The sequence below is a fragment of the Streptomyces sp. NPDC000878 genome (assembly GCF_053599695.1).
In genome coordinates this window covers 286,743-402,085 of sequence record NZ_JBSFMT010000001.1, presented here as the reverse complement: position 1 = coordinate 402,085, position 115,343 = coordinate 286,743, and the positions used below count along the sequence as shown (strand labels likewise).

At 69.7% G+C, this 115,343-nt stretch carries 95 protein-coding genes, 5 tRNA genes and 2 pseudogenes (1 of these 102 only partly in view); 47 read left to right on the top strand and 55 right to left on the bottom strand.

Annotated elements, in window-relative coordinates; genetic code table 11:
- Positions 1–14: 14 nt before the first annotated feature.
- Positions 15–1,217 (bottom strand): signal recognition particle-docking protein FtsY, encoded by a 1,203-nt coding sequence (gene ftsY / locus ACWDR4_RS01670; RefSeq protein WP_450402462.1) that lies wholly within the window; start codon positions 1,215–1,217, stop codon positions 15–17.
- A gap of 289 nt (positions 1,218–1,506) precedes the next feature.
- On the opposite strand from ftsY, the gene ACWDR4_RS01665 reads away from it, so the two are divergent.
- A complete protein-coding gene (locus tag ACWDR4_RS01665) occupies positions 1,507–2,478 on the top strand; it encodes an LLM class flavin-dependent oxidoreductase (protein ID WP_450402460.1) in 972 nt (323 codons plus the stop codon).
- Between the two features lie 128 nt (positions 2,479–2,606).
- On the opposite strand, the gene ACWDR4_RS01660 is transcribed toward ACWDR4_RS01665, so the two are convergent.
- The 4 genes from ACWDR4_RS01660 to ACWDR4_RS01645 form a co-directional block, all read right to left on the bottom strand.
- Positions 2,607–4,025: a sugar porter family MFS transporter gene (locus tag ACWDR4_RS01660; RefSeq protein ID WP_450402457.1), complete on the bottom strand. Its 1,419-nt coding sequence runs from the start codon at positions 4,023–4,025 to the stop codon at positions 2,607–2,609.
- Between the two features lie 215 nt (positions 4,026–4,240).
- Positions 4,241–8,500, bottom strand: a complete 4,260-nt coding sequence (locus ACWDR4_RS01655; RefSeq protein ID WP_450402454.1) for an AAA family ATPase — start codon at positions 8,498–8,500, stop codon at positions 4,241–4,243.
- Between the two features lie 273 nt (positions 8,501–8,773).
- Positions 8,774–8,977 (bottom strand): hypothetical protein, encoded by a 204-nt coding sequence (locus tag ACWDR4_RS01650; protein ID WP_006375438.1) that lies wholly within the window; start codon positions 8,975–8,977, stop codon positions 8,774–8,776.
- Positions 8,978–9,369: 392 nt separating this feature from the next.
- The gene (locus ACWDR4_RS01645) at positions 9,370–9,651 is read right to left on the bottom strand and encodes an acylphosphatase (protein ID WP_235474576.1); all 282 of its coding nucleotides are present in this window, start codon (positions 9,649–9,651) and stop codon (positions 9,370–9,372) included.
- A gap of 142 nt (positions 9,652–9,793) precedes the next feature.
- Between ACWDR4_RS01645 and ACWDR4_RS01640 the strand changes: the two genes are divergently transcribed.
- Positions 9,794–10,945, top strand: a complete 1,152-nt coding sequence (locus ACWDR4_RS01640) for a CAP domain-containing protein (RefSeq protein WP_450402452.1) — start codon at positions 9,794–9,796, stop codon at positions 10,943–10,945.
- A gap of 103 nt (positions 10,946–11,048) precedes the next feature.
- On the top strand, positions 11,049–11,444 hold the full coding sequence (locus ACWDR4_RS01635) for a winged helix-turn-helix transcriptional regulator (protein WP_450402450.1): 396 nt from the start codon (positions 11,049–11,051) through the stop codon (positions 11,442–11,444).
- Here the strand turns inward: ACWDR4_RS01635 and mutM are convergent.
- The 8 genes from mutM to recG form a co-directional block, all read right to left on the bottom strand.
- The gene (gene mutM / locus ACWDR4_RS01630) at positions 11,417–12,277 is read right to left on the bottom strand and encodes a bifunctional DNA-formamidopyrimidine glycosylase/DNA-(apurinic or apyrimidinic site) lyase (protein ID WP_450402449.1); all 861 of its coding nucleotides are present in this window, start codon (positions 12,275–12,277) and stop codon (positions 11,417–11,419) included. The genes ACWDR4_RS01635 and mutM overlap by 28 nt on opposite strands.
- A 139-nt stretch (positions 12,278–12,416) precedes the next feature.
- Entirely contained in the window at positions 12,417–13,256 is an 840-nt protein-coding gene (gene rnc, locus ACWDR4_RS01625; protein ID WP_450402446.1) for a ribonuclease III, read from the bottom strand.
- Positions 13,257–13,275: 19 nt separating this feature from the next.
- Complete coding sequence (gene rpmF / locus ACWDR4_RS01620; RefSeq protein ID WP_030753522.1) at positions 13,276–13,449, bottom strand: 50S ribosomal protein L32; 174 nt, start codon at positions 13,447–13,449, stop codon at positions 13,276–13,278.
- A 2-nt stretch (positions 13,450–13,451) separates the two neighbouring features.
- Positions 13,452–14,102 (bottom strand): YceD family protein, encoded by a 651-nt coding sequence (locus ACWDR4_RS01615; RefSeq protein ID WP_450402444.1) that lies wholly within the window; start codon positions 14,100–14,102, stop codon positions 13,452–13,454.
- Positions 14,103–14,242: 140 nt separating this feature from the next.
- Complete coding sequence (locus ACWDR4_RS01610) at positions 14,243–15,280, bottom strand: ATP synthase F0 subunit B (protein WP_450402441.1); 1,038 nt, start codon at positions 15,278–15,280, stop codon at positions 14,243–14,245.
- A 137-nt stretch (positions 15,281–15,417) separates the two neighbouring features.
- Complete coding sequence (gene coaD, locus ACWDR4_RS01605; RefSeq protein WP_235479875.1) at positions 15,418–15,897, bottom strand: pantetheine-phosphate adenylyltransferase; 480 nt, start codon at positions 15,895–15,897, stop codon at positions 15,418–15,420.
- 26 nt (positions 15,898–15,923) lie between these two features.
- The gene (rsmD, locus tag ACWDR4_RS01600; RefSeq protein WP_450402439.1) at positions 15,924–16,508 is read right to left on the bottom strand and encodes a 16S rRNA (guanine(966)-N(2))-methyltransferase RsmD; all 585 of its coding nucleotides are present in this window, start codon (positions 16,506–16,508) and stop codon (positions 15,924–15,926) included.
- Positions 16,509–16,697: 189 nt separating this feature from the next.
- Positions 16,698–18,935 carry an ATP-dependent DNA helicase RecG gene (gene recG, locus ACWDR4_RS01595; protein ID WP_450402437.1) on the bottom strand — a complete coding sequence of 746 codons (2,238 nt, stop codon included), beginning with the start codon at positions 18,933–18,935 and terminating at the stop codon, positions 16,698–16,700.
- Positions 18,936–19,108: 173 nt separating this feature from the next.
- Here recG and ACWDR4_RS01590 point away from each other — a divergent pair, with 173 nt between their 5' ends.
- Both ACWDR4_RS01590 and ACWDR4_RS01585 read left to right on the top strand, forming a co-directional pair.
- Entirely contained in the window at positions 19,109–20,953 is a 1,845-nt protein-coding gene (locus ACWDR4_RS01590) for an HSP90 family protein (RefSeq protein WP_450402434.1), read from the top strand.
- Positions 20,950–23,901 carry a tetratricopeptide repeat protein gene (locus tag ACWDR4_RS01585; protein WP_450402431.1) on the top strand — a complete coding sequence of 984 codons (2,952 nt, stop codon included), beginning with the start codon at positions 20,950–20,952 and terminating at the stop codon, positions 23,899–23,901. Before ACWDR4_RS01590 ends, ACWDR4_RS01585 begins: the two co-directional genes overlap by 4 nt.
- A gap of 245 nt (positions 23,902–24,146) precedes the next feature.
- Here ACWDR4_RS01585 and ACWDR4_RS01580 read toward each other — a convergent pair whose 3' ends face one another.
- Positions 24,147–25,877: a DAK2 domain-containing protein gene (locus tag ACWDR4_RS01580; protein ID WP_450402428.1), complete on the bottom strand. Its 1,731-nt coding sequence runs from the start codon at positions 25,875–25,877 to the stop codon at positions 24,147–24,149.
- 276 nt (positions 25,878–26,153) lie between these two features.
- Between ACWDR4_RS01580 and rpmB the strand changes: the two genes are divergently transcribed.
- A complete protein-coding gene (gene rpmB, locus ACWDR4_RS01575; protein WP_450402425.1) occupies positions 26,154–26,339 on the top strand; it encodes a 50S ribosomal protein L28 in 186 nt (61 codons plus the stop codon).
- A gap of 87 nt (positions 26,340–26,426) precedes the next feature.
- Here rpmB and thiD read toward each other — a convergent pair whose 3' ends face one another.
- Together thiD and ACWDR4_RS01565 are read right to left on the bottom strand one after the other, a co-directional pair.
- Positions 26,427–27,212 (bottom strand): bifunctional hydroxymethylpyrimidine kinase/phosphomethylpyrimidine kinase, encoded by a 786-nt coding sequence (thiD, locus tag ACWDR4_RS01570; RefSeq protein WP_450402528.1) that lies wholly within the window; start codon positions 27,210–27,212, stop codon positions 26,427–26,429.
- A 17-nt stretch (positions 27,213–27,229) separates the two neighbouring features.
- Complete coding sequence (locus tag ACWDR4_RS01565; protein WP_450402423.1) at positions 27,230–28,195, bottom strand: thiamine-phosphate kinase; 966 nt, start codon at positions 28,193–28,195, stop codon at positions 27,230–27,232.
- Positions 28,196–28,425: 230 nt separating this feature from the next.
- Here ACWDR4_RS01565 and ACWDR4_RS01560 point away from each other — a divergent pair, with 230 nt between their 5' ends.
- Both ACWDR4_RS01560 and ACWDR4_RS01555 read left to right on the top strand, forming a co-directional pair.
- Positions 28,426–28,659, top strand: a complete 234-nt coding sequence (locus ACWDR4_RS01560) for an Lrp/AsnC family transcriptional regulator (RefSeq protein ID WP_019068732.1) — start codon at positions 28,426–28,428, stop codon at positions 28,657–28,659.
- A 20-nt stretch (positions 28,660–28,679) separates the two neighbouring features.
- A complete protein-coding gene (locus tag ACWDR4_RS01555; protein ID WP_450402420.1) occupies positions 28,680–29,183 on the top strand; it encodes a DUF3515 domain-containing protein in 504 nt (167 codons plus the stop codon).
- An 83-nt stretch (positions 29,184–29,266) separates the two neighbouring features.
- Here ACWDR4_RS01555 and ACWDR4_RS01550 read toward each other — a convergent pair whose 3' ends face one another.
- Genes ACWDR4_RS01550 through ACWDR4_RS01540 form a run of 3 tightly spaced genes read right to left on the bottom strand, consistent with a single transcriptional unit; the run spans position 29,267 to position 32,339 of the window.
- Positions 29,267–30,424: a D-alanine--D-alanine ligase family protein gene (locus ACWDR4_RS01550; protein WP_450402418.1), complete on the bottom strand. Its 1,158-nt coding sequence runs from the start codon at positions 30,422–30,424 to the stop codon at positions 29,267–29,269.
- A 59-nt stretch (positions 30,425–30,483) separates the two neighbouring features.
- A complete protein-coding gene (locus ACWDR4_RS01545; RefSeq protein ID WP_450402416.1) occupies positions 30,484–31,494 on the bottom strand; it encodes an NAD(P)H-dependent glycerol-3-phosphate dehydrogenase in 1,011 nt (336 codons plus the stop codon).
- The gene (locus tag ACWDR4_RS01540) at positions 31,491–32,339 is read right to left on the bottom strand and encodes a lysophospholipid acyltransferase family protein (RefSeq protein WP_450402413.1); all 849 of its coding nucleotides are present in this window, start codon (positions 32,337–32,339) and stop codon (positions 31,491–31,493) included. Before ACWDR4_RS01540 ends, ACWDR4_RS01545 begins: the two co-directional genes overlap by 4 nt.
- A gap of 215 nt (positions 32,340–32,554) precedes the next feature.
- Between ACWDR4_RS01540 and cofC the strand changes: the two genes are divergently transcribed.
- Together cofC and ACWDR4_RS01530 are read left to right on the top strand one after the other, a co-directional pair.
- Positions 32,555–33,193: a 2-phospho-L-lactate guanylyltransferase gene (gene cofC / locus ACWDR4_RS01535; protein WP_450402410.1), complete on the top strand. Its 639-nt coding sequence runs from the start codon at positions 32,555–32,557 to the stop codon at positions 33,191–33,193.
- 9 nt (positions 33,194–33,202) lie between these two features.
- Positions 33,203–33,424, top strand: a complete 222-nt coding sequence (locus ACWDR4_RS01530) for a hypothetical protein (RefSeq protein WP_450402407.1) — start codon at positions 33,203–33,205, stop codon at positions 33,422–33,424.
- 194 nt (positions 33,425–33,618) lie between these two features.
- Here the strand turns inward: ACWDR4_RS01530 and ACWDR4_RS01525 are convergent, their stop codons facing one another.
- The 4 genes from ACWDR4_RS01525 to leuC all read right to left on the bottom strand — a co-directional run bounded on the left by ACWDR4_RS01525 (position 33,619) and on the right by leuC (position 36,941).
- Positions 33,619–34,263: an HU family DNA-binding protein gene (locus ACWDR4_RS01525; protein ID WP_450402404.1), complete on the bottom strand. Its 645-nt coding sequence runs from the start codon at positions 34,261–34,263 to the stop codon at positions 33,619–33,621.
- Positions 34,264–34,401: 138 nt separating this feature from the next.
- Positions 34,402–34,632, bottom strand: a complete 231-nt coding sequence (locus ACWDR4_RS01520; RefSeq protein WP_450402403.1) for an SCO5555 family protein — start codon at positions 34,630–34,632, stop codon at positions 34,402–34,404.
- Positions 34,633–34,910: 278 nt separating this feature from the next.
- Entirely contained in the window at positions 34,911–35,504 is a 594-nt protein-coding gene (leuD, locus tag ACWDR4_RS01515) for a 3-isopropylmalate dehydratase small subunit (protein WP_450402400.1), read from the bottom strand.
- Positions 35,505–35,510: 6 nt separating this feature from the next.
- A complete protein-coding gene (leuC, locus tag ACWDR4_RS01510; RefSeq protein WP_450402398.1) occupies positions 35,511–36,941 on the bottom strand; it encodes a 3-isopropylmalate dehydratase large subunit in 1,431 nt (476 codons plus the stop codon).
- A 195-nt stretch (positions 36,942–37,136) separates the two neighbouring features.
- Here leuC and ndgR point away from each other — a divergent pair, with 195 nt between their 5' ends.
- Both ndgR and ACWDR4_RS01500 read left to right on the top strand, forming a co-directional pair.
- Entirely contained in the window at positions 37,137–37,853 is a 717-nt protein-coding gene (gene ndgR, locus ACWDR4_RS01505; RefSeq protein ID WP_055524291.1) for an IclR family transcriptional regulator NdgR, read from the top strand.
- Between the two features lie 733 nt (positions 37,854–38,586).
- Complete coding sequence (locus ACWDR4_RS01500) at positions 38,587–39,228, top strand: MerR family transcriptional regulator (protein WP_450402395.1); 642 nt, start codon at positions 38,587–38,589, stop codon at positions 39,226–39,228.
- A gap of 55 nt (positions 39,229–39,283) precedes the next feature.
- Here ACWDR4_RS01500 and ACWDR4_RS01495 read toward each other — a convergent pair.
- The 9 genes from ACWDR4_RS01495 to ACWDR4_RS01455 form a co-directional block, all read right to left on the bottom strand.
- Positions 39,284–39,356, bottom strand: a tRNA-Glu gene (locus ACWDR4_RS01495).
- Between the two features lie 44 nt (positions 39,357–39,400).
- Positions 39,401–39,472: transfer RNA gene (locus ACWDR4_RS01490), tRNA-Gln, on the bottom strand.
- A gap of 20 nt (positions 39,473–39,492) precedes the next feature.
- A tRNA-Glu gene (locus ACWDR4_RS01485) sits at positions 39,493–39,565 on the bottom strand.
- A gap of 62 nt (positions 39,566–39,627) precedes the next feature.
- Positions 39,628–39,700 (bottom strand) — tRNA-Glu (locus tag ACWDR4_RS01480).
- Between the two features lie 49 nt (positions 39,701–39,749).
- Positions 39,750–39,821: transfer RNA gene (locus ACWDR4_RS01475), tRNA-Gln, on the bottom strand.
- 91 nt (positions 39,822–39,912) lie between these two features.
- Complete coding sequence (locus ACWDR4_RS01470) at positions 39,913–40,644, bottom strand: HAD family hydrolase (protein WP_450402392.1); 732 nt, start codon at positions 40,642–40,644, stop codon at positions 39,913–39,915.
- Between the two features lie 69 nt (positions 40,645–40,713).
- Positions 40,714–42,198, bottom strand: a complete 1,485-nt coding sequence (gltX, locus tag ACWDR4_RS01465) for a glutamate--tRNA ligase (RefSeq protein WP_450402390.1) — start codon at positions 42,196–42,198, stop codon at positions 40,714–40,716.
- Complete coding sequence (locus ACWDR4_RS01460) at positions 42,191–42,967, bottom strand: fumarylacetoacetate hydrolase family protein (protein ID WP_450402388.1); 777 nt, start codon at positions 42,965–42,967, stop codon at positions 42,191–42,193. The genes gltX and ACWDR4_RS01460 overlap by 8 nt, the downstream gene beginning before the upstream one ends.
- A 200-nt stretch (positions 42,968–43,167) precedes the next feature.
- On the bottom strand, positions 43,168–43,356 hold the full coding sequence (locus ACWDR4_RS01455; protein WP_450402387.1) for a hypothetical protein: 189 nt from the start codon (positions 43,354–43,356) through the stop codon (positions 43,168–43,170).
- 609 nt (positions 43,357–43,965) lie between these two features.
- Here ACWDR4_RS01455 and ACWDR4_RS01450 point away from each other — a divergent pair.
- The 8 genes from ACWDR4_RS01450 (at position 43,966) to ACWDR4_RS01415 (ending at position 54,777) form a co-directional block, all read left to right on the top strand.
- Positions 43,966–47,883, top strand: coding sequence for a nitrate- and nitrite sensing domain-containing protein (locus ACWDR4_RS01450; protein ID WP_450402384.1), 3,918 nt, complete (start codon positions 43,966–43,968; stop codon positions 47,881–47,883).
- Positions 47,884–47,892: 9 nt separating this feature from the next.
- Positions 47,893–48,306, top strand: a complete 414-nt coding sequence (locus ACWDR4_RS01445) for a roadblock/LC7 domain-containing protein (RefSeq protein WP_044471908.1) — start codon at positions 47,893–47,895, stop codon at positions 48,304–48,306.
- A gap of 108 nt (positions 48,307–48,414) precedes the next feature.
- Complete coding sequence (locus tag ACWDR4_RS01440) at positions 48,415–48,813, top strand: DUF742 domain-containing protein (protein ID WP_450402383.1); 399 nt, start codon at positions 48,415–48,417, stop codon at positions 48,811–48,813.
- Complete coding sequence (locus ACWDR4_RS01435) at positions 48,794–49,369, top strand: GTP-binding protein (RefSeq protein WP_006375318.1); 576 nt, start codon at positions 48,794–48,796, stop codon at positions 49,367–49,369. The genes ACWDR4_RS01440 and ACWDR4_RS01435 overlap by 20 nt, the downstream gene beginning before the upstream one ends.
- A gap of 378 nt (positions 49,370–49,747) precedes the next feature.
- The gene (locus ACWDR4_RS01430) at positions 49,748–53,101 is read left to right on the top strand and encodes a nitrate- and nitrite sensing domain-containing protein (protein ID WP_450402380.1); all 3,354 of its coding nucleotides are present in this window, start codon (positions 49,748–49,750) and stop codon (positions 53,099–53,101) included.
- A 10-nt stretch (positions 53,102–53,111) separates the two neighbouring features.
- Complete coding sequence (locus ACWDR4_RS01425; RefSeq protein ID WP_005479603.1) at positions 53,112–53,525, top strand: roadblock/LC7 domain-containing protein; 414 nt, start codon at positions 53,112–53,114, stop codon at positions 53,523–53,525.
- A 96-nt stretch (positions 53,526–53,621) separates the two neighbouring features.
- Positions 53,622–54,215, top strand: a complete 594-nt coding sequence (locus ACWDR4_RS01420) for a DUF742 domain-containing protein (protein ID WP_450402378.1) — start codon at positions 53,622–53,624, stop codon at positions 54,213–54,215.
- Positions 54,196–54,777: a GTP-binding protein gene (locus tag ACWDR4_RS01415; protein WP_026248371.1), complete on the top strand. Its 582-nt coding sequence runs from the start codon at positions 54,196–54,198 to the stop codon at positions 54,775–54,777. The genes ACWDR4_RS01420 and ACWDR4_RS01415 overlap by 20 nt, the downstream gene beginning before the upstream one ends.
- A gap of 212 nt (positions 54,778–54,989) precedes the next feature.
- Here the strand turns inward: ACWDR4_RS01415 and ACWDR4_RS01410 are convergent, their stop codons facing one another.
- Together ACWDR4_RS01410 and ACWDR4_RS01405 are read right to left on the bottom strand one after the other, a co-directional pair.
- Complete coding sequence (locus ACWDR4_RS01410) at positions 54,990–55,178, bottom strand: acyl-CoA carboxylase subunit epsilon (RefSeq protein WP_405822595.1); 189 nt, start codon at positions 55,176–55,178, stop codon at positions 54,990–54,992.
- Between the two features lie 70 nt (positions 55,179–55,248).
- Complete coding sequence (locus ACWDR4_RS01405) at positions 55,249–56,856, bottom strand: acyl-CoA carboxylase subunit beta (protein WP_450402375.1); 1,608 nt, start codon at positions 56,854–56,856, stop codon at positions 55,249–55,251.
- Between the two features lie 312 nt (positions 56,857–57,168).
- Here ACWDR4_RS01405 and ACWDR4_RS01400 point away from each other — a divergent pair, with 312 nt between their 5' ends.
- Positions 57,169–57,777, top strand: coding sequence for a YceI family protein (locus tag ACWDR4_RS01400; RefSeq protein ID WP_450402372.1), 609 nt, complete (start codon positions 57,169–57,171; stop codon positions 57,775–57,777).
- Positions 57,778–57,875: 98 nt separating this feature from the next.
- Here the strand turns inward: ACWDR4_RS01400 and ACWDR4_RS01395 are convergent, their stop codons facing one another.
- Together ACWDR4_RS01395 and ACWDR4_RS01390 are read right to left on the bottom strand one after the other, a co-directional pair.
- Positions 57,876–58,493, bottom strand: coding sequence for a YdeI/OmpD-associated family protein (locus ACWDR4_RS01395; protein ID WP_450402369.1), 618 nt, complete (start codon positions 58,491–58,493; stop codon positions 57,876–57,878).
- Positions 58,494–58,547: 54 nt separating this feature from the next.
- Positions 58,548–60,032, bottom strand: a complete 1,485-nt coding sequence (locus ACWDR4_RS01390; protein ID WP_450402366.1) for an ATP-binding protein — start codon at positions 60,030–60,032, stop codon at positions 58,548–58,550.
- Positions 60,033–61,126: 1,094 nt separating this feature from the next.
- On the opposite strand from ACWDR4_RS01390, the gene ACWDR4_RS01385 reads away from it, so the two are divergent.
- A complete protein-coding gene (locus ACWDR4_RS01385; RefSeq protein ID WP_450402364.1) occupies positions 61,127–61,624 on the top strand; it encodes an N-acetyltransferase in 498 nt (165 codons plus the stop codon).
- A 231-nt stretch (positions 61,625–61,855) separates the two neighbouring features.
- Positions 61,856–62,641: a serine protease gene (locus ACWDR4_RS01380; RefSeq protein WP_450402362.1), complete on the top strand. Its 786-nt coding sequence runs from the start codon at positions 61,856–61,858 to the stop codon at positions 62,639–62,641.
- Positions 62,642–63,099: 458 nt separating this feature from the next.
- On the opposite strand, the gene ACWDR4_RS01375 is transcribed toward ACWDR4_RS01380, so the two are convergent.
- Positions 63,100–63,408 (bottom strand): hypothetical protein, encoded by a 309-nt coding sequence (locus tag ACWDR4_RS01375; protein WP_450402361.1) that lies wholly within the window; start codon positions 63,406–63,408, stop codon positions 63,100–63,102.
- Positions 63,409–63,537: 129 nt separating this feature from the next.
- Here ACWDR4_RS01375 and ACWDR4_RS01370 point away from each other — a divergent pair, with 129 nt between their 5' ends.
- The 7 genes and pseudogenes from ACWDR4_RS01370 to ACWDR4_RS01340 all read left to right on the top strand — a co-directional run bounded on the left by ACWDR4_RS01370 (position 63,538) and on the right by ACWDR4_RS01340 (position 69,644).
- Positions 63,538–63,909 carry an ArsC/Spx/MgsR family protein gene (locus tag ACWDR4_RS01370; RefSeq protein ID WP_450402358.1) on the top strand — a complete coding sequence of 124 codons (372 nt, stop codon included), beginning with the start codon at positions 63,538–63,540 and terminating at the stop codon, positions 63,907–63,909.
- A gap of 112 nt (positions 63,910–64,021) precedes the next feature.
- Positions 64,022–64,690, top strand: coding sequence for a hypothetical protein (locus ACWDR4_RS01365; RefSeq protein ID WP_450402356.1), 669 nt, complete (start codon positions 64,022–64,024; stop codon positions 64,688–64,690).
- Positions 64,691–65,111: 421 nt separating this feature from the next.
- Complete coding sequence (gene glnII, locus ACWDR4_RS01360; RefSeq protein ID WP_450402354.1) at positions 65,112–66,140, top strand: glutamine synthetase; 1,029 nt, start codon at positions 65,112–65,114, stop codon at positions 66,138–66,140.
- A 298-nt stretch (positions 66,141–66,438) separates the two neighbouring features.
- A complete protein-coding gene (locus ACWDR4_RS01355) occupies positions 66,439–67,047 on the top strand; it encodes a winged helix-turn-helix domain-containing protein (RefSeq protein ID WP_450402351.1) in 609 nt (202 codons plus the stop codon).
- Positions 67,048–67,120: 73 nt separating this feature from the next.
- On the top strand, positions 67,121–67,246 hold the full coding sequence (locus ACWDR4_RS01350) for a hypothetical protein (protein WP_450402348.1): 126 nt from the start codon (positions 67,121–67,123) through the stop codon (positions 67,244–67,246).
- Positions 67,247–67,551: 305 nt separating this feature from the next.
- A pseudogene (locus ACWDR4_RS01345) lies at positions 67,552–67,818 on the top strand (LuxR C-terminal-related transcriptional regulator); the annotation flags it as partial.
- A 242-nt stretch (positions 67,819–68,060) separates the two neighbouring features.
- Positions 68,061–69,644, top strand: coding sequence for a DUF1996 domain-containing protein (locus ACWDR4_RS01340; protein ID WP_450402346.1), 1,584 nt, complete (start codon positions 68,061–68,063; stop codon positions 69,642–69,644).
- A gap of 120 nt (positions 69,645–69,764) precedes the next feature.
- Here ACWDR4_RS01340 and ACWDR4_RS01335 read toward each other — a convergent pair whose 3' ends face one another.
- Positions 69,765–70,220 carry a hypothetical protein gene (locus ACWDR4_RS01335; protein WP_450402344.1) on the bottom strand — a complete coding sequence of 152 codons (456 nt, stop codon included), beginning with the start codon at positions 70,218–70,220 and terminating at the stop codon, positions 69,765–69,767.
- 374 nt (positions 70,221–70,594) lie between these two features.
- Here ACWDR4_RS01335 and ACWDR4_RS01330 point away from each other — a divergent pair, with 374 nt between their 5' ends.
- The 4 genes from ACWDR4_RS01330 to ACWDR4_RS01315 all read left to right on the top strand — a co-directional run bounded on the left by ACWDR4_RS01330 (position 70,595) and on the right by ACWDR4_RS01315 (position 75,384).
- Positions 70,595–72,529: a hypothetical protein gene (locus tag ACWDR4_RS01330; protein ID WP_450402341.1), complete on the top strand. Its 1,935-nt coding sequence runs from the start codon at positions 70,595–70,597 to the stop codon at positions 72,527–72,529.
- Between the two features lie 130 nt (positions 72,530–72,659).
- On the top strand, positions 72,660–73,523 hold the full coding sequence (locus ACWDR4_RS01325) for a metal-dependent hydrolase (RefSeq protein ID WP_450402338.1): 864 nt from the start codon (positions 72,660–72,662) through the stop codon (positions 73,521–73,523).
- Positions 73,523–74,602, top strand: a complete 1,080-nt coding sequence (locus tag ACWDR4_RS01320; RefSeq protein ID WP_450402336.1) for a PDR/VanB family oxidoreductase — start codon at positions 73,523–73,525, stop codon at positions 74,600–74,602. The genes ACWDR4_RS01325 and ACWDR4_RS01320 overlap by 1 nt, the downstream gene beginning before the upstream one ends.
- A gap of 56 nt (positions 74,603–74,658) precedes the next feature.
- The gene (locus ACWDR4_RS01315) at positions 74,659–75,384 is read left to right on the top strand and encodes a TetR/AcrR family transcriptional regulator (RefSeq protein ID WP_450402334.1); all 726 of its coding nucleotides are present in this window, start codon (positions 74,659–74,661) and stop codon (positions 75,382–75,384) included.
- A 21-nt stretch (positions 75,385–75,405) separates the two neighbouring features.
- On the opposite strand, the gene ACWDR4_RS01310 is transcribed toward ACWDR4_RS01315, so the two are convergent.
- From ACWDR4_RS01310 to ACWDR4_RS01285, 6 genes and pseudogenes are all read right to left on the bottom strand, one after another.
- Positions 75,406–75,762 (bottom strand): 5-carboxymethyl-2-hydroxymuconate Delta-isomerase, encoded by a 357-nt coding sequence (locus ACWDR4_RS01310; RefSeq protein ID WP_450402332.1) that lies wholly within the window; start codon positions 75,760–75,762, stop codon positions 75,406–75,408.
- A gap of 216 nt (positions 75,763–75,978) precedes the next feature.
- Positions 75,979–77,610 carry a SpoIIE family protein phosphatase gene (locus ACWDR4_RS01305; RefSeq protein ID WP_450402329.1) on the bottom strand — a complete coding sequence of 544 codons (1,632 nt, stop codon included), beginning with the start codon at positions 77,608–77,610 and terminating at the stop codon, positions 75,979–75,981.
- A gap of 71 nt (positions 77,611–77,681) precedes the next feature.
- Positions 77,682–83,117 (bottom strand): pullulanase-type alpha-1,6-glucosidase, encoded by a 5,436-nt coding sequence (gene pulA / locus ACWDR4_RS01300; RefSeq protein WP_450402327.1) that lies wholly within the window; start codon positions 83,115–83,117, stop codon positions 77,682–77,684.
- Between the two features lie 106 nt (positions 83,118–83,223).
- Positions 83,224–84,219: pseudogene (locus tag ACWDR4_RS01295) on the bottom strand (non-reducing end alpha-L-arabinofuranosidase family hydrolase); the annotation flags it as partial.
- A 71-nt stretch (positions 84,220–84,290) separates the two neighbouring features.
- A complete protein-coding gene (locus ACWDR4_RS01290; protein WP_450402325.1) occupies positions 84,291–85,688 on the bottom strand; it encodes a glycoside hydrolase family 30 protein in 1,398 nt (465 codons plus the stop codon).
- Between the two features lie 131 nt (positions 85,689–85,819).
- Positions 85,820–87,202, bottom strand: coding sequence for an alpha-amylase (locus ACWDR4_RS01285; protein WP_450402323.1), 1,383 nt, complete (start codon positions 87,200–87,202; stop codon positions 85,820–85,822).
- A 249-nt stretch (positions 87,203–87,451) separates the two neighbouring features.
- Between ACWDR4_RS01285 and ACWDR4_RS01280 the strand changes: the two genes are divergently transcribed.
- On the top strand, positions 87,452–88,789 hold the full coding sequence (locus ACWDR4_RS01280; protein ID WP_450402321.1) for a ferredoxin reductase family protein: 1,338 nt from the start codon (positions 87,452–87,454) through the stop codon (positions 88,787–88,789).
- Positions 88,790–88,922: 133 nt separating this feature from the next.
- On the opposite strand, the gene ACWDR4_RS01275 is transcribed toward ACWDR4_RS01280, so the two are convergent.
- The 4 genes from ACWDR4_RS01275 to ACWDR4_RS01260 all read right to left on the bottom strand — a co-directional run bounded on the left by ACWDR4_RS01275 (position 88,923) and on the right by ACWDR4_RS01260 (position 94,154).
- The gene (locus ACWDR4_RS01275; RefSeq protein WP_450402319.1) at positions 88,923–90,602 is read right to left on the bottom strand and encodes a glycoside hydrolase family 13 protein; all 1,680 of its coding nucleotides are present in this window, start codon (positions 90,600–90,602) and stop codon (positions 88,923–88,925) included.
- A gap of 215 nt (positions 90,603–90,817) precedes the next feature.
- Positions 90,818–91,735, bottom strand: a complete 918-nt coding sequence (locus ACWDR4_RS01270) for a sugar ABC transporter permease (protein WP_450402317.1) — start codon at positions 91,733–91,735, stop codon at positions 90,818–90,820.
- A 19-nt stretch (positions 91,736–91,754) separates the two neighbouring features.
- On the bottom strand, positions 91,755–92,759 hold the full coding sequence (locus tag ACWDR4_RS01265; protein WP_450402315.1) for a carbohydrate ABC transporter permease: 1,005 nt from the start codon (positions 92,757–92,759) through the stop codon (positions 91,755–91,757).
- A gap of 120 nt (positions 92,760–92,879) precedes the next feature.
- Positions 92,880–94,154 (bottom strand): extracellular solute-binding protein, encoded by a 1,275-nt coding sequence (locus tag ACWDR4_RS01260; RefSeq protein WP_450402314.1) that lies wholly within the window; start codon positions 94,152–94,154, stop codon positions 92,880–92,882.
- Positions 94,155–94,606: 452 nt separating this feature from the next.
- Here ACWDR4_RS01260 and ACWDR4_RS01255 point away from each other — a divergent pair, with 452 nt between their 5' ends.
- Entirely contained in the window at positions 94,607–95,641 is a 1,035-nt protein-coding gene (locus ACWDR4_RS01255; RefSeq protein WP_450402311.1) for a LacI family DNA-binding transcriptional regulator, read from the top strand.
- A 98-nt stretch (positions 95,642–95,739) separates the two neighbouring features.
- Positions 95,740–96,660 carry a phosphatase PAP2 family protein gene (locus tag ACWDR4_RS01250; protein ID WP_450402309.1) on the top strand — a complete coding sequence of 307 codons (921 nt, stop codon included), beginning with the start codon at positions 95,740–95,742 and terminating at the stop codon, positions 96,658–96,660.
- A gap of 64 nt (positions 96,661–96,724) precedes the next feature.
- On the opposite strand, the gene ACWDR4_RS01245 is transcribed toward ACWDR4_RS01250, so the two are convergent.
- Complete coding sequence (locus ACWDR4_RS01245) at positions 96,725–99,733, bottom strand: bifunctional [glutamine synthetase] adenylyltransferase/[glutamine synthetase]-adenylyl-L-tyrosine phosphorylase (RefSeq protein WP_450402308.1); 3,009 nt, start codon at positions 99,731–99,733, stop codon at positions 96,725–96,727.
- A 272-nt stretch (positions 99,734–100,005) separates the two neighbouring features.
- On the opposite strand from ACWDR4_RS01245, the gene ACWDR4_RS01240 reads away from it, so the two are divergent.
- Positions 100,006–100,137: a hypothetical protein gene (locus ACWDR4_RS01240; protein WP_450402306.1), complete on the top strand. Its 132-nt coding sequence runs from the start codon at positions 100,006–100,008 to the stop codon at positions 100,135–100,137.
- Between the two features lie 427 nt (positions 100,138–100,564).
- Here ACWDR4_RS01240 and ACWDR4_RS01235 read toward each other — a convergent pair whose 3' ends face one another.
- Positions 100,565–101,425 carry a hypothetical protein gene (locus tag ACWDR4_RS01235; protein WP_450402305.1) on the bottom strand — a complete coding sequence of 287 codons (861 nt, stop codon included), beginning with the start codon at positions 101,423–101,425 and terminating at the stop codon, positions 100,565–100,567.
- A gap of 174 nt (positions 101,426–101,599) precedes the next feature.
- Here ACWDR4_RS01235 and ACWDR4_RS01230 point away from each other — a divergent pair, with 174 nt between their 5' ends.
- From ACWDR4_RS01230 to ACWDR4_RS01220, 3 genes are read left to right on the top strand one after another with little or no spacing between them, the layout of a single operon-like run.
- Entirely contained in the window at positions 101,600–102,346 is a 747-nt protein-coding gene (locus tag ACWDR4_RS01230) for a helix-turn-helix domain-containing protein (RefSeq protein ID WP_450402302.1), read from the top strand.
- Positions 102,347–102,381: 35 nt separating this feature from the next.
- On the top strand, positions 102,382–102,885 hold the full coding sequence (locus ACWDR4_RS01225; protein ID WP_450402299.1) for a pyridoxamine 5'-phosphate oxidase family protein: 504 nt from the start codon (positions 102,382–102,384) through the stop codon (positions 102,883–102,885).
- A gap of 43 nt (positions 102,886–102,928) precedes the next feature.
- Entirely contained in the window at positions 102,929–103,369 is a 441-nt protein-coding gene (locus ACWDR4_RS01220; RefSeq protein ID WP_450402296.1) for a VOC family protein, read from the top strand.
- A gap of 111 nt (positions 103,370–103,480) precedes the next feature.
- On the opposite strand, the gene ACWDR4_RS01215 is transcribed toward ACWDR4_RS01220, so the two are convergent.
- Positions 103,481–104,842 carry a glutamine synthetase family protein gene (locus tag ACWDR4_RS01215; protein ID WP_189146573.1) on the bottom strand — a complete coding sequence of 454 codons (1,362 nt, stop codon included), beginning with the start codon at positions 104,840–104,842 and terminating at the stop codon, positions 103,481–103,483.
- A gap of 320 nt (positions 104,843–105,162) precedes the next feature.
- Here ACWDR4_RS01215 and ACWDR4_RS01210 point away from each other — a divergent pair, with 320 nt between their 5' ends.
- From ACWDR4_RS01210 to ACWDR4_RS01195, 4 genes are all read left to right on the top strand, one after another.
- Entirely contained in the window at positions 105,163–105,849 is a 687-nt protein-coding gene (locus ACWDR4_RS01210) for a DUF3105 domain-containing protein (protein ID WP_450402292.1), read from the top strand.
- Entirely contained in the window at positions 105,849–106,469 is a 621-nt protein-coding gene (locus tag ACWDR4_RS01205; protein ID WP_450402289.1) for a DUF305 domain-containing protein, read from the top strand. Before ACWDR4_RS01210 ends, ACWDR4_RS01205 begins: the two co-directional genes overlap by 1 nt.
- A 154-nt stretch (positions 106,470–106,623) precedes the next feature.
- Positions 106,624–108,567 carry a S53 family peptidase gene (locus ACWDR4_RS01200; RefSeq protein WP_450402287.1) on the top strand — a complete coding sequence of 648 codons (1,944 nt, stop codon included), beginning with the start codon at positions 106,624–106,626 and terminating at the stop codon, positions 108,565–108,567.
- Positions 108,568–108,683: 116 nt separating this feature from the next.
- Entirely contained in the window at positions 108,684–110,438 is a 1,755-nt protein-coding gene (locus tag ACWDR4_RS01195; protein ID WP_450402284.1) for an NAD+ synthase, read from the top strand.
- A gap of 130 nt (positions 110,439–110,568) precedes the next feature.
- Here the strand turns inward: ACWDR4_RS01195 and ACWDR4_RS01190 are convergent, their stop codons facing one another.
- Complete coding sequence (locus tag ACWDR4_RS01190; RefSeq protein ID WP_450402282.1) at positions 110,569–110,958, bottom strand: Dabb family protein; 390 nt, start codon at positions 110,956–110,958, stop codon at positions 110,569–110,571.
- 83 nt (positions 110,959–111,041) lie between these two features.
- Here ACWDR4_RS01190 and ACWDR4_RS01185 point away from each other — a divergent pair, with 83 nt between their 5' ends.
- A complete protein-coding gene (locus ACWDR4_RS01185) occupies positions 111,042–111,668 on the top strand; it encodes a TetR/AcrR family transcriptional regulator (protein ID WP_450402280.1) in 627 nt (208 codons plus the stop codon).
- 25 nt (positions 111,669–111,693) lie between these two features.
- Here the strand turns inward: ACWDR4_RS01185 and ACWDR4_RS01180 are convergent, their stop codons facing one another.
- Positions 111,694–112,266, bottom strand: coding sequence for a dihydrofolate reductase family protein (locus ACWDR4_RS01180; RefSeq protein WP_450402277.1), 573 nt, complete (start codon positions 112,264–112,266; stop codon positions 111,694–111,696).
- A gap of 459 nt (positions 112,267–112,725) precedes the next feature.
- Here ACWDR4_RS01180 and ACWDR4_RS01175 point away from each other — a divergent pair, with 459 nt between their 5' ends.
- Entirely contained in the window at positions 112,726–113,094 is a 369-nt protein-coding gene (locus ACWDR4_RS01175) for a hypothetical protein (RefSeq protein WP_450402275.1), read from the top strand.
- 126 nt (positions 113,095–113,220) lie between these two features.
- On the opposite strand, the gene ACWDR4_RS01170 is transcribed toward ACWDR4_RS01175, so the two are convergent.
- A complete protein-coding gene (locus tag ACWDR4_RS01170; RefSeq protein ID WP_450402273.1) occupies positions 113,221–114,456 on the bottom strand; it encodes an MFS transporter in 1,236 nt (411 codons plus the stop codon).
- A 108-nt stretch (positions 114,457–114,564) separates the two neighbouring features.
- Positions 114,565–115,343: the 3' portion of an endonuclease/exonuclease/phosphatase family protein gene (locus ACWDR4_RS01165; RefSeq protein WP_450402271.1), read on the bottom strand. It continues 202 nt past the right edge of the window; 779 of the gene's 981 nt are visible here — the last part of the coding sequence; the start codon falls outside the window, past its right edge; the stop codon is at positions 114,565–114,567.

Sequence of the window (115,343 nt, the reverse complement as noted above, 5' to 3'; positions counted from 1 at the left end):
GGTGGTCCAGGAGTTCAGTCGCCGATAAGTGCGTCAACGAACGCCTCCGGCTCGAACGGAGCCAGGTCGTCGGCCCCCTCGCCGAGCCCGATCAGCTTCACCGGCACGCCCAGCTCGCGCTGCACGGCGATGACGATCCCGCCCTTGGCGGTGCCGTCGAGCTTGGTGAGCACGATGCCGGTGATGTCGACGACCTCGGCGAAGACACGGGCCTGGACGAGCCCGTTCTGCCCGGTCGTGGCGTCGAGCACGAGGAGCACCTCGTCGAGCGGGGCGTGCTTCTCGACGACGCGCTTGACCTTGCCCAGCTCGTCCATGAGCCCGGTCTTGGTGTGGAGCCGCCCGGCGGTGTCGATGAGAACGACGTCGGCACCGGCCTCGATGCCTTCCTTGACCGCGTCGAAGGCGATGGAGGCGGGGTCGCCCCCTTCAGGACCACGCACCGTACGGGCCCCGACCCGGTCGCCCCAGGTCTGGAGCTGGTCGGCGGCGGCGGCCCGGAAGGTGTCGGCGGCACCGAGGACGACGTTCTTGCCGTCGGCGACGAGCACGCGCGCGAGCTTGCCGGTGGTGGTGGTCTTGCCGGTGCCGTTGACACCGACGACCATCACGATGCCCGGGGTGTCGAGGGGCGAGTCGGTGTTCACGACGCGGTCGAACCCGGGTTCGAGGATCTTGAGCAGCTCCTCGCGCAACAGCGCGCGCAGCTCGCCGGGGGTCCGCGTACCGAGCACCCGCACGCGCTCGCGCAGCCGCTCGACCAGCTCCTGGGTGGGCAGGACACCGACGTCGGCGGTGAGGAGGGTGTCCTCGATCTCCTCCCAGGTGTCGTCGTCGAGGTGCTCGCGCGCGAGCAGCGTGAGCAGCCCCTTGCCGAGCGCGTTCTGCGACCGGGAGAGCCGGGCGCGCAGCCGGACCAGCCGCCCGGCGGTCGGCTCCGGTACCTCGATCTCGGGAGCGGAGGGAGGCTCCTCGACGGCGACGGCCGCGCCGTCTCCCGCCTCGGGAAGATCCACCTCCTCTATCGTGCGGCGCGGTTCGTCGCGCGGCGTCTCGGCCTCGTCGCCGACGTGCGGCTCGGCCGGAGGGGCGGTGAGGTCGGGTGTCGTGGGGGGCGCCGGGGGCAGCGGCTTCTTCCTGCGGCTGCCGACGACGAGCCCACCGAGCACACCGAGCACGATCACGGCGATGACTACAGCAAGGATGATGGTTTCCATAGCCTGTCCAGTATGGCGTGACCTACCGCCCGGACGTTCGTTGCCCACACGGGGCCGCAGGCACCACCGGGCCGGGCTGGTCCGCCGTCCGACCTCACGTCGGCCGGGAAGCCCCCAGGGGCGGAGTCACAACGGCACCAGTATGCGGAAACCGTCGGGTATGCGGAGCAGCATCCCCAGGGGGTGTCACGGCCCATCCGGTGGGCCGCGACACCCCCTCCCCTTACCCCTGGCCATCTGACACACCGTCAGCTAATCTCCCCCGGCACACCCGCCGGAAGGGACCCCCATGCCCGTCACCGTCGTACGTTTCAACCTGGTCGCCCCCGACGCCACCCCCGCCGACCTCCGCGCCCGCTACCAGGCCGCGATCGAGATGGCCGCGTACGCCGACGCCCACGGCATCACCACCGTCCAGACCGAGGAGCACCACGGCGTCGCCAACAACTGGCTGCCCTCGCCGTTCGCCTTCGCGGGAGCCGTGTTCGGGGCGACGCGGCGGATCGCGGTGACCGTGTCGGCGGTGATCGGCCCGTTGCACGACCCCTTGAGGCTCGCCGAGGACATCGCCGTACTCGACCTCCTGAGCGGCGGACGGCTGGTCACGGTCGCCGGGATCGGATACCGGCCCGAGGAGTACGCCCACTTCGGCGCCGACTGGAAGCGGCGCGGCAAGCTCCAGGACGAGCTGCTGGAGACCCTCCTCAAGGCCTGGACCGGGGAGGAGTTCGAGTACCGCGGCCGTACGGTACGGGTCACTCCGCGCCCGTGCACCGACCCGCACCCGCTGCTCCTGGTGGGCGGCTCGTCGAAGGCAGCGGCAAGGCGCGCCGCCCGTCTGGGCCTCCCCCTCTTCCCCAGCGCACACCTGCCCGAGCTGGAGGCCTACTACAAGGAACGGCTCGTCGAGTACGGCACCGAGGGCTGGACGATGATGCCGGCCGCCGAGACCCCGCTGCTGCACATCACCGAGGACCCGGACCGGACCTGGGCCGAGCACGGCCACCATTTCCTGCACGAGGCCCGCACATACGCCTCCTGGCAGTCCGGCGACATCCGCTCCGCCGTGAAGTCGGCGGCGACGACGGTCGAGGAACTGCGCACCGAGGGCGTCTACCGGATCCTGACGCCGGAGGAGTGTGTGGCGCAGGGCCTGGACAACTACGTGCTGCATCCGCTGTCGGGCGGGATGCCGGTGGAGGAGGGCTGGCGGAGCCTGCGGCTGTTCGGGGAGCGGGTGGTACCGGCGCTGGCGGCCTGACGTACCCGCCCCGGAACAGGAGAAGCCGCCCCCGGCTCGGGCAGTGGCCGAGCCGGGGGCGGCGGGGGTACGAGGAGGAGGGCAGCGGGGACTTGGCCCTCCTCCCCGAGTCATGCGGGAGGTGTGGGTTACCCCATCTCCTCCAGCGTCTTGCCCTTCGTCTCCTTGACGAACCGGAGCACGAACGGGATCGAGAGCGCCGCGAAGATCGTGTAGATCACGTAGGTCGCGGAGAGGTTCCAGTCGGCCAGGGACGGGAAGCTCGCGGTGATGGCCCAGTTGGCGATCCACTGCGCGGCGGCGGCCACACCCAGGGCGGCGGCGCGGATCTTGTTCGGGAACATCTCGCCGAGGAAGACCCAGACCACGACACCCCAGGAGAGGGCGAAGAAGAGGACGAAGATGTGGGCGGCGACCAGGGCGATCCAGCCCTGGGTGGCGGGCAGCTTGCCGTCGACGAGGTCGAAGGAGAAGGCCCAGGCCTCCAGGGCGAGGCCGACGACCATGCCGACGGAACCGATGAGCGCGAGCGGCCGGCGGCCGATCCGGTCGACGAAGATCATGGCGATGACGGTGCCGACGATGTTGATGATCGACGTGGTGAAGGAGTAGAAGAACGACTCCGTCGGGTCGACGCCGACCGACTGCCAGAGCGTCGAGGAGTAGTAGAACGCCACGTTGATACCGACGAACTGCTGGAAGACCGAGAGCCCGATGCCGATCCAGACGATCGGCTTGAAGAAGAAGGTGCCGCCGAGCAGGTCCCGGAAGGTCGACTTGTGCTCGCTCTTCATGGCGTGCTCGATCTCGGCGACCCGGGCGTCCATGTCGATCCCGTCGCCCTCGACCTCGCGCAGCACCTCACGGGCGCGCTCGTCCCGGCCGACGGAGATCAGGAAGCGCGGCGACTCGGGGATCGCGAGGGACAGCAGCCCGTACAGCACCGCCGGTACGACCATCACACCGAGCATGACCTGCCAGGCCTCGACGCCCAGCAGCTCGCCGCGCTGGTCACCGCCGGCCGCGTTCAGGATGCCCCAGTTGACCAGCTGCGAGATGGCGATGCCGACGACGATCGCGGCCTGCTGGAAGGAGCCGAGCCGCCCCCGGTACGCGGCCGGGGCGACCTCAGCGATGTAGGCGGGGCCGATGACGGACGCCATGCCGATGGCGAAGCCGCCGATGATCCGCCAGAAGGCGAGGTCGTACAAGGAGAAGGGCAGCGCGGAGCCGACGGCGCTGATCGTGAACAGCACCGCGGAGATCTGCATGCAGCGGATACGGCCGATGCGGTCGGCCATGCGTCCGGCGGTGGCGGCGCCGATGGCACAGCCGATCAGGGCGACGGCGATGACCTGGGCCAGAGCCGCGGAGCCGATGTCGTAGCGGTCCCGGATGGCCTCGACGGCTCCGTTGATCACGGCGCTGTCGTAGCCGAAGAGGAAACCGCCCATCGCAGCCGCCGCCGCGATGAAGATGACGTGCCCGAGATGCTCGGGGTGAGCCGTCACGGCTCCTGACTTGAGTGCCTGCTCACTGCTGGTCACGTACAACTCCTCGGGCCACCGGCAACGCCGCCGGTGTGGGGGCGGCCCTTCCAGTGGCGCACAGCGTTGCGCTGCCCACCACCTGAAGGTAAAAGCAACGTTTCCGAGAATATGCCTTCAAGTTTCGCAGTCAAGAGGGGGGTATTACGGCGCGTGAACCCGCAGGCGACGACCTTGCGTTCAACTATTGAAGAGATAATGAAGGAGCTGGGGAGCTAGCGAAGGCGCTGACTGATGACCTTCGACACGCCGTCGCCCTGCATGGAGACTCCGTAGAGCGCGTCGGCGACCTCCATCGTGCGCTTCTGGTGCGTGATCACGATCAGCTGGGAGGCCTCCTGCAGCTCCTGCATGATCCGGATCAGCCGCTGGAGGTTGGTGTCGTCGAGCGCGGCCTCGACCTCGTCCATCACATAGAAAGGGCTGGGGCGCGCCTTGAAGATCGACACCAGCAGCGCGACCGCCGTCAGCGACCGCTCACCGCCGGACAGCAGGGACAGCCGCTTGACCTTCTTGCCCGGGGGCCGTGCCTCCACGTCCACGCCGGTGGTGAGCATGTTGTCGGGATCGGTCAGGATCAACCGCCCCTCACCGCCGGGGAACAGCCGGCTGAAGACGCCCTCGAACTGCACGGCGGTGTCCCGGTACGCCTCGGTGAAGACCTGCTCGACGCGCTCGTCGACCTCCTTCACCACTTGCAGCAGATCGGCGCGCGTCTTCTTCAGGTCCTCAAGCTGCTCGCTGAGGAACTTGTGGCGTTCCTCCAGTGCCGCGAACTCCTCCAGGGCGAGCGGATTGACCTTGCCGAGCTGCTGGTAGGCCCGCTCGGCCGCCTTGAGGCGCTTCTCCTGCTCGGCCCGGTGGAACTGCTTCGGCTGGTTGCGCGGATGCTCCGGGTCCTCGGGCAGCTCTTCCCCCTCGGCAGGGAGCGAGGGCGGCACCAACTGATGAGGACCGTACTCGGCGACGAGCCCCTCGGGCTCCACGCCCAGCTCCTCCAGCGCCTTGGTCTCCAGCTGCTCGATCCGCATGCGCTTCTCGGCGCCGAGCACCTCACCGCGGTGCACGGAGTCCGTCAGCTTGTCGAGTTCGGCCTTGAGGTCACGCCCCTGACCGCGAGCGGCGGCCAGTTCCTGTTCCCGCCGCGCCTTGGCGGCATCGGCGGCGACCCGCTCGGCCTCGGCCCGCCCGAGCGACACCTCGACGTGCGCGAGCAGTTGCCGGGCCCCGGAGGAGACGGCTTCGGCGACGGCCGCCTCGTGTCTGAGCCGCGCCCGCCGCTGCTCGGCACGCGCGCGTGCCTCACGTTCGGCACGGGCGGCCCGGTCGAGCGAGTCGGCCCGTCCGGCCAGCCCCTTGACCCGCTCCTCGTGCGTACGGACCTGGAGCCGGGCCTCCATCTCGGTCTGCCGCGCATTGGCGCCATCGGCGGCGAGCCGATCCCGCACCCCCGTATCAGGCTCCTCCTCGACGGGCATCTCCTCGACGACGGCCAGCCGCTCCGCAAGTTCCTCGGCATCCTGTACGGCCCTGTCGAGCGCCTCCTGTGCCCGCGCCGCAGCCGCGGTGGACCTCTCGGCCTCTCCGGCGGCACCCCTGGCCTGCCCGGCGAGCCGCCCGAGCTGCTGGGCGACGGCCGACTTCTCCCGGTCGGCGGCCCGCCGCCGCTCCCCCAACTCCTCGACGAACGCGGCACACTCCTTGCGCCGCTCCCCCGCAAGCTGCTGCGCCCCGGCCAACTCCTCGCACCGCACGGCCAGTTCGTCGAGCTGGGCGGCGGCCTCGTCGACGGAGGCCTGCACCTCCAGCAGACTCGGCACCCCGGCGGACCCACCGTGCGCGAAGTGGGCGCCCAGCAGATCCCCTTCAGCGGTCACGGCGGTCAACTCCGGCCGCGCGTACACCAGTTCCTCAGCGTCTTCGAGCGTCTCCACAACCACGATCCCACGCAGCAACCGCCGTACGGCGGGCATGAGTTCGACGGGCCCACGAACGAGATCGGCGGCGAGGGGAGGCGCAATACGCCCGCTGCCCTGGGCGGGCGCGGCGCCCTGTCCGCCGACAGCACCGGCATCGCGGGCACCGCCGGAGGCGGTACCACCGCCCGCACCCGGCCCTCCCGAACCCGGCCGCCCGACGGCGTCGACGGCCCGTCCACCACCGAATCCGGCGCCCTCGGCACCGCGTCCTCCCCCGAGGTCCGAGCTGTCCCGCACGGGCACCGCGGCACCGGGTCCGCCGCCGGACACCTCACCCACAGGACCGAGGAGGCCCCCCGACCGCCCTCCGACACCATCCGCAAGACCCGCCAGGTCACTTGACCCCGCGCCCGGTTCCCCCACCACACCTGGTACCGCCTCCGGCGAACCGCCCGCAGAGTCCGAGCCGGCGCCCAGCCCCTCACCGGCCCCCGGACCGGTATCCCCAGCGTCCACCGAGCCAAGCGCACCCGACTCCCCCGCCACGCCCGGTGCCGTCTCCCGCGAACCGCCCACAGGCCCCGAGCCGGCGCCCAGCCCCCCGCCCGGCTCCCGGCCGACATCCGCAGAAGCCGCCAAGCCGCGCGCGCCCTCGCCGTCCGCAGGACTCACCGAGGCACGCCCACCGGCCTCGGGCGAACCACCCTCAGAGCCCGAGCCGACGTCCAGCCCCTCACCAGCCCCGCGACGACCGCCACCCACAGCACCAGGCCCACCTGCACCCGGCTCCCCCGCCGAACCCCCGGACCGCCGCAGCCCACCGGCCTCCAGCTCCGGCGCCCCCGCCAACAGCAGGGAAGCGCGCCCCCCGTCCTGCTTGCGCAGCAGGCGGATCGCCGCCGCTGCCGCGGCCGGGGTCGTTACCGCGATCGCGTCCGCTGCCGCGCCGAAGGCGGCGGCCACGGCGACCTCGTGGCCCGGGGTGACCGTCAGGAGTTCGGCCGCCGGGCCGAGCAGGCCGGTGAGGCGGTCCTGGGCGGCCAGGAGCGCGCCCGTGCCGTCCTTGCGGCGCAGGCCGAGGGCGAGGGCCTCGTGACGGGCCTGGGTGGCGGCGCGTCGGCGTTCCGCTGCCGTGGCCGCTTCGCGGGCTGTCGAAAGGGCCGCTTCCGCGTCCGCCAGGGCCGCCTTCGCCGTGTCGTGGCGTTCCGCCAGGTCCGCGTCGCCCGCGTCGAGGCCGTCGACCTCGGCCTTCAGGATCTCGTACTCCTCCTGGGCCGCGACCGCCCGTGCCTGGGCCTCGTCACGGGCGGCGGCGAGACGGTCGATCTCTGCCTGGGCGCTGGCCGCGCGTGAACGGGCCGCATTGACCTGGCCGTTCAGCCGGGCCAGGCCCTCGCGGCGGTCGGCGATCGCACGGGCCACGTCCTTCAGGCGCCGTTCCTCGACCGCGAGTTCGCGCTCCAGTTCGGCGCGGTGCGCGACCGTGTCCTCCAGCGCGTGCTCGGCCGCCTCCAGGGCCGCTTCCAGCTCGGCCTCCTGCTCACGGATGCGCGCGGCCTCGCGCTCCATGTCCTCGGGCTCGCGGCCACGCCGTTCCTCGGCGGGGGCGGAGGTGGCGCTCTTCACACGCGCGTCGGCCAGTGAGACGGTGCCGCGCACACGTTCGGCGAGCTGGGACAGCTCGTACCAGGTCTGCTGGGCGCGCTGGAGGCGCGGGGTGAGCTGCCGTACCTCGTCCTCAAGGAGCGCCTCGCGCTGGAGGGCCTTCTTCAGTTCGGCCTCCGCCGACTCCTTGCGCTCCTTGAGCGCGGCCTCGTCCGCGACCTCCGTCCGAAGCGCGGCCCGCAGCCGTACGAGGTCGTCGGCGAGGAGCCGGAGCCGGGAGTCACGCAGGTCCGCCTGGATCACCGCGGCCCGGCGGGCGACCGCCGCCTGCCGCCCCAGCGGCTTCAGCTGGCGCCGCAGTTCGTCGGTGAGGTCCTGGACGCGGGCGAGGTTCGCCTGCATCGCGTCCAGCTTGCGCAGCGCCTTCTCCTTGCGCTTGCGGTGCTTCAGTACGCCGGCCGCCTCCTCGATGAAGGCGCGGCGGCCCATCGGATCGGCGTGCAGTACGGAGTCCAGCTGGCCCTGGCCGACGATGACGTGCATCTCGCGGCCGATGCCGGAGTCGGAGAGGAGTTCCTGGATGTCGAGGAGGCGGCAGGTGTCGCCGTTGATCTGGTACTCGCTGCCACCGTTGCGGAACATGATCCGCGTGATGGTGACCTCGGCGTACTCGATGGGCAGCGCGCCGTCGGAGTTGTCGATGGTGAGGGACACCTCGGCGCGGCCCAGCGGCGGGCGCCCGGTGGTGCCGGCGAAGATGACGTCCTCCATCTTGCCGCCGCGCAGCGACTTGGCGCCCTGTTCGCCCATGACCCAGCTGAGCGCGTCCACGACGTTGGACTTGCCCGAACCGTTGGGCCCCACGACACACGTGATGCCCGGCTCGAACCGGAGCGTGGTCGCCGAGGCGAACGACTTGAACCCTCGGAGGGTCAGGGCCTTGAGGTGCACGCCGCTGGACTCTACCTTCCGCCGGTATGTCACACGATGAACCCCCGCATACCCCGCGGTTTCACGGATGAACGTGCAGGGCACACCAGACGTTAAAGAGAGTGCAAGCGCTTGGGGAAGCACGGAAGCATCCGCAGAGGCACCGAAGCACCGGGGGAAATAAAGAAGGGACGCCGAAGCGTCCCTTGCAATACTCTGGCCAAAATCTGAACTCTGACAACTTAGCGGTTGATACGAGCAGCCAACCACTGCGTGTCGCGACCGATGCAGTGATCAGGTGAGCGCGGGCTCCGCCTGGCGTGCGTCGATGCTCTCGAGAAGCGAGTCGTGAGAAGCGGCAGCCGTCAGCTCGTCGTTCTCAGCCTGGATGCGTCCGAGTTCGGATTCCAGGTCCTGTACGCGCTGCTGGAGCCGTCGCATCTCGGCGAGGAGTCGCGGGTCAGAGCCGCCGACGTAACCGAGAAGCGCCTTTGCCATGATTGATGGTCCTCCACACTGAGTGACCGACCGAAGCGGTGTGGGTCGTGAGGGAATCGCACCCGCGATGCTTGGCACTCTGGAGTTCTTGCCGACGTTCGTGCTGCCGTTCTTACATGCCAAACAGCTAAGGTGCGCGGGGCTTTCAGCGTCTCACCAAAAAGTTTGACGGTCAACACGATCACGCCCTGTATTGGCGGGCGGCACCGTGGCGCACGGCCCCCGTGGGGCGGCGCTGCGACTCCGGCGGGGCCCGCGGGCGTGCCGACAAGCGTTTTCTGCGGAGCCTGCCACGACCTGCGCTTCTTGGCAACCACCAGGCCGTTTCTGCTGTGGACAGGTGCGCGTGGCATGTCCACGGACCGCCGCCTGGGCCCCTTTACAGAACCCTCTCAGCGGATGGCGAAGCCGTCGTAGATCCGGCGAGGTGTGTCCCAGATCTCGGTGACGCCGTCCACGCGGCCGGGCGTGTCGCTCCCCCGCAGCCAGTCGAGCAGTCCTTCACAGCCCGGACGGGGACCTTCCGCGACCACTTGCACCCGTCCGTCGTCCAGATTGAGAGCAAAACCACTCAGGCCGCCGATCTCCAGAGCCTTCGCCCGCGTGAACCAGCGGAAACCCACACCTTGGACGCGTCCGCGCACCCAGGCAACCAGCCGTACATCCTCGTTCATGGGTGCACGCTAACGGGCCAATGTCTCTCTCAGCACTTGCTCCCCTTGCGCCATGGGGTACCGTCCCCACCCAACGAATCTCATATGAAACTCACTCGATCGAGTGAGTTACCCGGACCGCAAGGACGAGGAAGGCCAAAACATGGGACGCCACCGACGCTCCGCCGCCGGCCGCGCCGCCACGGGTCGCGCCACGGGGGTCACGGAAACATACGATTCGGGCACGGGCGGTTACGGATCCGATCACGGACCGTACGACTCCCAGGTCCCGCCCACACACACTCCGCACACCGCCTACAGCACGCTGTGGGAGGACGCGCCCACGACCGTGGGCATCGCCCCCTATCTGAACCCCGAGGCGCACTCCGAGGCCTACGCGAGGAGCGACGCCTACCTCTTCGCCCCGGACGACACCGGCGCCCACGGGGCGGTGCACGGCGACGGCCCCTTCGACGGGCCGGGCTCCGGTGGCACGCGCCGCCGCAAGAAGCGGTCGTCCAGGCCGATCCGTACGGGCCTGCTGGGTGTCTCCGCCGCGGTCGCCCTGGGCACCGTCGCGGTCGCCACGGGCGTGCTGCCCGGCGGCGACAAGTACACGGTCGGCGGCGGCAGCAGCGGCGACAAGGTGCAGGCCGCGGACTCCCCGACGAACGACGAGACCCAGCAGGGCGGTACGTCCGGCAGCGCCGACACGGACCGTGACAGCGGTACGTCGACGAGCCGCGACGCGGACCGGGACACCTCGTCCCCGTCTCCGTCCCCCTCGACGTCGACCGCGTCGGCGGCCCCGACGACCAAGGCTCCGCCGAAGAAGACGGCGGTCACGCCCAGCGAGGCACCGAAGGCGACTCCGACGCCCACGCCGACGAAGTCGAAGGAGAAGCAGCAGTCCTCCGCCCCGATCACGGTGTCCGCGGAGGCCGCCGCCGAGGCGGAGGTGCTCAAGCTCGTCAACGAGGAGCGGGCGAAGGTCGGCTGCAGCGCGGTGTCCGCGAACAGCGCGCTGCGGGAGCTGGCGGAGGCGTTCAGCGACGACATGGCCGCCCGGGACTTCTTCGACCACACCGACCCCGACGGGCTCTCGCCCTGGGACCGGGCGGACAAGGCCGGCATAACCGACCTCGGCGGCGAGAACATCGCCCGGGGCCAGGCCGACGCCGCCGCGGTGATGGAGGCCTGGATGAACAGCCCCGGCCACAAGGCGAACATCCTGAACTGCGACTTCAAGACGCTGGGAGTGGGTGTCCACCTCGGTACGGGCGGCCCCTGGTGGACGCAGGACTTCGGCTACTGACCGGCAGATCCGCCGCCGGAACCGGCCGAGCGACCCGAAGATTGCACTAACTGCCGGTTAGCGCAATCTTCAGGTAAGCGCTGCGCTCGCGTACGCTGGGGTCATGATGAACGCCACGGAGGAGCAGAACAGCCTCCCCTACGACGTGTTCGCCAAGGCCTGTCCGTCGCGCGGCACGCTGGAGCACGTCACGGGCCGTTGGGGCGCGCTCACACTCGGCGCCCTGCAAGAGGGCTCGCTCCGCTTCAACGAGCTGCGCCGCCGTGTCGACGGCGTGAGCGAGAAGATGCTCTCCCAGACCCTCCAGGCCCTGGAGCGCGACGGCCTGGTCCACCGCGAGGCCCAGCCGACGAACCCGCCCCGCGTGGACTACGAGCTGACCCCCCTGGGCCACGAGGTCGCCGAGCGCCTGCTGTCGCTCATCCACTGCGTGGAGGGCCAGATGGACTCCGTACTGGCGGCTCGCGAACGCTACGACACCGCGCGCGGGACCCTCTGACACTTCGGACAGAAGTAGCTGGACCGGTTCATCCAGGGACGGCGGAGCATCGGCGTCGCACACCGCTTGCAGGGCAGTCCCTCGCGTCCGTACGCGTCGAGCGAGCGGTCGAAGTACCCTGATTCGCCATTGACGTTGACATACAGACTGTCGAAACTCGTGCCGCCCACGGCCAGCGCCGCGTTCATCACATCCCGTACATGGCCCAGGAGTTCGGCCGTGCGCGGGCGGGTGAAGCCGGCGGTCGGACGTTCGTAGTGGACGCGCGACCGCCAAAGGGCCTCGTCCGCGTAGATGTTGCCGACGCCGCTGATCAACGACTGGTCGAGCAGGGCCCGTTTGATGGTCGTACGCTTCCGGCGCAGCGCCTGATGAAAGGCCTCGTCGTCGAACAACGGGTCGAGGGGGTCGCGCGCGATGTGGGCGATGACATCGGGCAGCCCGTCGGGGGTGTTGTCGTGCAACGACAGCCCACCGAAGGTGCGTTGATCGACGAACCGCAGCTCGGTGCCGAGGTCGTCGGCGAACCGCACACGAATACGCAGATGCTTCTCATCGACGGCATCATGCGGCTGAACCAACAGCTGCCCACTCATCCCGAGATGCGCCAGCACCGACTGCCCACTGTCCTCCAACGGCAGCCACAGATACTTCCCGCGACGACTCGGCGCACCGATGCGATGCCCTTTGAGGCGGTACGTGAAGTCATCGCCACCGGCGATGTGCCGCCGCACGGCCCGAGGATGCAACACCTCGGCATCAGCAACGGTCCGCTGGGCCACCCACCGAGCAAGCCCCCGCCGCACGACTTCAACTTCAGGCAACTCGGGCACAGAAACCCCCTGCTTTTAGCTTTTGGCTTTTAGGGGCGCGGGGGACTGCGCGACAAGCCACAACGAGCCCGCAGCCGAAGAACAAACCAAAGAACACCAGTGCCCGTCCCGCCAGGGACAAGCACTGGTGCACACAACCTCAGGCAGAGGTGGAGGAAGACGCCTCAACGTCATCCTCAACAGGCACCGCAGCCTCAGCTGCGGCCACAGCCACCGCCTCAGCGGCAGCAACCTTCGCACGTTCATCCGCATCAGCACGGATAGAACGCCAGGCCGATTCCGCAGCCTGCTGCTCCGCCTCCTTCTTGCTGCGGCCGGTGCCGGTGCCGTACGAGACGCCTCCGACGCGGGCGGCAGCAGTGAAGGTCTTCTCGTGGTCCGGACCGGTCTCCGTGACCAGGTACTCGGGGACACCGAGCCCTTCGGTCGCGGTGAGTTCCTGGAGACTGGTCTTCCAGTCCAGGCCGGCACCGAGGTTCGAGGACTTCTCGATCAGCGGGTCGAAGAGACGGTGAACAAGTTCACCCGCCGCGTCGAGACCCTGGTCGAGATAGACAGCGCCGATCACCGCTTCAAGGGTGTCGGCGAGGATGGACGCCTTGTCCCGCCCGCCCGTGCCCTCTTCACCCCGGCCGAGCCGGATGAAGGAGCCGAGTTCGAGCCCACGGCCCACCTCCGCGAGCGCACGAGAATTAACCACCGCGGCCCGCAGCTTGGCCAACTGGCCTTCTGGGAGGTCGGGGTGGGTGCGGTACAGCGTGTCCGTGACCACCAGGCCGAGCACGGAGTCCCCGAGGAACTCCAGCCGCTCGTTGGTGGGCAGACCGCCGTTCTCGTACGCGTACGAACGGTGGGTCAGCGCACGCACCAGAAGGGCGGACTCCAGCTGGTAGCCGAGCCGCCCTTCCAGAAGCGTGTGGGACGAGGCCGTGTCCGCCGTTTTCTTCTTGGCGGTCGAGTCCGCCTGGGCGTCAGACATGAAGCCTCTCACCAGCCGCTCAGACCTCGAGGACCTGGCGCTTGTTGTAAGTGCCGCAAGACGGGCACGCGATGTGCTGCAGCTTGGGCTCCTGGCAACGCTCGCACGCAACCAGAGTGGGGACCGCAGCCTTCCACTGCGACCGGCGGTGGCGCGTGTTGCTGCGCGACATCTTCCGCTTCGGAACAGCCACGGCTACTTCTCCTGCTTCTCGTCGACGCCCGCTTCCGCGTCGGCGCCGCTGATCTCGTCCTTCTCGCCGGGTTCGAGTGAACCTGCGAGTCCCTGCAGTGCCGCCCAACGGATGTCGACGGCATCGTGGTGGTGGTCCGGGTCGTCCGCCAGCCGGGCTCCGCACTGGGAGCACAGGCCGGGGCAGTCGTCCTGGCACACCGGCTGCATCGGCAGTGCGAGCACCACCGCATCACGCAGCACGGGTTCGAGGTCGAACAAGCCGTCCTCGATGAAGAGCGTGTCCTCGTCTTCCTCGGCGTCGTCGGCCGGTTCCGCTTTCACACGGCCCCGGTCGTCGGCGTCAGGGTACGAGAACATCTCCTGGAAATCCGCTTCGAGCTGCTGCTCAAGCGGCTCCAGACACCTTACGCACTCCCCCTTGGCGCGTGCACGGGCGGTGCCTGTGACAAGCACACCTTCCATGACCGACTCCAGGCGGAGTTCGAGCTCCACCGGCGCGCCTTCCGGCACTCCGATGACTCCCTGGATCCCGAAATCCTTGGGAGCGTCGATCTCACGGGTCAGGCGCTGCAGCGCGCCAGGACGCCGCCCCAGCTCGTGTGTGTCGAACACAAGAGGGTTGCGGTGGTCGAGGCGGGCGTTCAGAGCCATTCCTGCTTTCGATCTTCGATGCTCGGCTGCCCGTCTTCCGGGCAGCGGTGATCGCAGAGGTACACGCGACCGAAGAGCCAGGATACTGGACCTTCCGCCCACGGCCCAATCCGGTCCCCTCGGGGGCACTTAGGGGGCGCTTACTGCCCGCCGCGCCCCTGCTCGTAGGCGCGCAGCTGCTCGGCGCTGATCATGGTGGTGTCGAAGAAGCTGGTCTCGTCGAGGGCGTGCGGCTGCTGCGGCTGCTGCTGGTCGTAGGCGGCCTGCTGACCGTCGTAGCCCTGGTAGGCGTAGGGGTCGGCCGACTGGTAGCCGTACTGGTCCTGCTGCTGGGCGTACGCCTGCTGGTAGCCGCCGTACGGGTCGGCGGGCTGCTGGTAGTCGTACTGGTCCTGCTGGCCGTACTGCTGCTGGGCCGGGATCTCCGCCGCCCGGGGCTGTACCCCCAGGGAGTCCGGGGAGTCGGCGAGGTCGGCCAGGTAGTCGGCGTCGCTGGTGTGCTGCCTGGGGCTGCCGTCGTCGTCCTGGCCGAGGGCGCCGAGGTCGTCGGAGGCGATACGGCCGTGCAGGGTCTGCCGGCCTCGGCCGACCGCGTCCAGGGTCTTGGCGAGGACGGCCTCGAAGGCGCCGAGCTTCACGTCGACGTATTTGTCGGCGTTGAGACGCAGGGTCTCGGGGTCGTGGCTGCGCTCGGGGGCGTCCTCGTCCTCGTAACCCTGGTCGTCGAGGCCGGGGCCGGTGCCGAGCAGCTTCTCGCGGCCTCGGCCGACCGAGCCGAGGGTCTTGGTGAGGACGACCTCGAAGTTGGCGAGCTTGGAGTCGACGTAGTCGTCGGCCTCGGCGCGGACGTCCTCGGCCTCCTTGCGGGCCTCGGCGAGGATGCGGTCCGCCTCGTTCTGGGAGCGGCGGGCGACCTCCGTGTCGGAGATCAGCGAGCCGCGCTCCTCGTGGGCGGTCCGGATGATCCGGTCGGCCTCCTGACGGGCCTGCTCGACCAGCTGTTCCCGGTCGCCGATCAGCTCCTGTGCCTGCGCGAGGGAGCCGGGCAGGGCCGCGCGCACCTCTTCCAGCATCGCGAGCAGGTCGGCGCGGTTGACCACGCACGAGGCCGACATGGGCATCGACCGGGCACTGGAGACCGAGGAGACGATCTCGTCGAGCTTCTTCTGCACGTCCACCGTGTGCTCGCCACTCTCTACAGCTGTGATGAAGACGGACGGGTCGACTGTACGACTCCTGTCGCCCCGCCCGACACCGAGTGACGGTTTGTCAGTTCTTCGTCAGCCCGATCGCCGGGCCGTGGTCAGTCCGTCGGTCAGTCCTTCTTGAGGCGGCCGTCGAGGGCTTCCAGGACGAGCGGCGGCACGAGGTGGGAGACGTCCCCGCCCCAGGCGGCCACCTCCTTGACCAGCGAGGAGGACAGGAAGCTGTAGGTGGGGTTGGTCGGCACGAAGAGCGTCTCGACACCGGACAGACCGTTGTTCATCTGGGCCATCTGGAGTTCGTAGTCGAAGTCGCTGACAGCTCGCAGGCCCTTGACGATGGCCGGGATGTCGCGCTGCTTGCAGAAGTCGACGAGGAGGCCGTGGAAGGACTCGACCCGGACGTTTCCGAACTCGGCGGTGACCTGGCGGATCAGGTCGATCCGCTCGTCGATCTCGAACAGGCCCTTCTTGGACTTGTTGATCATGACCGCGACATAGACCTCGTCGTACAGACGGGAGGCGCGGGAAATGATGTCGAGGTGTCCGTTGGTGATCGGGTCGAACGACCCGGGACAGACGGCGCGGCGCACTAGTGATCCCTCGCTCTCCGGTCCGGTCATCGTGCGTCTTCGCACGTAGAGGCGGCGCGACCGTACCAAAACGTTCCCTCGCCGTAGCGACGGGCCCGGAGCGCTTCGAAGCCGTCCGGCCACCCGAATTCGCCGCCTCTGGTGCTGCGCTCCACGGTGACGAGGGCTTCGGCCGCGAGCCAGCCCCCGGCCCGGAGTGTGAGCAGGATCTCGCGAAGATCGTCGTCCGGAACGGCGTACGGCGGGTCGAGGAAGACGATGTCGTACGGCTGTGTGGACGCCGTCTGAACAACCTGTTCCGCCTTGCCCGCCCGGACCTCGGCGCCGGGCAGCCCGAGCGTCTTGACGTTCTCGCGGACGATGCGGGCGGCGCGGGCGTCGGCCTCGACGAGGAGGGTGTGGCCTGCGCCGCGGCTGAGCGCCTCCAGGCCTACGGCGCCCGAGCCGGCGTAGAGGTCGAGGACGCGTTCGCCGTCCAGGGGGCCGCCGAGGAGGGCTCGCCAGGTGGAGAAGAGGCCCTCTCGGGCGCGGTCGGAGGTGGGGCGTGTGCCGGTGCCCGGCGGGACGGCTAGGCGTCGTCCGCCGGCTGTGCCGGCGATCACGCGGGTCATCTGGGGTCCTTGTCCGTGGCCGTGAGGTGGTTGCGGATCCAGTTTCGCAGGAGGGGGTGGGGGGTGCGCTGTGGTGTTGGCGACTGCGGGTCTGTGGGGGCTGGTCGCGCAGTTCCCCGCGCCCCTGGGGGCGCCCCTGCGGGGCTGCCCCAGGCAGCACCAGCCCCCAAGGCCCGGCGTCGAAGTGACTCATCCCTTGTCCAGGTACTGCTCCCTCTCCTCGTCCAGCAAGGCATCAAGCGCCGTCCGTAGACCGGGGAGGTTCTCCAGTTCAGGATCCGCCGCTACGACCGCCGCCGCCTCCTCCCTCGCCTCCGCGATGATTTCCTCGTCGTCGATGACGGTGAGCATCCGTAGGGAGGTGCGGGCGCCTGACTGGGCCTGGCCCAGTACGTCGCCCTCTCTGCGTTGTTCGAGGTCGATGCGGGAGAGTTCGAAGCCGTCGAGGGTGGCCGCGACGGCGTTGAGGCGCTGGCGGGCCGGGCTCGCCTCGGGCATCTCACTGACCAGGAGGCAGAGACCGGCGGCGGAGCCTCGGCCGACGCGGCCCCGGAGCTGGTGGAGCTGGGAGACGCCGAAGCGGTCGGCGTCCATGATCACCATCGCGGTCGCGTTCGGCACGTTGACGCCGACCTCGATGACCGTGGTGGCCACCAGGACGTCCGTCTCCCCGGCGGCGAAGCGGCGCATCACCGCGTCCTTGTCGTCGGGGTGCATCCGGCCGTGCAGGATCTCGACCTTCAGCCCCTGGAGGGGGCCCCGGGTGAGTTGCTCGGCCACCTCCACGACGGCGAGGGGCGGGCGCTTCTCGGCCTCGTCCTCGGGGGAGGCCTTCTTCTTGCCTGACTTCCCGGCCTTCTTCGGGTCGGCGGGTTCGTCGACGTCGTCACCGATGCGCGGGCAGACCACGTACGCCTGATGGCCGTTGCCGACCTCCTCGCGCACGCGCTCCCACGCGCGCGCCAGGAAATGGGGTTTGTCGGCGGCCGGGACGACATGGCTGGCGATCGGCGAGCGGCCGGCCGGGAGCTGGTCCAGGACCGAGGTCTCCAGGTCGCCGAAGACGGTCATGGCGACCGTGCGCGGGATGGGCGTGGCCGTCATGACGAGGAGATGCGGGGGCTGTTTGCCCTTGCCGCGCAGGGCGTCGCGCTGTTCGACGCCGAAGCGGTGCTGTTCGTCGACGACGACCAGGCCGAGGTCGTGGAACTGGACCTTGTCCTCGATCAGCGCGTGTGTGCCGATCACGAGTCCCGCTTCGCCGGTGACGAGGTCGAGGAGCGCCTGGCGGCGGGCGGCGGTGTTCATGGAGCCGGTCAGGAGGACCACCTTGGTGGCCTTGTCGGCACCGCCGAGCATCCCGCCCTCGGCCAGCTCGCCCATCATTTCGGTGATCGACCGGTGGTGCTGCTGGGCGAGCACCTCGGTGGGCGCGAGCATCGCGGCCTGGCCGCCCGCGTCGACGACGGCGAGCATGGCGCGGAGGGCCACCATCGTCTTCCCGCTTCCGACCTCACCCTGGAGCAGCCGGTGCATCGGGTGTTCCGCCGCCAGGTCGTCGAAGATCTCCTTGGAGACCTTCTGCTGGCCCTCCGTGAGGGTGAAGGGCAGTTTCGCGTCGAAGGCCGTGAGGAGGCCGTCCGGGGTGGGCCTGCGGGGGACCGCCGGGAGTTGGGCGTCCGCGTGGCGGCGGCGGGCCAGGGCGACCTGGAGGACGAACGCCTCGTCCCACTTGAGGCGGGTGCGCGCGTCCTCGATGTCCGCCTTGGTGTGCGGACGGTGGATCTTCAGGAGGGCCTCGGGGAGGGTGGCCAGCCCCCTGCCCTCCCGGAGGGAGGGGGGCAGCGGGTCGACGGCCTCCTGGGCACGCTCCAGGACCGTCTGCAGCGACTTGGCGATCTTCCAGGACTCCAGCTTCGCGGTGGCCGGGTAGATCGGGATCAGGGCGCCCGCCCAGGAACCGACCGTCTCCGCCGCCTCGTCGCTGTCGCCGCGCAGCAACTCGTACGCCGGATGCGCCAGTTGGAGGCGGCGGTTGAAAACCGAGGCCTTGCCGGCGAACAGGGCACGGGTGCCGGGGAGGAGTTCCTTGTGGGGTTTGTGGACTCCATGGCCGAAGAAGACCAGTTGGAGCCGGCCGCTGCCGTCCGTGATGGTGACTTCCAGGCGTTGGCCCTTGCCCCCTCGGGCCTTCGAGGAGGCGAAGGTGTGCAGGCGGGCGTCGGCCACCTGAGCGACCACCGTCACGTGTTCGTCCATGGGGAGGTCGGCCAGGTGGGTGAGCTGGCCCCGCTCCTCGTACCTGCGCGGATAGTGGTGCAGGAGGTCGCCGACGGTGAGCAGGCCGAGGTGCTCGGCCATCACCTTCGCGGTGGCGGGGCCGAGCACCTTTGTGAGTGGTTCTTCCAGTGCGGGCACGAGATCCATTGCACACCACGCCACTGACATTGCCGTATACGTATGGGGAATCCGCTGGTCAGACGGCTCGTTCCGGGCCTAGGATGGCGCGCCACCGGCCATCCCCCGCGGTCACCGCCTCACCGGGACCGCCCGACCCCGCGCCGTCGCCAGAACCTGGTCCCCCCACCGGCGCTGCGACGATGGACTCCCAGACCTCACAGTCATCCCAGGCATCCCAGTCACCGCATACGTTCCAGGTCGACCTGCGCGGCCTCGTGGACCTGCTCTCCCATCACCTCTACTCCAGCCCCAAGGTCTATCTGCGCGAGCTGTTGCAGAACGCCGTGGACGCGATCACCGCCCGGCGGGCCGAACAGCCCGACGCCCCGGCGCGGGTGCGGCTGTACGCCGAGGGCGGCACCCTGCGGGTCGAGGACTCCGGGGTCGGTCTCACCGAGGCGGACGTGCACAACCTGCTGGCGACGATCGGCCGCAGCTCCAAGCGGGCGGACCCCGGCGACATCCAGGAGGCGCGTTCGGAGTTCCTCGGCCAGTTCGGCATCGGGCTGCTGGCCTGTTTCGTCGTGGCCGAGCGGATCAGGGTCGTCAGCCGCAGTGCCCGTACGCCGGACGCACCGCCCGTGGAGTGGACGGCCGCGGACGACGGTTCGTACACCGTGCGTACGCTGCCCGACGACGCCCGGCCCGAACCGGGCACCACCGTGCACCTGGTGGCGCGGCCCGGGGCCGGCGAGTGGCTCACCGAGGCGCGGGTGCTGGCGCTGGCGCGGGACTTCGGGTCGCTGCTGCCGTACGACGTGCGGGTGGGCGACGAGGCCGTCACCGATCTGCCCGCGCCCTGGAACCGTCCGTACCCGTCGCCCGCCACCCGAAGGGTGGCCCTTCAGCGGCACTGTCACGACCTGTTCGGGTTCTCGCCGTTGGACTCGATCGACCTGGACGTGCCGCTCGCGGGGATCCGCGGGGTGGCGTACGTCCTGCCGTCCTCGGTGAGTCCGGCGCAGCGTGCGAGCCATCGGGTGCACCTGAAGGGCATGCTGCTCACCGAGCGGGCCGAACAGCTGCTGCCCGACTGGGCGTTCTTCGTGCGGTGCGTGCTGGACACCGACAGTCTGAGGCCGACGGCCTCGCGCGAGTCGCTGTACGAGGACGAGACGCTGGCCGCCGTACGGGAGGCACTGGGCGAAAGGATTCGCTCCTGGCTGACCGGGCTCGCCGCCGGTGATCCGGAGCGGCTGGCCACGTTCCTGTCGGTGCACCACCTGGGCGTCAAGTCGCTGGCCAGGCACGACAAGGAGATGCTGCGCACGATGCTGCCGTGGCTCCCCTTCGAGACGACCGACGGGCAGCTGTCCCTGGAGGAGTTCGCACAGCGGCACCCGGTGGTGCACTTCACCCGGAGTGTCGAGGAGTACCGGCAGGTCGCGCCGATCGCGTCCGCGCAGGGCGTCGGTGTCGTCAACGGCGGCTACACGTACGACAGCGAGCTGATCGAGGCGCTGCCGTCGGTGCGCCCGGGGACCGTGGTCGCCGAGCTGGACGCCGACACCGTGACCGCCCACCTGGACGCGGTCGACCCGGCCGAGGAACTGGCCCTGTCGGCGTTCCTGGGGGCCGCGCGGGCCAAACTCGACCCCCTGGGGTGCGATGTCGTGCTGCGCGCCTTCCATCCGCTGTCCGTGCCCGCGCTGCACCTGGACGACCGGGCCGCCCGGCACGAGCAGGCACGCGCGGAGGCCGAGGAGCAGGCCGACGACCTGTGGGCCGGCATCCTCGGCTCACTGCGGGGCAGCGCCCCGCGCGCGCGGCTGGTGCTCAACCATCTCAACCCGCTGATCCGGAGGATCAGTTCCCTGGACGACCCGGAACTGATCGGCACCGCCACGGAGTCCCTGTACGGACAGGCTCTGCTCATGGCGCAGCGCCCGCTGCGGCCCGCGGACTCCGCGCTGCTGAACCGTGCGTTCATCGGCCTCCTGGAGTGGGCCACCCACAGCGATCCCACGGAGGACGGCCGGCGATGAACGAGATCAAGGACTTCGACGCGCTCCGCGAGGCCATGGCACTCAACGCGGAGCAGCCCGAGGGACCGGCCCGCAACGCGCGCGCGGAGCAGCTGCTGGTAGAGGCCGAGAAGCTGAACATCCCGCTCGCCGTGATCGAGGCGCTCGGGCACCAGCTGAAGGCCTACAACTACAGCTCCGAGAAGGACCGGATGTTCGTCCCCTTCGCGCGTCTGCTGCGCATGTGGGACGAGCGGCCCGAGGACTTCGACGAGTACGAGGTCCACACGCTGCACTGGGTCTTCAAGTGGATGACCGCGGGCATGCTGGACCAGCCGCACATCCCATTGGCCTCCATCGAGAAGTGGCTCGGCGAGATGGAGCACCGCTACCGGCTCGCCGGGCACTCCGAACGGGCCGTGCGCGGCGCCGAGTTCAGTGTGGCCGCGCATGTCGGCGACCTGCCGCGGGCCGAACGGGCGTACGCCGCCTGGCTGGCCGCCGACCGCGACAGCATGGCCGACTGCCACGCCTGCGAACTGCACAGCCAGGGCTGGTGGCAGGCCGAGCGGGGAGCGGACGCGGAGGCGCTCGACCTGTGGCGGCCGGTCCTGGAGGGCGAGTTCACGTGCGCCCACGAGCCGCACACCGTCCTGGCGTCCTCCCTGGGCCCGCTGCTGCGCCTGGGCCGCCTGGACGAGGCCCGCGCACACCACCTACGGGGTTTCCGGCTGGTGCGGCCCATGGAGAGCATGCGGGGCGCGTACGGGGACCACGTCGAGTTCTGTGCGCTGACCGGGAACGAGGCACGGGGCCTGGAGCTGCTCGCGGAGCGTCCGGCGTACTTCACGGACTCCGGGCAGCCGCGCAGCCAGATGGACTTCATGGCCGCCGTGGCCCTCCTGATGGACCGGCTGACCGGCCTGGGCATGGGCGCCCAGTCGGTGCCAGGACCGGCCGGGCGTGCCTGGACGGCCCGCGAACTCGCCGTCCACGCGCGCGAGGAGGCTCTTTCGCTCTCCGCGCGCTTCGACGCCCGCAACGGCACGTCGTACGTCGGTGAGGACGTCCGCGCGCGCATGGCGCAGGTTCCCCTGGTGGACCGGCTGCCGCTGGGTGTGAGGGCGTCCGGCATCCCCGCGCCCCGCAGGGCGCCCGTGGAGTCCGTGTACACCCCGGACACCGCCGGGCAGCAGGCCGACGCCCCCGGCGACCTGTCCGCGCTGCTCGCCGAGGCGCGCCGGATGTCGAACGGTCTGCTCCCGCACGCGATGGAGGCGTGGGCGGCCGTCTCCCGGGCCGCCGAGGGCGCCGAGCTATCGGTGGCCGACCAGGCGGAGATCGTCGACCACAAGGCCATGGAGGGCGGTCCTGAGGGCATCACGCTCTTCGAGCGGGCCGCCGAGCTGTACGCCGAGGCGGGCGACCCCGGCGAGGCCCTGGCCGCCCGCGCCCGCGCCGCGTACGCCCGCGCCCTGGAGGGCGACATCGACGCGGCCCTGGACGCCGTCTCCGAGCCGTACGAGGAGGTCCTCGCCCTCTACTCCGACGAGGGCACCGGCGTACGGCAGGCCGCGGCCGTCCTGATGGGGCGCGCCCGCATCCTCATGCGCCAGGTCGAGGAGACCGGCACCGACCGGTCCCTGGCCGCCGCCGAGAACGCCGTACGGGAGCTGCTGGCCCTCGTCGACGGGCACGCCGGGGACGACGTACGGCTCGCCTCACGGGGCGCGGAGGCACAGGCCATGCTCGGGGAGCTGGCGACGCGCGCCGGGGACCTGGAAGGCGCCGCGGAGCTGTTCACCTGGGCCACGGACGCGTTCGTCGCGGCGGGACTGCCGTGGTTCGCGGTGGAGTACGAGGCCCGGCTGGCGGGACTCGCCCACCATCTCGGCGACATCGCCGGGGCCGAGCGGGCGCTGCGCGGGGCCCTGGAGCACGGTGGGGCGTATCTGGAGGCGGCGGGCCACGCCCAGCTGAACCTCCAGCTCGCCGAGATCCTCGGGGCGCGTGACGAGGTCGGCGAGGCCGCGGACCACGCCCTGGAGGCCGCGCACTGGGCCGACGAGGCGGGCGAGGGCCCGACCCTGGGCGCCTGGGCCCGGCATCTGCTCGGCGGTTTCCTGCTGCGGCAGGGCCGGTGGGCGGAGGCGGCCGAGGTGCTGGAGTCCGCGCTGCCCGACCTCGGCGCCGAGACGCACGGCGACGGGGCGGTCGTCCAGACGCTGTGGTGGCTCGCCGACTGTCTGGGCGAGCTGGGCGAGCACCGCGAGTCGGCCGAACGGCGGTTGAAGGCCGCGGAGATCGCCCGCCACTGGCCGGAACAACAGGACCACGCGACCCTCGCCCACCTCGCCGCCGAGTCCCTCGGCCAGGCCGGGCTGCCCGCCGAGGCCGACCAGGCCTACGAACGCGCCGGCGACCTGTGGCGCTCGCTCGGCAATGTGCACGGGCTGGTGCGTGCCCTGCGCGCCCGCGCGTGGCTCGCGCTGCGCACGGAAGCGGGCCTGGCCGGGGCCCGGCGGCGAATGTCGGACGCGGTCCGTGAGTGCGCCGAGGCCCTGTCGGAGGCGGAGGACCTGGAGTCCCGCGAGCAACTCGGCGCCGAACTCGCCCACACCCACCGTCAGTTCGGCGACCTGCTGGCCCGTTCGGCCACCGAGGACGCCGAGGACGGTGCGATCGAGGCGGCGTTCGAGGAGGCGCTGGCGCAGATGAGAAAGGCGATCGCGGTGTTCTCGTCGTTGGGCGAGGAGGGCCTGCACGGCCGCACCGGCGCGGAGCTGGCCGCGGGCTGGCTGGAGGCGGACCTGAGCCGGCCGGGGGAGGCGGCGGCACGCGCGCGGGGGGTACTGCGGGCGTACGGGGGCTCCGCCGGGGAGTCGGACGCCGAGACGGTGCGGGCGCGGCGGGCGGAGGCGGAACAGATGCTGCAGCTGATGGAGGAGCAGGAGGCGGAGGCGGAGTAACTGACCCCGAGTTTCCTTCGCCCCCGCCGCCCCTACCCGTCCCATCCTTCTGGGGGCTGCGCCCCCAGCCCCCCCCTTTCGCGCTGAACGCGCTCGTCCTCAAACGCCGGACGGGCTGACTAACCCAGCCCGTCCGGCGATTGAGGACAAGGCCCGTTCAGGGCCGGCGCGGGGGTTCGGGGGCGCAGCCCCCGAGGGATGGGAACGGGTAAGGGCGGCGGGGGCGAAACAAAGCCTCCCCTCGCTCACTCCACCCCGATGAGCAGCAACGCCCCCTGCCGACCGCCCCGGTACACCACCGTGTCCACGGCCAGGTACCCCTCCCGGACCCTCGCCTCCAGGTGCCCCGCGATCGCCTCCGGTGCCTCGTCCCCCAGGACGAGGGTGACCATCTCGCCGCCCGCCTGGAGCATGCGGTCGATCACCGCCTCCGCGGTGGCCGTGACGTCCGAGCCGATCACGGCGACGTCGCCGTCGATGAGGCCGAGGACGTCGCCGGTCTGGCAGATCCCCGCCATCGTCCAGGACTGGCGTTCCGCGACGGCGAGTTCGGCGTACCGGGTCGCACCGGCCGCCGAGGTCATCGCGACGACGTCCTCGTCGAACCGGCGTTCCGGTTCGTGCACGGCGAGCGCGGCGATGCCCTGGACCGCCGAGCGGGTCGGGATCAGGGCGACCCGGATGCCCTCCGTGCGGGCCTGTTCGGCGGCTGCGGCGGCGGTGTGGCGCAGGTCGGCGTCATTGGGCAGCAGCACCACCTCGCGCGCGTGGGCCCGCCGTACGGCCTCCACAAGCTCCCCGCTCGCGGGTGGCTCGCCGGGCCGCGCGAGCACGATGGTGGCGCCGGCCTCGCCGTACAGCCCGGCCAGCCCCTCCCCCGGCACGACGGCCACGACCGCTCGCTGCACCCGCTCCCGGGGTGGTCGTCCGGCGCCCCCGGTGTGTACGTCGCCGACCCCGAAGTGCGTGATCCGGATCCGGTAGGGCCGCCCCGCCTCGACGCCCGCCTCCACAGCGGCACCGGCGTCGTCGACATGGACGTGGACGTTCCACAGCCCGTCACCGCCGACCACCACGAGGGAGTCCCCGAGCCGGTCGAGCCGCTCCCGGAGGCGCCCGACGGCCGCGTCCTCGGCCTCCAGCAGGTAGATGACCTCGAAGGCGGGACCGGAGGCGCCGTCATCCCCGTCCGCCCCGTCCGCACAGTCGGCCGGCGTCTCAGGGGCGTCGAACCGAACCGGCACGCGCACGCGTACCGCCCCCGCACCCCCAGGCGCCTCCCCCTTGAACGTCTCCACCAGCGCCCCGAGCACCGCCACCAGCCCCCGCCCGCCCGCGTCGACGACGCCCGCGCGCCCCAGGACGGCCAGCTGCCCCGGGGTCGCGGCCAACGCGGCCGAGGCACCCTCGTACGCGGCTCTGGCCACCGTCCCGCAGTCGCCCTCCGCCTCCGTCGCGGCGTCGGCGGCGGCCGAGGCGACCGTGAGGACCGTGCCCTCGACCGGGTGGGCCACGGCCTCCCGGGCGGCGTCGGCCGCGTGCCGCAGAGCCAGGCACAGGCCGGGGCCGTCGATGTGAGCGCTCTCACCGCCCGCCTCGCCGCCTGCCTCACCGTCCGCGTCGGTGGCCAGCACCTGGGCCATGCCGCGCAGCAGCTGCGCCAGGATCGTGCCGGAGTTGCCGCGCGCCCCTATCAGCGCGCCGTGGGCCATCGCCCAGGCCGCGTCGGCCAGCGTGGGAGCCCCGGAGGGACCGCTCGCGCCCACCCCCGCCTCGTGTCCGGCGAACGCCGCCTCCACCGCCGCGTACGCCGACTCCAGCGTCAGATACAGGTTGGTGCCGGTGTCGCCGTCGGCCACCGGGTAGACATTGATCGCGTCGATCTCCTCGCGCGCCCGCCCCAGCGCGGCCAGCGCGAGTCCGCACCAGGTGCGGACCGCGAGAGCATCGAAGAATGTCTGCGGCACCTGCGGCACCTGTGCCTCCTTGAGCTGCTGGACGTGGCACGCAGCGTAGACCCCGGGTGAATGCCGGGTGGCCCGGGGCGGGAGCGAGGCCCTGATCAGCCATGGTAGTTTCGTTGTACTGGCGCAGTCGTTGTATGCTGCTCCGGTTGCCCGATCGAGACGGCCATCCCAGATGGTCTTCGCACATCGGGCCTTCTCCCTGGCACCGCCACTCAGATCCTACGATCCTGATCCAGGCATGCCGGGATCAACCCGTAAGAGCATCTGAAGTCTTTGGAGTGACCCGTGGCTGCCAACTGCGACGTCTGCGGCAAGGGGCCGGGCTTCGGCAACGCCATCTCGCACTCGCACCGCCGTACCCCCCGTCGCTGGAACCCGAACATCCAGCGCGTACGTACCGTGGTCAGTGGGACGCCGAAGCGCGTGAACGCTTGCACCTCGTGCATCAAGGCCGGCAAGGTCTCGCGCTGACGCTCAGCTAGCGCGCGGCCACTGCTGGTTCGCTGCTCAGAGCCGGTCCACCTCGGTGGACCGGCTTTTTGCCGTACCCCAGCGCAACTACGCCCGGAAACGCCACCCGTGGTCCACCGGCCCGATCCCGCCCCCCAGCGCGAACCCGGCCGCGATCGCCCCGGTGACGTACTCCTTCGCCGCCGTCACCGCCACCGGCACCGACTCCCCCTTCGCCAGCCCCGACGCGATCGCCGACGCCAGCGTGCAGCCGGTGCCGTGTGTATGCCGGTTGTCGTGGCGCGGGGCCCGCAGCCAGTGTTCCTCGGAGCCGTCCGTGAGCAGGTCCACGGCCTCGCCGGGCAGATGTCCGCCCTTGATCAGCGCCCACTTCGGCCCGTACGCCAGCACGGCCGCCGCGGCCTCGCGCAACTGACCTTCCGATTCGACCCGTACGCCCGTGAGCTGGGCCACCTCGTCGAGGTTCGGCGTCGCCACGGTCGCCACCGGCAGCAGTTTCGTCCGTACGGAATCCAGTGCGGAGGCGGCCAGCAGCGGGTCCCCGTGTTTGGAGACGCCCACCGGGTCGACGACCGTCGGCACGCCCGTCGCCGCGATCAACTCGGCGACCGCCTCGACCAGTTCGGCCGAGGCGAGCATCCCGGTCTTGACCGCCTGTACGCCGATGTCGTCGACGACGCTGCGGTACTGGGCCCGCACCGCCTCCACCGGCAGCTCCCAAGCGCCCTGTACGCCGAGGGAGTTCTGCGCGGTGACCGCCGTGAGCACGCTCATGCCGTGCACGCCGAGGGCCAGCATCGTCTTCAGGTCGGCCTGGATTCCGGCGCCGCCGCCGGAGTCGGAGCCCGCGACCGTCAGCACGCGCGGAGGCACTGTCACGAGAGGCACGGTCACGACTCGATGTCCGCGAAGTGGTCCCAGCCGCCCTTGCTGGTCCAGGGGGCCCCGTCGACCGTCACCTGGGGCAGCGCGGAGGGGTTGAGGACCTCGCCGATCACCTTCCAGCGGGCCGGCAGCTTCACGTCCGGCGGGAAGGTCGCCACGATCGCGTGGTCCTCGCCGCCGGTGAGCACCCACTGCATGGGGTCGACGCCGACGGCCTGCCCGATGTCGTTCATCTGGGAGGGGATGTCGATCGCGCCCGAGCGGATGTCGATCCGGACCTTGCTGGCCTCGGCGATGTGCCCGAGGTCGGCGATCAGCCCGTCGCTCACGTCGCACATCGCGGTCGCGCCGAGGCCGGCCGCCGCCGGGCCCGCGTGGTACGGCGGTTCGGGGCGGCGGTGGGCCTCGACGAAGGCGCGCGGCGAGCGGAAGCCGCGCGAGAGCACCGCGTGCCCGGCCGCCGACCAGCCCAGCCAGCCGGTCACGGCGACGACGTCACCGGGCCGGGCGCCGCCCCTGATGACCGGCTCGTGGTTGCGCAGATCGCCGAGCGCGGTGATGGAGACCATGATCGTGTCCCCTCGTACGACATCACCGCCCACCACGGCCGCGCCCGCGACCTGGCACTCGTCACGCAGACCGTCCATCAGTTCGACGGGCCAGGTGACCGGAAGATCGGCGGGGACGACCAGGCCGAGCAGCAGTGCGGTCGGTACGGCGCCCATGGCGGCGATGTCCGCGAGGTTCTGGGCAGCTGCCTTGCGGCCCACGTCGTACGCGGTGGACCAGTCGCGGCGGAAGTGCCGCCCCTCCAGGAGGATGTCGGTGCTCGCCACGACCCTGCGGTCGGGCGCGGCGACCACGGCGGCGTCGTCGCCGGGGCCGACCCGGACCGCCGGGGTGGTGGTGAGCCGGGAGGTCAGCTCCCTGATGAGCCCGAACTCCCCCAGCTCTCCCACAGTGCCCTTCATAGACGTACGTCCCCTTCTGGTGCTGTCCCCGTTGCTGTCCGTGTTGCCGTCCGTGCCCGGTCGCGAGGCCCCGTCGGCCTCGGTACGGTCGAGGTGACCGTCAACCTGTGCTTCGTGCGCACCCCGGCGCGGGTGCCCCGGCCGCCGCGGGTCTCCCCCTGGCGCGCGGCGACGCGATACCGTGGCGTTCCTTTTCCCCACATGATCCTCGTGGCCGCCCTGGAGGTTCCGTGGTACAGGCGTACATCCTGATCCAGACGGAGGTCGGCAAAGCGTCGACCGTCGCCGACACGATCAGCAAGATCCCGGGGGTGATCCAGGCCGAGGACGTGACAGGACCGTACGACGTGATTGTGCGCGCCCAGGCCGACACAGTGGACGACCTCGGCCGCATGGTGGTCGCGAAGGTCCAGCAAGTGGACGGCATCACCCGCACGCTGACCTGCCCGGTGGTGCACTTGTAGCCCCCGTCTACCCTGTGCCGGTGCGCTTCTTCTTCCGTCACCGGCCGCTCGCTCTGCCCGTGCTCGCCGTGTTGATCGTCGTCACGGGCTGCTCCTCAGCAGACGACAGCGCCTCGGTCACGGTTCCCGAGCCGGACGGGAAGGCCACGAAGCTGTGCCGGAACCTGGACGAGGCGCTGCCGGCGAAGGTGGACGGGCTTGACCGGGACGACCCCGAGCCCCGGTCCGCACTGACCGCGGGCTGGGGCAGCCCGGCGATCATACTGCGCTGCGGTGTCGTGAGGCCGCCCAAGATGACCGACCCCAAGGTCGCCACCGGGGCGGATCCTGATGCGGTGGGGGGTGAGGTGAACGGGGTCGGGTGGCTGATGGAGAAACGGGACGACGGGTCGTCCCGGTTCACTACGTCCTCGCGGCTTGCGTATGTGGAGGTGACTGTTCCGTCGGGGCGGGACACCTCGGGGGCGCTTGTTGATCTGGCTGCCGCTATTAAGAAGACGGTTCCTGTGGGGATTGCCGACTAGGCGCCATCTTTGACCTGTTGCGTTGTCGGGTGCGGGTCCGTCGTGGCTTGTCGCGCAGTTCCCCGCGCCCCTGAAGGGGCGCTCTACCTCAGGCCCGTTGACCTGCGCAGGGCCGCCTGCACCAGGCGATCCACCAGTTCGGGGTAGTCCACTCCCGTCGCCTCCCACATCCTCGGGTACATGGAGATCGGGGTGAAGCCCGGCATCGTGTTGATTTCGTTGATGACGAACTCGCCGTCCTCCGTGAGGAAGAAGTCCGCGCGGACGAGGCCCTCGCAGGATGCCGCGTCGAAGGCCTCCACCGCGAGGCGGCGCACCTCCGCGGTCTGGTCCTCGGTGAGGGGGGCGGGGACGATTCCGTCGGCCGCGTCGATGTACTTGGCCTCGAAGTCGTAGAAGGCGTGCGCCTGTACGGGCGGGATCTCGGCGGGTACGGAGGCACGCGGGCCGTCCTCGAACTCCAGCACCCCGCACTCGATCTCGCGCCCGCGCAGCGCGGCCTCCACGATGATCTTCGGGTCGTGGCGCTGGGCCTCGGCGATCGCCTCGTCGAGGCCGCTCAGTTCGTCGACCTTGGTGATGCCGAACGACGATCCCGCGCGCGCGGGTTTCACGAACAGCGGCCAGCCGTGCTCGCCGGCGAAGTCGATGATCTTCTTGCGGGCGGCCGACTCGTCGCGCTCCCACTCACGCGGCCGGATCACCACGTACGGACCGACCTTGAGGCCGAACGACGTGAACACCCGCTTCATGTACTCCTTGTCCTGGCCGACGGCCGAGGCGAGCACGCCCGCGCCGACGTACGGGACACCGGAGAGTTCCAGCAGACCCTGGAGGGTGCCGTCCTCGCCGTACGGGCCGTGCAGCACGGGGAAGACGACGTCCACCTCGCCGAGGGCCTTGGGCACCGATCCCGGTTCGCTGTAGACGACTTCGCGGTTCGCGGGGTCGACGGGGAGGACCACGCCGCCCTCGCGCGACTCGGCGAGTTCGTCCACGTTGGGCGCCTTGCGGTCGACGATCGCCATGCGCTCCGGTTCGTCCGCGGTGAGCGCCCAGCGGCCGTCCTGGGTGATGCCGATCGGCAGGACGTCGTACTTCGTCCGGTCGATGGCACGCAGCACGGCGCCGGCGGTGACCACGGAGATCCCGTGTTCGGAGCTGCGCCCGCCGAAGACGACGGCCACGCGCGGCTTGCGGGACGGCTGCTCGGGGCTCTGGGGGAGGTTCTCGGTGCTCATATCGCGTTGAGAGTACCCGGTGGTAGGGCGCTGAGTCAGCGCCCACAGACCCCTGTTGCTCAGCGTCGTTCGGGCTTGGCGCTGCGCGACATCAGTTCCTTCAGGGCGACGACGGGCGGCTTGCCCTCGTGCACGATGCCGACGACCGTCTCCGTGATCGGCATGTCGACGCCGTGCCTGCGGGCCAGATCCAGCACGCTCTCACAGGACTTGACGCCCTCGGCGGTCTGCTTGGTGACCGCGATGGTCTCCTGGAGGGTCATGCCCTTGCCGAGGTTGGTGCCGAAGGTGTGGTTGCGGGACAGGGGCGAGGAGCAGGTCGCCACCAGGTCGCCCAGGCCCGCGAGTCCGGAGAAGGTGAGCGGGTCGGCGCCCATCGCGAGGCCGAGGCGGGTGGTCTCGGCGAGGCCACGCGTGATGAGCGAGCCCTTCGCGTTGTCGCCGAGGCCCATGCCGTCGGCGATTCCGACGGCGAGGCCGATCACGTTCTTGACGGCGCCGCCCAGTTCGCAGCCGACGACGTCGGTGTTGGTGTACGGGCGGAAGTACGGGGTGTGGCAGACGGTCTGGAGGCGCTGGGCCACGGCGTCGTCCGTACAGGCGACCACGGCGGCGGCCGGCATCCGGGCGGCGATCTCCCGGGCGAGGTTGGGGCCCGTGACGACCGCGATCCGGTCCTGGCCGACCTTCGCGACGTCCTCGATGACCTCGCTCATCCGCATCGCGGAGCCGAGTTCGACACCCTTCATGAGGGAGACGAGGACCGTGTCGGGGGCGAGCAGCGGCGTCCACTCGGCGAGGTTCCCGCGCAGGGTCTGCGAGGGGATGCTGAGTATCGTGAAGTCGGCGTCGCGGGCGGCTTGTGCGGGGTCGGTGGTGGCGCGGAGGTTCTCCGGGAGTTCGACACCGGGGAAGTAGTCCGGGTTCGTACGCGTGGAGTTGATCGCCTCGGCGAGTTCGGGGCGACGGGCCCACAGGGTCACCTCGCAGCCGGCGTCGGCGAGCACCATGCCGAAGGCGGTCCCCCACGATCCCGCGCTGAACACCGCCGCCTTGACCGGCTCGCTCACTTGCCCTGCCCCTCTTCCTGAACTTCCCGTGCCTGTGCTGCTTCCGGTACCGCTTTCAAGGCGTCCAGCGCGTGCTGGGCGTCCCGTGCGTCCTGCGCGTCCTGTGCCTCTTCCGCGGCGGTGCGGCGGCGCTGCTCGATCCGCTCCTGGCGCGGGTCGTACGGCGTCTTCGGCGCCTTCTCGCCACGGATGTCCTCCAGCTGGCGGGTGACCGCGGCCATGATGACCTCCGTCGCCTCCTTCAGGAGGTCGGGGCTCATCTCCTTGTCGTAGAACCGCGTCAGGTCCACGGGCGGGCCCGCGAGGACGTGGTGGGTCTTGCGCGGAAGGGCGTTGAGCTTTCCGGCGTACGGCGGCAGCAGTTCGTTCGCGCCCCACTGGGCCACCGGGATCACCGGGCACTTGGTCTGCAGGGCGACCCGGGCGGCGCCGGTCTTGCCGGTCATGGGCCACTGGTCCGGGTCACGGGTGATGGTGCCCTCGGGATAGAAGACGACACACTCACCGCGCTCCACGGCGTCGATCGCGGCGCGAAAGGCGCTCAGCGCGTCGGTGGTCTCGCGGTACACGGGGATCTGTCCGGTACCGCGCATCATGGTGCCGACGAATCCCTTCTTGAAAAGCCCGCTCTTCGCCAGAAAACGCGGAACACGGCCGCTGTTGTACTGGTAGTGCGCGTAGGCGAAGGGGTCGGCGTGGGAATTGTGGTTCACCGCGGTGATAAATCCGCCCGCCGCCGGAATGTTCTCCATTCCGCGCCAGTCCCGCTTGATCAGAACCACCAGCGGCGGTTTGCAGATGACCGCAGCAAGGCGGTACCAGAAGCCGATTCTGCGGCGGGGCACGCGGACACCTTCCTCTAGGGCCTGGGCCAGGACCTCCGGCCGGTTGACCTGGGGGCCGCACAAGTGTCGCCCCAGGCTTCCGGTCTGTCGAGAACACCGTACGCCCCGGCACCGACACCGCCGGATGGGCTTTGATGACAGCCAGGTGACAATGGATGCGACCGGGAGAGCGCCGGGTGAGCAGCCGGGGTGGGCGAGGGAGGTACGGAACGCTCGTGCAGTGGACAGTGGTCATACCCCTCAAGCCCCTGGCGCGGGCCAAGAGCAGGCTCGCGGACACCGCCCACGACGGGCTCCGCCCCGGTCTGGCCCTGGCCTTCGCGCAGGACACGGTGGCAGCGGTGCTCGCCTGTACGGCGGTCCGCGATGTGGCGGTCGTCACGGACGACGCCCTCGCCGCGCGCGAGCTGGCGGCGCTGGGCGCCTCGATCGTCCCCGACGAGCCCCTGGGCGGCCTGAACGCCGCTCTGACGCACGGAGCGGCGGTCGTACGTACGAGGCGGCCGGACAGTCCCGTAGCAGCCCTGAACGCCGATCTGCCGGCACTGCGCCCCCTGGAACTGGCCCGGGTCCTGGACGCCGCCGCCGAATTCCCGCGCGCTTTTCTCGCGGACGCGGCCACCGTCGGCACCACTCTGCTCACCGCGAGGACCGGCCAGGAATTGTCTCCGCATTTCGGCCCGCATTCCCGGACCCGCCATCGCGACTCCGGCGCCGTGGAAATCGGACTCACGACGGTGAATTCCGTACGCCAGGACGTGGACACCGGCGACGATCTGCGGGCGGCGCTCGCCCTGGGGGTGGGGGCGCGGACGGCGGCCGTGGTCGAAGGGCTGCTGATCGCGGGCCAGTAGGCTGCCGCCATGCAGGCGACCGCGTACACGTACGACGCCGAGACGCGCAGCGGCAGTGTGCTGCTCGACGACGGCACCCCCGTCCCCTTCGACGCGCCGGCGTTCGACGCGGGCGGGCTGAGGCTGCTGCGACCCGGGCAGCGGGTGCGCATCGAGGTCGAGGAGACCGAGGGAGCGACAGGGGTCGCGGACGGCCCCCGGATCACACTTGTCACCCTGCAGACCTTCTGAGCGGTCCCTGATGAAGTCGGGGCCGCGACAGCACCCCCTCAGGGGCGCGGGGCTGTATCGATCTGCGGCTCCGCCGCGGGGCGCGACAAGCCCCCACCGGCCTGCGGCGAAAAACGAACCGCGCACCCCCTGAACACGCCGCGGGCCGGACTCCCCGAGGGAGTCCGGCCCGGCGCGTGAGTGCCCTCGCGCCCCTACTTGCTGCGGGCGGTGGCCTTCTTGGCGGTGGTGGTGCGGGCCGCCGTCTTGCGGGCGGGGGCCTTCTTGGCCGTCGCCTTCTTGGCCGGGGCCTTCTTCGCGGCGGTCTTCTTCGCCGTGGCCGTGGTCTTCTTGGCCGCCGCGGACTTCGCGGTGGTCTTCTTGGCCGTGGTCTTCTTCGCCGTGGCCGTCGTCTTCTTGGCCGGCGCCGCCTTCTTGGCGACGGTCTTCTTGGCCGCCGTCGCCCGCTTGGCGGTCGTGGCCTTCTTCGCCACGGCCTTCTTGACCGTTGCGGCAGCACCGCCGCCGGTCAGGCTGCCCTTGGGCGCCTTCTTGACCGCGACCTCGCCACCACGCGGGAGCTTCTTCGAGCCGCTCACCAGGTCCTTGAAGCCCTGGCCCGCACGGAAGCGGGGGACGGAGGTCTTCTTGACCCGAACCCGCTCGCCCGTCTGCGGGTTGCGGGCGTAACGGGCCGGACGGTCGACCTTCTCGAAGGAACCGAAGCCGGTGACCGACACCCGGTCCCCGCTGACCGTCGCGCGGACGATGGCGTCCAGGACCGCGTCGACCGCCTCGGCGGCCTGCTGACGGCCACCGACCTTGTCCGCAATGGCTTCTACGAGCTGCGCCTTGTTCACGTCTTCCCCTTCGGAGACATTGCCAGAACGAAAGTGTTCAAGCTTTTTCGCACGTTAGGCAGATATATACCGCAAATCAAACACGAAACGGGCTAATCACCCTTGTGCCGCAACGAACTCGGGCTGTCACGGAGCTCCTCAGCGGTCCTCGTCGGGGAATCGACCCTCGTCGAGGTCCGCCGTGAAGCGTTCCAGCCGCCTTGTCGCATCGGCGAGATCGTGCTTGGCCGCGGCCGTAATGACCAGCAGCTTCCGGGTCAGCGCCATCCGTACGCCCTCCGGGACTTGCAGTGCGCGCACTCTTGTGTGCGCTTCCTTGAGTTGGGCCGCGACCGCCGAGTAGAGCTTGAGTTGGCCGTCGTGTTCCATGCACAGATTGTGCCATCTGGGGCGAGTTGTCGCCTGCTCAGGGGGCAACTGCCACCTCAAACGGCCTTCCGCGCCTGCTTCCCAGGCGCGCTGTCAAGACCCGGGTACCCAATCAACACCCTTTCTAACGTGGGGAGTTGAGAGGGCTCGGGACGGGGCGCAAGGGGGCCCGGGGGCAGAAACAGCTGTACCCCCAATCGTGGCGATCGGGGGTACAGACGGGGTGTTGCCATGGCCGAAACTCGACTTGCGAGCGGCAGCGGACCTCGGAAGGGTCCTCAGACTTTGAGCGTCCACGGCTTGTGCGAGGGTCGCTTCGCCTCGTACGAGACGATCTGGTCCTCGTTCTGCAGAGTGATGGAGATGTCGTCCAGCCCGTTCAGCAGCCGCCAACGGGCGTTCTCGTCGAGTTCGAAGGCGGCGGTGATGCCCTCGGCGCGCACCTCGCGGGCCTCCAGGTCGACGGTGATCTCGGCCTCGGGGTCGTTCTCCGTCAGTTCCTGGAGCGCGTCCACGATCTTCTGCTCCAGAACCACCGTGAGCAGGCCGTTCTTGAGCGAGTTGCCACGGAAGATGTCGGCGAAGCGCGACGAGATGACGGTCTTGAAGCCGTAGTTCTGCAGCGCCCAGACGGCGTGCTCGCGCGAGGAGCCGGTACCGAAGTCAGGGCCGGCGACCAGGACCGACGCGCCCTTGCGCTCGGGCCGGTTGAGGATGAAGTTCTCGTCCTTGCGCCAGGCCTCGAAGAGCCCGTCCTCGAAACCGTCCCGCGTGACCTTCTTGAGCCAGTGAGCAGGGATGATCTGGTCGGTGTCGACGTTGCTGCGGCGCAGCGGGACGGCCCGGCCGGTGTGCGTGGTGAATGCTTCCATGGCTGATCAGACTCCAGCGGGCGTACGGGTGTCGGCGTCGGACAGGTCGGCCGGGGAGGCCAGGTGGCCCAGTACGGCCGTCGCGGCGGCGACCTGCGGCGACACCAGGTGCGTACGGCCGCCCTTGCCCTGCCTGCCCTCGAAGTTGCGGTTGGAGGTGGACGCGGAGCGCTCACCGGGGGCCAACTGGTCCGGGTTCATGCCCAGACACATCGAGCAGCCCGCGTGCCGCCATTCGGCGCCGGCCGCCTTGAAGACCAGGTCCAGGCCCTCGGAGACGGCCTGCAGACCGACCCGCACCGAACCGGGGACGACCAGCATCCGTACGCCGTCGGCGACTTTGCGGCCCCCGACGATCTCGGCGGCGGCGCGCAGATCCTCGATACGTCCGTTGGTGCACGAACCTACGAAGACGGTGTCCACCTTGATGGAGCGCAGCGACTGCCCGGCCTCCAACCCCATGTATTCCAGGGCCTTTTCGGCGGCGAGGCGCTCCGAAGCGTCTTCGTACGAAGCCGGGTCGGGGACGGCGGCCGAAAGCGGCGCGCCCTGACCGGGGTTGGTGCCCCAGGTGACGAACGGCGAGAGCGCGGCGCCGTCGATGACGACCTCGGCGTCGAATTCCGCGTCGTCGTCGGTGCGCAGCGTCTTCCAGTACTCGACGGCCGCGTCCCAGTCGGCGCCCTCGGGCGCGTGCGGGCGGCCCTTGAGGTACTCGAAGGTGGTCTCGTCGGGGGCGATCATGCCCGCGCGGGCGCCGGCCTCGATCGACATGTTGCAGATGGTCATCCGGGCCTCCATCGAGAGCTTCTCGATGGCGGGGCCGCGGTACTCCAGGATGTAGCCCTGGCCGCCGCCCGTACCGATCTTCGCGATGATGGCGAGGATCAGGTCCTTGGCGGTGACGCCGTCGGGCAGTTCACCGTCGACCGTGATGGCCATGGTGCTGGGGCGGGCCAGCGGCAGCGTCTGGGTGGCCAGCACATGCTCGACCTGCGAGGTGCCGATGCCGAACGCCAGCGCGCCGAAGGCGCCGTGCGTGGAGGTGTGGGAGTCGCCGCAGACGACGGTGGTGCCCGGCTGGGTCAGCCCCAGCTGCGGTCCCACGACGTGGACGACGCCCTGCTCGACGTCGCCCAGCGGGTGCAGCCGCACACCGAAGTCGGCGCAGTTCTTGCGCAGCGTCTCCAGCTGGACCCGGGAGACCGGGTCGGCGATGGGCTTGTCGATGTCGAGGGTCGGGGTGTTGTGGTCCTCGGTCGCGATGGTGAGGTCGAGGCGCCGCACCTTACGGCCGTTCTGGCGCAGGCCGTCGAAGGCCTGCGGGCTGGTCACCTCGTGCAGCAGGTGCAGATCAATGAAAAGGAGGTCGGGCTCGCCCTCGGCGCGCCGGACGACATGGTCGTCCCAGACCTTCTCCGCGAGTGTCCTACCCATCGCTTTCCCTCCAGGCCGGCCCGTGCGGGCGCCGGCCCAATTAGATAGAGATCTTGTGGAGGCGACCGCCCATACCCCTCGTCCGGACATCCGCCACCGGGCCCGTTGGTCGGCGGGCCGCTGTGTCTTCCAGAGTGGCGCGTTCCACGGGAAAATGAACTTGCGTTTCACAGAGTGAGACGCGAGTATCGTTTCATGGACAACAGTAGCGGCGTCGGCGTTCTGGACAAGGCAGCCCTTGTCCTGAGCGCTCTGGAGTCCGGTCCGGCCACCCTCGCGGGACTGGTCGCGGCGACCGGACTGGCACGACCCACGGCACATCGTCTCGCCGTGGCTCTGGAACACCACCGGATGGTGGCGCGCGACATGCAGGGCCGTTTCATTCTCGGCCCCCGCCTGGCGGAACTGGCGGCGGCAGCGGGCGAGGACCGCCTCCTGGCGACCGCCGGCCCGGTGCTCACGCACGTCCGCGACCTGACGGGCGAGAGCGCGCAGCTCTACCGCCGCCAGGGCGACATGCGTATCTGCGTCGCCGCGGCCGAGCGCCTCTCGGGCCTCAGGGACACGGTCCCGGTCGGCTCGACGCTCACGATGAAGGCGGGCTCGTCGGCCCAGATCCTGATGGCGTGGGAGGAGCCGGAGCGCCTGCACCGCGGCCTCCAGGGCGCCCGCTTCACGGCGACAGCGCTGTCGGGCGTACGACGCCGGGGCTGGGCCCAGTCCATCGGCGAGCGCGAACCGGGCGTCGCGTCGGTCTCGGCCCCCGTCCGGGGCCCGTCGAACCGCGTGGTGGCGGCAGTCTCGGTCTCGGGCCCCATCGAACGCCTCACCCGCCACCCCGGCCGCATGCACGCCCAGGCAGTCATCGACGCAGCCGCCCGCCTCTCGGAGGCCCTGCGCCGCACGGGCTGAGCAAGAAGGACGTACGCCCTCGGGAGTCGGCAGGCCTCAACGCCGCGGCAGGCCGCTTCATCGAGGGCACTTCTTTGTCAGGGGCGAGGTCACCAACCCAGGGGCGCGGGGCTGTATCGATTTGCGGCTCCGCCGCGTGGGCGCGACCAGCCACAGCGGACCCGCACTCAGTACACAGCGGAACCCCTAGGGCACCGACCGATGAGCGAACCGCTCCTTGCCGGAACGCCCACGCTTCTTCACCGGCAAACACCCCATGCCCCGCAGCCAGCCCAAAGGCTGGCATACGGCTCACACGACCCCTCAGGCACCGACGTACGTCTCGTGCCACAACCGTTCCTGTGAACTGAGCGGACGTGAGCCCGTCCAGCCGCACACCCCGAACGGTCTTGGGCGCACTGGTCCCCGGCGTACTCGACCCCGGGGCGGCGACACGCATCCTGTGCGTGGTCCGGGCCCGGGAGGCCCCCGCGGCCGGAGGCCGCTGATGGACACAGCCCTGTGCGACCTGGCCAAGTAGGTACGGCCAGAGGCGACGGGGAGGGGCTGAACCATCCTCTGGTGGAGCAGGGGCCCCGCACGCTGACGCCGTACCCGGTGTCCCAGGTCGCACGACCACGTTAGCCCGATCAGCCCAGGGGATCGCAAGCCCGCAAGCGGACGATCACACGATCGAGCGAATCCGACCACCGCGTGCTTGGATCGTGCCGTTGTCCGAGGAAAGGCGCAAGGGATGCGGCTGGCGGAGTTGAGCGAGCGCAGCGGTGTGTCCACCGCGACCATCAAGTACTACCTGCGCGAAGGCCTGTTGGCGCCTGGCCGGCAGATCAACACGACGACCTCGGAGTACGACGAGGGCCATCTGCGCCGACTGCGTCTGGTGCGCGCGCTGATCCAGGTGGGCCGTATCCCCGTCGCCACCGCCCGTGAGGTGCTCGGCCATGTCGACGACGAGTCCCTGGGCCGTACGATCCGCCTGGGCGCGGCCCTGTGGGCGTTGCCGCAGGGCACCGAGCCGGACGAGGAGGACCCGGCGGTGGTCGCCGCCCGCCGGGAGGTGGACCGGCTGCTGACGAGCCTCGGCTGGGAGACCGCGCGTGAGCTGAGCCCCCTCTCCCCCGTGCACCGCTCGCTGGTGGTGGCGGTGGCCGCGCTGATCCGGCTGGGCTATCCCTGGGACGCCGAACTGATGGCGCCGTACGCGGAGTTGATGCACCAGGTGGCGAGACGGGACCTGGACTACCTGGAGACGCACGCGTCGGACGCGGAGCGGGTGGAGACGGCGGTCGCGGCGACAGTGCTGTTCGAGCCGGTGCTCACCGCACTGCACCGGCTGGCCCAGGAGGAGGAGTCGGCACGGCGGTACGGGCTGTAGGCAGGGGAAATGCAGAGTGGCCCCCCGCCGAAGCGGGGGGCCACCTGCACTGACGTACCCCCGACCGGATTCGAACCGGCGCTACTGCCGTGAGAGGGCAGCGTGCTAGGCCGCTACACAACGGGGGCGTGGATCTTGCAGGCGATTAGAACGACACCACCGCAGATCCGAGCTGGTCTACCTGGACTCGAACCAAGAATGACGGTACCAGAAACCGTAGTGTTGCCAATTACACCATAGACCAAGGCACTTCAAGGTAAAGCGTACCCCCGACCGGATTCGAACCGGCGCTACTGCCGTGAGAGGGCAGCGTGCTAGGCCGCTACACAACGGGGGCCCTAGCGATCCTGCATGAGAGTCAGTGGGTGCGACCCTGGCTGACCCTCCGGGAAGGATCTGTACCCCCGACCGGATTCGAACCGGCGCTACTGCCGTGAGAGGGCAGCGTGCTAGGCCGCTACACAACGGGGGCCTGTGTGGATTCTGATCTCCACGGGTGCAGATTTGAAGCAATCTGCGAGCTGGCCTACCTGGACTCGAACCAAGACTAACGGAACCAGAAACCGTCGTGCTGCCAATTACACCATAGGCCACTGGAACGCCAGCCCCTGCGGAGCTTTTGTTCTAGCTTGCACCTCCGGTTCCCGGCCTTTCGGCCCGCTCTCCGGCGGCGCAGGAAGAACATTACCCGAAGGTGGACGGCGCTCCAAAACGGGTATCGGCGCCGAGGAGCGCGGGGAGTTCGGCGAGCGAGGCGATCCGGTGCGGGCCTTCGGGGGCCTGCTCCGCGCCGACGAGGCCGTCGCGGTCGATCCACACGGACAGCATTCCGGCGTCGACGGCACCCCGTCCGTCGATCTCCGGGTGGTCGCCGACGTACGCCACCTGCTCCGGAGGCAGGTCCAGGGCGGCGCAGGCCGCGTGGAAGGCCTGGGCGTCCGGTTTGTGGACGCCCAGCTCGGCCGCGCACAGGACGGACTCGAAGCGGTCGCGGACGCCGAGCACGCGCAGCTTGCGGTCCTGTACGCGGATGCTGGAGTTGGAGAGGACCCCGTGCCGGTGGCTGGTGGCGAGGAGGTCGAGGACGGGCAGCACGTCCGGGAAGAGCGCCCAGGCGGCCTCGTAATGCCCGATGTAGCGGTCGAACCAGGCGTCGGCCTCGGCGTCGGTCAGCTCCTCGCCCAGGAACATCCGCACCCGCTCCCGGCGCTGCCCCAGGAAGTCGATCTCCCCCGCCGCGAACCGCGCCCACTGCCGGTCGGTGACCTCCCGCCAGCGCACGAGAGCCTGCTCGACGGTCGCGTACGCATCGAGCAGCCCCTCGGCCACGAGCTGCTCCCGCATACCGGCGCGATCCGCCGCGGTGTAGTCGAAGATCGTGTCGTCGATGTCCCAGACCACAGCGCGGATCGTCATGACACCGACGGTACCGGCAGACGCCGGAGGGCGGCGCCCCGACCGGGTGCCGCCCTCCCAGCTGCCGTACTACGCCGCCAGCTTCGCCAGTGCCGCGTCGATCCGTGTCAGCGTCTTCTGCTTGCCCAGGACTTCCAGGGACTCGAAGAGGGGCAGGCCGATCGTGCGGCCGGTGACGGCTACGCGGACCGGGGCCTGGGCCTTGCCGAGCTTGAGGCCGTGGGCCACGCCTGCGGCCAGGACGGCCTCCTTCAGGGACTCGGGGGACGTCCAGTCGGCCGCCTCCAGCTTCTCCCTCGCCGTGATCAGGAGCGCGTCGCTGCCTTCCTTCATCGCCTTCGTCCAGGACGCCTCGTCGGTGGCCGGCTCCGGGAGGAACAGGAAGTCGACGTTGTCCGTGATCTCCGAGAGGACCTTCAGGCGGGTCTGGGCGTGCGGGGCGATCGCCTGCCACTTCGCCTCGTCGAAGTCCTCCGGCGACCAGGGCGCGAAGGGCGCCTGGAGCCAGGGTGCGCAGCGCTCCGTGAAGTCCTTCACGTCCAGCAGCCGGATGTGGTCGGCGTTGATCGCCTCGCACTTCTTCAGGTCGAAGCGGGCCGGGTTGGGGTTGACGTCCGTCACGTCGAAGGCGGCGACCATCTCGTCGATCGTGAAGACGTCCTGGTCGGCCGAGAGCGACCAGCCGAGGAGGGAGAGGTAGTTGAGGAGTCCCTCGGGGAGGAAGCCGCGCTCCCGGTAGAGGTTCAGGGACGACTCGGGGTCGCGCTTCGAGAGCTTCTTGTTGCCCTCGCCCATCACGTACGGCAGGTGGCCGAAGGAGGGGATCTGCTTCGCGATGCCCAGCTCGATCAGCGCCTTGTACAGGGCGACCTGCCGCGGCGTCGACGACAGCAGGTCCTCGCCTCGCAGGACGTGCGTGATCTCCATCAGCGCGTCGTCGACCGGGTTCACGAGCGTGTAGAGCGGGGCTCCGTTGGCTCGTACGATCCCGTAGTCCGGAACGTTCTCCGGGAGGTACGTGATCTCGCCGCGGACCAGGTCCGTGAAGGTGATCGTCTCGTCGGGCATCCGGAAGCGGACGATCGGTGTGCGGCCCTCGGCGGTGTACGCGGACACCTGCTCGTCGGTCAGGGCGCGGCAGTGGCCGTCGTACCCAGAAGGCTTGCCGGCCGCGCGGGCGGCGTCGCGGCGGGTGTCCAGCTCCTCCGTGGAGCAGTAGCAGTAGTACGCGTGGCCCGCTTCCAGGAGCTTGGCCGCCACGTCCTTGTAGGTGTCCATGCGCTGCGACTGGCGGTACGGCGCGTGCGGGCCGCCGATCTCGGGGCCCTCGTCCCAGTCGAAGCCCAGCCAGCGCAGCGAGGACAGCAGCTGCTCGTACGACTCCTCCGAGTCGCGGGCCGCGTCGGTGTCCTCGATGCGGAAGACGAACGTGCCGCCGGTGTGGCGGGCGTAGGCCCAGTTGAACAGGGCCGTACGGACCAGGCCCACGTGGGGGTTACCGGTGGGCGACGGGCAGAACCGTACTCGGACGGCGGGGGCGGGTGCGCTAGCCACGCTTGACAACCTTGTTGGTGAGAGTGCCGATGCCTTCGATGGTGACGGCGACCTCGTCGCCGACGGTGAGCGGTCCGACGCCTGCCGGGGTGCCCGTGAGGATCACGTCGCCGGGGAGCAGCGTCATGGCCTCGGTGATGTTGACGATCAGGTCCTCGATGGAGTGGATCATCTCGCTGGTGCGGCCCAGTTGGCGCTGTTGGCCGTTGACCGTGAGCTGGATCGTGAGGTCGGAGGGGTCGAGGTCCGTCTCCACCCAGGGGCCGAGGGGGCAGCTGGTGTCGAAGCCCTTCGCCCGCGCCCACTGCTTCTCGCGCTTCTGGACGTCCCGCGCGGTGATGTCGTTGGCGCAGGTGTAGCCGAGGATGACGTCCTTGACGCGCTCGCGCGGGACCTCGCGGCACATCCGGCTGATGACCACGGCGAGTTCGGCCTCGTGGTGCAGTTCCTCGGTGAAGGAGGGGTACTGGATGTCGTCGCCGGAGCCGATCACCGAGGTGGACGGCTTGAAGAAGGCGAACGGGGCGTCGGGCACCTCGTTGCCCAGTTCCCGCGCGTGCTCCGCGTAGTTGCGGCCGTAGGCGACGACCTTGTTGGGGAGCACCGGCGGCAGCAGCCGGACCTTGTCGAGGGGGACCTTCGTGCCGGAGAGTTCGAAGTCGGCGAACGGGATGCCCTTGATGATGTCGAGGACTAGTTCGTCCGGCTTGTCGCCCTCGACCGCGCCGAAGGCGACGTTCCCGTCGATGGAGAATCTGGCGATGCGCACGGGATTCCTGCGCCCCTCTGCTGGTCCGGCTGGAGTCTGACGCTCCAGGCTAACGCGCCGTGGACGGGCGCCTCGCGCAATAAGGCGAGGGCGCCCGTGACCTTCGTACCGCCGGAAAGCGGGTACGAGGGGCAGAGGCGCCCTTGACACACAGGCATTCACAGGGGCCGCCCTGAACAACCGGGCGGCGCTCGTGCGTACTACTCGGCGACGGAGGCCGCGACCGGGGCTTCCATGAGGATGGTGCGGCGGGGGTTGGCGGTCTGGGTGGGGAGGTCTACGGCGTGTTCCGGCTGCTCGACGGGCGTCAGTTCGTCGGCGTCCGTGAGGTGGGCCAGCGTCGTGCGCCGCGGGTTTGCGATGTTGCGGAACATCGTCGTCGTCTTCACTGTTGTAGTCCTCGACCCTGTCGTGTCCGGGCGCTCGGCGGGGCGGAGAGCCGTCGGCCGTGCGCGGGTTGTCGGATTTGCCATCCCTGTAAAGCGTCAGGCTAAACATCCGATTCCCTGGGTAAGTCACGGAGACCCCTTGAACGGCGTGTGAGTTTGCTCACGAGCCCATGGGCAAACCGGTCAATTCAGGCCTCCAGCGTCCCCCTACGAAACGGACATTGCTTCACTGAAGCCCTCATTCCGCTCCTGATCATGGCGACCTGGACACCACGACTATCCATGCGACTCGTGGAATTTGGTCCGTTATGCAACGGATCGCTCCACACGCCTCGTGACGCACCGCTCACAAGGCGTCATCGTCGTCACACCGTGACCCATTGGCCTTGTTGGAGATCCGGCACTGTGCTGGAATTCCACGGACCGCCGCGGGATACGAGCCGGCGCACAGGGGGCGCGAAGCAGCGCCGAGCGGCGGCACGTAAGGGGGAACCAGCGCCGGGTTACTCAACGACCACCATGGGGGGCGTATTTCAGGGCGCCCCCTATACGCCGACACCGTCCGTCCGTTCACGCGGAGGGGCGCCTGGTCCAGAGGTTGCGACGCTAGTGCAGGGACGTTTCAAGAGGGATGGCAGCGCTTCGGCGGAGCCGGAGCCACACAACGGAGCCGGTAACGGTTCCTCCCCCCAGCACGCCCAGAACCCGGGCCAGGCAGCTCTGACCGGCGACAACGGCGAGCGGTCGACGCGCCTCGGCAGTGGCGCGCCCGGCGGACCGGGCGGACCCGGCGGCAAGGGCGCGGTCACCGGCCCTCCCGCGCCCGCCGCGCCACCGGTGAAGCCCGCCAAGGGACCGAGCGGCCCCGGTACGCGAATAGCTCTGCGCAACTGGCGTATCTCGACCCGTCTGGTCTCGCTGCTCGCGCTCCCCGTGGTCGCCGCGACCTCGCTCGGTGCGCTGCGCATCAGCGACAACATGGACGACATCCAGCAGCTCGACAACATGCGGCTGCTGACCGACATCACCAAGCAGGCGACCGAGCTGTCCGCCGCGCTCCAGGAGGAACGCGACCAGTCGGCCGGTCCCCTCGCCCACGGCGCGCCCGCCAACGACTACAGCGTCAAGGGCGTACGCGAGAAGACCGACCGGGCCCTCGCCAACTTCATCGACGGTGCCGAGGAGATCGACACCGCCAGCAAGAGCGGCAACCTGGAAGGCGTCCGCGACAGCCTGGTGGGTCTCGTCGGTGAGCTGGCGAACCTCAGCGAGATCCGCAGCAGCGCCTACGAGGACCGGGACAACTCGACGCAGACGGTCGAGTCCTACCACCGGCTCGTCACCCAGCTGCTCGACCTCTCCCAGGACATGGCCGAGGCGACCAGCAACCCCGAGATGATCACGCGCACCCGCTCCCTGGCCGCCTTCTCCTCGGCCAAGGAGTACGCGTCCATCCAGCGCGCGGTCATCGCGGCGGCGCTGCCCGAGGACAACAAGACGGTCGGCGACCTCTCGGAGAACGACCGGCTCTACGCCGACTCGGCGCTGAGCAGCCAGGACTCCGAACTCCGGAGCTTCAAGAGCATCTACGGCAACGGCGCGGAGGAGCTTCTCCAGTCGATCGACGAGGGCAACCCGACGATCACCGCGGCCGACCTCTACGCCAAGCGCATCCTGCAGAGCAGGGACGGCATCCAGGGGCTGCAGAAGCGCTCCTACAAGGACTGGATCGACGACGACTCGGCCAAGATCCTGCAGATGAAGAAGATCGAGCTGACGCTGCTCAACGAGATGGAGCAGAAGGCTCGTGAACTGCGCAACGAGGCCGAGCAGGAAGCGATCGTCTCCGGTGCGCTGATCCTCCTCGTCCTCGGTGTCTCGCTGGTCGGCGCGTTCGTCGTCGCCCGGTCCATGATCCGCTCGCTGCGCCGGCTCCAGGACACCGCGACCAAGGTCGCCCAGGACCGGCTGCCCGAGCTGGTCAAGCAGCTGTCGGAGTCGGACCCGCAGGACGTCGACACCTCCGTCGAGTCGGTCGGTGTGCACTCCCGGGACGAGATCGGCCAGGTGGCCGCGGCCTTCGACGACGTGCACCGCGAGGCCGTCCGCCTCGCCGCCGAGCAGGCCCTCCTGCGAGGCAACGTCAACGCGATGTTCACCAACCTCTCGCGCCGCTCCCAGGGCCTCATCCAGCGTCAGCTCTCGCTCATCTCCGAACTGGAGTCCCGCGAGGCCGACCCGGACCAGCTGTCCTCCCTCTTCAAGCTCGACCACCTCGCGACCCGTATGCGCCGGAACGGCGAGAACCTCCTCGTCCTCGCCGGTGAGGAGCCAGGCCGCCGCTGGACCCGTCCGGTCCCGCTGGTCGACGTGCTCCGCGCCGCCGCCTCCGAGGTGGAGCAGTACGAGCGCATCGAACTGTCGTCCGTGCCGACCACCGAAGTGGCCGGCCGGGTCGTCAACGACCTCGTGCACCTGCTCGCCGAGCTGCTGGAGAACGCCACGTCGTTCTCCTCCCCGCAGACCAAGGTCAAGGTCACCGGTCACGCGCTGCCCGACGGCCGCGTCCTGATCGAGATCCACGACACCGGCATCGGCCTCTCGCCCGAGGACCTCGCGGCGATCAACGAGCGGCTCGCCGCACCGCCCACCGTGGACGTGTCGGTCTCCCGCCGCATGGGTCTGTTCGTGGTCGGCCGCCTCTCGCAGCGCCACGGCATCCGGATCCAGCTGCGGCCCTCCGACTCCGGTGGTACGACCGCGCTGGTCATGCTCCCCGTCGATGTCGCCCAGGGCGGCAAGAAGCCCGCTCCGGGCAAGCCCGGCCAGGGTGCTCCCGCGGGCGGTCCCGCCGCCGCGCAGGCCGCCGCCGGTGTGGCCGCGGCCCGCCGGGGCGCCGGCCAGGGTGCTCCCGCCGGTGGCGGACTCCTCGGCGCCGGTGGTGCTCCGCGCGGTCAGGTCGGCTCCGGCCAGGGACCGCGGGCCGCGCTGCCCGGCCGGGACGCGGGCGGTCGCCCGGGTGGACCGGGCGGAGCGCCGCGTGGACCGCAGGGTCCGGGCGCCCCTCAGCAGGGCGGCAGGCCGGCTCCGGCCGGTGCGGGTGCGGGCGGTCTGAGCGGCTTCGGCGGCCAGGCGCCGGGTGCTCCGCAGGGCATGCAGGCCGCCGGTGGCTTCGGCGACGTTCCGGGCGCGCGGCAGGGCCAGGACGCCTTCGGCAACAACACCTCACGTCAGGACGGCTTCGGCGGCTCGCGTGGCCCCGTACCCCCGCAGCGCCCGGAAGGCCAGGGCGGCGGTCGCCGTCCGCAGCTTTCGCCGCGTGGCGGTGCGGCGCGTCCGGAGCTGCCCGGCGGCAACGGCAACGCGCCGTCGCGGCCGAGCTGGAGCGACGAGAACGCGCAGCCCCCGGTGCCGCGTGCCTCGCTGGACACCCCGCGCGGTCACGAGGAGCCGGACTCCACCTCGCGGATGCCACGCATCGACAGCCGCCAGGACCCGGCCGCGACCTCGGAGATGCCGGCGCTTCCGCGCATCGACGATCTCCAGAACCCGGCCGCCACCTCCGAGTTCGCCCGCCCCGACTTCAACGCCCCGCGTCCGGGCGGTCCTTCGGACACCGGTCAGTTCGCCGGCCCCGGCTTCGGCCCCGCCGACACCAACGGCCAGCAGAACACCGGGTCGTTCGTCCGCTCGGACGTCTTCGGCACCCCGCCCGGCGGCCAGCAGAGCCCGCAGAACCCGTCGCACAACGGGCAGTTCACCCCGCCCTCGTACGACAACGGTTCCACGGGCCAGTTCCCCGCGCCGACCGGGTACGACTCCGGCTCGACCGGCCAGTTCCCCGCGCCGCCGGCCCCCTTCGACAGCCGGGGTCCGGTGCCGCGCCGCCAGCAGGACCCGTCGTCCACCGGCCAGTTCGAGCGCCCGCAGCCGGGCGCAGGGCGTGGCCCCGGCGACCTCGGCGGCTCACGTCCGCCGGTCCCGCCGCGCCCGCCGCAGCCGGAGGCACTGCCGCCGGCCGGCCCCGGTGACGGACGGACGCCGCTGTACGACACCCTGGAGACCAACTGGTTCCACGGGCAGGGTCAGCAGGGCGGCCGACCGCAGACCAACGGCAACGGCGTCAGCAGCAACGGCGTCAGCAATGGCAACGGGAACGGTTCGGCTCCCTCGCAGCCGTCCTCCGCGCCGACTCCCCCGCGTCCGGCGACCGCGCCGACCGCGACCAGCTCCTGGCGCAGCTCGCCCAACGACGAGCTGATCCGGCAGGCCGAGCGCGTCCGCCAGCCGGCCGCCGGTGGCGTCACGACTTCCGGCCTTCCGCGCCGGGTCCCGCGTGCGAACCTCGTACCGGGTACGGCTCAGCAGCAACAGCACCAAAGCGGTCCTGCGGTCTCACGCGCGCCCGATGACGTGCGCGGCCGGCTGACCAATCTCCGTAGGGGCATCGCCCAGGGTCGGCAGGCCGGTACCGGCTCCGACCAGACGGGCAGCTTCCCCAGCCCCACTCACCAGCAGGAGCGTTAGTTGAGCCAGATGAGCCAGGCGGCACAAAACCTCAACTGGTTGATAACCAACTTCGTGGACAACACCCCGGGTGTGTCCCACACCGTCGTCGTGTCCGCCGACGGTCTCCTTCTGGCGATGTCGGAAGGCTTCCCGCGGGACCGCGCCGACCAGCTCGCCGCCGTCGCCTCCGGGCTCACCTCGCTCACCGCGGGTGCCTCGCGCATCTTCGAGGGCGGCACGGTGGCCCAGACGGTCGTCGAGATGGAGCGGGGTTTCCTCTTCCTCATGTCCGTCTCGGACGGATCGTCTCTGGCGGTCCTCTCCCACCCGGACTGCGACATCGGCCTTGTCGGCTACGAGATGGCGCTCCTGGTCGACCGGGCGGGCGCAGTGCTCACCCCGGACCTGCGCGCCGAACTACAGGGCAGTCTGCTCCACTGACCGCTCCGGATCCACCCGTCTCACCAAAACACCGTCCGGCCGACACAATCCCCCCACCGGCCATGTCAGACGGCACGACTGACCGACGCTGTCCCGCCCGGAGGATTCATGACCCCGCCCACCGCCTCTCACGATCCGTACGCTCATACGTACGAGGACGAGGGCGACCAGCCGCTGGTACGGCCCTACGCCATGACCGGCGGCCGGACCCGGCCGCGCTACCAGCTCGCCATCGAGGCCCTGATCAGCACCACGGCCGACCCGGCGGCGCTCATGGGACTGCTCCCCGAGCACCAGCGCATCTGCCATCTGTGCCGTGAGGTCAAGTCGGTGGCAGAGGTGTCTGCGCTCCTCACCATGCCGCTCGGCGTGGCCCGCATCCTGGTCGCGGACCTCGCCGAGGCCGGACTGGTCGCCATCCACCAGCCGGGCGGCGACGAGAACAACGGCGGTGCACCAGCGGTGACACTGCTCGAAAGGGTGCTCAGTGGACTTCGCAAGCTCTGACGGGGGCCGGGCGACCACCTCCGCGAAGATCGTGGTCGCGGGTGGCTTCGGCGTCGGCAAGACCACGTTCGTGGGCGCCGTCTCGGAGATCAACCCGCTGCGTACCGAGGCCGTGATGACGTCCGCCTCGGCGGGCATCGACGACCTCACCCACACCGGGGACAAGACCACCACCACGGTGGCCATGGACTTCGGCCGTATCACCCTGGACCAGGACCTGATCCTGTACCTCTTCGGTACGCCGGGCCAGGACCGTTTCTGGTTCATGTGGGACGACCTGGTGCGCGGCGCGATCGGCGCCGTGGTCCTGGTCGACACCCGCCGGCTCGCGGACTGTTTTCCCGCGGTCGACTATTTCGAGAACAGCGGCCTGCCGTTCGTCATCGCCCTCAACGGCTTCGACGGGCACCAGCCGTACAACCCCGAAGAGGTGCGTGAGGCGCTCCAGATCGGCCCGGACGCGCCGATCATCACGACGGACGCCCGGCACCGCTCGGATGCCAAGAGTGCGCTGATCACGCTGGTCGAGCACGCGCTCATGGCGCGCCTTCGGTAACCAAGTCAACGATGCCGTACGGCAGTTGTCGTAGATACACCGGAGCCGACTGTGGCCTTTGACACGGTCGGCCCCGGTGTTCATAACGTTTCGACAGAGATATCTGGTGGTACGGCCACGCGTCGCGGTCACCTGGTCTCGCTGTGCTCACATCGGCCCCGCCTTTTGGCGGGGCTCGTTCTTTATGACCGTTTTATCTGGGGCTTACATCACTACGGATCTTCGCATTCCACTGTTTGGAAGAGCGAAGGCTGACGTGCTGGAATGCCTGAACTGCCTAATAGTCAAAGACGTACCCCCACCGGGGGTCTTTGACTTACCGGCTCTGAGAGACTGCGGCACAACGTTGGTGCCTTCCGCCGAGAGGTTGTTGGTCGAGTGAGGCGAAGCAAGAACGGTCCCGAGCCGTCGGCCCGGGGCAACTTCACCCCGCCGCCGCGCGGAGCGGCGCCCGCCCCTGTGCCCGGCTCGGAGCCGATGGCGCCACCCGCTCCGAGCGGCAGCCGTTTCTCCCCGCGCAACTGGCGCGTGCCGACCAGGCTGAACGCGATTCTGCTCATACCCGTGGTGGTCGGCCTCGTCATGGGCGGCTTCCAGGTGAAGAGTTCGATCGACACCTGGCAGGAGGCCGAGGACGCGGAGAAGACCGCGCGCCTCGTGCAGGCCGCCCTGGTCTACGGCGACGCGCTCTTCCAGGAGCGCGACATCACCGCGGCGCCCCTGCTCCAGGGCAAGGGCCAGGACGACGCGACGGTAGTGAAGGCCCGCGCGGCCACCGACAAGGCCGCCGACGCCTTCGACACCGCCGCGCAGAGCATCCCGGACAAGCCGAGCGTCGAGCGCCGACTGAAGCTGTTCCGCGAGGTCGAGCCCCAGCTGGAGCAGGTCCGCGCGGCGGCCTACACCTCGAAGCTCACCGGTGTGCAGTCCGAGGAGAGCTACACCGCCATCACGCACACGCTGATGGAGTTCTCCAACGAGCTGGGCCTGGGCACGGGCAACATCACCGCCTACGGCCGGACCGTGTACGCGATCTCGCTCACCAAGGCCTCCGTGTCGCTGGAGCGTTCCATCGGTATGCACCTGCTGATCAAGCCGGGCCCCGACCAGAGCAGCTTCCAGGCCCAGCGCATCGCGCTCTCCTCGTACGCGTACCTGGAGCGGATCGCCATCGCGGAGTACATCGCGGGCGGTACCGCCGAGGACGCCAAGAAGCTGGAGGACGCGACCGCCCAGGTCACGGCCACCGGCAAGGAGATGGCCGAGCAGGCCGCTCAGGCCGCCGCGGCCAAGGGCGAGACGTATGTCGCGCCGCCGGCCGACCCCACCAAGATGATCTCGTCCCTGGCCGCGCTCCCCTCGACCGAGGCCAGTGCCCGCGCCCAGCTCGCGGCGAGCGGCGTCACGCCCCAGAACTGGTGGGCGGTCAACACGCTGAAGTACAACGCGTACCTCAAGCTGGAGTCGGACCTCTCCAAGTCCGCGGTGGCCGAGGCGTCCAGCATCTCCGACGACGCCAAGCAGGACGCGATCATCGTGGGTGCGGCCGTCGTGGTCGCCCTGCTCGCCGCGTTCATCCTGGCCGGCATGGTCGCCCGCCAGATGAGCCGCGCGATGCGCCAGCTGCGCAACGCCGCCTTCGGTATCGCCGAGCAGCGCCTGCCGATGCTGGTCGACCAGCTCTCGCGCACCGACCCCGGTCGCGTCGACACCCGGGTCGCCGCCATCCCCATCAACACCACGGACGAGATCGGCGAGGTCGCCCGCGCCTTCGACCAGGTCCACCGCGAGGCGGTCCGACTGGCCGCCGAGCAGGCCCTGCTGCGGGGCAACATCAACGCGATCTTCACCAACCTGTCGCGCCGCAACCAGTCCCTGATCGAGGGCCAGCTGACCCTGATCACCGACCTGGAGAACAACGAGGCCGACCCGGACCAGCTGGAGAACCTCTTCCGCCTGGACCACCTCGCGACCCGTATGCGCCGCAACGGCGAGAACCTCCTGGTCCTCGCCGGCGAGGAGCCGGGCCGCCGCTGGGACCAGCCGGTCCCGCTGGTCGACGTCCTGCGCGCCGCCTCCTCCGAGGTGGAGCAGTACGAGCGCATCGAGCTGTCGGGCGTACCGGAGGCCGAGATCCACGGCCGCGCGGTCACCGACCTCGTGCACCTGCTGGCGGAGCTGCTGGAGAACGCCACGACCTTCTCGTCTCCCCAGACGAAGGTCCGCGTCACGGCGACCCGTCTTCCCGACGGCCGCATCATGGTCGAGATCCACGACAAGGGCATCGGCCTCACCGCCGAGGACTTCGCGGACATCAACCACAAGCTGGCCAACCCGCCGACCGTGGACGCCGCGATCTCCCAGCGCATGGGCCTGTTCGTGGTCGGCCGGCTGTCCGACCGGCACGGCATCCGCGTCCAGCTCCGCCCCTCGGGCGAGCAGGCCGGTACGACCTCGCTGGTCATGCTCCCGGACGCCATCACCCACGGTGGCGGTGGCGAGCAGCAGCTGCAGCGCGACGAGTTCACCGTCTCGCAGATCATCCCGGAGCAGCAGCCGCAGCAGCAGCAGTACATCGGCGAGAGCTTCGGAGCCGTCCAGCAGCAGCCGATGCGTACGGCGGCCGAGCTGGGCTTCGACGACAGCCGCTACACCGAGGTCCCGGACGACATACGCGAGCTGGACCCCGTCGGCCGCTCCCTGATGCGCGAGGAGCGCCGGGCGCAGCTGGAGGCCCAGACGCCGCCCCGCGAGCCGGGCAGCCCGGAGGCCGGCGAGGTCCCCGCGTACGGCGACGACTTCTCCGCGGCGCCGAACGGCCGGACCCCGGCCCTGGAGGAGCCCTTCACGGGCTACGACCAGCAGACGGCGTACGAGGAGCAGCAGCCGTCGTACGAGGAGCCGTACTACAACGGGGGCAACGGCTTCCCGCAGACGGACGACTTCACCTCGGCCGGCAGCGACTACCCGTCGACGAACGGCGGCTACCCGTCCGCGAACGGCACCGGCGGCTACCCGGAGCCCTCGTACCCGGAGCCCGGCCAGGAAGAGCCCGCACCGGCGCACGCCTCCGCCCCGGAGAGCTTCTCGGCCTTCGAGGAGCGGCGCTACCAGGATGACTGGCCGCAGCCGGACGGTTACCAGAACGGGCACCGCGCCGAGTACGCTCCGGAAACGGAGTCCGCGCAGGCCGCTGACGTGAGTGAGCGGAATCACGTAGGCTTCGAGCGTCCGGGACCGGCCCCCTCCGCCCCGCATGCGTTGACCGATGCCGGGCTCCCCCGCCGTGGATCCACCGCGAGCGGCACCAGCAACGGCACCTCCCGGCAGCACGTGGGCCAGGAGACTCCGGCGCCGGCCCCCGCGCCCGCGGAGCAGAACGGCAGTACGAACGGCAACGCGAACGGCAACGGAACCGGTCCCGACGACTGGCGCTCGGCCAACGACGAGCGCTGGCAGCAGGCGTCACAGCTCCGCAAGCCCAAGGCGGGCGGGGTAACCTCCTCCGGCCTGCCGCGCCGGGTACCGAAGGCCAACCTGATCGAGGGTGCCGCGGAAGCGACTCCCCAGGGCGGTCCGTCGGTCTCCCGCGCTCCCGAGGACATCCGGGGCAGGTTGAGCAACCTGCGCCAGGGCGTCCAGCGGGGACGCACCGCAGGTAGTGACACGAACGGCCAGGCCACCAGGAATCACCACGGTGGGCCTGACAGCACCTACAACCAGGAGCGTTAGTGTGAGCCCGATGAGCCAGGCGGCGCAGAACCTGAACTGGTTGATCACCAACTTCGTGGACAACACCCCTGGGGTGTCCCACACGGTGGTGGTCTCCGCCGACGGACTCCTTCTGGCGATGTCCGAAGGTTTTCCGCGAGACCGTGCGGACCAGCTCGCCGCTGTCGCCTCCGGTCTGACCTCCCTCACCGCGGGTGCCTCGCGCATCTTCGAGGGCGGCAGCGTGAACCAGACAGTTGTGGAGATGGAGCGGGGATTCCTCTTCATCATGTCCGTCTCCGACGGTTCCTCGCTCGCGGTCCTCGCACATCCGGAGGCCGACATCGGTCTCATTGGGTACGAGATGGCACTTCTGGTCGACCGTGCCGGTACGGTCCTGACACCCGATCTGCGTGCGGAGCTCCAAGGGAGCCTTCTCAACTAGCAGTCAGACGGTGCGTTTTGGCGTCCCGGGACGGTAGGTTTCGGACGCGGCGCCACAGTGATGCGGTGCCCGGCACAGTCGGAGGAGGAGAAGAAAGTGGCAACACCCCCAGGCGGTTCGTCCTCGGGCAACTGGTCGTACGGCCCTGGCCAGGGTCAGGGCCAGGGTCAGGGTGACCAGAACCGGTACAACTTCCCCTCCGCACCGAGCCACCGTCGGCAGCAGCCGTACGCGCCCCAGAACCCGCAGGGTCCCGGGCCGTCGCCGTACGACCAGCCGCCGGCGCCGCGCATCCAGCCTGTACAGCCGCAGCGGCGCTCCCCCGAACCGTCGCCCGCGGGGGGTGCCAGCAATCCGCTGGTACGCCCCTACGCGATGACCGGCGGCCGTACCCGGCCGCGTTACCAGCTCGCCATCGAGGCGCTGGTGCACACCACTGCGCAGCCGCACCAGATGCAGGGCCAGTTGCCCGAGCATCAGCGGATCTGCAACCTCTGCCGAGAGATCAAGTCGGTGGCCGAAATCTCGGCGTTGCTGACCATCCCCCTCGGCGTGGCCAGGATCCTCGTCGCCGACTTGGCGGAGGCAGGCCTGGTCGCCATTCATCAGCCCGGCGGCGACGAGAACGCCGGCGGCCAGCCAGACGTGACTTTGCTCGAAAGGGTGCTCAGTGGACTTCGCAAGCTCTAGCGGAGGGCCTTCCCGCTCCACCACGTCCGCGAAAATCGTGGTGGCGGGCGGCTTCGGCGTGGGCAAGACCACGTTCGTCGGGGCCGTCTCGGAGATCAATCCGCTGCGTACCGAGGCCGTGATGACGTCCGCGTCCGCGGGTATCGACGACCTCACGCACACGGGGGACAAGACCACCACGACGGTGGCAATGGACTTCGGCCGTATCACCCTGGACCAGGACCTGATCCTGTACCTCTTCGGTACGCCCGGCCAGGACCGCTTCTGGTTCATGTGGGACGACCTGGTGCGGGGCGCGATCGGCGCGATCGTCCTCGTTGACACGAGGCGCCTCGCTGACTGCTTCCCGGCGGTCGACTACTTCGAGAACTCGGGGCTTCCCTTTGTGATCGCCCTGAACGGATTCGACGGCAACCAGCCGTACAACCCGGACGAGGTCCGGGAGGCGCTCCAGATCGGCCCGGACACGCCGATCATCACGACGGACGCGCGGCATCGGGCGGACGCGAAGAGCGCGCTCATCACGCTTGTGGAGCACGCGCTGATGGCGCGCCTGCGGTAGTAGGTGGTTTTCGGCTACTGGGCTGCCACGGACGGTTGTACGCCGTCTGCGGCAGCCCAGTAGCTTGTCGCGCAGTTCCCCGCGCCCCCAAAGACGGGGCTGCGCCCCTGTCTTTAGGCTTCCCCCCACCGGCCCGCAGCCGACGCGCACACGAAAGGGCCCCCTCCCGCACCGCGGAAGGGGGCCCTTTCACAACCCAGGTTCAAGAAGGCTCAGTGCCAGCTGTGCGGCGCGCGGAAGCCACCCTCGCGCTCCAGGCGGCGCCAGCCGGCCTTCGGGCGCCGGTGGGCCACAGGCGCCACCGGGGCTGCTGCCGCGCGGGCCAGGAGGATCGCCGTGATGGCGGCGACTTCCTCGGGCTCGGCATGGCCCTTCTCGACGCGAATGTCAGAGGTGTTCATAGGTCACAGTCTCCGTGAGAGAGGTTTCCGCGGATGGACCGCGAAGGATCCGCTGGGTTACCGAGCGGGATCACTGCGGGGGGTTGCCGTGCTTTCGCGAGGGCAGATCGGCGTGCTTGGTGTGCAGCATCGCGAGCGACCTGATGAGTACCGAACGGGTCTCGGCCGGGTCGATGACGTCGTCGACCAGTCCGCGCTCGGCGGCGTAGTAGGGGTGCATCAGCTCGGACTTGTACTCCTTGACCATCCGAGCCCTCATCGCCTCGGAGTCCTCGGCGTCCGCGATCTGACGGCGGAAGATGACGTTGGCGGCACCTTCGGCGCCCATCACGGCGATCTCGTTCGTCGGCCAGGCATAGGTGAGGTCGGCGCCGATGGACTGGCTGTCCATGACGATGTACGCGCCTCCGTACGCCTTGCGCAGGATCAGCGAGATCCTCGGAACGGTCGCGTTGCAGTAGGCGTAGAGCAGCTTCGCGCCGTGCCGGATGATTCCGCCGTGCTCCTGGTCGACGCCCGGCAGGAAGCCGGGGACATCCAGCAGCGTGACGATCGGGATGTTAAAAGCGTCGCACATCTGGACAAACCGTGCAGCTTTTTCCGACGCCTCGATGTCCAGGACCCCGGCGAGGCTCTGCGGCTGGTTGGCGACGATGCCGACGACCTGGCCGTCCAGCCGGCCAAGCGCGCAGATGATGTTGCGGGCCCAACGCTCGTGGATCTCCAGGTAGTCGCCGTCGTCGACGATCTCCTCGATGACCTTGGCCATGTCGTACGGCCGGTTGCCGTCGGCGGGAACGAGGTCCAGCAGGATCTCGCTGCGCCGGTCGGCCGGGTCCTCGGACGCGACGCGCGGCGGGTTCTCGCGGTTGTTCTGCGGGAGCATCGCGAGGAGGTAGCGGACCTCGGCGATGCAGGTCTCCTCGTCGTCGTACGCGAAGTGCGCGACGCCGCTCGTCTCGGCGTGCACGTCGGCGCCGCCGAGGCCGTTCTGGGTGATCTCCTCGCCGGTGACCGCCTTGACGACGTCCGGTCCGGTGATGAACATCTGCGAGGTCTCGCGGACCATGAAGACGAAGTCGGTGAGGGCGGGGCTGTAGGCCGCGCCGCCCGCACACGGGCCGAGCATCACGCTGATCTGCGGGATGACCCCCGAAGCCCTGGTGTTGCGCTGGAAGATGCCGCCGTACCCGGCGAGGGCACTGACACCTTCCTGGATACGGGCACCCGCACCGTCGTTGAGCGAGACGAGCGGAGCCCCGGCCGCGATGGCCATGTCCATGATCTTGTGGATCTTCGTGGCGTGAGCCTCACCGAGCGCGCCGCCGAAGATGCGGAAGTCATGGGCGTACACGAAGACCGTACGGCCCTCCACCGTGCCCCAGCCGGTGATGACACCGTCGGTGAACGGCCTCTTGGCCTCCAGGCCGAAGCCGGTCGCGCGGTGCCGGCGCAGCTGCTCGACCTCGTTGAAGGAGTCCGGGTCGAGGAGCAGTTCGATGCGCTCCCGGGCGGTCAGCTTGCCCTTGGCGTGCTGCGCCTCGGTGGCCTTCTCGCTGGGGCCGGCCAGAGCCCGCGCACGGATCTCGTGCAGCTCGGCCACGCGCCCGCGTGCGTCCGTCGGCTCTCCTGTCGGCTCGCCCGCGGACCCACCCTGCGCCTCGTCGATAAAGGTCATGTAGTGACCTTACGAAGTCGAGCAAGAAAACCGGGCCGTCGACTCCGTACAGTCTCCGGCGCGTTTTCCTGGTACCCCTGAACAGAACAACGTCGGCATGCAGCCGACCCGACTGCTCAGGGGGCGTTCGGGTTGTAGGAGTCGCACAAAGCTGTCGAGGCAACGCCCCTGTCACGCCGAGCGAGACCACGGCACTTGGAGTAACGTCGCGAACACGCCACGGATGATGTTGAACATTGAACGGAATAGGACTACGGTTCCTTTCGTTGGATTGATTCAAGCTTCAACAACCCGTCCCCCAAGGAGCACGTCATGGGTATCTTCGGCCGCAAGACCACCGACGACGACACCGCCACGGCCACCGGAGTCGTGACCCCGGAGCTCGCCGCGTTGACCGGCGACTACACGATCGACCCGTCGCACACGACCATCGGCTTCGTCGCCCGGCACGCCATGGTGACGAACGTCAAGGGCAGCTTCCAGGAGTTCGAGGGCACCCTGCACCTCGACGGCACCAACCCCGCCAACTCGACGGCGTCCCTCGACATCAAGATGGACAGCATCGAGACCGGCTCCGCCGACCGCGACGGCCACCTCAAGAGCGCGGACTTCTTCAAAACGGACGAGTTCCCGACGATGACGTTCCGCTCCACCAAGGCAGAGGCCCTGGGCGGCGACGACTACCGCATCACCGGCGACCTGGAGATCCTCGGCACCACCAAGGAGATCTCCATCGACCTGGAGTTCAACGGCGCGGCGAAGGACCCGTTCGGCAACGAGCGCGTGGGCTTCGAGGGCAAGGCGGAGATCCTGCGCTCGGAGTGGGGCCTTACGTGGAACGCGGCCCTGGAGACGGGTGGCGTGCTGGTGTCGGACAAGATCAAGCTGAACTTCGACATCTCGGCGATCAGGAACGCGTGACGCGACGCGCAAGTCCGCGTGCGACTCCGCCTGTAATTCCGCGCGAGACTTCGGGCGGGCGGGCGGAGGCGCGGCGGTGCCGGTGACCCGGCGGCCACTCAGAGCCGGGACCCTGCCGCCCCCTCCGCCAGCCTGACGACGGCCGCCGCGAGGCGCGCGGCCCGGGTGTCCGGCGTACGTGCGGTAAGCAGCGGCAGGAGCGCTTCCTGGTACCGCCCCGACCTGCCGAGCGCCTCGAAGGCCGCCTTGGCGCGGGGCTCGCGCTCCAGTGCGGCGACGAGGTCGTCCGGGACGGAGGCGTCCCGCTGGGACTCGTACGCCGCCTCCCACCGCCCGTCCGCCTTGGCGGCGTCGACCTCCGCGAGGCCACCGGGCCGCATGAGCCCGGCCGCCACCAGCTCCGCCACCCGCCGCACATTGACCATCGACCACGCGCTGCCCCGCCGGCGCGGGGTGATCTTCTGCAGGAAGTACGAGCCGTTGAGCCGCCTGCGCTGACCGGTGATCCACCCATGACAGAGGGCCACGTCATTGACGTCGACAAAGTCGACGGAGACCAGCCCCGCCCCCTTCTTCGCGACCTTCACCCAGAGGGCGGAGGGCTGCGGGGCGGGGTGGGCGGCGAGCCAGGCGTCGAGGGCGGGGGCGTCGGCGAAGGTCATGACCGGTATGCCGTTCAGTACGTCGTCCCGCTCGTCGGTGTCGGGGGTAGTCATGGGGACACGGTAGGAAGAAATTAGGCCAGATACTGTCCTAAGAGGCCGCCCGACTCACTCACCCGAGTACAGCCGCGCCAGATCCACCAGCACCACCTCCCCCCGCCTCTCCGCAGCCCGCAGATCCCCGGTGAACCCTGCCCCGCTGTAGCAGGCGAGCCGTACGGCGGACGTGTCGACCCCGCGATCCGCCAGCAGCCGTTCGGCCTGCCGCAGGCGCTCAAGGTGCCCCGTCCCCATCACCTGGTCCCACTTGGCCTCACCCAGGGACAGCAGTACGCCGTTGTCCTGGCCCACCGCACCGCGTACGACCACGTCGATCTCGTGGCTGGTACGGGCCGTCCGGTCGGGGACCGTCCCGTACGAGACGTCGATGGGCATGCCGCCGAAGGTGTCCGGCGCCGCGAAGTGGGCCACCCACTCCCGGCAGACCTGTTCGAAGTGCGGGCCGACGACGGCGGAGAGGAAGCGGGGCCGGGCGGTCTCCCAGACGTGCTCGGCCATCCCCCGGTCCAGCAGGGCGAGCTTGGGCCGGGAGACGGCGTGGTCGAAGGCGATGAGCGGCTCGCCCACTCGGTAGACGCTGCGGTTCCCTCGGAACGCGTCCGTCTCCCTCCGTACGAGTCCACAGTCCTGGAGGACGGTCAGAGGGTGTGTGATGTCGCTGATAGGCCGCTCCAGGCAGCCGGCGATCCGGCCCGCCGTGCCGTTTCCGGAGGCCAGGGCGGCGAGGACGGAGTGGTAGAGGGCGCGGTCCCGCAGGTCCGACTCGTCGGCGAGGAGATAACGGGCCTCTCGGTAGAGCGGGGAGCGCGGGGACAGCGCCGTACGGCAGACCCAGGCGTCGAAGTCGGCCAGGTCGACGGGGACGTCGTCGCGGACGAACTCCCTTCGGTAGGCGGGGGTTCCGCCGACGACGCTGTGTACAAGGAGCGCCAGGCGGTGGTCGTCGATGCCCCAGAAAGCGGCGGCCTGCCTGAAGTCGAGGGGATGGACGACGAGTTCGAGCCCGGCCCGGCCGCGCAGGGGTGACGTACCGCTGAGCAGCTTGCCCATGAACGAGAGCGAGCTGCCGCAGAGGAGAAGCCTGGTACGGGAGTTGAGGCGCTCCGGTCGGCGTGGTCCGTAGGCGACTTGAATGATGGAGGGGAGGGCGGGGGTGGCCCGGGCCAGGTACGGGAACTCGTCGATGACGACGGGGAGGGGGCGTTCCGCGCCGAGTGCGAGCAGGGCATCGATCGCCTGTTCCCAGCGGTCGAAGCGCATGGGGGCGACAGTGCCGGTGTACTGGCCCAGTTCCTCACCGAAGCGGCGGAGCGACTCGGCCTCGGTCGCCTCGTACGCACAGAAGTAGAAACCGCCGGCGGCACGGGCGAGCGAGTCGAGGAGAAAGGACTTGCCCTGGCGGCGACGCCCGGAGACCACGGCCAGGGTGGCTTCCGGGCCGGTGTCGGACGCGAAGGCCGTCAGTTCGCTCCACTCCCGGTCACGGTCGAACATGTCTGCCGGTTTGGGCAGTTCACGGGTCGGGCGGGGCATGGTCGGCCTCCACCAGGATCACTTAGGGAAATACGTTTCCCGGAAGTACGTTTCCCTTAACTGCCTCGGCGCGGGATCGGTCACGGCAGCCGACGAGAGAGCAACTGGTCCGGCCTCCCCCGATCTCCCTCTCCCCTTGCGCGACGGCGGGCCATGATGAGGACGAACGCGAAGAGTCGGGGGGCTGTGTAGTGGGACGGGCGGAATCGGTGGGCAACGGAGACCACTACGACTTTCGGGGTAGCACCTTCCACGGCCCCGTCACCGGACGGGCCGAGCACGGTCGCGGCGCGGGCTTCACCACCATGTCCGCGCTCCCTGCTCCTCCGACGGCCTTCACCGGTCGTGAGCAGCACGTCAGGGCTCTGTTGGACGTACTCGATCCTGACAACACGGAAACCCGTACAGACGCCGTGTTGATCTCGGCGGTGGGTGGGCTCGGCGGTGTGGGCAAGACCGCGCTGGCTCTGCACGTTGCGCACGCCGCACGTGCTCGCTTCCCCGGAGGAACACTCTTCGTCGACATGCGGGGCTACGACGACGCTCCTACGGGCCCGTCCTCACCGTCTCCCCAGCTCCTGGGCCGCCTTCCTCGACCGGGCCTAGCCTTCCAGCGGCTGCACGCTGGTGGACCGCGGTGCTGCGGCTGCTCCGCCCGACCGATCCCGAACCACTTCACCGGCTGCCCCCGGTGCCGTATGAACGGGAAGGTGAACGTGAGTATGGACGACACCGAATGGGTCATCGTCACCTCCTGCGAAAACCTTCCAAGGCGCCCCGGGCCACTTGCCGCCCTGCGCGCTTGACTGCGGGAACGCGGGATCGACTGGATGCCGTTCGTGCCGGACGAGGTTCGGTACGACCTGGCGTGCGCGCCGGGGGCCGATGGGCATTGGCGCGGATGGTTCACCGTGTACGTGGGGGCGGACGCGTTGCGCACCCTCGGGCTTCAGCCCGGGCGGTCGGCCGCGCCCGCTGACGGATTCTCGCCGCCCGCGTGGTGGCACGCCGCCGGGGAGCGATACGGCCGGCGGTGGCCTGTTCCCCCCGGATAACCCGATGCGAGGCGCCTGCCGGGGCATTAGCCTCCGGTCATGACCTGGCTCCCCCGCGACTTCGTCCACCCGCTGCACGTCGACGTGCCCGGCGGGTATCACCTGCGGCCGATTCGTGGGGCCGATGCCGCCCTCGACTACCCGACCGTCATGGGTTCGCGCGAGCGGCTGTGGGGCATCTTCGGGGAGGCCTGGGGGTGGCCGGCCGCCTCCATCACGTACGAGGCCAATCTGGCCGATCTGGAGCGGCACGCCGCCGAGATCGACGCCCATGAGTCGTTCAACTACGTGCTGCTCAATGGCGATGAGTCCGTGGAGCTCGGGTGTGTGTACATCGATCCGCCCGAGAAGGCCGGGGCCGATGCCGAGGTCTCCTGGTGGGTTGTGGACAGTGCCGTGGGGGGTGCGGTCGAGCAGGCGCTCGATGAGCTTGTGCCTCGGTGGATCGGCGATGAGTGGCCCTTCGTGCGGCCTCGGTTCATCGGGCGTGATCTGTCCTGGGCGGAGTGGCTGCGGCTGCCCGACGCCGGTGCGTAGCCCCGGCCCGGCCCGGTGACCCGATAGACGTGGCCCGATAGACGTGGCTCGATCGATATGGCTCGATAGGTGCGGCCGGATTTCGCCCCTTGTGGGCACGCTCACAGCGTTCCCATAATCCTTCAACAGATTTTGACCAGCTCATGCCATCAAGCGCACGAGTTCTTTCTGTTTATTTGGCATGAGCCTGACATTTCTGCGTATGTCCAACCCCCCACGGAAGGCATCACGTTGAAGAAGCTCATCACCGCGCTCAAGAGAACGGTCGCCGCCGGCGCCGCCGCGCTCGCGATCATCAGCCTTCAGCCCCTCTCCTCCGCCCAGGCCGCTCCCGCGCCCGTCGTCGGTGGAACCCGCGCCGCGCAGGGCGAGTTCCCGTTCATGGTCCGGCTCTCGATGGGCTGTGGCGGCTCGCTGCTCACCCAGCAGATCGTGCTCACCGCCGCGCACTGTGTGAGCGGCACCGGCGCCAACACCAGCATCACGGCGACCGCCGGTGTCGTGGACCTCCAGTCGACCACCGGCCGGGTCCAGGTCAGGTCCACGTACGTGTACCGGGCCCCCGGCTACAACGGCAACGGCAAGGACTGGGCGCTCATCAAGCTCGCCTCGCCCATCACCACCCAGTCCACCCTGAAGATCGCCACCACCACGGCCTACAACACCGGCACCTTCACCGTCGCCGGGTGGGGTTCGGCCTCCGAGGGTGGCGCCCAGCAGCGGTACATGCTCAAGGCGACCGTGCCGTTCGTGAGCGACGCCACCTGCCGGTCCTACAGCGGCTACAGCGGACTTGTCGCGGCTGACGAGATCTGCGCGGGCTACGCGTCCGGCGGCGTGGACACCTGCCAGGGTGACTCCGGCGGTCCGATGTTCCGCCGGGACAGCGCCAACGAGTGGGTCCAGGTCGGCATCGTCAGCTGGGGTATCGGCTGTGCCCGGGCCAACGCGCCCGGTGTCTACTCCGAGGTCTCGACCTTCGCCTCGGCGATCACCGCGGCAGCGGCGACTCTCTGATCACGGATCACTGACGTACACCGTCGTATTCGCGTACGACGGCCACGGGTCCGGCGCTCTCCAGCGCCGGGCCCGTGCCTGTACGTCGTGGGGGCGCGCGTTGCCGGAGTTGATCGCCCCCGCCGCCCTTACCCGTCCCATCCCTGGGGGCTGCCGCCCCCAGACCCCCGCTTCGGCCTGAACGGCCTCGTCCTCAAACGCCGGACGGGCTGGAGGGTGCCGGCCGGGGGTGGGTGGGGAAAAGCTCGCGCTGAACGCGCTCGTCCTCAAACGCCGGACGGGCTGGAATGCCCCGGCCGGCGCGGAAGAGGCGCCGCCTGTGCTGCGGAAGCGGCGGGGGTGGGTGGGAAATCGTGGGCTGGACGCGGTCGTCCTCAAACGCCGGACGGGCTGAAATGCCCCCGCCGGGCTGGAGGGTGCCGGACGGGCTGGAATGCCCAGCCCGTCCGGCGTCTTGTTCAGCGGGAGTAGCGCATCAACGCTCGGACCATGTGGCAGGTCGTGTCCGACGGTGGGTGGATGCCGACCAGGGCCGCCGCGCTGCGGATCGTTTCGTTGCGGGCCTGGTTCGGCATGTAGACGCCCGAGTCGAGCAGGGCGATGGCCAACCGCATCGCCTTGAGGCGGCGGTTGTGGGTGACGTACCACTCGCGGGGGCGGCCCGGCGGCAGCGGGCGCTTCTCCACGGGGGCGTACGGCAGTTCGAGCAGGACCCCCCTCCTGGCGGTGGACTGAGTGGGCGACGGCTTGAGAGCGGCAGCGGGCACAGGCATCCTCCTGTCGCGGTCAGAGTGGCACCGGAACTCCCGGCGACACCCTCGAACACTGCTTCTATTCTACTGCTCGGCACTGACAAAAGGCCCTGGCCACAAGGCCTCTCGCGTACCTTGAGCCCCATGGAAATCTGGATCAACCCGGCCTGTTCCAAGTGCCGTGGAGCACAGTCGCTGCTCGACGCCGAGGGTGCCGAATACACCGTCCGGCGGTATCTGGAGGAGCCTCCCGGCGAGGGCGAGATTCTCGACGTACTCGAACGGCTCGGGCTCGAACCCTGGGACATCACCCGGACCCAGGAAACCGTCGCCAAGGAGTTGGGGGTGCGGGAGTGGGGGCGGGCAGAGGAGGACCGGGAGCGGTGGGTTGGCTTGCTCGTCGCCTATCCCCGGCTCATTCAGCGGCCCATCATCACCGCCGATGACGGCACTGCCGTCGTTGCTCGTACCGACGACGCCGTGCGGGATGCCCTGACCCGGCGTCCGGCCTCATGACCGTACGGCCGTGTGACGTACGTTACTTGGGCGGCTTCCGTAACCGCTGAGTAACGCCGTTCGGCATCTCGTACATAGCGACGTCCGCTCCCCTATCCCTCAGGAGGCGCGCATGTCGCGTAGGAGAACCGTCGGTACGAAGAAGAAGCTCGCGCTGTTGGTCAGCGCCGTGGCGGTGGCGGGCGGTGGTGCCTTTGCCATGGCGGCCACCTCCAACGCGGCGCAGACCGCCGCCGATTCGACCGTCTGCCAGGGGCTCGCCACCGCCCTCGGCAACAACCAGAGCTTCATCGCGGGGCAGAAGGCCAGTCCGGACGCCCAGTCGGCCGCCCGGATCGCCAACCGTGAAGCGGTCATCGCGCAGATCAAGGTGCAGCAGGAAGCGTCCGGGTGTGTGGTTGGGGAGTCGGCTCAGGACTCCCAGGTCACTCCGCCCGTCGCGCAGCCTGTCACTCAGTCTCCGTCGTCGCCGGCTCGGACCGCCTCGCCCTCGGCGCCTGCCGCACCCGCCGCCCCTGCCGCGCCTGCCAACGGGCAGCAGGTCTGCAACGGGTCCACCGTCACCCTCTCCGGTGAGGACGGTGCGCCCGCCGCGTCCAGCAACCAGTTCCCCGCCGGGACCACGTTGCGCGTCACCAACCTGGACAACAACAAGTCCACGACGGTGAAGGTCACCTCGGTCTCGGGCAGTTGCGCCCTCCTCAACAACGCGGCCTTCGAGCAGGTGCGCGAGCCCGGCAAGTTCCTGATCCGCCGGGCGCTGATCGAGAAGGTGGGGTGAGGGTGGGGTGAAGGTGGCGTGAGAGTCCAGCGCTGACACCTGCTCGGACACGGGCCTGTCCGACGGACGGGCCCCAGGGTCCTGTCGCTCTCGGCCAGGGGCGGCAGGGCCCTTCCGTGTGCGGCGCTTCGTCCCGTTCCGTGAACCCCTCACTGCCCCCTCGCCCCCCTCTCAACCCCTTCGCATACGAGTACCTGGCGCCGCTTCCGCCTTCGGCTTCCCTGGCGCCCCTCCGCCCCTCCCCGTCGCTCTCCGCACGTGAAACTCACCACAAGAACACCAGGTAACACGGGGTTCACATTCGAGCAATGATCGGGAAATCGCCTGTTGACAGGCTCGCGGGCAACAGGAAGCGGCGCCCCAGTGCCGCAGCGCCGCAGCACCCGCAAGTGCGCCTAGACCCACCCCGAAGGATGGTCCCGTGACCTTCAAGGCTGAGTACATTTGGATCGACGGCACCGAGCCGACGGCCAAGCTCCGCTCCAAGACCAAGATTCTGGCCGACGACGCCAAGGGCGCCGAGCTGCCGATCTGGGGCTTCGACGGGTCTTCCACGAACCAGGCCGAGGGGCACTCCTCGGACCGCGTGCTCAAGCCTGTCGCCTCCTTCCCGGACCCGATCCGTGGCGGTGACGACATCCTCGTCATGTGCGAGGTCCTCGAGATCGACATGACGCCGCACTCGTCCAACACGCGTGCCGCGCTGACCGAGGTCGCCACGAAGTACGCCGCTCAGGAGCCGATCTTCGGCATCGAGCAGGAGTACACCTTCTTCGACGGCTCCCGTCCGCTGGGCTTCCCCGAGGGCGGCTTCCCGGCCCCCCAGGGCGGCTACTACTGCGGTGTCGGCGCCGACGAGATCTTCGGTCGCGAGATCGTCGAGGCCCACCTGGAGAACTGCCTCAAGGCCGGTCTCGCCATCTCCGGCATCAACGCCGAGGTCATGCCCGGTCAGTGGGAGTTCCAGGTCGGCCCGGTCTCCCCGCTGGAGGTCTCCGACCAGCTGTGGATCGCCCGCTGGCTGCTCTACCGCACCGCCGAGGACTTCGGTATCTCCGCGACGCTGGACCCGAAGCCGGTGAAGGGCGACTGGAACGGCGCCGGTGCGCACACCAACTTCTCCACCAAGGCGATGCGCGAGGGCTACGACGCGATCATCACCGCGTGCGAGTCCCTCGGTGAGGGCTCGAAGCCGCTCGACCACGTCAAGTACTACGGCGCCGGCATCGACGACCGCCTGACCGGTCTGCATGAGACCGCCCCGTGGAACGAGTACTCGTACGGCGTCTCCAACCGTGGCGCCTCGGTCCGTATCCCGTGGCAGGTCGAGCAGGACGGCAAGGGTTACATCGAGGACCGCCGCCCCAACGCCAACGTCGACCCGTACCTCGTGACGCGACTGATCGTCGACACCTGCTGCGAGGCCCTGGAGAAGGCCGGCCAGGTCTGATCCGCGGAAAGACCAGATCGTGAGAAGGGGTGTCCACCGTACGGTGGACACCCCTTCTCTGCTTCCCCTCTTCTCTGCTTCAATAGGGACCATGGCCAGCTTCCAGAAGTACCTCGCGACAGGTCGCCACGACCTCGAGCCCTTCTGGCCTTCCCGTCAGCACCATGACTTCGACCGGGTGTGTTGTCGCGCGATGAACGCGCCGGCCCTCTAACGCCGTACCTCCCGGCCTTCGGCCAGCGCGCAGTCGACGTACGTCAGTCCAGACGACCTTCTCGCGCGAAAGAGCTGACCTCACATGGCGACCACCACTCGCTCCCTCTCCACCGTCTCTCCTCTCTCCCCGGCCCCCGCGTCCCCCAACGGCTCCGCACGGCACCGACTGCGTGCCGTCGACCGGGACGAGGTGGTCGACGTCACGGACTTCCTGCCGCCGGGCGCCACCTGGCTCCCGGCTCCCCCGCACACCCTGCCCACGCTGCCGGGCCAGCCGCCGATGATCGGCTACCTGGTGCTCGTGCCGGCCGACCAGCAGCCGCCCGTACTGCCGTTCGCGCTCCCGGACCCGGAGCCGGCCCTCGTCGAGCCGGAGCAGCCGACGGCCGACGGCGGGCGTCCCCTCGTACGCGTCGACAACGTGCAGCGCACCGCCGAGGTCGACGGGCAGCCGCTGGATCTCACGTACCTGGAGTTCGAGCTGCTCGCCCACCTGGTCGCGCACCCGGGCCGGGTCCACACCCGCGACCAGCTGGTGACCACGGTGTGGGGCTACGGACACGTGGGCGACGGCCGTACCGTCGACGTCCACATCGCCCGGCTGCGCCGCAAGCTCGGTACGGAGCACCGGCAGGCGATCCAGACGGTTCGGCGGGTCGGGTACAAGTACACGCCCCCGACCGCGCGTTGACCTGTCACCCGTGCCCAGGGGCGTGCCTGGCACCACCCCCCGGTACGGGTGTTCGCGCCAGTGACCGGGCCGGGTGCGCTCCGCGATCAGCGGGTCGGCGCTGCTCCTCGTGCTCCGCCTCGACTCCCTCGCCCTCGTGCCCGTCCTGAGGATCGGGCTCCTCACCACACCTCTGGTCGTCACGTGGGTGCGGGCGTGAGCCGACTGGCGGCGGCCTGCTTCGCGGTGAGCGAGGTGCTGACCAACGCCGTGAAGCACTCCGGCGCCGGGCAGATGTGGGTCGATCTGCGGTACGGGAAGGGGGCGTTGCGGATCGTCGTCACCGACAACGGGTGTGGTGGGGCCCGTGTCGGGGCGGGTCGGGCTCGCGGGGGTCGAGCGGCGGCTCGGTACGTTCGACAGCGTCCTGGCCGTCAGGAGCCCCGTCAGCAGCCCCGTGGGCGGGCCCGTGGAGATTCCTTGCGAGTCGTCCTGGCCGAATACCTGTTCCTGCTGCGCGCGTACATGGACCCGCAGGCGATCCAGCAGTTGCCGCCGGGGCGCGCCGGGGACGGTCGGCCGCTGGGGCGGCTGGCGCCCCGGGAAAGGGAGGTGCTGGAACTCATGGCTCAGGGACGTTCGAACGCGGTGATCGCGGGGCATCTTGTGGTCACGGAGCGGGCGGTCGCGAAACACATGTCCAACATTTTCGCCGAACTCGGACTTGCGGTGTCGGACGACGACAATCGCCGTGTCCTGGCGGTACTCGCCTATCTGGACCAGGGGCGTTGAAAGCGCACGAAAGTCGACGATGTCCGTCCCCGTTCGACGATATCCGCCCCCTGGTCGGGCACTTGCCGTAAGAGATCCGCAACTCCCGGTATTGCGGGTGAAGTTGGGGTCGAATTGTCCCGAGAATCTCTCACCAATTTCTGAGGCGGCTGAACACTCCTGGGACGCCCCGCGTATCTGATGGCGCCGCTTCACTCCTGTCGGGCGCCTCGATAGCCCCGCAAGGAAGTCAGAGGAGTTCCATGGGACGCAACACACGTAAACGACGCTCACCATTGGCCGTTCGCGCCGTGGCCGCATCCGCGGCCCTCGCGATCGGCGGTGGTGGACTGGTCTGGGCGAATTTCTACGCCTCGGCGCACGAGAAGACCGGTGCCCAGAACCAGACGAAGGCCGCCGCCGCGCAGGTCGCGACGATCGACTGCCCGGATGTCGGCCAGAAGCTCACCAAGGTGCCACGCAAGGCCCGCAAGGCCGTTGCCCTGGAGCTGTCGAAGCTGGACCAGCAGGTCACGGACGCCTACAAGCGTCTTGCTGACACGCGTCAGGCTCAGGCGGGGGACGCCAGCTACGTCGACAACGCCATTCTCAGCCCGCTGAAGTCCAAGCGCGCGGCCACCATCGACCGGATCAACATCAACATCCGGAACTCGGGCGGTCAGGCCGGTCAGGCCGACCAGCTCGCCGGGTGCACGGGTGTGCCGGCCGAGCAGCCGGAGGTCGTCGACGGCAACGGGAACGGCAACCAGAACAACGGCGGGAACCAGAACAACAACGGCGGCAACCAGAACAACGACGGTCAGGACCAGAACAACGATGGTCAGGACCAGGGCAATGACGGCCAGGACCAGGGCGACGACGGTCAGGACGCGGGCAACGGTGGTCAGGCCGGCAACGGCCCGGTAGCCGCCGACTTCCAGGACATCACCCAGGTCCAGCCGAACGGCGGCCCGCAGGGCGTCAACGGCAACGGGCTCCCGGCGAACGGTGACTCGGGTTCGACGGGCACGTTCACCACGGCCTGTGGCACCAACGAGAACGAGAACCGCAACTCGGACAACGTGATCGTCGCCCCGGGTGTCAGCAACGGTGCCCAGCACCAGCACGACTACGTCGGCAACCAGGCCAACAACGCTTTCGCGAGCGACGAGGACCTGGCCAACGGCAACACGACCTGCCAGAACCAGGGTGACAAGTCGTCGTACTTCTGGCCGGTGCTGCGTGTGCAGGACGGTCAGAACGACATCGACGCCAACGCCCCCGGTGGCGGTCAGGACGGCAACGTCGGCACGATCATCCAGGCCAGCCAGGCCGAGCTGAAGTTCGTCGGCAACAAGACGAGCGATGTCGTCGCCATGCCGACGGCCCTGCGCATCATCACCGGTGACGCCAAGGCCTTCGTGAACGGCCTGAACAACGCCAACACGAACTGGAGCTGCACCGGCTTCGAGGACCGCCAGCTGACGGACAAGTTCCCGATCTGCCCCGAGGGCAGCTCCGTGGTGCGGACGTCCTTCTTCCAGAGCTGCTGGGACGGGCAGAACATCGACAGCGCCAACCACCGGACGCACGTCGACTTCGTCGAGCAGGACGGCAGCTGCTCCAACGGCTTCCAGGCCATCCCGCAGCTCCAGGTTCGTCTGGTCTACGACGTAGCGGCGCCGCAGATCAACAACGGGCAGGTCGTCAACCCCTTCGCGGTGGACTCCTTCCCGGACCAGCTGCACAAGCCGATCACCGACCACAACGACTTCATCAACTTCTTCGACCAGAACACGATGAACCAGATGGTCCAGTGCATCAACAGCGGTCAGAACTGCCAGTGACCTGCTGAGCAGGGCGGCACAAGGCACATAAGGAAGCCGGCGGTGGGATTTCCCACCGCCGGCTTTCGCTTGCTTCCCAGGGCCCGCCCGGACTTCCTGAGCCGGCCCGATGCCTCGCGGTCAGCTGCTGTGACCGGTGCTGTTGTGGCTGCCACCGGGATTCATGTGCGCGGATCCCTCCTCCAGGGCCCCGCCGAGCGAGTCCTGAAGCGCCGCGACCGTCTTCTCCGGGCCGACGGCGACCCACTTGCGGCCGACGAGGTAGTAGCCGCCGTAGTCCTTCGCCCCGCTGAGCCATTCGGCCTGACCGCGGTCGGTGGCGAACGTCGCGAGGACGAACTTGCCGTCGGCGTTCTTGCAGATGGCCTGGCGGATCGTGTCCGCGTCCGTCTGCATGTTCGGCTTGCAGCCCGCCTCGCTCGCCAGGTGTTCCAGGCTGCCGGTCGCGGCCACCGGCACCGCGTCGCCGGCATCGTGCCCGGACGCGTGCTCGTCTCCGCCCCCGCAGCCCGTGAGCGCCAGGCCCAGCACCGCCACGGCTCCGACCGCCGCACTTTTCGGTCGCGTCAACCTCATCTGTCGTTCCTCCGGTCGTTCCGACGCCGAGCCCGATCGGCCCATGCCGCAGAGGGCCCAGGCAAGGGGCCTCTTCTTCGATACGGCTCCCACGCGCCCAACGCTCAATCGGTTCACCTCCGCCGCACGCCCGGCCCCCCTTCAGGCGCGCTAGGACCTGTCGTTTGGATCACGCCGGCTTCAGGCTGCGGTGCCTTTGTCTGCCGGTGAGCGGGGTGTGGTGCGTGCAGCTGCAAGGCGGAGGAGGGCGTCAACGCGGAGCGTTGGCAACCGACGACAACGCGGCAGATGTGCGCACCACACCCCGCGGCCCAGGCGTGATCCAAACGACAGGCCCTAGGTGACCATCCACCGATTCGCTCGTTCTGCTGAACGTGCAGTCACAGGATGTCGCCTCGAACCCCCACCCCACCACCGGCACCAACGCCAAGGGCCGCCCCGTCGTCGACGTGGAGCAGGCCGAGGCCGCGCTCGTCGAGCACTACCCACGGCTCGTCCGGCTGGCCTATCTGGTGCTGCCGCCGAGCCTGGGCCGCAACCGGCGCGTCCTGACCGCGCACGCCCTCGTCCAGCGCGCGCTGCCCAGGGGCCGCAGCTCCTCGGCCGCGATCCCGGCCCAGTCCAAGGGCCGCGCGGGCGACGCCGGTTACGCGCTGGTCCGCCTCCAGGTGCTGCGTACGGCGCTCGCGGCGGGGCAGCCGTGGCGGGGCCGCTCGCTGCCGAAGCGGTCGCAACTGCCGCCGCTGCTCCCCCAGGTGTGGGGCCTGCGCCTCTTCCCGCGTTCGGGCGGCGCGGACGAACTCGCCCTGGACCAGCGGCTGTCGGCCCTGTCCGGGCCCGCCCGGGCCGCGTACGTCCTGCGCGGTCTGGAGAACCTCCCGGACGGCGACGTCCGCACCGCCCTGGAGGCCGCCGGGGTCGACCGGCCGACCGAGGCGCTCCGCGAGGCGGACAAGGTCCCGGCGCAGTACGCGCTGCTCGACTCCGCCGAGTTCGACCCCTGTTCGCTCCACGCCCGCCCCACCGACCTGATGCGGCGCAGGCAGCACCTCAAGGCGGCGCTCGTCGCGGCGGCGGCCGTCGCGGTGTGCGGCACGCTGCTCGGCCTGCCCGGCGGCGGCTGGGCCCCGGACGGCGCCGCCGCCCCCGCGTACGCGCAGAACCCGGCCGCCGAAGCCGCCCTGGACCCCGCCCAGTTGACCCTCGTACCGGCCGCCGCCTGGAAGTCCTCCGCCCGCACCGACTTCTCCGTCTGGCCCGCGCGCGGCGACCTCGTCGGCGACAGCGCGCTGCTGCGCCGCGCCCTCGCCGTCTGGGCCCGCCCCGGCGAGACGGTCCAGGTCTCGGCGACCCCGGGCACCCCCTCCGGCGGCCCGGCAGGACCGCCCCAGCTCCTGTACGCGGGCACGGTCGACGCGGCTCGTGTGGTGATCCTGTACGACGGTCTGCGCATCGCCCGGTACGCCGAACCGAAGGACGGCACGGCCGGGGCCGCGCTCGACTTCGCCCGTGTCGACGGCGCGACCGGCGCCGAGGCCGACGCGGTGGTCCTCGACCGGGCCGACGGCAACGTCCGCTATCTGACGGCTCCTTGGGTGCTCACGGCGGAGATGCGGGACCTGCGCAGGCCGGCGGCGACGCCGATCGACCTGGGGCTGACCGACGGGGTGACCGGGCCGCTGGCCAGCCCGATCGCGCAGAAGGGCGCCTGCCAGTCCTGGAACACGCTCCAGGTGACGGACGCCGGGGGTGCCCGTCTGCTGAGCGACCTCGCGGAACTCGTCCCGGCCCACCTGACCACGGGCCGCCCGGGCGCGCCCCGCGAGGCGTCGGCCCCGGCAGCGCTGGCCACGTGGTCGCCCTTCGCGTGCTCCCTCGCCGCGATGCACTCCCAGGGGGTGCGCAGTGTGAACGCCTGGCAGTACGCGGAGCAGCCGCTGCCGGACGGGAGCGGGGCGGCGGACTGGGTGTGCACTCGTGCGGAGACCTGGCGGGGTGGCGGGGCGCGGGTGTTGGCGCAGTTCCATACGCCTGGTGGGCAGTACGGGGCGGTGGCGGCGAAGTCGGAGAGCAGCTCCGCTTGTGGGCCGCGGGATCCGAGTGTGCTGGCGGGGGTGTTGTGGAAGTCGGGGGCGGGTGAGTGGTTCATGTTGGCGGCCGGCGCTGAGAACACGGCGTCCATCAGCGCGACGGGTGGGGTTCGCTCTTCGGTCCGGGGTGCCTTGCTGGCGGCCAAGACCCAGCAGGGGGCGCAGGCTGGGTTGAAGGGGACTTTGAAGGATGGGCGGGGTATTGGGGGGTTGCGTTGACGGGTGCGGGCCCGGTGGGGGCTGGTCGCGCAGTTCCCCGCGCCCCTTTGGGGCGCTCCTGCTGACGTTGGTGTCAGCAAGTCTGCGCACGGGGGTTTCCCCGCCCCCTACCCGTCAGTACATTGACGCCATGTCCAATATCAAGGCGCGCAAGGTGTCCTTCTCCTGGGAGGGGACCCCGTTGCACTGGGTGCCGGGGGATCCTTTCACCTCGCACACCGTCAATGTGCTGCATCTGCTGTTGCCCGCCGGGGAGCGGTGGTTCGTGCATGTGTACAAGCAGGTGCTGCCCTATATACGGGACGAGCAGTTGCGGGCGGATGTCGTCGGGTTCATCGGGCAGGAGGCCATGCACTCCCAGGCCCACGACGAAGTCCTTCCGCATCTGCGGGAGTTGGGGCTCGACCCGACGCCCTACACCGCCCAGGTCGACTGGCTCTTCGAGAAGCTGCTCGGCGACGGGAGCCCGTTGCCCGGTCGCCGGGGCCGTGAGTGGTGGCTGATGGAGCGGGTCGCCGTCATCGCGGCCATCGAGCACTACACGGCGTTCCTCGGCGACTGGATACTCAACGCGTCGGAGCTGGACCGGCGCGGCGCCGATCCGACGATGCTGGATCTGCTGCGCTGGCACGGCGCCGAGGAGGTCGAGCACCGGTCGGTCGCCTTCGACCTGTTCACACATGTCGACGGGGGCTATCGGCGGCGGGTGCGGACCTGGCTGACCGGGCTGCTGGCGATGTTCTTCCTGTGGCAGCGCGGGGTGCGGTTCTTCATGGCGAACGACCCGTCGCCCAACCTCCGCAAGCCGACCTTCCGGGGCTTCTACGTGCGCGGGAAGCGGGGTCTGCTGCCGTCGACCTGGGCCATGGCGAGATCGGTGCCGCGCTATCTACGCCGTGACTACCACCCCTCCCAGGAGGGGTCCACCGCGCAGGCCGTGGCCTATCTGGCCTCCTCCCCCGCCGCCGTCGCCGCCGACAAGGGCGCCGCCTGATGTCCCGGCCGCTGACCCTCGCCCTCACCGCCGGGGCCGCGCTGCTCGCCCGGCGGGCCGTGCGGCGCCGGATCGAGGGTTCGCCGCTGTGGCCGCTGCCCGCGCTGGCGGAGCCGGTCTCCGGCCGGCCGCGCTCCCGGGCCCTGCGGCTGACGGTCGCCGCACATGACACGGTTGCCGAGGGGGTCGTACAACTGCGGCTGGAAGGGCGGGAGTTGCCGGGCTGGGAGCCGGGGGCGCATCTCGATCTGGTGCTGCCGTCGGGGCTCGTGCGGCAGTACTCGCTGTGCGGGAACCCGGCGGACACCTCGGCGTACACGATCGCCACGCGGCTGGTGCCGGACGGGCGCGGGGGCTCGCGCGAGGTGCACGAGGAGCTGCGGGCGGGCATGACCGTCGAGGTGCGCGGCCCGCGCAACCGCTTCCCGCTCGCCCCGGCTCCGGCGTACGTCTTCGTGGCCGGCGGGATCGGCATCACCGCGATCCTGCCGATGCTCCGGGCGGTGGCAGACCAACCCCGCCTGGAATGGCGGCTGTTGTACGGGGGGCGGAGTCGGGCCTCGATGCCGTACCTCGCCGAGATCGAGAAGCTGGGCTCGGGCGCCGGCTCCGGGCGGGTCACCGTCGTCGCCGAGGACGAGGACGGGCTGCCCGATCTCGACGCGCTGTTCGCGGGTGTCGCGGCGGAGCTGCCCGAGGGCACCGCCGTTCACTGCTGCGGCCCGGAGGGGTTGACGGCGGCGGTCGAGGCGCGGATTCCCGAGGGGGCCGTGCTGCGCCTGGAGCGCTTCAGCCCGCGTACGTCGGCTGCGGGCAACCAGTCCTTCGAGGTCGAACTCCGGCGCAGCGGGCGGAGGTTGACGGTGGCCGCCGACTCGACCGTGCTGGCCGCCGTACGCGAGAAGCTGCCGGACACCGCCTACTCGTGCGAGCAGGGGTTCTGCGGGACGTGCCAACAGCGTGTGCTGGCAGGGGAAGTGGACCATCGCGACGAGCTGCTGACGGATGCCGAGCGGGCGGACTCGATGCTGATCTGCGTGTCGCGCGCACGACGTGGTCCACTTGTGCTGGATTTGTGAACACCCTGGGTCGGACCGGTCCGTTGAGGGCCGTAATCGATCGGTAAGGTGTTCGCATGACAACCGGGGTTCGCCGCAGAATGGGAGTCGAGGAACGCCGGCAGCAGTTGATCGGCGTCGCCCTCGAACTGTTCAGCCGCCGCTCGCCCGACGAGGTCTCCATCGATGAGATCGCGTCGGCCGCGGGCATCTCGCGCCCATTGGTCTACCACTACTTCCCCGGCAAACTCAGCCTGTACGAGGCCGCGTTGAAGCGGGCGTCGGACGATCTGGCGGGCCGGTTCATGGAGCCGCAGGAGGGTCCGCTCGGCGCCCGGCTGCTGCGCGTGATGCGCCGGTTCTTCGACTTCGTCGACGAACACGGGCCCGGATTCGCGGCGTTGATGCGCGGCGGCCCGGCGGTGTCGGCGGACGGGGTGCGCTCGGCGGCCGACAACGCCTCGTCGACGAACGCGCTCATCGACGCCGTACGGCAGGCGGCGTACGTCCAGATCCTGTCGCATCTGGAGCTGGACGCCGAACACGCGCCCGCCCGGCTGGAGTTGGTCATCCGGACGTGGATATCGCTCGTCGAGTCGACCGCGCTGATCTGGCTGGACGGACGGCGCGTGCCGCGTGCCGAGCTGGAGGCGCAGCTCGTGCACGACTTCGCCGCGCTGGCCGCCGTAAGTGCCGCCTATGACGAGGAGATGGCCGCGCTGCTGCGCCGGATGCTCAAACAGGAGCCCACCGACGGCCCGTTCACCGATCTGGTCGGACGGCTCATCTCGCTCGCGTCATAGTCGGGAAGCGGCTCACCAGGCTCAGCTGTCGAACTTCCGGTAGGAGTCGTCGAGTTCGCGGACCTCGACCGAGGCATGCAGGGCGAGGCCCTCGACAGGCTTCACGTGAGTGCGCACCAACTCCAGTACGGCTTCTGTCAGTTGGTTCTTCGTCTCGGTCGTGCGCCCGGTCAGCATGCCGATCCAGACGTGCACGATGGCGTGGCCGTCGGTGTCCGCGCCGACCGTGGCGTCCTCGGTGCGGCGGAACTGTGTCTTGCACGCCTCGGGCGTCGCCTTCGCCGTCGCGACGACCTCCTCGTGCAGCGCGAGCGCGAACGCACGCCGGTCGAAGGCCTCGGTCAGCGGACCCGAGTAGTCGACGGTGATCTGCGGCATGGGTCAAACCCCTGTTCTAGGACTGGTTACGACGACACGGCCGTCTCACCCTAACCGGCGGGCCCCATCAGCCGAACTTGAGCGGCCTCGGGGAGCCAGGGGCGGAACTCGCGCCCCTCAGGGGCGCGGGGCTGTATCCATATGCGGCATCCGCCGCGTGGGCGCGACCAGCCCCCACCAGCCCGCGGCCGACGAACCACAGGTCCCTCAGAACGTTTACTCGGCGAGCCGCAATGCCAGCATCGCGATGTCGTCCTCGCGTTCGTGGCCGAAGCAGACCAGCAGGGTGTCGCAGAGGGCGTCCAGGCCGGGCAGTGCGCCGGTGGCGGCGGCGCGGAGGTGTTCCAGGGAGTCCGCGAGGTCGGTGCCCCGGGTCTCGATCAGGCCGTCGGTGACCATGAGGAGCCGGTCGGTGGGTTCGAGGAAGAGTTCGGTGGGCGGCGGATGGGGCAGGCCCACGCCGAGCAGCGGGCCCTCGGCCTTGGCGTAGTCCGCGCTGCCGATGTCGCGGATGATCAGCGGCGGGATGTGGCCCGCGTTGGCGATGAGGGTGCGCCCGGTGCCGGGGTCGACGTGGACCAGGCAGACGGTGGCCGTGACCTCGGGGTGGTAGCGCTGGAGCATCCGGTCGAGGCGCTCGGCGAGCACGGCCGGGTCGCTCTCCTCGACGCTGTAGGCGCGCAGCGCGTGCCGGATCTCGACCATGACGGTGGCCGCGTCCAGCGAGTGCCCGACGACGTCACCGACCGCGGTGAGCACACCGTCGTCGGTGCGCAGGGCGGCGTAGAAGTCGCCGCCGATCTCGGCGTCCTGGGACGCGGGCACGTACCGGACGACGACGTCGATGCCGGGCAGTTCGGGCAGCCGGTCGGGGCGGGGCAGGAAGCTGTGCTGGAGGGTGAGGGCGACATGCCGTTCGACCTGGTACATGAGAAGCGGTTCGGCGGCGAGCACGGTGGCCTGGGCGAGCCGGGCGACCAGGGACTCCTTCTCGGGGCTCACCCGGCGCACGCTGCGGGTGGGGGTGGCCAGGCACACCGCCGCTCTGCCGTCGTGAGTCGGGATCAGCACCAGGCGGGCGTCGTGCTGGACGCCGGGCCGGAAGAACCCGGCGGGCCACAGCGGCTCGGGCACCGTGGTGATCTGCACCCCGCTCTGTCCACGGGAGAGGCGCCTGAGCAGACCCGCCACGACCCGGTGGGCGCCCTCGTCCGGCATGGCGAGCGAGGTGCGGTCGCGGGAGGTCGCACGGTACAGCTCGTCGTCCGGGCCGAGGAAGAACACGGCGGCGGGCTGGCCGGTGAGCCGCGCGGTGCCCTCGGCGGCGGCGTCGGCGAGTTCCTGGAGGGAGCGTGCCGCCTGGATGGTGAAGATCGTCTCCGACAGCCGGGTCAGCCGCCGGGCCACTGCCTGGTCGTCGGCCCGCAGCCGCGCCGCGCGCACCGCGGCCCGCAGCACCGCGTCGATCTCCTCGGGCTCGGCGGGCACCGACAGATACGCCTCCCCGCCCGCGTCGAGCCCGTCGCAGCGGTCCCCCGGGGTGACGGCGCCCGCCGAGAAGTGCACGACGGGCAGACCGGCCATGTGCGGCCTGGCCTTGAGGCGGCGGCACAGCTCGACCCCGCTCATGTCGGGCAGGTGCACGTCGATGAGGGCCACGTCGGGCAGGATGCCCTTGCGCAGCCGTACGTCGAGTTCGGCGAGCGCCTCGTTGCCGCTGGCCACGGCCACGACCTGGTGACCGGCGCGGCGCAGCAGCGCGCCCATCGCGTAGCGGCCCGCCGCCGTGTCGTCCACGACGAGCACGGTGGTGTCCGCTGTGTCTGTCCACTTGCCGTTGCCGTCCATCTGGCCGCCCTTGGACACACCGGTGGGGCAGACCGGGGTTGAGCGTCTGCCCCACCAAGATAATGCCCTTGTCAGGACGTGCGCGAGAAGACCGCGACGGTCCTGCCCGGAACGGCGAACGTGCCCGATTCCCGCTCGTACGTGGCCGACTTGACCACAGTGTCAACTCCCGCCCGCAGTACGGGATGCAGCTCGTACGAGGTCCCGGCGAGCGAGCCGACCCGCTGCTCACCGCGCTCGGGCGTCGCGTTGAACACGACGACCAGATCGCCGAGTTCCATGGTGATCACGCCAGGTGTCTCGTCCTTGCCGGACAGCGGGAAGGAGAGCTTCGCCTGCACCTGTCCGGCCGTGTCCAGGGAGAAGTCGCTCTCTGTCGTACGAATTCTCAGCAGATCCCGGTACGCGGCCGAGGCGCCGTCGATCTGGGCGCAGCCGACCCCGACGGTCGCCAACAGGGGCTTGGCGTAAGGCCACTTGGAGGCGTTGTCGGCCGCCATGGGCAGCCCGCGCCCGAAGCCGTTGCCGTTGCCGGCGCTGTCCGTGCAGTTCCAGTGGATGGCGTTGAACCAGTCGCCGCTGTCGTAGGAGTTGCGGTCGAGGGACTTGGAGCGCAGCAGGTCGGTGCCCGCCTGAGAGAGGGCCGGGCCCTGCGAGAGGGTGGCCGTGGCCATCGCGAGGACCTGCATACGGGCCCGGTCGGCCGCGCTCGTCGTCGCGGGCAGCTTGAAGGCGAGCGCGTCGAACAGGGACTCGTTGTCGTGCGCGTCGGCATAGGCGAGGGCGTCGCCGGGTGCGTCCGCGTATCCGGCGGGCTGGCCGTTGTAGTCGACCTGGGCGCCGGTGACGTCCTCGCCGTCGGTGCCGGTGAAGCGGTAGGCGGCGAGATTGCCGGAGAGGCCCACCTTGATCAGGTCCTGGTAGTGCAGGAGGCGGGCCTTCTGCTCGGCCGAAGTGCCGTTGCCAGTCGATGAGTTGGGGTCGGTGTAGAGCCCGGACGCGAAGCCCTGGACGCCGGGGTCCTCGTCGAAGGGGCCACCGCCGCGGACGGCGTCCCGGGCCCGGTCGGAGAAGGTCGCGATGCCCGTCCCGGCCATGTTCTTCTGGGTGGCCTGGACGAAGCGGGCGTCGTCGGCGACCTCGCCGAAGTTCCAGCCCTCCCCGTACAGGATGATCTTCTTGCCGTCAACGCCGTCCTTCTTGAGGGTGAGCGCGTCGAGGGCCTTCCTGACGGCCAGGATGTTGGCCTTGGGGTGGTGGCCCATCAGGTCGAAGCGGAAGCCGTCGACCTTGTACTCCTTGGCCCAGGTGACGATCGAGTCGACGACGAGCTTGCCCATCATGGTGTTCTCGGGCGCGGTGTTGGCACAGCAGGTGGAGTTGGCGACCGTGCCGTCGGCGAGGAGCCGCTGGTAGTAGCCGGGGACCACCTTGTCGAGGACGCTCGTCTTCGCCTGACCGCTCGCCGGGGTGTGGTTGTAGACGACGTCCATCACGATCCGCAGCCCGTCGCTGTTGAGCGACTTCACCATCTGCCGGAACTCGACCGTGCGCCGCGTCCCGTCCGGGTCACTCGCGTACGAGCCTTCCGGGACGGTGTAGTGGTACGGGTCGTAGCCCCAGTTGTACGCGTCCTTCGCGGCGATCTTCGCGACGCACGCCTGCTGCTGGTCGGAGTCGGCGGCGTAGGAGGCGAGGTCGCAGTCGACGGTCGCCTGGTCCGCCTTCCTCTCGGGGATGGTGGCGATGTCGAAGGCGGGCAGGAGATGGACGTACGAGGTGCCGGCCTTCGCCAGCGCGCGGAGGTGCTTCGAGCCGTCGCTGTCCTTGTCGGTGAAGGCGAGGTAGGTGCCCTTGTCCTTCGCGGGCACGGTGTCGTCGGCGACCGAGAAGTCCCGGACGTGCAGTTCCTGGATCTGGGCGTCGGTGAGCGGTACGGCCTTGGGCTTGCTGTACGTCGTCCAGCCGCTCGGGGCAAGGGACTTGTCGTCCAGGTCGACGACGAGGCTGCGCTCGGAGTCGGCGGTCAGGGCGACGGAGTACGGGTCGGTGACCTCGTTGGTGACGACCTGGGCGACACTCGGGGCCCACACCTTCACGACGTACCGATAGGGCTTGTTCTTCCAGGACTTGCTGCCCGTGACGGACCAGACGCCGGTGGTGTGGTCGCGCTTCATGGCGATCGTGGAGCCGTCGAGGTCGAGCTTGACCGACTGCGCGGTGGGCGCCCAGACGGAGAGTGTCGGGCGGCCCTTGCTGAAGGTGGGGCCGAGGTCGGCGTTCGACGCGGTGGCGTAGAGATCGTCCAGTACGCCGGCGATCTGGACGCCCGTCGCCGCCAACGCGGCCCCGTTCGCGGCCCGTTGGGAGGCGACGAGCTGGCCGCGCAGGGCCTCGCAGACCCGGTCGCGGTCGCGTGGGTCGACGGTCCAGGCGGTGTACGCCTTCAGGTGCGGGAACTTGGCCTTCTGGGCGTCGGTGAGAGATGACTTGGTGAGACGGAGCCAGCGTTCGTCGGTGCTGGTCAGCGTGCCGTTGTTCACTGCGATCGAGCCGGTGCGGGAGTAGAGCAACTGGGTGGAGACGGCTGCGTCGTTGCCGTTCCAGGCGACGGTGTTCCGGTCGATCCAGACCGCCTTGGAGGTGGTCAGGTCGAGGGCGGCGGCGGAACCGGCCGGCTGTGGGAGGAGGTACTTCTCCTGGCCGTTCAGGAGCCACACCTCGTGGCCGTTGGCCTTGAGGTCGAGGGCCTGGTCGGTGGAGAGGTCCTTCTCGTCGCCCTTGTGGATGATGTAACTGAGGCTGGTGGCACCGGCGTTGAGCGGTACCTCGTAGACCGCGCCGTACGCGTCGGTACGGACCGGCTCCAGGGGCTTCGACCAGTCCGTGGGGTTGGCGGCGCCGGACCAGACGTGCAGGCCCCAGCCGTCGTAGTCGCCGTCGGCGCGGTGGTAGTGGAGGACGGCCTTGGTCGTGTCCTGGTCGGGGTAGTCGGCGGTGGGCTTCTCCGTGAGTACGGCTTCCTTGCCCTGCTCGGCCCAGATCTCGCCGGTCTTCGTGACGTCGATCGAGCGGTCGGCGGAGACGTCCTTGTTGCCGTCCTTGTCGATGACGAGGTAACTGACGCTGGAGGCACCGGGCTTGAGCTTGACGTAGGCGAAGGCGCCGTACGCGTCCCGCCCGACGAAGTCGTGGCCGGCCGGCCAGGTGGTGCCCTCGCCGTCGGCGATGTCGCCCCAGGCGTACAGGCGCCAGTCGGTGTAGTCGCCGTCCGCGCGCTTGTAGTGGACGATCGCGTAGTCGCGCGAGGAGGCCGTGGGGACCTCGGGGGCGGGCGGGGTGCCCGTGGTGGAGGTCGCCGTGGTGCTTGCCGTACGTCCTGCGCTGTCGACCACAACTGCCTTGTACCGCAGGGCTGTTCCGGGGGCAATGTCCTTGCCGATGGTCTGGGTGACCCGGTAGGGCGCGTGGTCGGCGGAGCCGAGGGTCTGCCACTTGCCGTTGCCGACCTGGGCGGCGAAGACGACGCGGTTGAGCTGGCCGCTGCCGCCGTCGACGTCGGCGGTGAGGTCCACCGTGCCGGTGGCGCCGGTGGCCGGGGCGGTGAGGGTGAGGGTCGGCCTGGTGGTGGGGGCGGCGAGTTTGGCGGTGGCCTTGAGGACGACGGAGGCGCCGGGCGGGACGGTGACGGTGAGCTTGCGGTCGGTGCCGCTGGTCACCTTGGCGTCGGTGCCGTAGATGCCCTTGAAGGCCATGCTCGGCGAGCCGGTCGCGAAGGTGGCGGTCTTCGCCTCGGCCGCGTTGTTGAAGGCGACGACGTACTCGGTGCCGGACTTGGCGTCGGTGCGGGAGACGGCGTAGACACCGGCGCCGTCGGCCGCGTAGCGCTCGGTCTGGACGCCGTCGGCGAGGGCGGGGTTGGCCTTGCGGAGGGCTGCGAGAGCACTGATCTGCTTGTAGAGCGGTGCACTCGTGTCGTAGGCGTCGCTCGCGTGGGTGCGGTCGGTGCCGAGTTCGTCGTCGTCGAGGTAGTCGGCGACCTTGGAGGCGAACATGGTCTGGCGGGCGTCCTTGTCACCGCCCGCGCCGGTGAAGCCCTGCTCGTCGCCGTAGTAGACGACCGGGTTGCCCCGGCTGAGGAACATCAGCTCGTTGGCGAGCCTGTCCTTGGCGAGGAGCTCGGCGTCGGTGGCGGTCGGGTCGTCCTGCTTGAGGAAGGTGCCGATCCGGCCCATGTCGTGGTTGCCGAGAAAGGTGACCTGCTCGTACGCGTTGGCCTTGTCGGTCGTGTACTTGTAGTCGTCGCCGAAGACAGAGGCCAGCTTCTGGGCGCTGCCGCCCTGGGAGGCGTACGAGCGGGCCGCGTCCTGGAAGGGGAAGTCGAGCGTCGAGTCCAGGCGGCCCTGGGTGACGTACGGGGAGGTCACGGTGGTGTCGGCGGAGTAGACCTCGCCGAACATGAAGAAGTCGTCGCGGCCCTTCTTCGCCGCGTACGCGTCGAGCGCGGTGGCCCACTGGGTCCAGAACTCCATGTTGACGTGCTTCACGGTGTCGATCCGGAAGCCGTCGATGTCGAAGTCCCTGACCCACTTCTCGTAGATCTTCTCCATGCCGGAGACGACCTCGGGGCGCTCGGTCCACAGGTCGTCGAGCCCGACGAAGTCGCCGTAGGTGGCGGACTCGCCGGCCCACGTGGAGTCGCCCCGGTTGTGGTACATCGTCGGGTCGTTGAGCCAGGACGGGACCTTGGTGTTCTTCTTCGCGGCGGGGACGACGGGGGTGCGGGGGAAGGAGTCCCGGTCGGCCTTCGGGAAGGTCCTGGTGCCGTCCGCGTAGTCGGCGTCGTCGAAGGGCTCGCCGTCCTTCGTCAGATACGGGAAGGCGCCCTTGGAGAGGTAGTCGTAGGACTTCTCCTCGTAGTCGACGACGTCGGCGGTGTGGTTGGTGATGACGTCGAAGAAGACCTTCATGCCCTTGGCGTGCGCCTTGGAGATGAGGGTTTCGAGGTCCTGGTTGGTGCCGAAGTGCGGGTCGACCTGGGTGAAGTCGGTGATCCAGTAACCGTGGTAGCCGGCGGAGGCATTCGCCCCGGTGCCCTGTACGGGCTCGTTCTTGAAGATCGGCGCCAGCCAGATGGCGGTGGTGCCGAGGCCCTTGATGTAGTCGAGCCTGTTGGTGAGGCCCTTGAGGTCGCCGCCCTGGTAGAAGCCCTTGTCGGTGGGGTCGTAGCCGGTGGCGAGGCGTGAACCGGTGAGTCCGCCCTGGTCGTTGGCCTTGTCGCCGTTGGCGAATCGGTCCGGGAGGACGAAGTAGAACTGCTCGCGGGTGGCGTCGTGGCGGGCGGGCTCGGCGGCGAGCTTCGCGTCGGACGGGGGCGCGGGCGGGGTGTCCGCCCCGGCGGCCAGGGGCTGGAGGAGCGCTGCGGTCAACGCGGTGACGGTGACCGCAGCGACCCGGCCGGCATGGGCGGTTCGGCGCCTCGACGGCGCCGTCCATCTCGGTATCACGGACGTGGACTCCTTGCGATTGCGGCTCTCGTGGGTCCGACCCCGCGTGACCGTATCGCCGCCGTAAGGCTTACAGCAAGAGTCCTGAAAACCCTGGAAAGAACTTTCAGCAGCTGGAGTTGGTCTGGGTCAGCAGGCCCAGCCGCCAGGGCAGCGTGCTGTAGGGCCCCGTGGCCGCGGGATCCATGCCCTGGTACAGGTACTGCAGGCGGCACTGGTTGACGGTGAGGGTCTGGTCGACACCGGCCCGGATCATCTCGCCGTGACTGATGTCGTTGGTCCAGGGAGTGCCGCTGAAGGTGACGTTGGTGGACCGGGCGAAGGGGTTGGCCTCGGTGTCGGCGAGCGCGGTCCAGGTGCCGGTGATGCTGCTCGACGTCCAGGACCGGAAGAACCGCTTGCCGTTGCTGCCGATCGCCTCGACGACCAGCAGGTAGGTGTTGGAGCCGGCGAGCTTGTAGACGTTGCTCGCCTCCCAGAGGCGGTACTTGTTGGTCTCGGACATCACCATGACCGTGTTGGTGAAGCCGTTCGGGAAGTTGGCCAGGGTGGTCTGCGAGCGGTAGAGATGGCCGTTGTCGTCGGAGGAGAACAGATAGCAGTCGGCCGTGTCGCAGATGGTCCAGAAGTCGACCCAGTAGCCGCCGCCGATGTTGTCCTTGATGATCTGCGGCATGCCGTCGGCGTAGAACTTCTTCGGCGCGCTCCACGTAGAGGGGTCGGCGATGTCCGCAGTGGTCGAGTAGGCCGCGTTGTCCCCGGTCTGGTAGACGAGGTACCACAGCTTCTGCGGCGCGAAGTAGAACACTTGCGGCGCCGTCTTGTACCCGGTGCCGATCGCCGTCCGGTCCAGGTAGTGGTGCTGCGCCGCGCCTGCCTGCGACCAGTCGGTGAAGTTCAGGTACACCATGCTGTACGCACCGGTGCTGGTCGTGGTGGTGACGAAGACGTGCCACTTGCCCTCGAAGTACACCACCGACGGGTCCTTGACCGCGCTGAGGGTGTGGGTGGCGTCCGACTTCGGGCCGATCAGCGGCCCGCTCGACGACCAGGTGAAGCTGCTCGGCAGGGCGGTCGCCGCCGCGGACGACGGTGCCGCCGCCGCTCCGACCAGCAGGGCGAGTCCTCCGAGCAAGACGCCCAGACGTCTTCTCACGCGCATCGCGACTCCTGTCATTTGATGGTGTAGGTGACGAGCGACCGGGCCGGGACCGTCGCGGCCAGCGAGCCCCCGCCGACGGTGACGGCCGGCTGCTGGGCCATGCTGTTCGAGCCGTTGGTCAGGTACGGGGTCGCCGTCCCGGTGGTGATCCCGGTGTTCTGGAGGCTGTACGAGACCTGCTGGGCGCCGCTGGACGCGTTGAGCACGACGACGGTCAGCGTGCCGTCGGTGTTGCGGAACGCCGACAGCCTGAGGTTGGTGTCGGGCGTGGTGGCGGCGACACGGGTGGCGCCGGGGCGGATGAATCGGCTGTAGTTGGCGATCGCCCACAGGCGCTTGGAGACGCGGTAACTGTCGCCTTCCATCTGGATCAGACCGCGGGTGGCGCCGGTCGAAGCGCCGTACCAGTACACGTAGCCACTGGTGTTGCCCAGCGTGAGGGCGTCGTGGACCGCGGAGGCGACGGTGAACCCGTCGTAGCCGCTGCCGTCGTCCCAGTTCTCGTTCCACGTGGTGCCGTCGGGCGACCACTCCGACATCCAGCTGCGCTTCTGGGTCGGCAGGGGGCCGGTGACCGCGCTGGCGTACGTGTGTCCGGTGTGCGTGGTGACGAGGGCACGTGCGGTCGCGTCGGCCTCGATCGCGCTGCTGTAGTTCTTCTGCTGGTTCCAGCCGAGGGAGTCGCAGCAGGCGACCTTGTATCCGGCCGCGTTCGCGATCGGGCCGAAGACCTTCGTGAACTCGACCGCCTGGGCGGGGGTGAGTCGCATGGAGTCGTACGTGGCGGTCCAGTCGGGCTCGTTGGTGAACCCGAGGTCGGTGACGCCGACGCCCTCCTGGGCGTAGAACCTGGCGTACTGGACAAGGAAGTTGGCGTACGGCGTACGCCAGTCGCCGCTCGCGCAGGTGGCGCCGCTCAGGCCGCAGAGCGTGCCGCCGTTCGCGTTCGTGCCGTTGGTCTTCATGTAGCCGGGGGCGGTCCAGGCGTCGGCGTAGAAGCGGCTCACGCCGTAGGCCCTGGCCTGCTTGGCCAGCCACACCTGGCCCTTGTCGACACCGTCCCACACGTACCTGGGGGTGGCGTTCGGGCCGCCGGGGCTGGTCGGCTGGATACCCGAGTCGATGCCCAGGCGCAGGATGCTCAGCCCGGCACCCGTGCTGCGGTTCAGCAGCAGGTCGAGGATCTCCTTCTGGCGCTGCGCGGACAGGCCCTGAGAGCCGTTCATGACGGCGGCCCGGCCGAAGTGCTCCGAGAACCCGAAGCCGTCGATCGGCTGATACGTGGTGGAGCCGTTGATCGTCGCCGAGGTGGCGGCCCAGGCGCCCGACGTGCCCGCCGCGGTGAAACCGGCGGCCGTCATCAGCACCGCCAAGGACATCACCGTGCACTTTCTCAGTGTGCGTATCATGATCCGCCCAATCGTGGGAGCGCTCCCATGTCGGTACGGAACGTAGGGCGGGGTTCCGTTACCGTCAATCCCTCTCGTACCGCGCACGGCCGGACGCACCATGCGCGGTCACGCGAGGGAGGTCCCGGGCGTCAGCAGCTGGACTTGCCCGCATAGATCGCGAGGGCCGTGTTGGAGCCGAGCGTCGCGGTGAACTGACCCGAACTGTTCACGGTCACCGAGGTGTTGTTCTGCACGTTGCAGTACGTGCCCGCGGCCAGCGAGGTCTGGTAGGTGCGACTCAGGCTGCTCGACTCGTGGTTGATGGCCACGTAGCCCTTGCCGCCCCGCCCGAAGGCGATGGCGTCGCCCCCGTTGTCCCACCAGTTGGTGACGGACTCACCGCGCACGGCGTTGCGGAAGGCGACCATGCGCAGGATCTCCGGCCAGGCGTGCTGGCACTTCCAGCCGTCCTGCCAACAGGCGGTCACGGAGCCGCTGTTGGGCGGGCCGGCGTCCGTGTCGGAGAACTCGTAGCCGGAGTTGATGTCCGGGGCGCCGTACGGATAGGCGAGCATGAAGACGTTGGCGAGGGTGTAGTTCGCCCCGTCCTTGTAGTTGAGGGTGCTGCCGTTGCGCTCGGTGTCGTGGTTGTCGACGAAGACACCGGAGACCGAGCTGCTCATGTAGCCCCAGCCCTCACCGTAGTTCTTCAGGTAGGCGAGGTTCTCGTTGTTGAAGACGCGCTTGAGGTCGTAGGCGTACCGGAACTCCTGGACGTCCCCGTTACTCGTGTATTCAGTCGGCTGGACGGCCTCTCCGCTGCCGTAGATGACCTCCTGCTTCCAGTACACGGAGGTGTTGGACAGCCGCGACTTGATGTTCGCGAGGTCGGCGGCCGGGATGTGCTTGGCCGCGTCGATGCGGAAGCCGTCGACGCCGTAGCCGAGCAGGGAGTTCATGTACCCGGCGATGGCCGAGCGGACGTACTCCTCGCCGGTGTCCAGGTCGGCGAGCCCGACCAGTTCGCAGTTCTGGACGTTGGTGCGGTTGGTGTAGTCGCTGATGGTGGCCGTGCAGTCGTCGAAGTCGAAGGACGAGTACAGACCGGGGTAGTTGTACTTCGTGTACGACGAGCCGCCGGTGCCGGTGCCGCTACCGGCGGACATGTGGTTGACGACGGTGTCGACGACGACCTTCACACCGGCCGCGTGACACGTGTTCACCATGCCCTGGAAGGCGGTGGCGTCACCGAGCCGCCCGGCGATCTTGTAGCTGACGGGCTGGTACGACGTCCACCACTGCGAGCCCTGTATGTGCTCGGCGGGTGGCGAGACCTGGACGTAGCCGTAGCCGGCGGGGCCGAGGGTGTTGGTGCACTCCTTGGCGACCGAGGCGAAGTTCCACTCGAAGAGGACGGCGGTGACGTCCTTGGTGCCGGGCGGGGAGGCGTAGGCGGCGCCCGTCGGGACGGCGAGCGCGATGGACGCGCCGGCCGCGAGGGCGAGCGCGCCGGAGAGGGTTCTGCTGGCCATGTAGGGGTCCTTCTCCGTTGAAGGTCCGAGCAAGAACTGTTGCCGATTCTTGCTGCAAGATGACTGAAAACTTTCAGCCGCCCAGAAGGTACGAGTCCGCTTGCGGAGCGGTCAACCCTTGGGACACTTCCTCTTCACGCGCGCGAAATCTCTTCACAGAGAGGGATGTTGAGCCGGGTCCGCCGGCCGTACCCTTACCCGACCGAGGTGGGCCGCGAGTACCGCGGTCACGGGGGACGAGAGGCGACCATGGCGGCGACGAGCAACTCGGTGCGAAGAAGCACCGTGCTTCCGGTGGACGCGGCGCGCTGGGCGATGTGGACTTTTGTCATCGTCAACGTGGTGATCGTCGAGGCGCTGTTCGTGAGCGCCGGTTCGGGCAAGAACGGCGTGCTCACGGTCGCGAAGTTCTTCGGACTGCACGCGGCCCTGCTGATGCTGTTCCAACTGCTGCTGGTGGCCCGGCTGCCGTGGCTGGACCGCCGTATCGGGATGGACCGGCTCACGGTGTGGCACCGCTGGGTCGGCTTCACCCTGCTGTGGACCGTCCTCACCCACGCCACGCTGGTGGTGCTCGGCTACGCGACACTCGACGACACGTCCATGGGGAAGACGTTCGTCGCACTGAGCGGGGTGGTGGCGTCCCTGCTGGGCATGTGGGCCGCGGGCATCATCGTCGTGATCGGCGTGATCTCCACCCGGCCCCTGCGGCGGCGGCTGCGGTACGAGGTCTGGCACGGGCTGCACCTGCTGCTCTACGTGGCCCTCGGCCTGGCGTTCGTCCACCAGCTGGAGGAGACCACGACGTTCACGTCCTCCGCGTTCGCCGAGGCCTACTGGTGGATCCTGTGGCTGTTCTCCTTCGGCGCCCTGCTGACCGGCCGGATCGCCATGCCCCTCTGGTACAACGCCTACCACCGGTTCAGTGTCGCGGCGGTGGTGCCGGAGTCGGACCACGTGGTCTCCGTGTACGTCACCGGCCGGCACCTCGACAAACTCCCCGCCCGCGCGGGCCAGTTCTGCATCTGGCGGTTCCCCGGGCACAACCACTTCTGGCTGGCCAACCCCTTCTCCCTGTCGGCGGCGCCCGACGGACGGGGGCTGCGGCTCACGGCGAAGGCCGTCGGCAGCACCAGCGCCGGCCTGCGCAACGTCCCGGTCGGCAGCCGCGCCTTCGTCGAGGGGCCGTACGGGGCGTTCACCTCGCTGCACCGGACCCGGCCCGGCGCCCTGCTGATCGCCGGCGGCGTGGGGATCACGCCCGTGCGGGCGATGCTGGAGGAACAGACGGCCGGTGACGTCGTCGTGCTGTACCGGGTGCGCAGCGAGGCCGACGCCGTACTGCTGGACGAGGTGCGCCAGTTGGTCGCGCTCCGGGGCGGCCGGCTGCACCTGCTCACCGGCCGGACCACCGAGGGCGCCCCGCCGTTCGGCCCGGACAGCCTGCACCGGCTGGTCCCCGACGTCACCGAACGCGACGTGTACGTCTGTGGGCCGCCCGCCATGACCGCGGCAGCGCTCGCCGGCCTGCGGCAACTGCGAGTCCCTTCACGACAGGTGCACGCCGAGAAGTTCGGCCTGGCCTGACCGGGAACGAGCCGGAACACGTCGGCATCTTTTACTGACCGCAGCAGGGCCCGCCGCCCCGAACTGGGCGGCGGGCTCTGACGGTTCGCCCCTCAGCCGCCTGCGAGAAGCGGTCTTGCGGGGCTCGGGGTTCTCAGACCGTCGTCCACCAAACCGTAGTGTCCGCCGGCAGCTTCGCCTCGTCGTCCGCCACGGTGACCTCGCCGCTGGCGACCAGGATCTCCCCGTACGCCGGGATCGTGACCGCCTCGCCGCTCGTGTTCGCCACGCACACGAACTGGCCGCGCCGGAAGGCGAGTACGCCCTGCGGGGCCTTCAGCCACTCGACGGAGTCGCCCGCGCCCAGGTCGGCCTGTTCGCGGCGGGCCGTCAGCGCGGTGCGGTACAGCTCCAGGGTCGAGCCCGGCGTACCCTCCTGCGCCTCGACGCTCAGCTCGGCCCATTCCGCCGGCTGCGGAAGCCAGCTGCCGCCCGCGCCGAAGCCGTACGACGAACCCTCCCGCGTCCACGGGATCGGCACCCGGCAGCCGTCGCGGAAACCGTCCTGGCCCGCGCCCCGGAAGTACGCGGGGTCCTGGCGGACCTCGTCCGGCAGGTCGACGACGTCCGGCAGGCCCAGCTCCTCGCCCTGGTAGACGTACGCCGAGCCGGGCAGCGCCAGCATCAGCAGGCTGGCCGCGCGGGCCCTGCGCAGGCCCAGTGCGCGGTCTCCGGCGAGGCGGATCTGGGTGCCGAGGCCGGGCTCGTTGGCGAAGCGGGTCGCGTGGCGGGTCACGTCGTGGTTCGACAGGACCCAGGTGGCGGGGGCGTCCACCGGGCGCATCGCGTCCAGGGTGCGGTCGATGACGTTCTTCAGTTCCGCCGCGTCCCAATGCGTCGCCAGGTACTGGAAGTTGAACGCCTGGTGGAGTTCGTCCGGGCGGACGTAGTTCGCCGTGCGCTCGATGGTCGGGGTCCATGCCTCGGCCACGAAGATGCGTTCGCCCGCGTACTCGTCGAGAACCAGGCGCCATTCGCGGTAGATGGCGTGTACGCCGTCCTGGTCGAAGAACGGCATGACATCGTTGCCCAGAAGCTTGACCTGGTCGTGGGTTCCGAGGTCCGGGAGGCCCTCCGCCTTCACCAGGCCGTGTGCGACGTCGATACGGAATCCGTCGACGCCCATGTCGAGCCAGAAGCGGAGGACCGAGCGGAACTCGTCCCCGACCGCCGGGTGTTCCCAGTTGAAGTCGGGCTGCTCGGGCGCGAAGAGGTGCAGGTACCAGTCGCCGGGGGTGCCGTCCGGTTCCGTGACCCGCGTCCACGCCGGGCCGCCGAAGACGGACTCCCAGTCGTTGGGCGGGAGTTCGCCGTTCTCGCCCTTGCCGGGGCGGAAGTGGTAGCGGTCCCGGAGGGGTGAGCCGGGGCCTTCCGCTACCGCACGCTTGAACCACTCGTGCTGGTCTGAGGAGTGGTTGGGGACCAGGTCGACGATGATCCGCAGGTTCAGTTCGTGTGCGTCTCGGATCAGGGCGTCCGCGTCCAGGAGGTTGCCGAACATCGGGTCCACCGCGCGGTAGTCGGCCACGTCGTAGCCGGCGTCGGCCTGCGGGGAGGCGTAGAAGGGACTGAGCCACACGGCGTCGACGCCCAGGTCGCGCAGGTACGGCAGCCGGGAGCGTACGCCTTCCAGGTCGCCCATGCCGTCGGCGTTGCTGTCGGCGAAGCTGCGGGGGTAGACCTGGTAGATGACCGCGTCGCGCCACCAGTCTCGGTGGGCGGCGACGGCGGGGGCGGCGGAGGTCGGGGCCGGAGCGGCGGAGTGCTGGCTCATAACGTCCTTGATATGTAACGGAGTTCGGGTCATGGGTGGTTTCTGGCTGTTTTGAGGCTGCGGGCCGGTGGGGGCTTGTCGCGCAGTTCCCCGCGCCCCTTTCGGGGCGCGGCCCAACCGTTGGGCATAAGCGGACGCGGTGGCAGCGGGGTCGGATGGCCACCGCGTCCGCCACCCGCGCGGCAGATGACGCGCGGGAGTTCACTGGACCGGGCTCAGCCCTTTGTGCCGCCTGCGGTCAGGCCCGCCACCAGGTTCTTCTGGACCAGGTAGAAGAAGGCCGAGACAGGTATCGCGACCAGTACCGCTGTGGCGGCCATCAGGTTGCGCTGGGCGTCGTGCTCGCTGACGAAGCTCTGCAGGCCGACCGCGAAGGTGTACTTCGTGTCCGACAGCATGAACGTCGAGGCGAAGGCGACCTCGCCGAACGCGGTGATGAAGCTGTAGAACGCGGCGACCGCCAGGCCCGGCTTGGCGAGCGGGAGGATCAGTCGCGCGAAGGTGCCGAAGGGGGTCAGCCCGTCGACGCGTCCCGCCTCGTCGATCTCGAAGGGGATCGTGTCGAAGTATCCCTTGAGCAGCCAGGCGCAGTACGGCACGGCCGTCGAGCAGTAGACGAGGATCAGACCGAGGTAGTTGTCGATGAGTCGCAGGTCCGAGAGGATCTGGTACATCGGCACGATCAGTACGGCGATCGGGAACATCTGGGTGACCAGGAGCACCCACATGAACTTGCGGTAGCCGGGGAAGCGCATCCGCGAGACCGCGTACCCCGTGGTCGCCGCGACGAGGACGCCGATGACCGTCGTACCGAGCGAGACGATCAGCGAACTCTTCATCCAGTCGAAGAAGTTGGTGTGCTGGAGGACGAACGCGTAGTTGTCGAACGTCATCTTGTCCCAGATGCGCCCGGGGTGGAGATAGTCGTCCTTGTCCGGGCCGAGGGACAGGAAGAACAGCCAGGCGATCGGGAACAGCGCGATCAGGCTCGCGACGGCCAGGATGCCGTGGGAGGCGAGGGCCGCCCCGAGGCGTGGCCGGCCGCCGCGTCCTGCGGGCCGCGAGGCCGCCGGTGTCCCGGTCGGGCCCGTCGGCTCTGTCGGCTCGGACTTCTCAACTGTCATGGCACTCATGGGTACGGAAGCTCCTGCCTCAGTTCGCGAGCTGCTGCTCATTGCGGTTCAGCCAGCGGCGGTAGAAGGAGGTGAAGACGACGAGGATGGCCAGCAGCAGCATGCCGTAGGCCGCCGACTGCGCGAAGTCGCGCGGCTGTTGGCCGAAGCCGAGGTAGTAGGCCCAGGTCACGAGGATCTGCGCGTCCGGTGCGGTGGTGCCGAACAGCAGGAAGATGACGGCGAACTGGTTGAACGTCCAGATGATGCCGAGGAGGACGACCGTCGAGCTGACGGGGCGCAGGCCCGGGAGAGTGACGTACCAGAACTTCTGCCAGGGGGTCGCGCCGTCCATGTCCGCGGCCTCGTAGAGGGTGGAGTCGATGGACTGGAGGCCGCCAAGGAGCGAGACCATCATGAACGGCACACCGCACCACGTGTTGACCATGATCGCGGCGAACCGCTGCCAGAAGGTGTCCTCCAGCCACAGCGGTGTCGGCAGATGCACCGCGTCGAGCATCGAGTTGATGATGCCGCCGTCGGCGAGCATGAACCGCCAGCCGAACACGGTGACGAAGGTGGGCACGGCCCACGGCAGGACCAGGATCAGCCGGTAGAAGGTGCGACCGCGCAGCTTCTGGTTGAGGAGCAGGGCGAGGCCCAGGCCGATGCAGTAGTGCAGGGTCACGCAGAGGGCGGTCCAGACGATCGTCCAGATGAAGTGCGACCAGAAGCGGTCGTACGCGGTGTCGCCCCACAGGATGTCGGCGTAGTTGTCGAGGCCGATGAACTTGTACGTGGCGTCGATGTGGTTGACGCCGATCGTGCGGGCCGAGTTGAGGCTGTTGGCGTCCGTGAGCGTCAGATAGAAGCCGCGCACGAGCGGGTAGAGCACGAGCCCGCCGAGCACGACGACCACGGGGGCGATCATCGCGTACGCGTACCAGTACTTCTGGTAGGCGTGCTTGAGACGATCGAGCCGTCCGGGGCGCTGCCCGGGCTCACCGCGGCGCTTGCCGGTCGCGCGGTCGATGGCGACTGTCATGGTTCGACACCTTCTGGAAGATCCTGGAATGGCAGAGGATCGGGGGTTACGGCCGACAGACCGATGACCGTCGGAACTGTCCCCCGGGTCCAACTGGGCAGTTCCGACGGCCGATCGGGGTCACTTGCTGAAGTCCGGGACCAGCTTGGCGATCGCGGTCTCCGCGTTGCTCAGACCCTTGTCGAGGGACTCCTTGCCGGCCGCGATCTGGGGCAGCTCGGTGTCGAGCGGGCCCCACAGGGAGCTGTACTCCGGCAGGGCCGGGCGGGGCTGGGCGGCGGAGAGGACGCTCTGGTAGCCGGCGATGCCCGGGTCGGCCTTCACCTGGGCGGTGTAGGCGTCGTCGCGGGTGGGCAGCGTGGAGTTCTTCAGGGCGATGGTCTCCTGGGACTTCGCCGAGGTCATGAAGTTGAGGAACTTGAGCGCGGCCTTCTGGTGCGCGGAGTCCGAACCGGCGTACACGGAGAGGTTGTGGCCGCCGGTCGGGGCGCCCGCCTTGCCGGTGGAGCCGGCCGGGACGGTGGCGATGCCGAGGTTGGCCTTGTCCTTGAACGCGGTGCCCTTGTAGAAGTTGGTGATCTCCCACGGGCCCTGGACGATCGCGGCGACCTGGCCGTTGACGAACGCGTCCTGGATGTGGGCGTAGGCGTCCGCGGTGGTGTCGGCCTTGTGCAGGCCCTTGCCGTCGAACAGGCCGAGCCAGGTCTCGTAACCCTTCTTGGCGGCGGCCGAGTTGACGGTGATCTTCTTCGCGGCGGCGTCGACGGTGTCGGTGCCCTCGCCGTAGAGGAAGTTCTGCGCGTAGTAGGCCTGGGTGGAGCCCCAGTAGCCGTCGACGCCCGTCTTGGTCTTGATGGTGGCGGCGGCCGTCTTCAGGTCGGCCCAGGTCTTCGGGGCCTCGGTGATGCCGGCCTTCGCGAAGAGTTCCTTGTTGTAGACCAGCGCGAGGGTGTCGGTGACCAGCGGGACGCCGTACGTCTTGCCGTCGTACTTGGCCTGCTCGATCAGGCTGGGCTGGAACTTGGCCTCGTCGGCGAGGGCCTCGGTGCCGTCGAGCGGCAGGAAGTAGCCCTTCTTGGCGAAGGCGGGGGTCCAGCCGACCTCGGAGCGCAGCACGTCCGGAGCGCCCGAGGCCGCGGCGGCGGTGTCGAACTTGTTCTGGGCCTGGTCGAAGGGGACGTTGACGTACTTGACCTTGACGTCCTTGTTGGCGGCCTCGAACTCCTTGACGAGGGCCTGGTACGTCGGTGCCTCGTTGGTGGCGTTCGTGGTGTCCCACCAGGTGATGGTGACCGGGCCGTCGGCCTTGTCGCTGCCGCTGTCGTCTCCGCCGCAGGCCGTCGCCGCGAGGGCGATGGACGCCACCAGCGCGGTGGCCGCTATGCCACGCCGCATGAGTTCTCCTTGAGGGTGAAAGCCCGTGTACTGGCGGTAACGGCCCCGTCCGCCGTTTCCACCGATGTGCCGGCCGCTCCGTTGCCGCCGCCGGGCGACGTGAACGTAACAGCCATGTAAGCGTTACGAAAGACCTTGCAGAAAAAAAGCGCAAGAACCGACGACAGTTACCGCGCCGTGACCCCTCCGACACCGCTCCGAACCCACCCCTTACCCGCCCTGACCCCGCCCTGGTACTGCCCTCTGTCGTCGATCAGCGCGATCCGGGACTCTTGTGCAAGACTCTGCAAGCTCTTGCCAACCAGGCCCGTCCAGAACACCGAGGGAGCGCGATGACGCAGCAACCCCCAGCGGCAGGCGGCCGTTTTGGCCGTCCGGTGGGTCGTTCGACGGCCCGCGCCCGACGTGTGTTCGGTGGGCAAGGAGAGGGCCGGCCGGTACAGTCCAGCCCTGTGACCACACGGCTTGCCGACATCGCCGCCCAGGCGGGGGTGAGCGAAGCGACGGTCAGCCGGGTCCTCAACGGGAAACCGGGCGTCGCCGCCACCACCCGCCAGTCCGTGCTCGCCGCCCTCGACGTACTGGGGTACGAGCGCCCGGTCCGGCTGCGGCAGCGCAGCGAGGGCCTGGTGGGCCTCATCACCCCGGAGCTGGAGAACCCGATCTTCCCGGCCCTGGCGCAGGTCATCGGCCAGGCCCTGACCCGGCAGGGTTACACCCCGGTCCTGGCCACGCAGACACCCGGCGGTTCCACGGAGGACGAGCTGACGGAGATGCTCGTCGACCGGGGCGTGGCCGGCATCATCTTCGTCTCCGGACTGCACGCGGACACCTCCGCCGACATGCAGCGCTACGAGCAACTGCGCGCCCAGGGCGTGCCGTTCGTGCTCGTCGACGGCTTCTCCCCCAAGGTGCAGGCGCCGTTCATCTCCCCCGACGACCGCGCGGCGATGAACCTCGCGGTCACGCACCTCGTCTCCCTCGGCCACATCAACATCGGTCTCGCGCTCGGCCCGAAGCGTTTCGTGCCGGTGCAGCGCAAGATCGAGGGCTTCGTCCGCACGATGCAGGATCTGCTGGGCCTGACGGCTCAGGACGTCGAGTCGCGCCTCGTCCAGCACTCCCTCTACACCCTGGAGGGCGGCCAGGCGGCGACCACGGCGCTCATCGAGCGTGGTTGCACCGCCGTGGTGTGCGCGAGCGACATGATGGCGCTGGGCGCGATACGGGCGGCCCGGCAGCGCGGTCTGGAGGTCCCCCGGGACATCTCGGTCGTGGGCTTCGACGACTCCCCCCTGATCGCCTTCACCGACCCGCCCCTCACTACGGTCCGCAAGCCGGTCCCGGCGATGGGCCAGGCCGCCGTACGCACGCTCCTTGAGGAGATCGGCGGTACGCCCGCCCCGCACAGCGAGTTCGTGTTCATGCCGGAGCTGGTGGTACGGGGTTCGACGGCCTCTGCGCCTGGGGAACGCACTCGTACCTAGGTAGTAGTTCGGGGCGCCTCCCCCGCCGTAGAACGTGCGGGTCGTACAGGACCAGGGGATGATCTGGAGAGAGGCCTTATCTGGCAGACTCTGTGCCCATGGGTGAGACGACCGTGACGACAAAGGAAGGCCGTGACATGGCCGCTCCGCACGCTGTCGCGGGGCAGGCGGGCCAACCGGACCCGGCAGACGCGACGGACGCGACGGATGCCGAGGTGAACGGCCGTGCGGGCAGTGCCTTCCTGCGCAGGCTGCGCGCTCCGCGCCGGCCACGCCTGTGGTTCGAGATCCTGTTGATCGCGGTCAGTTACTGGACGTACTCGCTGATCCGCAACGCCGTACCGGAGCAGAAGGCCGAGGCGCTGCGCAACGCGGACTGGATCTGGAAGACCGAGCACAGCCTGGGCATCGCCTTCGAGGAATCGGTTAACCACGCGGTCAACTCGGTGACTTGGCTGATCGTGGGCATGAACTACTACTACGCCACGCTGCACTTCGTCGTCACGCTCGGTGTTCTCGTGTGGCTGTACCGCAGTCACCCCGGCCGTTACGCGGCGACACGTCTGACCCTCTTCGCGACCACGGTCGTCGCACTGGTCGGTTACTACCTGTATCCGCTCGCCCCGCCCCGGCTGATGAACGGCAGCGACTTCATCGACACGGTGATGGTCCACCACACCTGGGGTTCGATGGCCTCCGGCGACCTCAAGCACATGTCGAACCAGTACGCGGCGATGCCGTCGATGCACATCGGCTGGTCCACGTGGGCGGGTCTGACGATCTTCGCCCTGGCGAGCGTCCCGTGGGTGCGCGTCCTCGGTCTGCTCTACCCGATGGCCACGCTGCTGGTGATCGTCGCCACCGCCAACCACTTCTGGCTGGACGCGGTGGGCGGCCTCCTCTGCCTGGCCTTCGGCTTCCTGGTGGCCCGCCTCTGGTACGGCAAGCTGCCGTACGCCCTCCCGAAGCTGGTCCCGGTGCAGGGGCAGGGCGGGCTGCTGCTCCCGGTCAAGCCATAGCCGACCGGGGCGACCGGGGCGGCTGACACGCTCGTTCCTACGTGGCCTACCTGATCTACGTGGCCTACATGGACGCCGCTCCGTAGAACAGGGTGTCCACGACGCTCCGGGCCCGCCGGGTGGTCCTCCGGTAGTCGTCGATCATGTCGCCGACATGCCCCGGCCCGTACCCCAGATACCGTCCCACCGCGCCCAGTTCACGCCCGTCGGAGGGGAAGGTGTCCCCGGCCCGCCCGCGCACCAGCATCACGGCGTTGCGCACCCGGGTGGCCAGGACCCATGCCTCGTCCAGTATCGCGGCGTCCTCCCCGGAGATCAGTTCGGCGGCGCAGGCGGCGGCGAGGGCCTCGCGGGTACGGGTGGTCCGCAGCCCGGGTTCGGCCCAGCCGTGCTGGAGTTGCACCAGCTGGACGGTCCACTCGACGTCCGAGAGGCCGCCCCGCCCGAGCTTGGTGTGCAGGGTCGAATCGGCGCCGCGAGGCATCCGCTCCGACTCCATACGGGCCTTCAGGCGCCGGATCTCACGCACCGCGTCGTCGCCGAGCCCCTCCGCCGGGTAGCGCAGCGGGTCGATCAGCTCGATGAAACGGCGCCCCAACTCCAGGTCCCCGGCGACGACTTCGGCCCGCAGCAGCGCCTGGGACTCCCAGCCGAGGGACCAACGGCGGTAGTAGGCCTCGTACGAGGTCAGGGTGCGGACCATCGGCCCCGACTTGCCCTCGGGGCGCAGATCCGCGTCGATGAGCAACGGCGGGTCGGAGCTGGGGACTTGGAGCAGCCGGCGCATCTCGGAGACCACGGCGTTCGCGGCCCTGGCGGCCTCCTCCTCGCCGACGCCGTCCCGGGCCTCGTGCACGAAGAGCACGTCGGCGTCGGAGCCGTAGCCGAGTTCGTGCCCGCCGAAGCGGCCCATGCCGATCACCGCGAACCGGGTGGGCAGGGTGTCGCCCCAGCCGTCCCGGACGACCGCGCGCAGGGTCCCGGCGATGGTCGCCGCCGTGATGTCGGAGAGCGCGCCGCCGACGAGATCCACGAGGGCGCCCTGGTCGGCCTCCGCGGGCGACTGCTCGGTGCCGTAGGAGCCGATGATGTCGGCGGCGGCCGTACGGAAGAGTTCGCGTCGGCGGACACCGCGCGCGGCGTACACGCCCTGTTCGCCGGTGTCGGCGCGTCCGACGGCGGCCAGTATCTCCTGCTCCAGGTGGGCGCGTTCGCGTGGCTCCAGCTGGCCTCCGCCGTCACCGTCGCCGAGCAGCGCGACGGCCTCGGGGGCCCGCATCAGCAGGTCGGGGGCGAGACGTCCGGCCGACAGGACGCGGGCCAGGTTCCCGGCGGCGGGCCCTTCGTCCCTCAACAGCCGTAGGTACCAAGGGGTTCGGCCGAGCGCGTCCGACACCTTGCGGAAGTTGAGGAGTCCGGCGTCCGGGTCGGCGGAGTCGGCGAACCAGCCCAACAGGACGGGCAGCAGGGTCCGTTGGATGGCCGCCTTCCGGCTCACGCCGCTGGCCAGCGCCTCCAGGTGCCGCAGGGCGGCGGCCGGATCGGCGTACCCGAGCGCGACCAGCCGCTCCCGGGCCGCGCCGGTGCTCAACCTGCTCTCGCCGGGGGCGAGTTGGGCGACGGCGTCGAGGAGCGGCCGGTAGAAGAGCTTCTCGTGCAGCCGCCGTACGACGGACGCGTGCCGCTTCCACTCGCGGTTCAGCTCGGCGACGGGGTCGGTACGGAGCCCCAACGAGCGCCCGATGCGCCGCAGATCGGCCTCGTCCTCGGGAACGAGGTGGGTACGCCGCAGCCGGAACAGCTGGATCCGGTGCTCCATGGACCGCAGGAACCGGTAGGCGTCGTCGAGCTGTACGGCATCGGCGCGCCCGACGTACCCACCCGCGGCGAGCGCGTTGAGGGCGTCGAGAGTGGTCCCGCTCCGCAGGGAGGTGTCGGCCCGCCCGTGCACCAACTGAAGCAGCTGGACGGCGAATTCGACGTCGCGCAACCCACCGGGCCCAAGTTTCAGCTCGCGCTCGACCTCGGCGATGGGAATGTTCTCGACGACCCGGCGGCGCATCTTCTGCACGTCGTTGACGAAGTTCTCGCGCTCGGCGGCGTGCCAGACGAGGGGCGCGAGCGCGGCGACGTACTCCTCCCCCAGCGCGAAGTCACCGGCGACGGGCCGGGCCTTGAGCAGCGCCTGGAACTCCCAGGTCTTGGCCCAGCGCTGGTAGTAGGCGAGATGACTGCTGAGAGTCCGCACGAGCGGACCGTTACGGCCCTCCGGCCGCAGATTGGCATCGACGGGCCAGATACTCCCCTCGATGGTGGTCTCGGAACAGATCCGCATGAGGTGGGAGGCAAGCCGTGTGGCGGCGCGCAGCGCCTTCCCCTCATCGGCCCCGTCAACAGCCTCCCCCACGAAAATAACGTCAACATCGGAGACGTAATTCAGCTCGTGGCCACCGCACTTGCCCATGGCGATGACGGCGAGCCGGCAGATCGAGGCGTCCTCGGGTGCGGCGGTCCGGGCGATGGCGAGGGCGGCGCGGAGGGTCGCGGTGGCGAGGTCGGCCAGCTCGGCGGCGGTCTCGGCGAGGTCGGTCGTACCGCACACGTCGCGGGCGGCGATGGACAGCAGGCAGCGCCGGTAGGCGACGCGCAGCGACACGGGGTCGTTGGCCTGGGCGAGCCCGCGCTCGAACTCCTCGACACCCGGGTGGAGATCGCGGGGTTCGTACATGACGAAGGCGTGCCAGTCGCGCGGATGCCGGATGAGGTGATCCCCGAGGGCGGCGGAGGCGCCGAGCACCCCGAGGAGCCGGTCACGCAGCGGCTTGGCCGCTATGACCGTGTCCAGCAGCTCGTGCCGGGCGGTCCGCCCGTCCTGCGCCTCGACGAGCCGGACGAGCCCGAGCAGCGCGAGATCCGGGTCGGCGGTCGCGCCCAGCGCGTCGAGCAGCACCGGGTCGTCCCGCAGGGAGGCCAGCTCGACACTGTCGAGGAGCCGCTCGGCCCCGGAGGGATCGGTGAAACCGTGCCGCAGCAGCCGCGTGAAGGTACTGCTCCTGCGCCCCGGCGCCATCATCCTGGGCCTCCCGATCGGATCTAGGTCGTGCGGCCTTGAGCGTAACCGGAGAGGGTGGGTGAGGCACCGGGGCGGGGGACGGGGTTTCCGACCCGACGGCCGCTACTCGGGCGCCCGGCCGTCGCGTCGGCTCCCGCCCCAGGCCCAGGCCTAGACTCCGGAGCCGGCCCGGCCCCGGCTCCCGGTGGCCGCCCCGGGCGGCGTGGCCCCGCCTACCGGCGCGGCGTGGCGTGGTCGGTGGCGCCGAGCGGGGCGCCGGGGTCCGCCCGAGGATGTACGACCGCCGCCGCCCGGCCGCGCGGCTTCCGCGGGCGACGACGACCGTGACCGACCGGGAGAAGCCGGCCCACACCGCCGACCCGGCCGACAGCGCCGAGCAGGCCGCCGAGATCCTCCCGAGGTAAGGACGGCCGTCGAGTCACCGGGCCACGACCACCCTGGCCAGCCGGGAGAAACCGATCCATACCATCGACCCGACCGGCAGCGCCGAAGAGACCGCCGAAGTCGGCCCGCGCAGGGACGACCCCCGCTCGCCCTGCCGCCCGGCCGCACGGCTTCAGCGGGCCACGACGACCACCGTGGCCGGCCCGGAGAAGCCGGCCCACACCGCCGACCCCTCCGACCTCACCCCGACTCGGCCGGCGACGTCGAACAGGTCCCCGGGATCCGCCCGAGGAGGAACGACCCCGCCCCCGCCCCCGCCGCCAGCCGCATGGCTTCACCGGACGGCGACCGCCCTGGCCGACCAGGCGAAGCCAGCCCGCACCACCGCCCCGACCGGCAGCGCCGAACAGGCCGCCGAGGTCCGCCCGCGGAGCGACCACCGCCGAGTCACCGGGCCACGACCACCGTCGCCGGCCGGGAGAGGTCGGTCGACGCCCTGTCGCCCGGGGCGTGGCCCTGAGGCGCGGTGCCGTCGGGAGGGGGGAGGACTGCCGCGGTGAGGGGTTGGCCGGCGATGGGCACTAGGACGCGCCGTACGGTGCCGGACGGTCCGTTGTCCGGTAGGGACGCGTACTGGACGTCCAGGCACTGTTTCCGTAGTGCCTCGGCCGCATCCCGTACGGGTGTCCCGGGCTCGACCGTCGGGAGGACGACCCGGTGACTGGTCCGGCGGTCTAGGCCCTCGCAGGCCGGGGCATCCGGCCGCGCGGGCCCCGTGGTCCCGCGCGACACGGACAGCGTGAGTCGGACCAGGTCATCGGCGTCCGCCCCCGTCACGTCGATCCGGATGGTGCCCCGCCGCAACTGGTCCACCGGGTGTCCGTCGAGGTCGGCGCGTACCCGGTCCGCCGTATCGACCAGGAACCCCGACTCGACCGAGGGCTCCTCCGGGGGCCACGGCCGGGACACCCTCCCCCGCGAGGCGCGCTCCGGGGTGTGCGGGGCGGGCCAGTGGCGCAGTACCACCAGCAGCTGGTCGTCGGGCCGGGTGAAGGGGTGGGCGCGGCCCTCGGCCGAGGTGAAGGCCCCGACCGACCGGACGGCCGCACGCGACTCCCCGCCGATCCGGACCCCGCCATGGGACCCGAGCGTGAACAGTACGTCGGAGAACTCCGTGACCGTGCCGTCGCTCGCGGCCTCGGCGGTGGCGGGCGCTCCGTCGCACCCGGTGGTGAGCAGGGTGGCGACGAGGGCGGCGGCGCCTACGAGACGGGACGAGTTGGATGTACAGGGCAGGTGGACGCGCATGGCATGCCTCCGTCGGGCCGGCGCAGGCGGTCGGCTCGGCCGCCTGCGTCGACACTGCGCGCGCCAACGCCCGTAGCCCATTCGTCATTTGGCGAATCTCCGGCATTCCCGGCGTCACGGAGACCCGCGGGCGTACATTCGGAGACACGCGAGACCCGGCCCCGGGAGGCCGTCATGACAGCAGCAGCCGGTACGACGGCCCAGGCCCACCTGCGACGCATGGCGGACGTCCTCGCCGAGGCACGAGAGGACACGTCGGACGACGTGCCGCCGAGATGCCTGCTCTTCGGTCTCCAGAGCCTCGTGCCCTGCGACGCCGTCAGCTTCTCGGAGCTGGACATCCCGACCAGGCACAGGCTCAACGGGCAGGAGACGCTGCCCGAGGACCTGGACTGCGAGATGGACGGGTACTGGCGCTGGCGCCACCAGCATCTCCAGTGCCAGCGGGTCGTCTCCCACCCGCGCAGCAGCCCGGAGATCACGCAGATGACGGACTTCATGCCGGTCCGCCGACTGACGAATCTGCCGATCTACACCGAGTTCCTGCGTCCGTCCAAGTGCATCGCGACCATCGCCCTGCCCACCGCTCCCGGCCGCACTCGCGTCTTCTCGCTCCTGCGTGACGACCCGAAGCCGTTCACCGACGCCGAGATGACCACCCTCTACCTGCTGGCGCCCCACCTGTACGCGATCTACCGCGACGCGGCCCTCAGACGCCGCCACCCCGTACGCCTGACCGAACGCGAACTCGACGTCCTGCGCTGTGTGGCCCTGGGCATGGCCACCCCGCAGATAGCCGAGCAGCTGACGGTCTCCCCGAGCACGGTCCGCAAGCACCTGGAGAACGCGTTCGGCCGCCTGGGCGTCTCCAGCCGCGCGGCGGCGGTGGCGCGGGTGTTCCCTGAGCCGGAGGCCCTCTGACCAGCCCCATGACTCCGGCGAAGGGAAGGGATCACATGGAACCGCAGGCCGAACTGGATCCCCGCTACAGCGACGAGACCGCCACCGCTCCCCCGTGGTCCGAGGCGGAGACGCTGCTCACCGCCGCGGAACTCTTCTGGATCTCGACGGTACGGCCCGACGGTCGCCCCCATGTCACCCCGCTGCCCGCGGTCTGGTCGCACGGCGCGCTGCACTTCTGCACGGGCCCCGAGGAGCGCAAGGCGCGCAACCTCGACCAGAACCCGCAGGTCGTGCTGACGACGGGCACCAGCACCTGGGACAAGGGCTACGACCTGGTGGTGGAGGGCGAGGCGGTACGGGTGGCCGACGACCGGAGGCTGCGCGAGCTGGCCGCGGCCTGGGAGGCCAAGTACGGCAGCTTCTGGCACTTCGAGGTGCGGGACGGTTACTTCCAGCACGGCGCCGGACACGCTGTGGTCTTTTCGGTGGCGCCCCGCACGGTTTTCGGCTTCGGTAAAGGGGAGCCGTTCAGCCAGACGCGCTGGCGGTTCGCCTGAGGCGCCCGTCAAGGACGACGTGAAGCTATCTGGAGGACCAGCGATGCAGTACACGCTCGAAGTCATCCCACTGCCCGTGAGCGACATCGACCGGGCCCGCGACTTCTACCGCGACAAGGCCGGTTTCCACGTCGACATCGACCAGGAGGTCATGCCGGGAATGCGCATCGTCCAGCTGACGCCCCCGGGCTCGGGCTGTTCGATCGCCCTGGGCGACACCATCTGGGACACGATGGACGGCCCGACCCCGGCCCCGGGCTCGTACCAGGGCCTCCAGCTGTGCGTCCCCGACATCAAGGCGGCCCACGCCGAGCTGGTGGACCGCGGCCTGGAGATCTCGGAGCCGATGCAGTTCTCCCCGGACGACGGCGCCACCTTCATGTACTTCAAGGACCCTGACGGCAACGGCTGGGCGATCCAGGAGTACCGGGTGCGGGCGGCGAAGCCGCTGCATACGTTGCTGAGCGAAATGGCGACCAGCTGAATCCCACCCCGGCACCCGCGCCCCTGTCTTTAGGGGCGCGGGGAACTGCGCGACAAGCCCCCACCGGCCGCAAGTGAGGAAAGCGGCCGGTGCACCCCGTCGAAGCGGCCGTCAGAGAACCGGCAAGTTCTTCCGCAGCTCGAACGCCGTCACCTCGGAGCGGTACTCCTCCCACTCCTGCCGCTTGTTCCGCAGGAAGAAGTCGAACACGTGCTCGCCGAGCGTCTCGGCGACCAGTTCGCTGCGCTCCATCAGCGTCAGAGCCTCGCCGAGGTTCTGCGGGAGGGGCTCGATCCCCATCGCGCGGCGCTCCGCGTCCGAGAGGGCCCATACGTCGTCGTCGGCGCCCGGGGGCAGCTCGTAGCCCTCCTCGATGCCCTTGAGGCCGGCGGCCAGCAGGACGGCGTACGCCAGGTACGGGTTCGCGCCCGAGTCCAGGGAGCGGACCTCCACGCGCGCGGAGCCCGTCTTGCCGGGCTTGTACATCGGGACGCGGACCAGGGCCGAGCGGTTGTTGTGTCCCCAGCAGATGTACGAGGGTGCCTCGCCGCCGGCGCCCGCCGTGCGCTCCGAGCCGCCCCAGATGCGCTTGTACGAGTTCACCCACTGGTTGGTGACCGCCGCGATCTCCGCCGCGTGCTTCAGCAAGCCCGCGATGAACGAGCGGCCCACCTTCGACAGCTGGTACTCCGAGCCGGACTCGTAGAACGCGTTCCGGTCACCCTCGAACAAGGACAGGTGCGTGTGCATGCCGCTGCCCGGGTGCTCACTGAACGGCTTCGGCATGAACGTCGCGTTCACGCCCTGCTCCAGCGCCACCTGCTTCATGACCAGGCGGAACGTCATGATGTTGTCCGCCGTCGAGAGCGCGTCCGCGTAGCGGAGGTCGATCTCCTGCTGGCCCGGGGCGCCCTCGTGGTGGGAGAACTCGACCGAGATGCCCATGGACTCCAGCATCGTGATGGCCTGGCGGCGGAAGTCCTGGCCGACGTGGGTCGGGGTGTGGTCGAAGTAGCCGGAGTTGTCGGCCGGGGTCGGGCGGGTGCCGTCGAGCGGCTTGTCCTTCAGGAGGAAGAACTCGATCTCCGGGTGGGTGTAGAAGGTGAAACCCAGGTCGGAGCCGCGGGTGAGGGCGCGCTTGAGGACGTAGCGCGGGTCCGCGAAGGACGGGGAGCCGTCCGGCATGAGGATGTCGCAGAACATCCGGGCCGTACCGGGGGCCTCGGCGCGCCACGGGAGGATCTGGAACGTCGACGGGTCCGGCTTGGCGATCATGTCGGACTCGTAGACGCGGGCGAAGCCCTCGATCGCGGAGCCGTCGAAACCGATGCCCTCGTCGAAGGCCTGCTCCAGTTCGGCCGGGGCCACGGCGACGGACTTGAGGAAGCCCAGCACGTCCGTGAACCACAGCCGGACGAACCGGATGTCACGCTCCTCCAACGTCCGGAGCACGAACTCCTGCTGCTTGTCCATCTTCCGCTTCCCCATCCTTGCTGGTCAGGCCGCCTGTCTCCCGCACCACGGAAGGCGGTCGGGCACCTGAGCATCCCACCACAACAGCATTTCATGCGCATTGCGCACCTTGATCGTCCAGCCGACCTCGGAGTGAACGCCTCGCGTACGGCGGGTGGACCGCTCTGCAGCCATCTTGCCTGTTCGCGGCGATATCCGTAATGGGCGCCCACCAACCGGAACCGTTGCGGACCATCGGGGCCGACGATCAGCCGCCACGGATTACGATCAGGGGACCGACCGTCCCTTTCCCCGTCCCTTTCCCCAGAAGGATCGATCCCATGGGTTCCGCCAAGAAGAGCGCCAAAGACAGCGGCAGTGGCAGCGCGGCGCGCAAGGCGCGTATAGAGGAGATGCGGCGCGCAGAGCGTTCGCGCGAGCGCCGGAACCGGATCCTCACGATCGGCGTGAGCGTTGTCATAGTGGCCGGCCTGGTCGTCGGAGCGACCGTCCTCGTGCGGTCGCAGTCCGATGACGACAGCACCACCGCCGCGAGCGACTCCAAGGGCACGGGCAAGTTCGTCACCGGCGCGGACGGTGTGAAGACCTGGGACACGAAGCTCACCCAGAACCACGTCACCAAGACCGTGAACTACCCGATGGAGCCCCCGGTCGGCGGTGACCACAACCAGGTCTGGATGAACTGCAACGGCGACGTCTACACCAAGGCGATCAACAACATGAACGCCGTGCACTCGCTGGAGCACGGCGCGGTGTGGGTGACGTACAACAGCAAGGCGTCGAAGACCGACATCGACGCGCTCGCGGCCAAGGTGAAGAAGACGCCGTACACGCTGATGAGCCCGGACGACAAGCAGGCGGACCCGATCATGCTCTCCGCCTGGGGCAAGCAGCGCACGGTGACCAGCGCCACCGACCCGAACGTGGACAAGTTCTTCTCGGAGTTCGTCCAGGGCGACCAGACCCCGGAGCCGGGTGCCGCCTGCACGAACGGGCTGTCCCAGTGATGCGGGCGCCCTGGATCGCCGCTGCCGCCGTGACGGCGCTCGTCGCGGCCGGCGCGATCACCTACGCGGTCGCCGACGGCGACGACTCCGGGATGACGGCGCCCGCCGCCGACTCGGCGGACGCCGGCTTCGCCCGTGACATGGCGGTCCATCACCAGCAGGCCGTCGAGATGTCGTACATCGTGCGCGACCGGACGGACAACGAGGAGATCAGGCGCCTCGCGTACGACATCTCGCAGACGCAGGCCAACCAGCGCGGCATGCTGCTGGGCTGGCTCGACCTGTGGGAACTGCCGAAGGTGTCCTCGGACGCGCCCATGTCCTGGATGGACATGGCGGGCATGGCCGACGGCAAGGACGGCGCGCTGATGCCGGGCATGGCGACCAACACCGAGCTGACGAAGCTGGGCAAGCTCAGCGGCAAGCAGGCCGAGGTCCTCTATCTCCAGTTGATGACCGAGCACCATCAGGGCGGTATCCACATGGCCGAGGGGTGTGTGGAGCGGTGCGAGGTGGGGGTGGAGAAGCGGCTCGCGCAGGGCATGGCCAACGCGCAGGAGTCGGAGATCTCCCTGATGGCGGGGATGTTGAAGGAGCGCGGCGCCAAGGCCCTTTCGTAGGCACCCAGTTGGGATATTTGCCTTAAATCCCCTGTGTATACGGTTCCTTGGGAGCTTCTTGGCCCAGCCATGCCCCCCTGATTCCCCTGGCATGAACGGTTCATCGCGAGAGTCGGACGATCACTCGCGTTGAACCGCAACTGGGGGTTCCTCAATGAGATCCAATCGCGCCATCACGCGCGCCGGTGTGAGCCTGGCAGCGACCCTGCCGCTCCTCGCCGGCGCGCTGGCGCTCGGCATACCCGCGGCCCAGGCCGCGGACGCCCCGGGCCGGGACACGCTGGCCGGCACCAGGCCCGCGTGGGCCACCGCCGCGGCGGACAAGGGAGCCACGTCCGACGGCTCCAAGGTCTCCGCCCGGGTCTACCTCGCCGGCCGGGACGCCACCGGTCTGGCCGCGTACGCGAGGGCCGTCTCCGACCCGACGTCCGCCGTGTACGGCAAGTACCTCACCGCCGCGCAGGTCCAGCAGCGCTTCGGGGCCTCCCCGGCCCAGGTCGCCGCGGTCAAGGCGTGGCTGACGGCGGCGGGGCTCAAGGTCACCGGCGTCACGGCACACTACGTCGCGGTGACCGGTGACGTGACCGCCGCCGAGAAGGCCTTCGGCACGCAGCTGCACAACTACGCCAAGGGCAAGAAGACGTACCGCGCGCCCGCGAAGACCGCGTCCGCGCCGGAGAGCCTCAACGGTGCCGTCCTGACCGTCACGGGTCTGGACAACGCCCCGCACACGGCGACCCACGACGACACGCTGCCCGCGCCGGAGACGGTGTTCCGCAACGCCGGGCCGTTCTCCTCGTACTACGGCTCGAACACCGCCGCCACGCTGCCGACGGCGTACGGCAAGCAGATCCCGTACGCCGTCGAGGGCTACACGGGCAAGCAGCTGCGGGCCGCGTACGGCGCGGGCAGCTGGACCGGCAAGAAGGTGCGCGTCGCCATCACCGACGCCTACGCCTCGCCGACCATCGCCGGCGACGCCGCCACCTACGCGGCCAAGCACGGCGACGCCTCCTACCGCGGCGGCCAGCTCAAGCAGGTCCTGCCGAAGGACTACGCGTACACCGAGGAGTGCTCGGCGGCCGGCTGGTACGGCGAGGAGACCCTCGACGTCGAGGCCGTGCACGCGGTCGCGCCGGCCGCGGACATCACGTACGTCGGCTCCGCGTCCTGCATGGACGACGATCTGCTCGACTCGCTCGGGACGATCGTCGACAAGCACCTCGCGGACATCGTCTCCAACTCGTGGGGCGACATCGAGGCCAACCAGACCCCGGACCTGGCCGCCGCCTACGACCAGGTGTTCAAGCTGGGCGCGGTCGAGGGCATCGGCTTCTACTTCTCCTCAGGCGACAACGGCGACGAGGTCGTCAACACCGGTACGAAGCAGGTCGACACCCCGGCCAACTCGGCGTGGGTGACAGCGGTCGGCGGTACCTCGCTGGCGGTCGGCAAGGGTGACGCGTACCAGTGGGAGACCGGCTGGGGCACCGAGAAGGCCACGCTGTCGGCCGACGGCAAGAGCTGGACGGACTTCCCGGGCGCCTACACCTCGGGCGCGGGCGGCGGCACCAGCGCCACGGTCGCCGAACCCTTCTACCAGAAGGGCATCGTCCCGAACTCGCTGGCCAAGGCCAACAGCGAGAAGGGCAACCGGGTCGTCCCGGACATCGCGGCGATCGCCGACCCGAACACCGGTTTCAAGGTCGGCCAGACCCAGACCCTGCCGGAGGGCGGCACCGCGTACAGCGAGTACCGCATCGGCGGTACGTCGCTTGCGGCGCCGGTGATCGCGGCCGTACAGGCCCTCGCGCAGGAGGCCCGCGGCGGCGCGCCGATCGGCTTCGCCAACCCGGCGATCTACGCGAGGTACGCCTCGCACGCGAAGGTCTACCACGACGTGACCGACAACCCCACGGGGTACGGGCTCGCCGTGGCACGCCTGGACTTCACCAACGGGTACGACGCCACGGACGGGATCCTCACCTCCGTCCGCAGCCTCGGCAAGGACAGCTCGCTGAAGGCCGTACGCGGCTACGACGACGTGACCGGCGTGGGTACGCCCGCGAAGGGTTACGTGGAGTCGTACCGCCGCTGAGGCGCCTCTTTGGGCGGTTCCAGGTGATGCCGGGTGGTGGCGGGAGTGACGTGGGGTGACACACATCCCTCCCTCCACCACCCCATCGCGTCGAATTGACGATTACACTTGGCGGCGTGCCTCAACTACGCCTCGCCCTGAACCAGATCGACTCGCGCGTCGGCGACATCGCCGGGAACGCGGACTCGATCCTCCGCTGGACCCGGCACTCCGCCGAGCAGGGAGCGCATCTCGTGGCGTTCCCGGAGATGGTGCTGACCGGGTACCCCGTCGAGGACCTCGCCCTGCGCTCCTCCTTCGTGGAGGCGTCCCGTGCGGCCCTGCGCTCGCTCGCCGCGCGTCTGGCCGACGAGGGCTTCGGTGAGCTGCCGGTGGTCGTCGGCTACCTCGACCGCTCCGAGACCGACCTGCCGAAGTTCGGCCGCCCGGCGGGCTCCCCGCGCAACGCGGGCGCGGTGCTGCACCACGGCGAAGTGATCCTCACCTACGCCAAGCACCACCTCCCCAACTACGGCGTCTTCGACGAGTTCCGCTACTTCGTGCAGGGCGACACCATGCCGGTGCTCCGCGTGCACGGCGTCGACGTGGCCCTGGCGATCTGCGAGGACCTCTGGCAGGACGGCGGCCGGGTCCCGGCGGCCCGCTCGGCGAAGGCGGGCCTGCTCCTCTCGATCAACGCCTCCCCGTTCGAGCGCGACAAGGACGACACCCGCCTGGAGCTGGTCCGCAAGCGCGCCCAGGAGGCCGGCTGTACGACCGCCTACCTGGCGATGGTCGGCGGCCAGGACGAACTGGTCTTCGACGGCGACTCGATCGTGGTCGACAGGGACGGCGAGGTGATCGCGCGGGCCCCCCAGTTCACGGAGGGCTGCGTGGTCCTGGACCTGGACCTGCCGGCGGCGCTGCCGGACGCGCCGGTGGGCGTGGTGGACGACGGTCTGCGTATCGACCGTGTCGTGCTGTCCGAGGACCCGCTTCCGGCGTACGAGGCCGAGCGGACGGGCTCGTACGCGGAACGCCTGGACGACGACGAGGAGATGTACTCGGCGCTGGTGGTGGGCCTGCGGGCGTACGTGACGAAGAACGGCTTCCGCTCGGTCCTGATCGGCCTGTCCGGCGGCATCGACTCGGCACTGGTCGCGGCGCTGGCGTGCGACGCGGTGGGCGCGGAGAACGTGTACGGCGTGGCGATGCCGTCCAAGTACTCCTCCGACCACTCGATCGGCGACGCGGCGGAACTGGCGAAGCGGACGGGCCTCAACTTCCGTACGGTGCCGATCGCGCCGATGTTCGACGCGTACATGGGCTCGCTGGGCCTGACGGGCCTGGCGGAGGAGAACCTCCAGTCGCGCCTGCGCGGCACGATGCTGATGGCGATCTCCAACCAGGAGGGCCACATCGTCCTGGCGCCGGGCAACAAGTCGGAACTGGCGGTGGGTTACTCGACGTTGTACGGGGACTCGGTGGGCGCGTACGGCCCCATCAAGGATGTGTACAAGACGTCGATCTTCCGCCTGGCGGAGTGGCGGAATCGTGCGGCTGCGGAACGGGGCCAGACGCCGCCGATCCCGGAGAACTCGATCAGCAAACCGCCGAGTGCGGAGCTGCGTCCGGGCCAGATCGACACGGATTCCCTCCCGGACTATCCGGTGCTGGACGGGATTCTGGAGCTGTACGTGGACCGGGACTCGGGGGCCGACACGATCGTCGCGGCCGGGTACGACGCGGGGCTGGTGACCCGGGTACTGCGGATGGTGGACACGGCGGAGTACAAGCGGCGGCAGTATCCACCGGGGACGAAGATCTCGGCGAAGGGGTTCGGGAAGGACCGGCGGCTGCCTATTACCAATGGGTGGCGGGAGTCGGCCTGATCTGGACGACCGGTCCGGTCACGGGCGCGGGGAGGGTCGATGGGTGGCGCCGAGCCTCGCCAGTACTGGATGCGGGCCGCGGGTGTCGTATATGCGATGACTTCCCCGCGTCGAGAAGCAGCTCGTTCCCTCAGGCCGCCAGGAGCGGGCCGAATTCGGCGGCCCATTCCGGGTGGAGCGCGACCTTCTCCTCGTGCAGGGCGAGGATGTCCCGGGCGAGGGTGGGGGTCATGTCGTCGGACAGGTCCGGGCCGATGGCGACCCTGGCCAGGTAGGGGATGATCTGCGGGTCGCCGGCCAGGTGAACCGGGTCGTGCATGTAGCGCCGCAGGGCCGGCAGGTCGTTGATGCCCACGCAGTAGGCATGGGTGAAGCCGTCGGGCTCGCCGAGGTTCTGGCCCACGGTCGAGAACGCCACCGACTCGACGGAGGCCGTGCGCCGCAGCACAGCGAGTACGTGCTCGCGCTCCTCCTCGGTCGCGGTCTCCTTGAACGTGAAGCGCAGCATGTGGACGATCACGCCTGTCCCACCCCTCCCACACAGTGACTGAACCAATGAGTTCAGATTTTCTTCCTAACGGGTTCAGTAACTACACTGAACCCATGGGTTCAGAAGTGTCAACCGGGGGCGGGCGTACCGCCCGTGGGCGGAACGAGCGGCGGCAGGCGATCCTGGACGGCGCGTTCGTCGTGTTCGCGCGGCACGGGTACGCCCAGGCGTGCGTGAAGGAGATCGCGCGGGAGGCGGGCGTCGCCAAGCCGACCGTCTACAACCACCTGAACGACAAGGAGAGCCTCTACCGCGAGGCCGTCGAGGCCGCCGCCGACCGGATCGGCGCGCAGGCCCTCGCCGTCGTCGAGCAACTGCGCGAGGCCGCCGCGGACAGCGACCCGCGCGCCCCGCTCGCGGCCGTGGCCCGGGGCCTGTTGCGGGAGTTCAGCAGCGAGGACGCCCGCGCCGTACGGCAGTTGGCCCGCGCCCAGGCGACCCAGTTCCCCGACCTGGCGGCGACCGTACGCGAGCGCACAGCCCTGCGGGTACGTTCCGCCCTCGCCGACCGCCTGGCCCGCCTGGCCCTCGCCGGCCGCCTGCGCCCGTGCGACCCGGAACTGGCCGCCGAGCACTTCCTCTCCCTGCTCACCGGCCCGCTGGAGTACCGCCCCGACGCCACGTCGGACACCGACGCGGCCACCGCGACGGACGTCTTCCTGCGCGCTTACGGAACGTGACCTTTGGTGTGCGCGTACGGCACTCTCACCGGACCACGTCGAAGACGTTCTTCTGCAGGCCGTTGGCGTACACCTCGGACTCGACGAGCCTCAGCTTCTGAGCGTCCTTGTCCGTGTCGCTGAACAGACGCTTGCCCGCGCCGAGCAGCAGCGGGAAGACCAGCAGGTGGTAGCGGTCGATGAGGCCGGCGTCCGAGAGGTTGCGGTTGAGGGTGGCGCTGCCGTGGATGATGATCGGGCCGCCCTCGGTCTCCTTCAGTTCGGCGACGTCGTCGAGCGAGCGCAGGATCGTGGTCTCGCCCCAGGTCGGGACCAGGTCGGCCTCGGTGAGGGTGGTGGAGACGACGTACTTCGGCATCACCTTGTAGTCGGCGAAGTCCTCCATGGCCGGCCAGACCGGGCTGAACGCCTCGTAGCTGGTCCGGCCCAGCATCATCGCGGCGGCTTCCTTCTGCTCACGGCCCTTGAGTTCGTACGCCTCCGGCAGGAACTCGATGCCCTTGAAGGTCCAACCGGAGTTCCGGTAACCGGGCTCGCCGCCGGGTGCCTCCACGACCCCGTCGAGCGAGACGAAGGCAGTGCTGATCAGGGTGCGCATCTCGGGTCTCCTGGGTGTTTCTCGTGAGTGTGTCCCGTGGCTGGTTCTCAGCCCCTTCCACCCTGACTGACTCCGGGGCGCGGTGAAACTCATCGGTCGTCGTCCGGTCCCCGAGCCGTCCACCCCGCGTCGGATATCTGGCCGGCGCGGGGCACATCCGCGCCCCGCAAGCAATTGTGAGAGCGTCTTCACACAGGTCCCGCTTATCACCGCAAATCAAGGCCCGTTATCCGCCCGTGAATCCTGTGATTTCACTGTTGAATCGGCTTTTTCGAGGGGCTTCGGAACCGCATCATGCCTGGTGGTGTCTGTAGAGTCAGGCCCGCCGCAAGGGAGAGCAAAGCGCTCAGGAATGCGGCCCCGCAGGCTTTTCTCGCCATGAGAGGAGCCTGAGAGAAGGATTAGAGAAAGAATTCTGTGAGCCTTCTCAAGGAATCGGAAAAAACCCAGGAGTTTGCTATGAACATCCGTGTTGCCACCGTCTCCGCGCTCTCTGCCGTTCTGGTCGCCGGCGGTGCCACGGCGGCCGTCGCCGCCCCGGCCGCGGCCCCCGCGAAGCCCGCGATCACCGTCAAGGCGAGCGCCGTCAAGATCAAGCTCGGCGACCCGGTCACCTTCACCGGCCACGCCACCGGCATCGCGTCCGGCAGCAAGGTCACCCTCCAGCTGAAGGACGGCGCCAAGTGGGTGTCGCTGCCGGTGACCGCCAAGCTCAACAAGGACGGCAACTACAAGCTGGCCAACAAGTTCCAGACGAAGGGCCGCGAGGTGCTGCGCGTCAAGGATGGCGCCACCGTCTCCAAGTCCGTGGCCGTCACCATCGGTTGAGAGTGACTCCCGCGCCGCGGGATCAGTGACAGCGACTGCCCCACCCCGTTGGAGCCGGGGTGGGGCAGTCGCCGTGAATCCTATGGTTCTCCAACACCCGCGCGGTCACGGGTTCGTGAACTCCCGTCAGTGGTGCACCCGCTCCGCCCGCGAAGGCACGTGCGACGCCACCAACCGCTCCCGCCCAGCCGACGGAGTCGTCCCGCGCCGGTCCACCACGTACGCCACCCCGGCCACTCCCAGGCCCAGCACAGCCAGCCCCGCACCGACCAGCGCCGGTGACGTCACGCCGAAGCCCGCCGCCAGGGCGAGGCCCCCGACCCACGCGCCGCCCGCGTTCGCCAGGTTGAACGCCGCCTGGTTCGCCGAGGATGCCAGGGACGGAGCCGTCGACGCCCGCTCCATCACCATCAGGTTGAGCGGTGAGCCCGTGACGAACGCCGCCGCGCCCAGCAGCATGACCGCCAGCGCCGCGCTCCACGTCGTACTCATCAGCAGCGGGAACGCGCTCAGGACCACGATCAGCGACACCAGGCCGCCGAACAGCGTGCGCCGCATCGCGTGGTCCGCCAGGCGGCCTCCCAGGAGGTTGCCTATCGTCGCGCCCACGCCGAACAGCGCCAGCAACACCGTCACGCTGGAGTCGGCGTAGCCCGCGGAGTCCGTGAGCATCGGGGTGATGTAGCTGTACGCCGAGAAGAGCGCGCCGAAACCCGCCACCGTCGTGCCCAGGGCGAGCCACACCGGGAGCGATCGCAGCGCGGCCAGTTCGCCTCGCAGGCCCGCCACCGGCGCTTCAGTCCGAGTCTGCGGGATCAGCAGCGCCAGTGCCCCTATCGCCGCCACGCCGATCACGCTCACGCCCAGGAAGGTCGCCCGCCAGCCCAGCTGCTGGCCCATCGCCGTCGCCACGGGGACGCCGACCACGTTCGCGACCGTCAGGCCGAGGAACATCAGGGAGACCGAGCGGGCCTTGCGCTCGGGGGCGACCATCGTCGTGGCCACCACCGCGCCCACGCCGAAGAACGCGCCGTGCGGCAGCCCGCTCAGGAAGCGGGCGGCGAGGAGGTAGTCGTAGGTCGGCGCGAACGCCGACAGGGCGTTGCCCGCCACGAACAGGGCCATCAGGCCTATCAGGACCTTTCGGCGGGACATCCGGGCCGTCAGCGCCGCGAGCAGCGGGGCGCCGATCACCACGCCCAGCGCGTACGCCGAGACCAGGTGTCCGGCGGACGGGATCGAGATGCCCAGGTCGTCGGCGACATCGGGCAGCAGGCCCATCATCACGAACTCGGTGGTGCCGATGCCGAAGGCACCTACGGCGAGGGCTAGCAGGGCAAGGGTCGGCGTGCGCCGGGACATGGGGAAGGCGGCCTTTCGAAGGAAGCGGTGGGGGTAGGTCCGTACAGTTTATGTTCAAGTACGGAACAAAGGCTCCCACGCCCACTATTCCCCCGGAGGTTCCCCGGGTTACGAGCCCGTTGCCGAGTCCGGAATCTTCACCCGTGCCGCGATCGGCAGATGGTCGCTCGCCGTGCGCGGCAGTGACCAGGAGCTGACCGGCTCCACTCCCTGCACCATGATCTGGTCGATCCGCGCCATCGGGAACGACGCCGGCCAGCTGAACCCGAAGCCGCTGCCCGACGCGCCCTGCGTCGAGCGCATCTGGGCGGTGACGGCGTTCAGCGCGCGGTCGTTCATCGTGCCGTTGAGGTCACCGAGCAGGATCTTGCGGGTCAGCTTCTCGTCGTAGAGCGCCTCGCCCAGCGCGTCCGCGCTCCGGTCGCGCTGGCGGGCCGTGAAGCCGGCCTCCAGCTTCACGCGGACCGACGGGAGGTGGGCGACGTACACCGCGACCGGTCCCTCCGGCGTCGCCACGGTGGCGCGCATCGCACGCGTCCAGCCCAGCTTGATGTCCACCGGCCGGGAGGCGCTGATCGGGTACTTGCTCCACAGACCGACCGTGCCCTGCACCGAGTGGTACTTGTACGTCGCCGCGAGGGCCTTCTCGTACGTCGGGACCGCCGTCTCGGTCAGCTCCTCCAGGGCGAGGACGTCGGCACCGGAGCCCGCCACGTCGCGGGCCGTGCCGGAGGGGTCTGGGTTCTCCGCGTTGACGTTGTGGGTGGCCACCGTCAGATTGCCGCCCGTACCGGCGTTGCTGCCGAGCAGCCCGCCGAAGAGGTTGAACCAGACCGCCGTCGGCACCAGCACCGCGATCAGCGCGGTCGCCGAGCGCCGGATCAGCC

Coding starts and splice junctions, on each gene's coding strand:
- ACWDR4_RS01315 (WP_450402334.1), top strand. CDS start 74,659: ATGACAACCGGGGTTCGCCGCAGAATGGGAGTCGAGGAACGCCGGCAG.
- ACWDR4_RS01210 (WP_450402292.1), top strand. CDS start 105,163: ATGGGTTCCGCCAAGAAGAGCGCCAAAGACAGCGGCAGTGGCAGCGCG.
- ACWDR4_RS01185 (WP_450402280.1), top strand. CDS start 111,042: ATGGGTTCAGAAGTGTCAACCGGGGGCGGGCGTACCGCCCGTGGGCGG.
- ACWDR4_RS01310 (WP_450402332.1), bottom strand. CDS start 75,762: ATGCCGCAGATCACCGTCGACTACTCGGGTCCGCTGACCGAGGCCTTC.
- ACWDR4_RS01320 (WP_450402336.1), top strand. CDS start 73,523: ATGTCCCGGCCGCTGACCCTCGCCCTCACCGCCGGGGCCGCGCTGCTC.
- ACWDR4_RS01585 (WP_450402431.1), top strand. CDS start 20,950: ATGAACGAGATCAAGGACTTCGACGCGCTCCGCGAGGCCATGGCACTC.
- ACWDR4_RS01615 (WP_450402444.1), bottom strand. CDS start 14,102: ATGGCTCTGAACGCCCGCCTCGACCACCGCAACCCTCTTGTGTTCGAC.
- leuC (WP_450402398.1), bottom strand. CDS start 36,941: ATGGGTAGGACACTCGCGGAGAAGGTCTGGGACGACCATGTCGTCCGG.
- ACWDR4_RS01265 (WP_450402315.1), bottom strand. CDS start 92,759: ATGACAGTCGCCATCGACCGCGCGACCGGCAAGCGCCGCGGTGAGCCC.
- ACWDR4_RS01175 (WP_450402275.1), top strand. CDS start 112,726: ATGAACATCCGTGTTGCCACCGTCTCCGCGCTCTCTGCCGTTCTGGTC.
- ACWDR4_RS01235 (WP_450402305.1), bottom strand. CDS start 101,425: ATGCGCGTCCACCTGCCCTGTACATCCAACTCGTCCCGTCTCGTAGGC.
- ACWDR4_RS01220 (WP_450402296.1), top strand. CDS start 102,929: ATGCAGTACACGCTCGAAGTCATCCCACTGCCCGTGAGCGACATCGAC.
- ACWDR4_RS01305 (WP_450402329.1), bottom strand. CDS start 77,610: ATGGACGGCAACGGCAAGTGGACAGACACAGCGGACACCACCGTGCTC.
- ACWDR4_RS01365 (WP_450402356.1), top strand. CDS start 64,022: ATGTCGCGTAGGAGAACCGTCGGTACGAAGAAGAAGCTCGCGCTGTTG.
- ACWDR4_RS01390 (WP_450402366.1), bottom strand. CDS start 60,032: ATGCCCCGCCCGACCCGTGAACTGCCCAAACCGGCAGACATGTTCGAC.
- ACWDR4_RS01250 (WP_450402309.1), top strand. CDS start 95,740: ATGGGTGAGACGACCGTGACGACAAAGGAAGGCCGTGACATGGCCGCT.
- ACWDR4_RS01470 (WP_450402392.1), bottom strand. CDS start 40,644: ATGACGATCCGCGCTGTGGTCTGGGACATCGACGACACGATCTTCGAC.
- ACWDR4_RS01240 (WP_450402306.1), top strand. CDS start 100,006: ATGTACGACCGCCGCCGCCCGGCCGCGCGGCTTCCGCGGGCGACGACG.
- ACWDR4_RS01335 (WP_450402344.1), bottom strand. CDS start 70,220: ATGAGGTTGACGCGACCGAAAAGTGCGGCGGTCGGAGCCGTGGCGGTG.
- ACWDR4_RS01550 (WP_450402418.1), bottom strand. CDS start 30,424: ATGAGCACCGAGAACCTCCCCCAGAGCCCCGAGCAGCCGTCCCGCAAG.
- ACWDR4_RS01275 (WP_450402319.1), bottom strand. CDS start 90,602: ATGAGCCAGCACTCCGCCGCTCCGGCCCCGACCTCCGCCGCCCCCGCC.
- ACWDR4_RS01530 (WP_450402407.1), top strand. CDS start 33,203: ATGCAGGCGACCGCGTACACGTACGACGCCGAGACGCGCAGCGGCAGT.
- ACWDR4_RS01215 (WP_189146573.1), bottom strand. CDS start 104,842: ATGGACAAGCAGCAGGAGTTCGTGCTCCGGACGTTGGAGGAGCGTGAC.
- ACWDR4_RS01385 (WP_450402364.1), top strand. CDS start 61,127: ATGACCTGGCTCCCCCGCGACTTCGTCCACCCGCTGCACGTCGACGTG.
- ACWDR4_RS01400 (WP_450402372.1), top strand. CDS start 57,169: ATGGGTATCTTCGGCCGCAAGACCACCGACGACGACACCGCCACGGCC.
- ACWDR4_RS01260 (WP_450402314.1), bottom strand. CDS start 94,154: ATGCGGCGTGGCATAGCGGCCACCGCGCTGGTGGCGTCCATCGCCCTC.
- ACWDR4_RS01245 (WP_450402308.1), bottom strand. CDS start 99,733: ATGATGGCGCCGGGGCGCAGGAGCAGTACCTTCACGCGGCTGCTGCGG.
- leuD (WP_450402400.1), bottom strand. CDS start 35,504: ATGGAAGCATTCACCACGCACACCGGCCGGGCCGTCCCGCTGCGCCGC.
- ACWDR4_RS01180 (WP_450402277.1), bottom strand. CDS start 112,266: ATGCGCACCCTGATCAGCACTGCCTTCGTCTCGCTCGACGGGGTCGTG.
- ACWDR4_RS01170 (WP_450402273.1), bottom strand. CDS start 114,456: ATGTCCCGGCGCACGCCGACCCTTGCCCTGCTAGCCCTCGCCGTAGGT.
- ACWDR4_RS01355 (WP_450402351.1), top strand. CDS start 66,439: ATGGCGACCACCACTCGCTCCCTCTCCACCGTCTCTCCTCTCTCCCCG.
- rnc (WP_450402446.1), bottom strand. CDS start 13,256: ATGTCTGACGCCCAGGCGGACTCGACCGCCAAGAAGAAAACGGCGGAC.
- ACWDR4_RS01230 (WP_450402302.1), top strand. CDS start 101,600: ATGACAGCAGCAGCCGGTACGACGGCCCAGGCCCACCTGCGACGCATG.
- ACWDR4_RS01565 (WP_450402423.1), bottom strand. CDS start 28,195: ATGAAGGGCACTGTGGGAGAGCTGGGGGAGTTCGGGCTCATCAGGGAG.
- ACWDR4_RS01650 (WP_006375438.1), bottom strand. CDS start 8,977: ATGGCAAAGGCGCTTCTCGGTTACGTCGGCGGCTCTGACCCGCGACTC.
- ACWDR4_RS01520 (WP_450402403.1), bottom strand. CDS start 34,632: ATGGAACACGACGGCCAACTCAAGCTCTACTCGGCGGTCGCGGCCCAA.
- ACWDR4_RS01635 (WP_450402450.1), top strand. CDS start 11,049: ATGATGAACGCCACGGAGGAGCAGAACAGCCTCCCCTACGACGTGTTC.
- ACWDR4_RS01340 (WP_450402346.1), top strand. CDS start 68,061: ATGGGACGCAACACACGTAAACGACGCTCACCATTGGCCGTTCGCGCC.
- ACWDR4_RS01395 (WP_450402369.1), bottom strand. CDS start 58,493: ATGACTACCCCCGACACCGACGAGCGGGACGACGTACTGAACGGCATA.
- ACWDR4_RS01665 (WP_450402460.1), top strand. CDS start 1,507: ATGCCCGTCACCGTCGTACGTTTCAACCTGGTCGCCCCCGACGCCACC.
- ACWDR4_RS01640 (WP_450402452.1), top strand. CDS start 9,794: ATGGGACGCCACCGACGCTCCGCCGCCGGCCGCGCCGCCACGGGTCGC.
- ACWDR4_RS01290 (WP_450402325.1), bottom strand. CDS start 85,688: ATGATACGCACACTGAGAAAGTGCACGGTGATGTCCTTGGCGGTGCTG.
- ACWDR4_RS01325 (WP_450402338.1), top strand. CDS start 72,660: ATGTCCAATATCAAGGCGCGCAAGGTGTCCTTCTCCTGGGAGGGGACC.
- ACWDR4_RS01425 (WP_005479603.1), top strand. CDS start 53,112: ATGAGCCAGGCGGCGCAGAACCTGAACTGGTTGATCACCAACTTCGTG.
- ACWDR4_RS01270 (WP_450402317.1), bottom strand. CDS start 91,735: ATGAGTGCCATGACAGTTGAGAAGTCCGAGCCGACAGAGCCGACGGGC.
- ACWDR4_RS01285 (WP_450402323.1), bottom strand. CDS start 87,202: ATGGCCAGCAGAACCCTCTCCGGCGCGCTCGCCCTCGCGGCCGGCGCG.
- ACWDR4_RS01590 (WP_450402434.1), top strand. CDS start 19,109: ATGGACTCCCAGACCTCACAGTCATCCCAGGCATCCCAGTCACCGCAT.
- ACWDR4_RS01445 (WP_044471908.1), top strand. CDS start 47,893: ATGAGCCAGGCGGCACAAAACCTCAACTGGTTGATAACCAACTTCGTG.
- ACWDR4_RS01405 (WP_450402375.1), bottom strand. CDS start 56,856: ATGACCTTTATCGACGAGGCGCAGGGTGGGTCCGCGGGCGAGCCGACA.
- ACWDR4_RS01500 (WP_450402395.1), top strand. CDS start 38,587: ATGCGGCTGGCGGAGTTGAGCGAGCGCAGCGGTGTGTCCACCGCGACC.
- rsmD (WP_450402439.1), bottom strand. CDS start 16,508: ATGACCCGCGTGATCGCCGGCACAGCCGGCGGACGACGCCTAGCCGTC.
- ACWDR4_RS01205 (WP_450402289.1), top strand. CDS start 105,849: ATGCGGGCGCCCTGGATCGCCGCTGCCGCCGTGACGGCGCTCGTCGCG.
- ACWDR4_RS01280 (WP_450402321.1), top strand. CDS start 87,452: ATGGCGGCGACGAGCAACTCGGTGCGAAGAAGCACCGTGCTTCCGGTG.
- recG (WP_450402437.1), bottom strand. CDS start 18,935: ATGGATCTCGTGCCCGCACTGGAAGAACCACTCACAAAGGTGCTCGGC.
- ACWDR4_RS01200 (WP_450402287.1), top strand. CDS start 106,624: ATGAGATCCAATCGCGCCATCACGCGCGCCGGTGTGAGCCTGGCAGCG.
- ACWDR4_RS01410 (WP_405822595.1), bottom strand. CDS start 55,178: ATGAACACCTCTGACATTCGCGTCGAGAAGGGCCATGCCGAGCCCGAG.
- ftsY (WP_450402462.1), bottom strand. CDS start 1,217: ATGGAAACCATCATCCTTGCTGTAGTCATCGCCGTGATCGTGCTCGGT.
- ACWDR4_RS01225 (WP_450402299.1), top strand. CDS start 102,382: ATGGAACCGCAGGCCGAACTGGATCCCCGCTACAGCGACGAGACCGCC.
- ACWDR4_RS01370 (WP_450402358.1), top strand. CDS start 63,538: ATGGAAATCTGGATCAACCCGGCCTGTTCCAAGTGCCGTGGAGCACAG.
- ACWDR4_RS01440 (WP_450402383.1), top strand. CDS start 48,415: ATGACCCCGCCCACCGCCTCTCACGATCCGTACGCTCATACGTACGAG.
- ndgR (WP_055524291.1), top strand. CDS start 37,137: ATGGACAACAGTAGCGGCGTCGGCGTTCTGGACAAGGCAGCCCTTGTC.
- ACWDR4_RS01645 (WP_235474576.1), bottom strand. CDS start 9,651: ATGAACGAGGATGTACGGCTGGTTGCCTGGGTGCGCGGACGCGTCCAA.